105 protein-coding genes, 7 tRNA genes and 1 other RNA gene (1 of these 113 only partly in view) are annotated in these 111,106 nt (G+C 60.1%); 42 read left to right on the top strand and 71 right to left on the bottom strand.

Annotation, left to right across the window (positions count from 1 at the left end):
* Positions 1-183: 183 nt before the first annotated feature.
* The 11 genes from ACSBQQ_RS00825 to ACSBQQ_RS00775 all read right to left on the bottom strand — a co-directional run bounded on the left by ACSBQQ_RS00825 (position 184) and on the right by ACSBQQ_RS00775 (position 11,129).
* Entirely contained in the window at positions 184-756 is a 573-nt protein-coding gene (locus ACSBQQ_RS00825; protein ID WP_033635347.1) for a UbiX family flavin prenyltransferase, read from the bottom strand.
* Positions 757-887: 131 nt separating this feature from the next.
* Entirely contained in the window at positions 888-2,405 is a 1,518-nt protein-coding gene (gene purF, locus ACSBQQ_RS00820; RefSeq protein ID WP_019453742.1) for an amidophosphoribosyltransferase, read from the bottom strand.
* Between the two features lie 21 nt (positions 2,406-2,426).
* Positions 2,427-2,927 carry a colicin V production protein gene (gene cvpA / locus ACSBQQ_RS00815; RefSeq protein WP_004936119.1) on the bottom strand — a complete coding sequence of 167 codons (501 nt, stop codon included), beginning with the start codon at positions 2,925-2,927 and terminating at the stop codon, positions 2,427-2,429.
* Positions 2,928-3,161: 234 nt separating this feature from the next.
* The gene (dedD, locus tag ACSBQQ_RS00810; protein ID WP_060427706.1) at positions 3,162-3,899 is read right to left on the bottom strand and encodes a cell division protein DedD; all 738 of its coding nucleotides are present in this window, start codon (positions 3,897-3,899) and stop codon (positions 3,162-3,164) included.
* Positions 3,900-5,165: a bifunctional tetrahydrofolate synthase/dihydrofolate synthase gene (gene folC, locus ACSBQQ_RS00805; protein ID WP_033648059.1), complete on the bottom strand. Its 1,266-nt coding sequence runs from the start codon at positions 5,163-5,165 to the stop codon at positions 3,900-3,902.
* Positions 5,166-5,356: 191 nt separating this feature from the next.
* On the bottom strand, positions 5,357-6,265 hold the full coding sequence (gene accD / locus ACSBQQ_RS00800) for an acetyl-CoA carboxylase, carboxyltransferase subunit beta (RefSeq protein WP_025303691.1): 909 nt from the start codon (positions 6,263-6,265) through the stop codon (positions 5,357-5,359).
* A gap of 232 nt (positions 6,266-6,497) precedes the next feature.
* Positions 6,498-7,160 carry a DedA family protein gene (locus ACSBQQ_RS00795; protein ID WP_019453745.1) on the bottom strand — a complete coding sequence of 221 codons (663 nt, stop codon included), beginning with the start codon at positions 7,158-7,160 and terminating at the stop codon, positions 6,498-6,500.
* Positions 7,161-7,238: 78 nt separating this feature from the next.
* Positions 7,239-8,060, bottom strand: coding sequence for a tRNA pseudouridine(38-40) synthase TruA (truA, locus tag ACSBQQ_RS00790; RefSeq protein WP_033635351.1), 822 nt, complete (start codon positions 8,058-8,060; stop codon positions 7,239-7,241).
* Positions 8,060-9,070, bottom strand: a complete 1,011-nt coding sequence (locus ACSBQQ_RS00785; RefSeq protein ID WP_033648060.1) for an aspartate-semialdehyde dehydrogenase — start codon at positions 9,068-9,070, stop codon at positions 8,060-8,062. Before ACSBQQ_RS00785 ends, truA begins: the two co-directional genes overlap by 1 nt.
* A 110-nt stretch (positions 9,071-9,180) precedes the next feature.
* Positions 9,181-10,302 (bottom strand): 4-phosphoerythronate dehydrogenase PdxB, encoded by a 1,122-nt coding sequence (gene pdxB / locus ACSBQQ_RS00780; protein ID WP_060427704.1) that lies wholly within the window; start codon positions 10,300-10,302, stop codon positions 9,181-9,183.
* Between the two features lie 53 nt (positions 10,303-10,355).
* Positions 10,356-11,129, bottom strand: a complete 774-nt coding sequence (locus ACSBQQ_RS00775; RefSeq protein ID WP_033635354.1) for an AraC family transcriptional regulator — start codon at positions 11,127-11,129, stop codon at positions 10,356-10,358.
* A gap of 117 nt (positions 11,130-11,246) precedes the next feature.
* Between ACSBQQ_RS00775 and ACSBQQ_RS00770 the strand changes: the two genes are divergently transcribed.
* Positions 11,247-12,167 (top strand): DMT family transporter, encoded by a 921-nt coding sequence (locus ACSBQQ_RS00770; RefSeq protein ID WP_033648062.1) that lies wholly within the window; start codon positions 11,247-11,249, stop codon positions 12,165-12,167.
* On the opposite strand, the gene ACSBQQ_RS00765 is transcribed toward ACSBQQ_RS00770, so the two are convergent.
* The 3 genes from ACSBQQ_RS00765 to ACSBQQ_RS00755 all read right to left on the bottom strand — a co-directional run bounded on the left by ACSBQQ_RS00765 (position 12,164) and on the right by ACSBQQ_RS00755 (position 14,656).
* Positions 12,164-13,582 carry a sensor histidine kinase gene (locus tag ACSBQQ_RS00765; protein ID WP_033648063.1) on the bottom strand — a complete coding sequence of 473 codons (1,419 nt, stop codon included), beginning with the start codon at positions 13,580-13,582 and terminating at the stop codon, positions 12,164-12,166. The genes ACSBQQ_RS00770 and ACSBQQ_RS00765 overlap by 4 nt on opposite strands.
* Positions 13,569-14,243, bottom strand: coding sequence for a transcriptional regulator TctD (gene tctD / locus ACSBQQ_RS00760; RefSeq protein WP_033648064.1), 675 nt, complete (start codon positions 14,241-14,243; stop codon positions 13,569-13,571). Before tctD ends, ACSBQQ_RS00765 begins: the two co-directional genes overlap by 14 nt.
* A gap of 167 nt (positions 14,244-14,410) precedes the next feature.
* Positions 14,411-14,656 (bottom strand): hypothetical protein, encoded by a 246-nt coding sequence (locus ACSBQQ_RS00755; RefSeq protein WP_223307145.1) that lies wholly within the window; start codon positions 14,654-14,656, stop codon positions 14,411-14,413.
* A 360-nt stretch (positions 14,657-15,016) separates the two neighbouring features.
* On the opposite strand from ACSBQQ_RS00755, the gene ACSBQQ_RS00750 reads away from it, so the two are divergent.
* From ACSBQQ_RS00750 to ACSBQQ_RS00740, 3 genes are read left to right on the top strand one after another with little or no spacing between them, the layout of a single operon-like run.
* Positions 15,017-15,997 carry a Bug family tripartite tricarboxylate transporter substrate binding protein gene (locus ACSBQQ_RS00750; RefSeq protein WP_033635359.1) on the top strand — a complete coding sequence of 327 codons (981 nt, stop codon included), beginning with the start codon at positions 15,017-15,019 and terminating at the stop codon, positions 15,995-15,997.
* A 15-nt stretch (positions 15,998-16,012) separates the two neighbouring features.
* On the top strand, positions 16,013-16,444 hold the full coding sequence (locus tag ACSBQQ_RS00745) for a tripartite tricarboxylate transporter TctB family protein (protein ID WP_033635360.1): 432 nt from the start codon (positions 16,013-16,015) through the stop codon (positions 16,442-16,444).
* Positions 16,445-16,455: 11 nt separating this feature from the next.
* Complete coding sequence (locus ACSBQQ_RS00740; protein WP_033648067.1) at positions 16,456-17,973, top strand: tripartite tricarboxylate transporter permease; 1,518 nt, start codon at positions 16,456-16,458, stop codon at positions 17,971-17,973.
* A gap of 34 nt (positions 17,974-18,007) precedes the next feature.
* Here the strand turns inward: ACSBQQ_RS00740 and ACSBQQ_RS00735 are convergent, their stop codons facing one another.
* On the bottom strand, positions 18,008-18,637 hold the full coding sequence (locus ACSBQQ_RS00735; RefSeq protein ID WP_033653746.1) for a CatB-related O-acetyltransferase: 630 nt from the start codon (positions 18,635-18,637) through the stop codon (positions 18,008-18,010).
* Between the two features lie 156 nt (positions 18,638-18,793).
* Positions 18,794-19,789, bottom strand: a complete 996-nt coding sequence (locus ACSBQQ_RS00730; RefSeq protein ID WP_039564963.1) for a DMT family transporter — start codon at positions 19,787-19,789, stop codon at positions 18,794-18,796.
* Between the two features lie 172 nt (positions 19,790-19,961).
* Between ACSBQQ_RS00730 and ACSBQQ_RS00725 the strand changes: the two genes are divergently transcribed.
* Complete coding sequence (locus ACSBQQ_RS00725) at positions 19,962-21,428, top strand: PLP-dependent aminotransferase family protein (RefSeq protein WP_060425852.1); 1,467 nt, start codon at positions 19,962-19,964, stop codon at positions 21,426-21,428.
* Here the strand turns inward: ACSBQQ_RS00725 and ACSBQQ_RS00720 are convergent.
* The 4 genes from ACSBQQ_RS00720 to ACSBQQ_RS00705 are packed head-to-tail and all read right to left on the bottom strand — an operon-like array spanning position 21,425 to position 25,079.
* The gene (locus tag ACSBQQ_RS00720; RefSeq protein WP_060427701.1) at positions 21,425-21,925 is read right to left on the bottom strand and encodes a protein disulfide oxidoreductase; all 501 of its coding nucleotides are present in this window, start codon (positions 21,923-21,925) and stop codon (positions 21,425-21,427) included. The two genes, ACSBQQ_RS00725 and ACSBQQ_RS00720, sit on opposite strands and share 4 nt — an antisense overlap.
* Positions 21,918-22,634 (bottom strand): DsbA family protein, encoded by a 717-nt coding sequence (locus ACSBQQ_RS00715; protein ID WP_033648072.1) that lies wholly within the window; start codon positions 22,632-22,634, stop codon positions 21,918-21,920. Before ACSBQQ_RS00715 ends, ACSBQQ_RS00720 begins: the two co-directional genes overlap by 8 nt.
* The gene (locus ACSBQQ_RS00710) at positions 22,631-24,667 is read right to left on the bottom strand and encodes a protein-disulfide reductase DsbD family protein (RefSeq protein WP_043147773.1); all 2,037 of its coding nucleotides are present in this window, start codon (positions 24,665-24,667) and stop codon (positions 22,631-22,633) included. Before ACSBQQ_RS00710 ends, ACSBQQ_RS00715 begins: the two co-directional genes overlap by 4 nt.
* Positions 24,668-24,716: 49 nt before the next feature.
* Positions 24,717-25,079: a hypothetical protein gene (locus ACSBQQ_RS00705; protein ID WP_033635372.1), complete on the bottom strand. Its 363-nt coding sequence runs from the start codon at positions 25,077-25,079 to the stop codon at positions 24,717-24,719.
* A 205-nt stretch (positions 25,080-25,284) separates the two neighbouring features.
* Here ACSBQQ_RS00705 and flk point away from each other — a divergent pair, with 205 nt between their 5' ends.
* A complete protein-coding gene (gene flk / locus ACSBQQ_RS00700) occupies positions 25,285-26,313 on the top strand; it encodes a flagella biosynthesis regulator Flk (RefSeq protein WP_043147774.1) in 1,029 nt (342 codons plus the stop codon).
* A 4-nt stretch (positions 26,314-26,317) separates the two neighbouring features.
* Here flk and ACSBQQ_RS00695 read toward each other — a convergent pair whose 3' ends face one another.
* The gene (locus ACSBQQ_RS00695; RefSeq protein ID WP_043147775.1) at positions 26,318-26,773 is read right to left on the bottom strand and encodes a rhodanese-like domain-containing protein; all 456 of its coding nucleotides are present in this window, start codon (positions 26,771-26,773) and stop codon (positions 26,318-26,320) included.
* A gap of 93 nt (positions 26,774-26,866) precedes the next feature.
* Here ACSBQQ_RS00695 and ACSBQQ_RS00690 point away from each other — a divergent pair, with 93 nt between their 5' ends.
* Positions 26,867-28,300, top strand: a complete 1,434-nt coding sequence (locus ACSBQQ_RS00690; protein WP_060427699.1) for a PLP-dependent aminotransferase family protein — start codon at positions 26,867-26,869, stop codon at positions 28,298-28,300.
* A 27-nt stretch (positions 28,301-28,327) separates the two neighbouring features.
* Here the strand turns inward: ACSBQQ_RS00690 and ACSBQQ_RS00685 are convergent, their stop codons facing one another.
* Positions 28,328-29,224 carry an endonuclease/exonuclease/phosphatase family protein gene (locus tag ACSBQQ_RS00685; RefSeq protein ID WP_060427697.1) on the bottom strand — a complete coding sequence of 299 codons (897 nt, stop codon included), beginning with the start codon at positions 29,222-29,224 and terminating at the stop codon, positions 28,328-28,330.
* A gap of 217 nt (positions 29,225-29,441) precedes the next feature.
* On the opposite strand from ACSBQQ_RS00685, the gene pepT reads away from it, so the two are divergent.
* Complete coding sequence (gene pepT, locus ACSBQQ_RS00680; RefSeq protein WP_060427695.1) at positions 29,442-30,689, top strand: peptidase T; 1,248 nt, start codon at positions 29,442-29,444, stop codon at positions 30,687-30,689.
* On the opposite strand, the gene ACSBQQ_RS00675 is transcribed toward pepT, so the two are convergent.
* Entirely contained in the window at positions 30,686-31,798 is a 1,113-nt protein-coding gene (locus ACSBQQ_RS00675) for an SLC13 family permease (protein WP_060427694.1), read from the bottom strand. The two genes, pepT and ACSBQQ_RS00675, sit on opposite strands and share 4 nt — an antisense overlap.
* 154 nt (positions 31,799-31,952) lie before the next feature.
* Between ACSBQQ_RS00675 and apbE the strand changes: the two genes are divergently transcribed.
* On the top strand, positions 31,953-32,984 hold the full coding sequence (gene apbE, locus ACSBQQ_RS00670) for an FAD:protein FMN transferase ApbE (RefSeq protein ID WP_039564940.1): 1,032 nt from the start codon (positions 31,953-31,955) through the stop codon (positions 32,982-32,984).
* A 62-nt stretch (positions 32,985-33,046) separates the two neighbouring features.
* Here the strand turns inward: apbE and ACSBQQ_RS00665 are convergent, their stop codons facing one another.
* Entirely contained in the window at positions 33,047-33,268 is a 222-nt protein-coding gene (locus ACSBQQ_RS00665) for a hypothetical protein (RefSeq protein ID WP_004936201.1), read from the bottom strand.
* A 212-nt stretch (positions 33,269-33,480) separates the two neighbouring features.
* Positions 33,481-34,701, bottom strand: a complete 1,221-nt coding sequence (gene fabB / locus ACSBQQ_RS00660) for a beta-ketoacyl-ACP synthase I (RefSeq protein WP_039564934.1) — start codon at positions 34,699-34,701, stop codon at positions 33,481-33,483.
* Between the two features lie 170 nt (positions 34,702-34,871).
* Here fabB and mnmC point away from each other — a divergent pair, with 170 nt between their 5' ends.
* A complete protein-coding gene (gene mnmC / locus ACSBQQ_RS00655; protein WP_033648154.1) occupies positions 34,872-36,893 on the top strand; it encodes a bifunctional tRNA (5-methylaminomethyl-2-thiouridine)(34)-methyltransferase MnmD/FAD-dependent 5-carboxymethylaminomethyl-2-thiouridine(34) oxidoreductase MnmC in 2,022 nt (673 codons plus the stop codon).
* A 41-nt stretch (positions 36,894-36,934) separates the two neighbouring features.
* Here mnmC and ACSBQQ_RS00650 read toward each other — a convergent pair whose 3' ends face one another.
* The 6 genes from ACSBQQ_RS00650 to prmB form a co-directional block, all read right to left on the bottom strand.
* The gene (locus ACSBQQ_RS00650) at positions 36,935-37,216 is read right to left on the bottom strand and encodes a YfcL family protein (RefSeq protein ID WP_016926855.1); all 282 of its coding nucleotides are present in this window, start codon (positions 37,214-37,216) and stop codon (positions 36,935-36,937) included.
* Positions 37,217-37,248: 32 nt separating this feature from the next.
* Positions 37,249-37,806: an elongation factor P hydroxylase gene (locus ACSBQQ_RS00645; RefSeq protein WP_033648082.1), complete on the bottom strand. Its 558-nt coding sequence runs from the start codon at positions 37,804-37,806 to the stop codon at positions 37,249-37,251.
* An 80-nt stretch (positions 37,807-37,886) separates the two neighbouring features.
* Positions 37,887-38,693, bottom strand: a complete 807-nt coding sequence (locus ACSBQQ_RS00640) for a sulfite exporter TauE/SafE family protein (RefSeq protein WP_033635385.1) — start codon at positions 38,691-38,693, stop codon at positions 37,887-37,889.
* A gap of 3 nt (positions 38,694-38,696) precedes the next feature.
* On the bottom strand, positions 38,697-39,524 hold the full coding sequence (gene mepA, locus ACSBQQ_RS00635; RefSeq protein ID WP_033648083.1) for a penicillin-insensitive murein endopeptidase: 828 nt from the start codon (positions 39,522-39,524) through the stop codon (positions 38,697-38,699).
* Positions 39,525-39,529: 5 nt separating this feature from the next.
* Positions 39,530-40,615 carry a chorismate synthase gene (gene aroC / locus ACSBQQ_RS00630; RefSeq protein WP_033635387.1) on the bottom strand — a complete coding sequence of 362 codons (1,086 nt, stop codon included), beginning with the start codon at positions 40,613-40,615 and terminating at the stop codon, positions 39,530-39,532.
* 65 nt (positions 40,616-40,680) lie between these two features.
* Entirely contained in the window at positions 40,681-41,613 is a 933-nt protein-coding gene (gene prmB / locus ACSBQQ_RS00625; protein WP_033648158.1) for a 50S ribosomal protein L3 N(5)-glutamine methyltransferase, read from the bottom strand.
* Positions 41,614-41,783: 170 nt separating this feature from the next.
* On the opposite strand from prmB, the gene smrB reads away from it, so the two are divergent.
* Positions 41,784-42,314, top strand: a complete 531-nt coding sequence (gene smrB, locus ACSBQQ_RS00620; protein ID WP_033635388.1) for an endonuclease SmrB — start codon at positions 41,784-41,786, stop codon at positions 42,312-42,314.
* 71 nt (positions 42,315-42,385) lie between these two features.
* Here smrB and sixA read toward each other — a convergent pair whose 3' ends face one another.
* From sixA to ACSBQQ_RS00600, 4 genes are all read right to left on the bottom strand, one after another.
* Positions 42,386-42,868 carry a phosphohistidine phosphatase SixA gene (sixA, locus tag ACSBQQ_RS00615; RefSeq protein ID WP_004936230.1) on the bottom strand — a complete coding sequence of 161 codons (483 nt, stop codon included), beginning with the start codon at positions 42,866-42,868 and terminating at the stop codon, positions 42,386-42,388.
* A gap of 388 nt (positions 42,869-43,256) precedes the next feature.
* Positions 43,257-45,422, bottom strand: a complete 2,166-nt coding sequence (gene fadJ / locus ACSBQQ_RS00610) for a fatty acid oxidation complex subunit alpha FadJ (RefSeq protein WP_033648084.1) — start codon at positions 45,420-45,422, stop codon at positions 43,257-43,259.
* A complete protein-coding gene (fadI, locus tag ACSBQQ_RS00605; RefSeq protein ID WP_033648085.1) occupies positions 45,422-46,732 on the bottom strand; it encodes an acetyl-CoA C-acyltransferase FadI in 1,311 nt (436 codons plus the stop codon). The genes fadJ and fadI overlap by 1 nt, the downstream gene beginning before the upstream one ends.
* 196 nt (positions 46,733-46,928) lie before the next feature.
* A complete protein-coding gene (locus tag ACSBQQ_RS00600) occupies positions 46,929-47,225 on the bottom strand; it encodes a YfcZ/YiiS family protein (protein ID WP_072145088.1) in 297 nt (98 codons plus the stop codon).
* Between the two features lie 405 nt (positions 47,226-47,630).
* Between ACSBQQ_RS00600 and fadL the strand changes: the two genes are divergently transcribed.
* Entirely contained in the window at positions 47,631-48,953 is a 1,323-nt protein-coding gene (fadL, locus tag ACSBQQ_RS00595) for a long-chain fatty acid transporter FadL (protein WP_033648086.1), read from the top strand.
* Between the two features lie 117 nt (positions 48,954-49,070).
* Here fadL and mlaA read toward each other — a convergent pair whose 3' ends face one another.
* The 10 genes from mlaA to ccmA all read right to left on the bottom strand — a co-directional run bounded on the left by mlaA (position 49,071) and on the right by ccmA (position 56,923).
* Positions 49,071-49,829 carry a phospholipid-binding lipoprotein MlaA gene (gene mlaA / locus ACSBQQ_RS00590; protein ID WP_033635394.1) on the bottom strand — a complete coding sequence of 253 codons (759 nt, stop codon included), beginning with the start codon at positions 49,827-49,829 and terminating at the stop codon, positions 49,071-49,073.
* A gap of 28 nt (positions 49,830-49,857) precedes the next feature.
* A complete protein-coding gene (gene ccmI / locus ACSBQQ_RS00585) occupies positions 49,858-51,072 on the bottom strand; it encodes a c-type cytochrome biogenesis protein CcmI (protein WP_043147776.1) in 1,215 nt (404 codons plus the stop codon).
* The gene (locus tag ACSBQQ_RS00580; protein ID WP_033635396.1) at positions 51,072-51,539 is read right to left on the bottom strand and encodes a cytochrome c-type biogenesis protein; all 468 of its coding nucleotides are present in this window, start codon (positions 51,537-51,539) and stop codon (positions 51,072-51,074) included. The genes ccmI and ACSBQQ_RS00580 overlap by 1 nt, the downstream gene beginning before the upstream one ends.
* Positions 51,536-52,087 carry a DsbE family thiol:disulfide interchange protein gene (locus ACSBQQ_RS00575; RefSeq protein ID WP_039564917.1) on the bottom strand — a complete coding sequence of 184 codons (552 nt, stop codon included), beginning with the start codon at positions 52,085-52,087 and terminating at the stop codon, positions 51,536-51,538. The genes ACSBQQ_RS00580 and ACSBQQ_RS00575 overlap by 4 nt, the downstream gene beginning before the upstream one ends.
* Positions 52,084-54,054 carry a heme lyase CcmF/NrfE family subunit gene (locus tag ACSBQQ_RS00570; protein ID WP_039564915.1) on the bottom strand — a complete coding sequence of 657 codons (1,971 nt, stop codon included), beginning with the start codon at positions 54,052-54,054 and terminating at the stop codon, positions 52,084-52,086. Before ACSBQQ_RS00570 ends, ACSBQQ_RS00575 begins: the two co-directional genes overlap by 4 nt.
* Positions 54,051-54,545 (bottom strand): cytochrome c maturation protein CcmE, encoded by a 495-nt coding sequence (ccmE, locus tag ACSBQQ_RS00565; RefSeq protein WP_004936264.1) that lies wholly within the window; start codon positions 54,543-54,545, stop codon positions 54,051-54,053. Before ccmE ends, ACSBQQ_RS00570 begins: the two co-directional genes overlap by 4 nt.
* Positions 54,542-54,778: a heme exporter protein CcmD gene (gene ccmD / locus ACSBQQ_RS00560; RefSeq protein ID WP_039564913.1), complete on the bottom strand. Its 237-nt coding sequence runs from the start codon at positions 54,776-54,778 to the stop codon at positions 54,542-54,544. Before ccmD ends, ccmE begins: the two co-directional genes overlap by 4 nt.
* Positions 54,775-55,512 (bottom strand): heme ABC transporter permease, encoded by a 738-nt coding sequence (locus ACSBQQ_RS00555; RefSeq protein WP_004936270.1) that lies wholly within the window; start codon positions 55,510-55,512, stop codon positions 54,775-54,777. The genes ccmD and ACSBQQ_RS00555 overlap by 4 nt, the downstream gene beginning before the upstream one ends.
* A gap of 119 nt (positions 55,513-55,631) precedes the next feature.
* Positions 55,632-56,291, bottom strand: coding sequence for a heme exporter protein CcmB (gene ccmB, locus ACSBQQ_RS00550; protein WP_049212421.1), 660 nt, complete (start codon positions 56,289-56,291; stop codon positions 55,632-55,634).
* Entirely contained in the window at positions 56,291-56,923 is a 633-nt protein-coding gene (ccmA, locus tag ACSBQQ_RS00545; RefSeq protein ID WP_048321847.1) for a cytochrome c biogenesis heme-transporting ATPase CcmA, read from the bottom strand. Before ccmA ends, ccmB begins: the two co-directional genes overlap by 1 nt.
* A gap of 220 nt (positions 56,924-57,143) precedes the next feature.
* On the opposite strand from ccmA, the gene ACSBQQ_RS00540 reads away from it, so the two are divergent.
* Both ACSBQQ_RS00540 and ACSBQQ_RS00535 read left to right on the top strand, forming a co-directional pair.
* A complete protein-coding gene (locus ACSBQQ_RS00540; protein WP_048321848.1) occupies positions 57,144-58,070 on the top strand; it encodes a formate/nitrite transporter family protein in 927 nt (308 codons plus the stop codon).
* Positions 58,071-58,199: 129 nt separating this feature from the next.
* Positions 58,200-58,274, top strand: a tRNA-Arg gene (locus ACSBQQ_RS00535).
* 93 nt (positions 58,275-58,367) lie between these two features.
* Here ACSBQQ_RS00535 and ACSBQQ_RS00530 read toward each other — a convergent pair.
* From ACSBQQ_RS00530 to ACSBQQ_RS00515, 4 genes are all read right to left on the bottom strand, one after another.
* The gene (locus tag ACSBQQ_RS00530; protein WP_223182163.1) at positions 58,368-59,642 is read right to left on the bottom strand and encodes a lactonase family protein; all 1,275 of its coding nucleotides are present in this window, start codon (positions 59,640-59,642) and stop codon (positions 58,368-58,370) included.
* Positions 59,643-59,662: 20 nt separating this feature from the next.
* Entirely contained in the window at positions 59,663-60,463 is an 801-nt protein-coding gene (locus tag ACSBQQ_RS00525) for a helix-turn-helix domain-containing protein (protein WP_039564901.1), read from the bottom strand.
* 705 nt (positions 60,464-61,168) lie between these two features.
* Complete coding sequence (locus ACSBQQ_RS00520) at positions 61,169-61,390, bottom strand: hypothetical protein (protein WP_004936288.1); 222 nt, start codon at positions 61,388-61,390, stop codon at positions 61,169-61,171.
* Position 61,391: 1 nt separating this feature from the next.
* Positions 61,392-62,363, bottom strand: a complete 972-nt coding sequence (locus ACSBQQ_RS00515) for a hypothetical protein (protein WP_041036124.1) — start codon at positions 62,361-62,363, stop codon at positions 61,392-61,394.
* A gap of 227 nt (positions 62,364-62,590) precedes the next feature.
* Here ACSBQQ_RS00515 and ACSBQQ_RS00510 point away from each other — a divergent pair, with 227 nt between their 5' ends.
* The 3 genes from ACSBQQ_RS00510 to dsdC all read left to right on the top strand — a co-directional run bounded on the left by ACSBQQ_RS00510 (position 62,591) and on the right by dsdC (position 65,872).
* Positions 62,591-64,087 (top strand): helix-turn-helix transcriptional regulator, encoded by a 1,497-nt coding sequence (locus ACSBQQ_RS00510; RefSeq protein WP_049233962.1) that lies wholly within the window; start codon positions 62,591-62,593, stop codon positions 64,085-64,087.
* A 134-nt stretch (positions 64,088-64,221) separates the two neighbouring features.
* Positions 64,222-64,473: a CsbD family protein gene (locus ACSBQQ_RS00505; RefSeq protein ID WP_033648096.1), complete on the top strand. Its 252-nt coding sequence runs from the start codon at positions 64,222-64,224 to the stop codon at positions 64,471-64,473.
* Between the two features lie 469 nt (positions 64,474-64,942).
* Positions 64,943-65,872 (top strand): DNA-binding transcriptional regulator DsdC, encoded by a 930-nt coding sequence (gene dsdC / locus ACSBQQ_RS00500; RefSeq protein WP_039564894.1) that lies wholly within the window; start codon positions 64,943-64,945, stop codon positions 65,870-65,872.
* Between the two features lie 11 nt (positions 65,873-65,883).
* On the opposite strand, the gene ACSBQQ_RS00495 is transcribed toward dsdC, so the two are convergent.
* Genes ACSBQQ_RS00495 through ACSBQQ_RS00485 form a run of 3 tightly spaced genes read right to left on the bottom strand, consistent with a single transcriptional unit; the run spans position 65,884 to position 67,450 of the window.
* On the bottom strand, positions 65,884-66,186 hold the full coding sequence (locus ACSBQQ_RS00495) for a hypothetical protein (RefSeq protein ID WP_033648098.1): 303 nt from the start codon (positions 66,184-66,186) through the stop codon (positions 65,884-65,886).
* A gap of 3 nt (positions 66,187-66,189) precedes the next feature.
* Positions 66,190-67,113, bottom strand: a complete 924-nt coding sequence (locus ACSBQQ_RS00490) for a DMT family transporter (protein WP_060427692.1) — start codon at positions 67,111-67,113, stop codon at positions 66,190-66,192.
* A gap of 46 nt (positions 67,114-67,159) precedes the next feature.
* The gene (locus ACSBQQ_RS00485) at positions 67,160-67,450 is read right to left on the bottom strand and encodes a hypothetical protein (protein ID WP_033635408.1); all 291 of its coding nucleotides are present in this window, start codon (positions 67,448-67,450) and stop codon (positions 67,160-67,162) included.
* A gap of 396 nt (positions 67,451-67,846) precedes the next feature.
* On the opposite strand from ACSBQQ_RS00485, the gene ACSBQQ_RS00480 reads away from it, so the two are divergent.
* Positions 67,847-68,998 (top strand): porin, encoded by a 1,152-nt coding sequence (locus ACSBQQ_RS00480; RefSeq protein WP_033648100.1) that lies wholly within the window; start codon positions 67,847-67,849, stop codon positions 68,996-68,998.
* A gap of 56 nt (positions 68,999-69,054) precedes the next feature.
* Here the strand turns inward: ACSBQQ_RS00480 and mltB are convergent, their stop codons facing one another.
* On the bottom strand, positions 69,055-70,143 hold the full coding sequence (gene mltB / locus ACSBQQ_RS00475) for a lytic murein transglycosylase B (protein ID WP_033648101.1): 1,089 nt from the start codon (positions 70,141-70,143) through the stop codon (positions 69,055-69,057).
* Positions 70,144-70,422: 279 nt separating this feature from the next.
* On the opposite strand from mltB, the gene ACSBQQ_RS00470 reads away from it, so the two are divergent.
* Complete coding sequence (locus ACSBQQ_RS00470; RefSeq protein ID WP_033648102.1) at positions 70,423-70,878, top strand: DUF805 domain-containing protein; 456 nt, start codon at positions 70,423-70,425, stop codon at positions 70,876-70,878.
* Here the strand turns inward: ACSBQQ_RS00470 and pgaD are convergent.
* The 4 genes from pgaD to pgaA are packed head-to-tail and all read right to left on the bottom strand — an operon-like array spanning position 70,875 to position 77,116.
* Positions 70,875-71,315, bottom strand: coding sequence for a poly-beta-1,6-N-acetyl-D-glucosamine biosynthesis protein PgaD (gene pgaD, locus ACSBQQ_RS00465; protein ID WP_019453806.1), 441 nt, complete (start codon positions 71,313-71,315; stop codon positions 70,875-70,877). The genes ACSBQQ_RS00470 and pgaD overlap by 4 nt on opposite strands.
* Positions 71,312-72,646: a poly-beta-1,6-N-acetyl-D-glucosamine synthase gene (gene pgaC / locus ACSBQQ_RS00460; protein ID WP_033653713.1), complete on the bottom strand. Its 1,335-nt coding sequence runs from the start codon at positions 72,644-72,646 to the stop codon at positions 71,312-71,314. Before pgaC ends, pgaD begins: the two co-directional genes overlap by 4 nt.
* On the bottom strand, positions 72,643-74,649 hold the full coding sequence (gene pgaB / locus ACSBQQ_RS00455) for a poly-beta-1,6-N-acetyl-D-glucosamine N-deacetylase PgaB (protein WP_033648104.1): 2,007 nt from the start codon (positions 74,647-74,649) through the stop codon (positions 72,643-72,645). Before pgaB ends, pgaC begins: the two co-directional genes overlap by 4 nt.
* Positions 74,650-74,659: 10 nt before the next feature.
* Positions 74,660-77,116 carry a poly-beta-1,6 N-acetyl-D-glucosamine export porin PgaA gene (pgaA, locus tag ACSBQQ_RS00450; protein ID WP_072269656.1) on the bottom strand — a complete coding sequence of 819 codons (2,457 nt, stop codon included), beginning with the start codon at positions 77,114-77,116 and terminating at the stop codon, positions 74,660-74,662.
* A gap of 581 nt (positions 77,117-77,697) precedes the next feature.
* On the opposite strand from pgaA, the gene ACSBQQ_RS00445 reads away from it, so the two are divergent.
* Positions 77,698-78,135: an antitoxin HicB gene (locus ACSBQQ_RS00445; protein WP_033648105.1), complete on the top strand. Its 438-nt coding sequence runs from the start codon at positions 77,698-77,700 to the stop codon at positions 78,133-78,135.
* A gap of 557 nt (positions 78,136-78,692) precedes the next feature.
* Positions 78,693-78,767, top strand: a complete 75-nt coding sequence (gene ypdK, locus ACSBQQ_RS00440; RefSeq protein WP_099782600.1) for a membrane protein YpdK — start codon at positions 78,693-78,695, stop codon at positions 78,765-78,767.
* Between the two features lie 66 nt (positions 78,768-78,833).
* On the opposite strand, the gene ACSBQQ_RS00435 is transcribed toward ypdK, so the two are convergent.
* From ACSBQQ_RS00435 to ACSBQQ_RS00425, 3 genes are all read right to left on the bottom strand, one after another.
* Positions 78,834-79,358 carry a cytochrome b gene (locus ACSBQQ_RS00435; RefSeq protein ID WP_033648106.1) on the bottom strand — a complete coding sequence of 175 codons (525 nt, stop codon included), beginning with the start codon at positions 79,356-79,358 and terminating at the stop codon, positions 78,834-78,836.
* A gap of 110 nt (positions 79,359-79,468) precedes the next feature.
* Positions 79,469-80,698, bottom strand: a complete 1,230-nt coding sequence (alaC, locus tag ACSBQQ_RS00430) for an alanine transaminase (protein ID WP_039564884.1) — start codon at positions 80,696-80,698, stop codon at positions 79,469-79,471.
* 119 nt (positions 80,699-80,817) lie between these two features.
* Positions 80,818-81,357, bottom strand: coding sequence for a GNAT family N-acetyltransferase (locus ACSBQQ_RS00425; protein ID WP_060388088.1), 540 nt, complete (start codon positions 81,355-81,357; stop codon positions 80,818-80,820).
* Positions 81,358-81,525: 168 nt separating this feature from the next.
* Here ACSBQQ_RS00425 and ACSBQQ_RS00420 point away from each other — a divergent pair, with 168 nt between their 5' ends.
* The 3 genes from ACSBQQ_RS00420 to ACSBQQ_RS00410 all read left to right on the top strand — a co-directional run bounded on the left by ACSBQQ_RS00420 (position 81,526) and on the right by ACSBQQ_RS00410 (position 85,292).
* Positions 81,526-82,770, top strand: a complete 1,245-nt coding sequence (locus ACSBQQ_RS00420) for a DUF1479 domain-containing protein (protein ID WP_043147787.1) — start codon at positions 81,526-81,528, stop codon at positions 82,768-82,770.
* Between the two features lie 99 nt (positions 82,771-82,869).
* Positions 82,870-84,561 (top strand): sensor histidine kinase, encoded by a 1,692-nt coding sequence (locus ACSBQQ_RS00415; protein ID WP_033635418.1) that lies wholly within the window; start codon positions 82,870-82,872, stop codon positions 84,559-84,561.
* Positions 84,558-85,292 (top strand): LytR/AlgR family response regulator transcription factor, encoded by a 735-nt coding sequence (locus ACSBQQ_RS00410; RefSeq protein ID WP_033635419.1) that lies wholly within the window; start codon positions 84,558-84,560, stop codon positions 85,290-85,292. The genes ACSBQQ_RS00415 and ACSBQQ_RS00410 overlap by 4 nt, the downstream gene beginning before the upstream one ends.
* A gap of 4 nt (positions 85,293-85,296) precedes the next feature.
* Here ACSBQQ_RS00410 and ACSBQQ_RS00405 read toward each other — a convergent pair whose 3' ends face one another.
* Complete coding sequence (locus ACSBQQ_RS00405; RefSeq protein WP_033648110.1) at positions 85,297-85,629, bottom strand: DUF2502 domain-containing protein; 333 nt, start codon at positions 85,627-85,629, stop codon at positions 85,297-85,299.
* Between the two features lie 397 nt (positions 85,630-86,026).
* Here ACSBQQ_RS00405 and ACSBQQ_RS00400 point away from each other — a divergent pair, with 397 nt between their 5' ends.
* Positions 86,027-87,256 (top strand): L-lactate MFS transporter, encoded by a 1,230-nt coding sequence (locus tag ACSBQQ_RS00400; RefSeq protein ID WP_033653703.1) that lies wholly within the window; start codon positions 86,027-86,029, stop codon positions 87,254-87,256.
* Between the two features lie 71 nt (positions 87,257-87,327).
* Here ACSBQQ_RS00400 and glk read toward each other — a convergent pair whose 3' ends face one another.
* Positions 87,328-88,290 carry a glucokinase gene (gene glk / locus ACSBQQ_RS00395; RefSeq protein WP_033653702.1) on the bottom strand — a complete coding sequence of 321 codons (963 nt, stop codon included), beginning with the start codon at positions 88,288-88,290 and terminating at the stop codon, positions 87,328-87,330.
* A gap of 310 nt (positions 88,291-88,600) precedes the next feature.
* Here glk and ACSBQQ_RS00390 point away from each other — a divergent pair, with 310 nt between their 5' ends.
* Positions 88,601-89,848 carry an ion channel protein gene (locus ACSBQQ_RS00390; RefSeq protein ID WP_033648113.1) on the top strand — a complete coding sequence of 416 codons (1,248 nt, stop codon included), beginning with the start codon at positions 88,601-88,603 and terminating at the stop codon, positions 89,846-89,848.
* On the opposite strand, the gene ACSBQQ_RS00385 is transcribed toward ACSBQQ_RS00390, so the two are convergent.
* Together ACSBQQ_RS00385 and ACSBQQ_RS00380 are read right to left on the bottom strand one after the other, a co-directional pair.
* Positions 89,845-90,537 carry an aspartate/glutamate racemase family protein gene (locus ACSBQQ_RS00385; protein ID WP_033653701.1) on the bottom strand — a complete coding sequence of 231 codons (693 nt, stop codon included), beginning with the start codon at positions 90,535-90,537 and terminating at the stop codon, positions 89,845-89,847. The two genes, ACSBQQ_RS00390 and ACSBQQ_RS00385, sit on opposite strands and share 4 nt — an antisense overlap.
* A gap of 66 nt (positions 90,538-90,603) precedes the next feature.
* The gene (locus ACSBQQ_RS00380; protein WP_033635424.1) at positions 90,604-91,056 is read right to left on the bottom strand and encodes a multidrug/biocide efflux PACE transporter; all 453 of its coding nucleotides are present in this window, start codon (positions 91,054-91,056) and stop codon (positions 90,604-90,606) included.
* 99 nt (positions 91,057-91,155) lie between these two features.
* Between ACSBQQ_RS00380 and ACSBQQ_RS00375 the strand changes: the two genes are divergently transcribed.
* Entirely contained in the window at positions 91,156-92,025 is an 870-nt protein-coding gene (locus tag ACSBQQ_RS00375; RefSeq protein WP_033648115.1) for a LysR family transcriptional regulator, read from the top strand.
* On the opposite strand, the gene ACSBQQ_RS00370 is transcribed toward ACSBQQ_RS00375, so the two are convergent.
* The gene (locus tag ACSBQQ_RS00370) at positions 92,022-93,683 is read right to left on the bottom strand and encodes an alpha-keto acid decarboxylase family protein (RefSeq protein WP_060388114.1); all 1,662 of its coding nucleotides are present in this window, start codon (positions 93,681-93,683) and stop codon (positions 92,022-92,024) included. The genes ACSBQQ_RS00375 and ACSBQQ_RS00370 overlap by 4 nt on opposite strands.
* 189 nt (positions 93,684-93,872) lie before the next feature.
* Between ACSBQQ_RS00370 and mgrA the strand changes: the two genes are divergently transcribed.
* Both mgrA and ACSBQQ_RS00360 read left to right on the top strand, forming a co-directional pair.
* Positions 93,873-94,862, top strand: a complete 990-nt coding sequence (gene mgrA / locus ACSBQQ_RS00365; RefSeq protein WP_060388090.1) for an L-glyceraldehyde 3-phosphate reductase — start codon at positions 93,873-93,875, stop codon at positions 94,860-94,862.
* Between the two features lie 224 nt (positions 94,863-95,086).
* Entirely contained in the window at positions 95,087-95,497 is a 411-nt protein-coding gene (locus ACSBQQ_RS00360; protein WP_049195598.1) for a DUF2502 domain-containing protein, read from the top strand.
* A 41-nt stretch (positions 95,498-95,538) separates the two neighbouring features.
* Here ACSBQQ_RS00360 and ACSBQQ_RS00355 read toward each other — a convergent pair whose 3' ends face one another.
* A complete protein-coding gene (locus tag ACSBQQ_RS00355) occupies positions 95,539-96,774 on the bottom strand; it encodes an Nramp family divalent metal transporter (protein ID WP_033635427.1) in 1,236 nt (411 codons plus the stop codon).
* Positions 96,775-97,151: 377 nt separating this feature from the next.
* Between ACSBQQ_RS00355 and ACSBQQ_RS00350 the strand changes: the two genes are divergently transcribed.
* A complete protein-coding gene (locus tag ACSBQQ_RS00350) occupies positions 97,152-98,339 on the top strand; it encodes a NupC/NupG family nucleoside CNT transporter (protein WP_004936373.1) in 1,188 nt (395 codons plus the stop codon).
* Between the two features lie 294 nt (positions 98,340-98,633).
* On the opposite strand, the gene ACSBQQ_RS00345 is transcribed toward ACSBQQ_RS00350, so the two are convergent.
* Complete coding sequence (locus tag ACSBQQ_RS00345; RefSeq protein WP_033648117.1) at positions 98,634-99,698, bottom strand: FAD-dependent oxidoreductase; 1,065 nt, start codon at positions 99,696-99,698, stop codon at positions 98,634-98,636.
* A 473-nt stretch (positions 99,699-100,171) separates the two neighbouring features.
* Here ACSBQQ_RS00345 and ACSBQQ_RS00340 point away from each other — a divergent pair, with 473 nt between their 5' ends.
* The 4 genes from ACSBQQ_RS00340 (at position 100,172) to ACSBQQ_RS00325 (ending at position 105,041) form a co-directional block, all read left to right on the top strand.
* Positions 100,172-100,708, top strand: a complete 537-nt coding sequence (locus ACSBQQ_RS00340; RefSeq protein WP_033648118.1) for a fimbrial protein — start codon at positions 100,172-100,174, stop codon at positions 100,706-100,708.
* A gap of 69 nt (positions 100,709-100,777) precedes the next feature.
* Positions 100,778-101,458: a fimbrial biogenesis chaperone gene (locus tag ACSBQQ_RS00335; RefSeq protein WP_071883831.1), complete on the top strand. Its 681-nt coding sequence runs from the start codon at positions 100,778-100,780 to the stop codon at positions 101,456-101,458.
* A 21-nt stretch (positions 101,459-101,479) separates the two neighbouring features.
* Positions 101,480-103,948: a fimbria/pilus outer membrane usher protein gene (locus ACSBQQ_RS00330; protein ID WP_050498677.1), complete on the top strand. Its 2,469-nt coding sequence runs from the start codon at positions 101,480-101,482 to the stop codon at positions 103,946-103,948.
* A 46-nt stretch (positions 103,949-103,994) separates the two neighbouring features.
* Positions 103,995-105,041 (top strand): fimbrial protein, encoded by a 1,047-nt coding sequence (locus ACSBQQ_RS00325; protein WP_060426115.1) that lies wholly within the window; start codon positions 103,995-103,997, stop codon positions 105,039-105,041.
* 161 nt (positions 105,042-105,202) lie between these two features.
* On the opposite strand, the gene ACSBQQ_RS00320 is transcribed toward ACSBQQ_RS00325, so the two are convergent.
* The 4 genes from ACSBQQ_RS00320 to gltX all read right to left on the bottom strand — a co-directional run bounded on the left by ACSBQQ_RS00320 (position 105,203) and on the right by gltX (position 107,502).
* A tRNA-Ala gene (locus tag ACSBQQ_RS00320) sits at positions 105,203-105,278 on the bottom strand.
* Positions 105,279-105,338: 60 nt separating this feature from the next.
* Positions 105,339-105,414 (bottom strand) — tRNA-Ala (locus ACSBQQ_RS00315).
* Positions 105,415-105,583: 169 nt separating this feature from the next.
* A complete protein-coding gene (locus ACSBQQ_RS00310) occupies positions 105,584-105,937 on the bottom strand; it encodes a GNAT family N-acetyltransferase (RefSeq protein ID WP_197640977.1) in 354 nt (117 codons plus the stop codon).
* A 149-nt stretch (positions 105,938-106,086) separates the two neighbouring features.
* Positions 106,087-107,502 carry a glutamate--tRNA ligase gene (gene gltX / locus ACSBQQ_RS00305; protein WP_015378659.1) on the bottom strand — a complete coding sequence of 472 codons (1,416 nt, stop codon included), beginning with the start codon at positions 107,500-107,502 and terminating at the stop codon, positions 106,087-106,089.
* A gap of 294 nt (positions 107,503-107,796) precedes the next feature.
* Between gltX and ACSBQQ_RS00300 the strand changes: the two genes are divergently transcribed.
* The 8 genes from ACSBQQ_RS00300 to fepG all read left to right on the top strand — a co-directional run.
* Positions 107,797-107,872: transfer RNA gene (locus ACSBQQ_RS00300), tRNA-Val, on the top strand.
* Positions 107,873-107,900: 28 nt separating this feature from the next.
* Positions 107,901-107,976 (top strand) — tRNA-Val (locus tag ACSBQQ_RS00295).
* 38 nt (positions 107,977-108,014) lie between these two features.
* A tRNA-Val gene (locus ACSBQQ_RS00290) sits at positions 108,015-108,090 on the top strand.
* Between the two features lie 7 nt (positions 108,091-108,097).
* Positions 108,098-108,173: transfer RNA gene (locus ACSBQQ_RS00285), tRNA-Lys, on the top strand.
* Between the two features lie 76 nt (positions 108,174-108,249).
* Positions 108,250-108,373, top strand: a non-coding RNA gene (locus ACSBQQ_RS00280) — RtT sRNA.
* A 205-nt stretch (positions 108,374-108,578) separates the two neighbouring features.
* Positions 108,579-109,586: a Fe2+-enterobactin ABC transporter substrate-binding protein gene (gene fepB, locus ACSBQQ_RS00275; RefSeq protein WP_047571087.1), complete on the top strand. Its 1,008-nt coding sequence runs from the start codon at positions 108,579-108,581 to the stop codon at positions 109,584-109,586.
* 214 nt (positions 109,587-109,800) lie between these two features.
* Positions 109,801-110,856 (top strand): Fe(3+)-siderophore ABC transporter permease, encoded by a 1,056-nt coding sequence (fepD, locus tag ACSBQQ_RS00270; RefSeq protein WP_033635435.1) that lies wholly within the window; start codon positions 109,801-109,803, stop codon positions 110,854-110,856.
* Positions 110,856-111,106, top strand: partial view of an iron-enterobactin ABC transporter permease gene (gene fepG / locus ACSBQQ_RS00265; RefSeq protein ID WP_033635436.1) — the start only. 787 nt of this gene lie beyond the right edge of the window; only the first 251 of its 1,038 coding nucleotides appear in the window; the start codon lies at positions 110,856-110,858; its stop codon lies off the right edge, out of view. The genes fepD and fepG overlap by 1 nt, the downstream gene beginning before the upstream one ends.

Below are 111,106 nucleotides of genomic sequence, written 5' to 3'. Positions count from 1 at the left end.
CAATACTGTTTCCTGGGACGATAACCGCAAAATTAAATCGGCCGCTCGGGGCCGCGCCACTGGCAGCCGCGACAAGGCGGCGCCATGAAACAGTGAACGTGATGAAGTAGGATCATTATGGTGCATGCGTCGCCCTAATTCAGTGCGGTGTTGCACAAATGTACCAATTTGGGGATGAAAATGTTAACTAACGCCCTGCCAACGGGTGAACAGATCGGCAGGCAGTTCGATATCAAACTGATCGATCACCCGATTGACGGTCTGATCGATGATGTCTTCCACGCTTTTCGGCTGGTGATAAAACGCCGGCACCGGCGGCATGATCACCGCCCCCATCTCCGCCGCCTGGGTCATCAACCGCAGGTGACCCAAATGCAGCGGCGTTTCCCGCACGCACAGCACCAAACGGCGGCGCTCTTTGAGCACCACGTCGGCGGCGCGGGTCAGCAGCCCGTCGCTGTAGCTGTTGACGATGCCGGACAGCGTTTTGACTGAGCAAGGTAAAATCGCCATGCCCAGGGTTTTGAAGGAGCCGGAGGAAATGCCGGCGGCGATGTCGCGCGCATCGTGCACCACGTCGGCCAGCGCCTGCACTTCCCGCAGGCTGTACGGCGTTTCCAGCGCCAGCGTCTGTCTTGCCGCGTTGCTCATCACCAGATGGGTTTCCACCTCTGCGACGTCGCGCAAAACCTGTAACAGGCGCACGCCGTAGATGGCGCCGCTGGCGCCGGAAATGCCGATGATGAGTCGTTTCATGGAAAATGGCCTCTGCCGTAAAAAGTAAGATCAGGCAGACTTTGCCGCAATGGCGAGGGATAAGCAAGTCAGAGGAGCAAGGCGCACCGCCGCAGACGCGGCGATGCACCCTGATGGATCAACGCAGGCGGTTAGCCTTCGTTATGCAGTTCCAGATTTTCCGCTTCGGTTTGCACCCGCAGCGCCTTGGCGTCGTCGCTGCGCAGCGACTCCAGGTATTCCAGATAGCTTTGATCGACGTCTTTGGTCACGTAGATGCCGTTGAACACCGAGCATTCGAACTGGGTGATGTCCGGGTTCTCTTCGCGCACCGCTTCGATCAGATCGTCCAGATCCTGGAAGATCAGCCCGTCGGCGCCGATAATCTGGCGGATTTCATCCACTTCGCGCCCGTGGGCGATCAGTTCGTTGGCGCTCGGCATGTCGATGCCGTAAACGTTCGGGAAACGCACTTCCGGCGCGGCGGAAGCCAGGTACACCCGCTTGGCGCCCGCTTCGCGCGCCATCTCGACGATCTGTTCCGAGGTCGTGCCGCGCACGATGGAGTCATCCACCAGCAGCACGTTCTTGTCGCGGAACTCGGCGCGATTGGCGTTCAGCTTGCGGCGCACCGACTGACGACGCGCCTGCTGGCCCGGCATGATGAAGGTGCGGCCGACGTAGCGGTTCTTCACAAAGCCCTGGCGGTAGGGCTTCTCGAGAATGCGCGCGATCTCCAGCGCGATGTCGCAGGAGGTTTCCGGAATCGGGATCACCACGTCGATATCCAGATCTTCCCACTCACGGGCAATCTTCTCGCCCAGCTTCTGGCCCATGCGCACGCGGGCGCTGTAGACCGAGATCTTGTCCATAAAGGAGTCCGGGCGCGCGAAATAAACGTATTCGAACAGGCACGGGTTGGTTTTCGGGTTCTCTGCGCACTGGCGGGTGAACAGCTGGCCCTTGGTGGTGATATACACCGCTTCGCCCGGCGCCACGTCGCGCAGGAACTCAAAGCCCAGGGTATCCAGCGCCACGCTTTCGGAAGCCACCATGTACTCGCTGCGGCCATCCTCCAGCGTGCGCTTGCCGATCACCAGTGGGCGAATGCCGTTCGGATCGCGGAACGCCAGCAGACCGTGGCCGATGATCATCGCCACGCAGGCGTAAGCGCCGCGCAGTTGCTGATGCATGGCGGCGACCGCGGTAAAGATGTTGTCGGCCTCCAGCGGGTAGTGCGGGAAACGGTCCAGCTCGCTGGCCAGCACGTTCAGCAGGATTTCCGAGTCGGAGGTGGTGTTGACATGGCGGCGGCCGCTTTCGAACAGCTTTTGGCGCAGCTCATGGGCGTTGGTCAAGTTGCCATTGTGGGCCAGCGTAATGCCGAACGGCGAGTTGACGTAGAAAGGCTGGGCCTCAGAGGCGCTCGAGCTGCCGGCCGTCGGGTAACGCACATGGCCAATGCCCATGTTGCCCTGCAAGCGTTGCATATGGCGCGCCTCAAACACATCCTTCACCAGGCCGTTGGCTTTACGCAAACGGAACCCGTTGTGGGCGTCAATGGTGACGATGCCTGCGGCATCCTGGCCACGGTGCTGAAGCACCGTCAGCGCATCATAAATCGACTGGTTTACCGGCATGAAACCGGCGATACCGACAATACCGCACATGTTGTCTTTTCCTCATCAGCGCTACCGCCCCGGCAATTGGGTCGGCAAGAAACTCGACGTGCTCTGCAGGTAGTCAAAGAACCACCTGATGACGTAACTGAACTGGGGAATGAGCTGCGACTGTTTCCAGTCGGCACTCTGCGAAAAGCCGGTAAAGGTATCCAGGAAGAACAGGATCGCCGCGACGATCAATACTCCGCGCAGCGCGCCGAAGCAGATGCCCAGCACCCGATCGGTGCCCGACAACCCGGTTTTCTCTACCAGTGAGCTAATCACATAGTTAACAATAGCCCCTACGATCAAGGTCGCGATGAACAAAATCGCGATCGCGATGCCGTTTCGCACCAGTTCATCTTCAAAACGAGTGAAATAGACCGCAAGGTAAGAGTAGAAATGGCTGGCAACAAAAAACGCACATCCCCATGTCACAAGTGACAATGCTTCGCGAACAAACCCTCGGATCAGGCTCACCAGAGCCGAAAATCCAATTACCGCTATAATGACGTAATCAATCCAGACCATGAACTATTCCAATGATGAATCGCCCCTGCATCCAATTCGCGGCGAATTCTAACAGAAAAAGAAAACGTTTGCGTAGGGGATTTCCTACCACGTTACAAATAAAAAGCGGCGATCAAAAAATTCTCAATCGCCGCGCCTACATAGGTGATTTCGCCTGTAAAAGGCGCGGTTTTTCTCGCTTTCTCTCCACCACTCCTTCATTCAGGGGCGCATCGTGCTGCGCCCCTGCGGGGTTTAACGGCCGTACGGCTTCACCTGCCCGCTCAGCCCGCTGATCGAGTTCAGCGACGGCAGCGCCGCCTGCAGCTTCTGCCTGGAGGCGTCCGGGCCGACGTAGATGCGGGTTATCTGCCCCTGCACCGGCGTTGACGGCACGGTGAAGGCGCGGTAGCCCGAGAGGCGCAGCGAGGCGACAATCTCGTTCGCCTTGACGGCGTTCTTCAGCGCCCCGAGCTGCACGACATAGGCTTGCCCTGCCGGCGCTTTTTCTTCCGCCGGTTTCGGCTGCGGCGCTGGCTCAGGTTTCGGCGTCGGCTCCGGCTTCGGCACCGGCTTCACTTCCACCGGCTTCGGTTGCGGTGCCGGTTTCGGTTTCACTTCCACCGGTTTGGTTTCCACCGGTTTCGGCTTGGGCTGCGGCACCGGCTGAGGACGCGTCTCGACCGGCGGCGGCGCCACCTGCGTCGGCTGCTGAGCGCTCTGCCGCACCGCCTGTTGCGCCGCCGCTTCATTGGCCGCCTGCTGCTCGACCAGCGCGCCCGCCCCTTCCGGCGGCTGCGCCGGCAGCGGTTGCGTCACCGGCGGCAGCACGTCGTTCTCTTCGACATCGCCCGGTTTCGGCACCAACGGAATGGCCGCAAATTCATCCTCGTAATGCTTCTTTTTGCCGTCCAGCAGCCCTGGCAGGATGATCACCCCCAGCGCCACCAGAATCACGGTTCCGACCAGTCGGTTCTGAAATTTACTCGCCACTCACACTCCCCGCATCTCGTCTAACGCCGCCATCACCTGCGCCACGGTGTGGAACGATCCACAGACGATCACAATATCCTGTTTATCAGCATCCTGCATAGCCTGCCGCCAGGCAGTTTCGACATCATTAAAGCGGCGCGGTTCCTTCAGATGTTGCGCCAGCTGTTCGACGCTGGCGCCGCGCGGCCCTTCGAGCGGCGCGCAGTACCATTCATCCACCTGCTCGCTCAGGCAGGCCAGCGTGCCGGCGATATCCTTGTCCGACAGCATGCCCACCACCGCGCGCACCTTGCCGCCTTCGCGCGGCAGTTTGGCCAGACGCCCGGCCAGATAGCCGGCGGCGTGCGGGTTGTGCGCCACGTCGAGGATCAGCGTCGGCTCCCGCCGCACGATCTGGAAACGCCCCGGCAGCGTCGCCTGCTGCAGCCCGGTGAAGATCGCGCGTTCGTCGATTTCCAGCGGGGAGCAGTTCAGCGCCGCCAGCGCGGTAGCGGCGTTGGCCAGCGGCACATTCGGCGTCGGCAGATCGGTCAGCAGCGTGTCGCCGCCCTGCCACTGCCAGCGATCGCCCTGCTCGCTGAAGCTCCAGGCTTCGCCGCGGCGATACAGCGGCGCGCCCAGCGTTTCGGCAACCTGACGAATGCTGTCCGGCATGTCGGGTTCGCCCACCACCGCCGGCTTGCCGCTGCGGAAAATGCCGGCCTTCTCGCGACCGATGCTTTCGCGATCGTTGCCCAGCCAGTCGGTGTGATCGAGCGCGATGCTGGTAATCACCGCCACGCTCGGATCGACGATGTTGGTGGCGTCGAGACGCCCGCCCAGGCCCACTTCCAGGATCACCACGTCGAGCCGCGCCTGTTTGAACAGCTGCAGCGCCGACAGGGTGCCGAATTCGAAATAGGTCAGCGACGTTTCGCCGCGGCCGGCCTCAATGGCGGCGAACGAGCGGCTGTGCTCCGCTTCGCTCAGCTCTTCCCCCTGAATGCGCACGCGTTCGGTATAGCGCACCAGATGCGGCGAACTGTAGACGCCGACGCGCAGGCCGGCGGCCAGCAGAATGGCTTCGAGGGTGCGACAGGTGGTGCCTTTGCCGTTGGTGCCGGCAACGGTGAACACCGTGGGGGCGGGGGTCAGTAAATCCAGATGCGCCGCGACGCGCTGTACGCGCTCAAGGCCGAGTTCGATCGCCTGGCTGTGCAGACGTTCCAGATAATAAAGCCACGAGCTCAATGGCGACGTGGCTTGGGGAATTTGGTGGTTTTGCATGAGTCCCATCACTGAACTTGGGTTCATTAATCCATCAGGGCACCACCCTCACCGCGGTAAAGGCGATGCGCTTCGTGACTGCCGCCAGCCTGCAAACCGCAGCGAGATAGGCCACGGCCGGCAGGGAACGGGCATCAGCCGTCACTTAGCCACAAAGTGGCGGCTGAACCCGGGCGGGATCTGTCTTTGCCTCAGGCGTCGGCCTGCGGCTCCGGCTCAATGACCGGCGCGGCCTCATCGAAATGCGGCTGCGGCTGGTTGGTCAGCTTGGACAGAATGCTCGCCAACGTTTGGCGCATTTCCGGACGGCGAACGATCATGTCGATCGCGCCTTTTTCGATCAGGAACTCGCTGCGCTGGAAGCCCGGTGGCAGTTTCTCGCGCACGGTCTGCTCGATGACGCGCGGGCCGGCAAAGCCGATCAGCGCTTTCGGCTCGGCGATGTTGATGTCGCCCAGCATCGCCAGGCTGGCGGAAACGCCGCCCATGGTCGGGTCGGTCAGCACGGAGATGTACGGCAAGCCGCGCTCCTGCATCTTGGCCAACGCCGCGCTGGTCTTCGCCATCTGCATCAGCGACATCAGCGCTTCCTGCATGCGCGCGCCGCCGCTGGCGGAGAAGCACACCAGCGGACAGTTGTCCTCCAGCGCCTGCTCAACCGCACGCACGAAACGCGCGCCGACCACGGAAGACATCGAGCCGCCGATGAAGGCGAACTCGAAGGACGCAGCGACGATCGGCATGCCGTACAGCGTGCCCTTCATCACCACCAGCGCGTCTTTCTCGCCGGTCGCTTTCTGTGCGGCAACCAGACGATCTTTATAGCGCTTGGAATCCTTGAATTTCAGAACGTCCTTCGGCTCCAGATCGCTGCCCAGCTCCACTTCGCTGCCTTCGTCCAGCAGGGTATGCAGACGCGCGCGCGCGCCCATACGCATGTGGTGGTCGCACTTCGGACACACTTCCAGATTACGCTCCAGCTCGGCGCGGTAGAGGACCTGGCCGCAGCTGTCGCATTTGGTCCAGACCCCTTCAGGAATGCTCGCCTTACGGGTTTGTGTGATATTGCTCTTGTTAAGAATTCGTTCAATCCAGCTCATCGATGACCTTTCTGTTTGAACCTGGCACACGCCAGTCCGCTGTTCATGCTTTAACAATCCCCCTGAAAACACCCCAATGAAAAAATGCCCGTTCGCGGCGCGGCAAGCGCGGCGACTGAGGCATCGGCTTCAGGGTTGTTCGCAGGAACAGACCATAATGTCGCTCATTAAACCATATCGGCCCGACGCTGTGGACAAAAAACTGGTCGAACCGACAGGTTAAGCGATGTTTTTACTGTTTTTGCTGGCGGGCGGCCGCGCGCTTGTGGCGCCAAATTTCAATCACGCCCGGCAGAATCGAAACGATAATGATCCCGACGATCAACAGTTTCAGGTTCTCCTGCACCACCGGCAGATCGCCGAACAGGTAGCCAGCATAAGTGAAGAGCAGCACCCAAACCAGTGCGCCAATCACGTTGTAGGCGGCGAAGTGGCGATAGGACATATGCCCCATACCGGCGACGAACGGCGCAAAAGTACGCACGATCGGCACAAATCGCGCCAGAATAATCGTTTTTCCACCGTGCTTCTCATAGAACTGGTGCGTCTTGTCCAGGTAGCTGCGGCGGAAAATTTTCGAATTCGGGTTACTGAACAACTTCTCGCCGAACAACCGCCCGATAGTGTAGTTCACCGCATCGCCGAGGATCGCCGCCACCACCATCAACGCCACCATGGTGTGCACGTTCAGATCGTTGGTCGGCAACGCCGCCAGCGCGCCGGCGACAAACAGCAAAGAATCCCCCGGCAGGAACGGCGTCACCACCAGACCGGTTTCGCAAAACAGGATCAGGAACAGAATAGCGTAGACCCACATGCCGTATTGTGCGACCAGTTCGGCCAGGTGCACATCAATATGCAGAATGAAATCAATAATAAACTTGATGATGTCCATAAATTCTCTCATTGATACCGGGTGTTTCAATCACCCGGCAGAAGCACAAGGGAGCGACGCGTTCAGGCGTGCCGGCGTTTAATCGTCGGGCAAAAACAACGGCCCCATCGGCGGCCGCGGTAGACCAAAGTGGTCGGGATAATCCACGGCAACCAGATACAGCCCCTCGGCTCGCGCCGTCGCCGCCGCCAGATTGCGATCCTTCAGCGCCAGCAGCTCGGCCATCCAGTTCTCATCCTGATTGCCGCAGCCGATCTCCATCAGGCTGCCGACGATGTTGCGAACCATGTGATGCACAAAGGCATTCGCCTTGATATCTACCACAATATATTCGCCGTAGCGCGTAACCTTAACGTGTTTTACGCAGCGCCACGGGGTGCGCGACTGGCACTGCACCGCGCGAAACGAAGTGAAGTCGTTTTCGCCCAGCAGCGCCTGCGCCGCCCGATGCATGCGATCGGCGTCCAGCGGGTGATAAAAATGCGTCACTCCCTGTTGCAGCACCGCCGGCCGGTAGCGATGGTTGAAAATAATATAGCGGTAGCGGCGCGCGGTGGCGCTGAAGCGCGCGTGAAAATCGTCGGCGACGGGGCTCACCCAGCGCACCGCGATGTCCGGCGGCAGATGGGTGTTCACCCCCATCGTCCAGGCGGCGTCCTTGCGGCGCGCGGTGGTTTCGAAATGCACCACCTGCCCGGTGGCGTGCACTCCGGCGTCGGTGCGCCCGGCGCACAGCACGCTAATCGGCGCATCCGCCACCTTGCTCAACGCCTGCTCCAGGCGTTGCTGCACGCTGGCCACTTCTTGCTGCCGCTGCCAGCCGTAGTACCGGCTGCCGTCATATTCGATGCCCAGCGCAATTTTCAGCGTCGGCTGAGCGGGCGAGACCACCTCAGACATCAGTACATCTGCTCCTGCACCAGACGCTCGGCGGTTTCGACAGCCATCAACGCGCCGCCGAAGCGCACGTTGTCCGCCACCGTCCAGAACTGCAGCAGCTCGGGGATGCCGTAATCGTTACGCAGACAACCGATGCTGAGCGCATCGCTGCCGGAGGCGTCGGTGACCTGAGTCGGGTAATCGTCCTCTTCGCTCAGCTGAATGTCCTCGACCTCTTCCAGCTCGCTGCGCGCCTCTTCGGCGGACAGCGGGCGCAGCGCTTCCAGGTGCACCACCTGCGCGTGGCCGTAAAACACCGGCGACTGAACGCAGCTCACCGAAATCGGCAGCCCTTCATCCTGCAGCACCTTGCGCACCTGATCGACGATCAGGCGTTCTTCGCGCACGCTGCCCTGTTCGTCGGCAATCAGCGGCAACAGGTTGAACGCCAGCTGCTTGCCGAAAACGCCTTCCTCCGCCGGGATGCCGTTCAGCAGGCGTGCGCTCTGGCCGGCCAAGTCGTCCACCGCCGCCTTGCCGCGCGACGATACCGACATCAGCGTGGTGACGTGCAGACGCGACAGCCCCGCCTGTTCGGTCAGCGGCTTGATCGCCGTCAGCAGCTGGCTGACCATGCTATCGGCCACCGCTACGATATTGCGGTTGCGGTAATCCGCCAGCACCTGCGGGTTAACGCCCGGCACCACCAGCGGCACATCCGGCTCCATGGCGAACAGGCCGCTGGTGTCGATCACCAGGCAGCCCATGTTGCCGGCTTCTTCGGCATAGCGCGCGGAAGCTTCGCTGCCGGCGACGAAGAAGGCCAGCTGCGCCTGCGACCAGTCGAACTCTTCGGCGTTTTGCACCAAAAGAGACTTGCCGTTGAAGCGCACATTGGCGCCCGCGCTGCGTTCGCTTGCCAGAGGATAGAGCTCACCCACCGGGAACTGGCGATCCTGCAACAATTCCAGCAACGCTTCACCTACCGCGCCAGTGGCGCCGAGCAGCGCGATATTCCAGCCGTCAGACATCGGGTTTTCTCCAGAGTATTTCATTCATAAAAGCAGACGGGCAGTGCAGCCACCGCCCGATAATCTTTGCCGCTCACTGTAGCGGCGTTGGCTTAAGACAACCTTACGCGCTATGCCACGCTGAAGCCCAGCTTGCCGAGCAGCTCGGCGCTGGCGCTGTCATCGCATTGCACGGCCAGCGAAGACCACTCGCGGCGCTCCTGGTAGTGCTTGCGCAGGCGATCGAATTCGCCCGGTTGCCCGGCGACTTTGCGCAGCGGCGCATCATCGCGACGCACATCATACACCAAGTGCATCAATCGTTTTAACCGCGCTTCATCCAGCGGCCCATTGAGGCGGATCTGGCTGAACTCCGGCACCGGCAGCAGCGAGGCCAACGCCACCTGCTGCGGCTGCCCCAAATGGCGGCTGAACGCCTCGAACACCTGGGTGGTGCCGCGCGCCTTGCCTTCCAGCGTATACCCGGCGATGTGCGCAGTGCCGATATCCACCCGCGCCAGCAGCGGCAAGGAGAGATCCGGCTCCGGTTCCCACACGTCCAGCACCGTGCTCAGCTTTTTGCCTTTTTCCAGCGCCTGCAGCAGCGCGGCGTTATCCACCACCGGCCCGCGGCAGGCGTTGATCAGAATGCGGTTGTCCGGCAGCGCCGCCAACAGATCGGCGTCCGCCAGATGCAGCGAATGGTATCGGCCGGATTTATTCAGCGGCGTATGGAAGGTCAGCACGTCGGCCTCGGCCACCAGCTTCTCCAACGGCCAGAATTCCCCGGCATCGCCGCGATCGGCACGCGGCGGATCGCACAGCAGCGTGCGCACGCCCAGCGCCTTTAGGCGCGCGTCCAGGCGCGAACCGACGTTGCCCACGCCGACGATGCCGACGGTTTTATCCCGCAGCTGGAAGCCGTCGCGCTCGGCCAGCAGCATCAAGGCTGAGAACACATACTCGACCACCGCGATGGCGTTGCAGCCCGGCGCGGCGGAAAAGCCGATGCCCTGCCGTTGCAGCCAGGCGTCATCGACGTGATCGGTGCCGGCGGTGGCGGTGCCGACAAAGCCAATGCGGCTGCCGGCCAGCAAGGCTTCATTGACCTTGGTGACCGAACGCACCATCAGCGCATCGGCATCCGCCAGCGCCTCGCGCGGGATCGGGCGGCCCGGCACCGCCTGCACGTCGCCCAGGCGGCTGAACAGCTCGGCCGCGTACGGCATATTTTCATCAACCAGAATTTTCACTGCGTTCTCCGACGGTTTACGGCTATTTGTCTGCGAAATAGTGTGCCACTGAATCATGCACGGCGAAAGCGCTCAGGGGTGGTGCCGGCGATCTGCTGGAACATGACGATAAAGGCCGACGCGGAGCTGTAGCCGACGTCCAGCGCCACGTCCTGCACCGTCTTGCCCTGCTCGAGCAGCGACACGGCGTGCAGGAAACGCAGACGCTGGCGCCATTCGCTGAACGACATGCCCAGATCCTGCTGGCAGCGGCGCGACAGCGTACGCTCGGTGGTGTAGACCCGAGCCGCCCACGCCGCCAGCGAGGTGTTGTCCGCCGGGCAATGTTCCAACGCTTCCAGCACCGGCGCCAAAAACTTGTCGTCCGACGACGGCAGATAGGTTTGCTGGCGCGGCGACAGACGCAGCTGGTCGATCAGCACCTGACACAGGCGCAAATCCTCCTCCGCCTGCGGAATGTACTGTTTGCGCGCATAGAAATCCTCGGCGATGGCACGGAAGATTGGCGTCACGCTCACCAGGCAGGGATCGGCGGGCATGCCGGCGCACAGTGCCGGCGTGATGTCCACCATGCGGCACTGCGCCAGCCGTTGGTTGTAACAGGAGTGTTCGATGCCCGCCGGCGCCCACAGCACGAACTCCGGCGGCGCCAGAAAGCGCTGCCCGCCGATGCGCAGCACCATCACCCCGGCTTTAACCCACATCAACTGGCCCCAGGTGTGGCTGTGCGGCTGGAATTCGGTGCGCGCATTGAACTCCTCGCAGCGGAACTGCACCGGATTGGGTGCCGGGATCAGCGACTCGGGGAAATGGCGGATTTCTGGCATGGTTTCGTCCCGTGATTTGTCTTGTTTACGCCAATTTTTGTCTGGATATCGCTATATATGATAAACCGGACACGCGTAGACTAGCCAGCATGTTGGACGTTATTGAGAATAATTATCATGAATATGCTCTTCCCGCTGTTGGCCGTGCTGATTTGGTCGATTAACGCCGTCGTCAGCAAACTCTCCGCCACCGCCATCGATCCGGCGGCCATTTCGCTCTACCGTTGGCTGCTGGCGCTGATTGCCCTGACGCCGTTCGTGCTGCCGGGCGTGCTGCGCAACTGGGCGCAGGTGCGCGCCAACTGGTGGAAGCTGATGATCCTCGGCCTGCTGGGCATGGTGCTGTATCAAAGCCTGGCCTATTACGCGGCGCACAGCGTCAGCGCGCTGTTTATGGGCATCATCGTGTCGCTGATCCCGCTGCTGACCATCCTGATCAGCATCGTGCTGCTGCGCATTGCGCCGACCGTCGGCGTACTGCTCGGCAGCATACTCTCCTTCGGTGGTTTGATCTGGCTGGTCAGCGGCGGCCAGCCCGGCGTGCTGCTGCAGCACGGTATCGGCAAGGGGGAATTGATGATGCTGCTCGCCACCGCCTCTTACGCGCTGTATGGCGTGTTGACCAAACGCTGGGCCATCGCGCTGCCGAACTGGCAATCGCTGTACGTGCAGATCCTGTTCGGCGTGCTGTTGCTGCTGCCTAATTTCCTGATGGCGCAGGATGTCGGCTTGAACGGCCATAACCTGCCGCTGGTGCTGTTCGCCGGCATTCCGGCTTCGATCATCGCCCCGTTCCTGTGGATCCAGGGCGTGATGCGCCTGGGCGCCAACACCGCCTCGATCTTCATGAACCTGGCGCCGGTGTTTACCGCCGCTATCGCCGTGCTGTTCCTGCATGAGCAGCTGCACGGTTACCACCTGATCGGCGGCGGCATCACCCTGCTGGGCGTTATCCTGTCGCAGCGGCTGCGCACGCCGCTAACGCGTAAAGCCAAAGCCCCGGCGGCCAACGTCGAGTCCTGCAAAGAACAGGCTTAAGGCAGCAGCCTGAAGCGCACCCGCACCAACAGGCCGCCCAGCGCGGCGGAGCTCAGCAGCTCCGGGCGGGTGCCGTGATAGGCGGTGATGTCCTTCACCAGCGCCAGCCCCAGGCCGGCGCCCGGCTGATCGCCCACGTTGTCCAGCCGGTGAAACGGCTGCAGCGCCAGCGCCTTATCCTGCAAGGCGATGCCGGGGCCGCTGTCTTCAATCTCCAGCACGCCTTCCCCCGCCGCCTTATCCTGAGTGAGGCGGGCGGTCACTATCCCCTGACGCGGCGTGTATTTCAGCGCATTGTCCAGCAGATTGGCGCACAGTTCGGCCAACAGCAGCGGCTCCCCCGCCACCTGACACGCCGCCTCGCCTTCGAAACCCAGATCGATCTGTTTGCTGCGCGCCTGCGGCAAGCGGGAAAAGCAGGCGTCGCGCAGCACCTGCGCCAGATTGACCGGCTGCAGCTGGCGCTCGGCCTGGTGCTCGCTGGCCTTCAGGCGTGAGAGGTGCAGCAGGCGATCGGTCAGCGCCACGGTATTATCCAGCGTCGCGCTCATCGCCTGCAGGCTTTCACGCCACTGCTGCGGCCGATCGCTGGCCAGCGCCACCCCGACCTGAGTCTTCAACACCGCCAGCGGCGTGCGCAGCTGGTGGGAGGCGTCGGCGCTGAAACGTTCCTGACGCGCCACCATCAGCCGCAGCCGTTCGATGTAACGATTGAACGCCACCAGCAGCGGCTGCATCTCCGACCACGGCAACACCCGCGGCAAGGGCGTCAGCTCGCCCGGATCGCGCCGCAGCATGATGCCGGAGAGTTTACGCATCGGTTTCAACACCCGCTTGAGCAGCGCGAACGCCAGGATCAGGGTCAACACCACCACCGTGCCCTGGCTCAACAGCGCCGCGATCATCATCTGCCGCGCCAGGTAACGGCGCGACTCCAGGGTTTCCGCCACCAAAATGGTCGCCATGCCGCTCACCCCCGACTCGTTGACCGGTTGAAACAGCGCCGCCACGCGGATCGGCCGGCCGAGGTATTCCGCATCGTAAAAATGCACCAGCGCCGGGTAGAGCGTGGAGCGCGGGATATGGGGCGGCAGCGACGGCAAATCGTCATAGCCCGAAATGCTTTTCCCCTGCGGCGAAATCACCTCGTAATACAGCTGATCGTTCATGTTGCGCTCGAAGCTGTCGAGCACCACATAGGGCACATCGACCGCCAGCTTGCCTTCGCGCACCACCAGCCGCTCCGCCACGGTGCGCGCCGACGCCAGCAGCGTGCGATCGTAAGCCAGGGTGGCGGCGCTCATGGCGCTGAAATAGTGGGTGTAGATAGAGATGCCGCCCAACGCCAGCAACGGCAGACCAAAAAACAGCAGCAGTTGATAGAACAGCGAACGCGGCGCGTTAAACCACCGCATTGCACAGCTCCAGGCTGTAGCCCAGGCCGCGCAGCGTGACGATCGCCACGTCGCTGCCCTGCAGCTTTTTCCGCAGGCGGTGTACGTAAAGCTCGATGCTCTCCGGGTTGGCTTCGTCGGACAGCGTGAACACCTGTTCGAACAGCTGTTGCTTGGCCACCGGACGGCCGCGCCGGTGCATCAGCGCGGTCAGCACCGCCAGTTCGCGCGGCGTCAGCGCCAGCGGCTTGCCCTCCAGCAGAAAATAGCCTTCGTCGTGATAGGTCAACGCGCCGTATTGCAACGCCGGCTGCGGGGCGCCGACGCTGCGGCGCAGCAGCGCCCGGATGCGTGCTTCCAGCTCGTCCAGTTCGAACGGCTTGGTGAGGTAATCGTCCGCCCCCAGATTCAGGCCTTTCACCCGGTCGGCCACGTCGGTGCGTGCCGTCAGCAGCAGCACCGGCAGATCCTGCCCGCGCTTGCGCAGGCGCGCCAGCAAATCCAGGCCGTTCATACGCGGCAGCGCCACATCCAGCACCGCGAGCGCATAGCGTTCGTTGAGCAGCAGGTGATCCGCCGCCACGCCGTCCGGGGCGACGTCAACGGCAAAGCCGGCGCCGGTCAGCGCCTTTTGCAACCAGTGAGACAGCTCGGGGTGATCTTCAACCAATAACAGTCGCATGTTCCCATTCCATTGATTTACCTGAACAACCTGGCGCCGACACGGCACCTGTTAACAGGCCGATAACAGAGAATGGCATGGAAAATAAGGGGATAAAAGAGCGCCGCGCCGCCAGTTTTGGGAGCTGGCACACAATTATGCGTATGGGGCGCGATCGCAGGGCGGTGTCAGATCAGCGGAATGGGGCTATCGGCAACGGCGATGTCCAGCACCGGGCGCAGTTTGTCGGCGGTAAACGGTGAAGAAACCAGCACGGAGCGGTTGTTGACGGCAAACACCAGATCGATGCCGGTCACGCAGGCGGTCATCTGGCAAGCATATTTTTCACCGTCGGCGTTGACAAAATGCAGCTCAAAAACGCCAACGTCGGCACGCAGTCGCTTTAAACGGCACTGCCCGGTTTTTCCCGTCATTTCAGCGTAAACCTCAGGCAACCGTTTAATCGCACCTACTTTGGCGCTGTCCCTGCCACCAAACAATTTCCCTAACGAAAACATATCACTGCGTCTCTATTCATTTCACCGATCGTGATTTTATCGCGAAAGCAGAACGGCAAACCTGATATTACGCAGGATTTTGCCCGGTTTTGCGCCCTGTTCTTGCCCGCTTTTCTATGGTAGCGCATCCGTTATTCGCCGGCGACAAGAGACCCTAATCACAGACTGGAAACTTTTCCGGCCACTGAAAGGTAAATGAAAGGTTGTTGTTTTAACAATCCTGCAACCGCACCCGGCGGGATTTCACAATCAGAACAATACCGAGGGCAAGTCACAATGAAAAAAATAATGACCCGTACCTTTACCGCCGCCGCCCTGCTGCTGGCAGCCAATCAGGCCTTTGCCGTGGAAGCGCCCAAACGCACCGAATGCATCGCGCCGGCCAAGCCCGGCGGCGGCTTCGATCTGACCTGCAAGCTGATTCAGGTGTCGCTGCAGGACACCAAGGCCATCGATAAACCGATGCGCGTCACCTATATGCCCGGCGGCGTCGGCGCGGTGGCCTACAACGCCATCGTCGCGCAGCGCCCGGCGGAGTTCGGCACCGTGGTGGCCTTCTCCGGCGGTTCGCTGCTCAATCTGGCCCAGGGCAAGTTCGGCCGCTACAACGTGGACGACGTGAAATGGCTGGCGGCGGTCGGTACCGACTACGGCATGATCGCGGTGCGCGCCGACTCGCCTTACAAAACCCTGAAAGACCTGATGGATGCCTTCCAAAAAGATCCCAACAGCGTGGTATTCGGCGCCGGCGCCTCCATCGGCAGCCAGGACTGGATGAAAACCGCGCTGCTGGCGCGCGAAGTCGGCGTGGATCCGCGCAAGATGCGCTACGTGGCGTTCGAAGGCGGCGGCGAGCCGGTCACCGCGCTGCTCGGCAACCATATCCAGGCGGTCTCCGGTGATCTGAGCGAGATGGTGCCTTACCTGCAGGGCGACAAGATCCGCGTCCTGGCGGTGTATGCCGAGCAACGTTTGCCGGGCCAACTGGCCGACATTCCGACCGCCAAAGAACAGGGATACAGCCTGGTGTGGCCGATTATTCGCGGCTTCTACGTCGGGCCGAAAGTCAGCGATGAAGAGTATCAGTGGTGGATCGACACCTTCCAGAAAATGATGGCGACCGACGAATTCAAGCAGCAGCGCGATCTGCGCGGCCTGTTCGAATTCAACATGACCGGCAAAGAGCTGGACGCCTACGTGAAGAATCAGGTTGCCCAATACCGTGAGCAGGCGAAAGTGTTCGGCCTGGCCAAATAACCGCAGGGGAAAACCATGAGCGATCGTATTTTTGCCGGCTTTTGGCTGCTGCTGTGTATCGGCGGGCTGTTCATCGGCTGGGGCATCCAAAGCGAATACAGCTATGAACCGCTGGGGCCGCGCCCGTTCCCGCTGGCGATCCTCAGCCTGATGGCGCTGTGCTCGGCCCTGCTGTTGCTGCGCCGCCCGCAGGCGGTGGAGTGGCCGCACAACAAGGTGCTGCAGCGGCTGCTGGTGCTGGTGATCACCCTGGTGCTGTATGCCTGGGGCTTTGAATGGCTGGGCTTCCCGCTGGCGACCGCGCTGCTGACGTTCAGCATCGGCCTGCTGTTTCAGGCCAGCCTGCCGGCGGCGGCGATCTCCGGCGTCGTCATGGGCGCAGTGCTGTATTACGCCTTTGACCGCCTTCTGGATGTCACACTGCCGCTCGGCGCCTGGCTGAGCTAACGGGAGCGATGATGGATACCTGGATGTATTTGACCCAAGGGTTCGAAGTGGCGCTGGTGCCGCAGAACCTGATTATCGCCCTGATCGGCTGCTTCGTCGGCACCATCGTCGGCCTGCTGCCGGGCCTCGGGCCGATCAACGGCGTGGCGATCCTGCTGCCGCTGGCGTTTGCCCTCAAGCTGCCGGCCGAATCGGCGCTGATCCTGCTGGCGACGGTGTATATCGGCTGCGAATACGGCGGGCGCATCTCGTCGATTCTGCTCAACGTGCCGGGCGACGCGGCGGCGATCATGACCGCGCTGGACGGCTACCCGATGGCGCAGCAGGGGCGCGCCGGCGTGGCGCTGTCCATCTCGGCGGTCAGCTCGTTCGTTGGCTCGATGATCGCCATCGGCGGCATCATCCTGTTCGCGCCGCTGCTGGCCCGCTGGTCGCTGGCCTTCGGCCCTGCGGAGTATTTCGCCCTGATGGTGTTCGCCATCGCCTGCCTCGGCAGCATGATGAGCCAGAACCCGCTGAAATCGCTGCTGGCGGCGCTGATCGGCCTGGGGCTGGCGACGGTGGGCGTCGACGCCAATACCGGCGTTTACCGCTTTACCTTCGACAGCGTGCACCTCTCCGACGGCGTGCAGTTTATCGTGGTGGTGATCGGCCTGTTCTCGGTCAGCGAAATCCTGCTGATGCTGGAAAGCACCAGCGCCGGACAAAAGCTGGTGCGTAAAACCGGCCGGTTGCTGTTCAACCGCAAAGAGGCGGCGCAGTGCGCAGGCCCTACCCTGCGCTCGTCGGTGATCGGCTTCTTCGTCGGCATTCTGCCGGGCGCCGGCGCCACTATCGCCAGCGCGCTGACCTACATGACCGAGAAGAAAATCAGCGGCAACAGCGACACCTTCGGCAAGGGCGACATCCGCGGCGTAGCGGCGCCGGAAGCGGCCAACAACGCCTCTGCCTGCGGTTCGTTCATTCCGATGCTGACGCTGGGGGTGCCGGGTTCCGGCACCACGGCGGTGATGATGGGCGCGCTGACGCTGTACAACATCACCCCCGGCCCGGCGATGTTCACCGAACAGCCGGATATCGTCTGGGGGCTGATCGCCGCGCTGCTGATCGCCAACGTCATTTTGCTGATCATGAACCTGCCGCTGGTCGGCCTGTTCACCCGCATGCTGACCATCCCGCTGTGGTTCCTGGTGCCGGCGATCGCCGCGGTTTCGGCGGTGGGGGTTTATGCGGTGCACAGCACCACCTTCGACCTGCTGCTGATGGTCGGATTGGGCGTGTTCGGCTACATCCTGCGGAAAATGCACTTCCCGATGTCGCCGCTGATTCTGGGCTTCGTGCTGGGTGAGATGCTGGAGCAGAATCTGCGTCGCGCGCTGTCGATTAGCAACGGCGAGTTCGGCATCCTGTGGAGCAGCAGCATCGCGCAAACGCTGCTGGTGCTGGCGGTCGCGGTACTGGCGCTGCCGCCGCTGCTGCGCCTGATGCGCAAACGCCGCCAATCGGCGATCGAGGCCAAGGCCGAGTAACGCGAAACGGGCGGGGAATCCCCGCCCGTTGCGTTTAACGGCGCAAGGCCGCAATTCCCCTTTCCAACGCATCGATATCGCCATCGGCGAGCAGGGGCTGAATCACCGTAAAGTCCGCCTCCGACAAGTCATAGAGGCGCAAGGCAAGCAACCGCGCGATGACCTCCGGCGCGAACCGCCAACGGATAAACCTCGCCGGATTACCGCCGACGATGGCATAAGGCTCAACATCGCCGGCCACCACGCTGCCGGCGGCGACGATCGCCCCCTCACCTATAGAGATTCCCGGCATCAGCATCGCCCGCATGCCGATCCAGCAACCGTCGCCCAGCCGGGTATCGCCTTTGGGGCGGTACGCCTGCTTGATGGTTGCCATAAACGGATACAGGCTCAGCCAGTCGATGCGATGGGTATGGTTGCCGCCCATCAGGATCACCGCTTCGGCCGCGATGCACACGTAATCGCCGATCAGCAGGCGGTCTATGTCGCCCAGCGGCTGCCATTGCCGGCTGACCGCGTCGCCGTGCAGATAGCGCACTACCGAGCGTTCGAAGCCGTTATCCCAACAGTCGCTGTAGTAGCTGTGGGTGCCTTTGACGATAATGTTCGGGTTGGTCACCGTCTGATGCAGCAGCTCGGTGTTGGACCAGTGTTTTTCGGACATGGCGTATTCTCTGGTTACGGGAATAAAAGCCACGGAACGGAATGTCTGTGGCCGTGTTGTCGTTCACTCAACACGGCCATTCAAGCGATAAGCGCTCGTTTCAATCTCGGGTTATTCATCATTACGGCCTCTCTTGCGAGGCGTAATGGTAGCCGATCACGCCTCGGCGGTCTTGCTTTTCAACAGCAGCACCCCGCCCATCACCAGCGCGCTGCCCAGCAGCTGCAGCTGATTCATGCTCTCCCCCAGCAGGAAATAGGCGATCACCGCGGTGAACACCAGCTCCAGCGACAGGATCAGGTTGGCCACCGCCAGCGGCAGCGTTTTCAGGCTGATATTGTACAGCCCGAAGCCCAGCAGCGTCGGCCCGGCGGCCAGCGCCAGCAGCAACAGCCAGCCGCTCCATTGAATGCCCTGCGCGCCGTGCGACAGGAACCACAGAGAGCCGGCCATGCCGTGGAACGCCGCCAGAGGAAACGCCGTCAACGCCGTGTTGAACACCAGCTGGTACAGCGCCGAAAAACCAAACACGTACAGGATGGTGTTCCACACCGGATAGCCGCGTTCGCTGGCCACCCGCCCGCCGAGGGTATACAGGGTATAGCCGATGCCCGACAGCATCCCCACCAGCATCCCCAGCAGATCGAAGTGGCTGTTCCCCATACTGTCGCCGTTGCTGACCAGGAAGCAGCCGCCCAGGCTGATGGCGATCACCAGCAATTGGCGCAGCGTCAGGCGTTCGCTGTACATCACCCAGCCGAGGAACACGGTAAAACCCACCGAACAGTAGGTCAGAATGGTCGCCACCGATGCGCCGTTCAGCGCCACCGACAGCGTCCACAGGCTGTTGAACAGCGCCAGCAACAGCCCGTAAAGCGCGTAGAAAGCCACCTGTTTACGGCGCAGGCGCGCCCACTGCGGTTTCACCAGCAACAGCAGCGGCAACAGCACCAGCGCCACCAGCGCCGCGCGCCAGAACGCCAGCACGAAGGTCGGCAGGTGATAGTACTCGGTCAGCGCGCGGATGATGATGGCGGTAAAGGCCAGCAGCATCGCGCTGATAATGGCGATGGCGTAACCCTGGCTGCTGCCCTGAAAAAGACGCGCGCCGGGCAGCGCCGGCCGGGCGGAAACGCCTGACGGTAATGACATGAGATCCTCGGAAAAATGGCGACATAAATGCTCAGGCGCACAGTGTAACGCGGCCATTTTTTCTCACTATAGCCACTTTGCGGCGTTGTCATGCAGGCCACTTTTCTGCGCTTGAAGCCCTGTTGACATGGGGTATAGTAAAAACCTCTATCCATAACCGGGCCAATTTCCCATGCATATCCCGTTGGATCGCGAGCAGGACGTTCCGCTCTATTTACAGATCGAAGAAGCGCTGCGGCGCGCCATCCTCACCGGCGTGTTTGTCGATGGCGACAAACTGCCCTCGACGCGCACGCTGGCGGCCGAACTGGCGGTCAGCCGTTTAACGGTGGATAACGCCTACGCCGAACTGGCGGCCAAGGGCTTTTTGCATCAGCGGCGCGGCAGCGGCGCCTATGTCGCGCATCCGCAGATGCAGGCACGCCCGGCCCGGCCGAGCAGCGATGCACCTTTCCCGCTGGAAAGCTTCACCACCCTCACCTCGCGGCTGGACGGCTACGCCGACGCCCCGCTGCCGGAGGGGCTGATCAACTTCGCCGCCGGCGTCGGCAGCCCTAAGGTGTTTCCGCTGGAGGCGTTTCGCAAAGTGCTGCTGTCGGTGCTCAGCCGCCACGCGGAAGAGGCCTTCAGCTACGGCGAATACTGCGGCTACTACCCGCTGCGCGATACGCTGAGCCGCATTCTCAGCGCGCAGGGCATCCCCACGCAGGCGGAACAGGTGCTGATCACCAACGGCTCGCAGCACGCCATCAGCCTGGTGGTGCAAAGCCTGCTGGCGCCGGGCGATACGGCGATCGTCGAAGAGCCGACCTACGCCGAAGCGCTGGGCCTGCTGCGCCAGCACCGCGTCAATATCGTCACCGTACCGGGCGACCGACACGGCATGCGGGTGGATTTGCTGCCGGAATTGTTAGAACGCCACCGTCCCAAACTGATCTACACCATCCCCAACTTCCACAACCCGACCGGCCGCTGCCTGAGCGAGGCGCGTCGGCGACGCCTGCTGGCGATCGCTCAACAGGCCGGCGTGGTGATCCTGGAAGACGACTTCGTCGGCGATCTGCGTTATCAGGGCAAACAGCTGCCGTCGCTGCGCGCGCTGGCGCAGCCGGGCGCGGTGATCTACGTCAGCACCTTCTCCAAAATGCTGCTGCCCAGCATGCGCATCGGCTATCTGGTGGCGGACAGCGAACACTATCAGCGCTTCGCAAGGCTGAAGCACGTCGACAGCTTCACCAGTTCCAGCCTGATCCAGCGGGCGCTGGACGCTTTCGTCACCGTCGGCCGTTACGACAAGCAGCTGCGGCGCGCCGGGCGCGTCTACCGCCGCCATCTGGAGGTGATGATTGACGCCTTGCAACGGCGGCTGCCGCCGGGATGCCGCTTTGAAACGCCGCAGGGAGGCTTGTTTATCTGGCTGACGCTGCCGGCATCGGTGACCACCGCCGAGCTGATGCCGGTCGCCTGGCGATACGGCGTGACCTTCGCGCGCGGCGAATGCTTTTATGCGCAGGAACATTTGGGCGCGCACGGCCTGCGGCTGAATTTCGCCGCCAACTCGCCGCCGCAGATTGAAGAAGGTATCGCCCGGCTATGCCGGGCGATTGAGGAGGTGATAACGGAGAAAAACGCCGGTTAGACGGCGGCCCACCACAGCCGCAGCTTCATCCCCCAGTAGCTGGTCCAGCCGGTGGTGGTCTGCACCACCTTGCCCTGCGAGACCACCACGAAGGTCGGCGTCACGCCAATCTGCCACTGTGCCGAGAGCGTACCGGCCGGATCGTTGACCACCGGCAGCGCCAGCCGTTTGCGCGCCAGCCATTGTCTCACCTGGGCATCGTCGCCCGAGCGCAGCGCGACGGTCAGCACGTTGCCGCCCGCCGCCTGCAAACGGGCGACGTCCGGCGTGGTAAAACGGCAGACGCCGCACCAGCTGGCCCAGAAGTAAACCAGCAGCGGCCGCTCATGGCTGAGCTGCGCCAACGACACACTCTCGCCATCCAGCGTGGTCAGGGTCTGGGCATCGAAGGCCGGCGGCGCCTGCGGCGCGTTCAGCCAATCCATCACCGTCACCACCGCCAGCGCGATCAGCGCCAGCAGCAGCAACTCGCGCCCCCAGCGCTTGAGCTTAGCCATTGTTGGCCTTCGCCAGCTGCTGTTTCACCATCGCTTCCAGCTCTTCATAGGATACCGCCCCCGGCAGCATCCGATCGCCGATCAGCGTCGCCGGCGTCCCCTGCACACCCAGTTGCTCCGCCAATTCCATGTTGGTGCGCAGCGTGGTCATGCTCTGCTCGCTGGGCGCCACCGCCTTGACGCCGGTTTTCTCTTGCGCGGCGGCGATGCTGGCGTTGTCGTGGAAGCCCTTTTTCGCCATCAGCCGCTGGTGCAGAGCCCAGAATTGATCCGGGTGCTGTTGCCAGGTGGTGAGCGCCACGCGCGCCGAACTGACCGAGCTTTCGCCCTTGAACGGCAGCAGTTTCACCACCAGCGCCACGTCTGGGTATTGCTTGACGATCTTCTCCAGCATCGGATCGAAACGCTTGCAGTACGGGCAGTTATAGTCGGTAAAGGTCACCAGCGTCAGTTTGGGGTTGGCGGCGCCGAGGCGCGGGCTGGCCGGATCCTGATACAGCGTTTTAGCGTTCTGCTTGATAGCCTGGCTGATCTGCTGGCCGGCGGTTTGCTGCTGCCAGGCGTCCACCGCCTGCGCCAGAATGTCCGGGTTAGACACCAACGTTTCGCGGATCATCTCTTTGATACGCGCCTCTTGTGCCGGAGTGAAAGGCTCGGCGGCCCACACCGGGGCGGCGATGATCATCAGTAAAATCAGTAGCTTTTTCATTGTTCGGTTCCTTTGGCATGGGAAAGGGATTGCAGCACGGCGTCACGGGTCAACAGCGGGGATAACACCTCGCCCTCCGGGCTGCCGGGGCCATAGATTTGGTTGAAAGGCACGGCGACGCTGCCGCGCTTTTGCAGGAAGGCGCTGATGTCGGCCGACGGGCGGCTCCAGTCGCCGCGCAGCGCGACCACGTCGTCGGCGCTCAGCGCGCGCTGCACGTCATCGCGCAACAGCACATTGAATTTGTTGGCTTTACAGGTCACACACCAGTCGGCGGTCACGTCGACGAACACCCGCTTATGCTGGGCCAGCGCTTCGGTAATCGCCTGTTCGCTCAGCGGTTGCCACTGCACCCGATCCTGCAACGGCTGGCGCCACAGGCCGGCGGTCAGCGATCCGGCCAGCAAGGCCACGCCCACCAGCACCAACGTGCCCGCCGCCAGCTTGGCCGCCAACCGTGCGCCCTGTTGACGCCACACCGCCAGCAGCAACGCCAGCAGCGCCAACGCCCCCAGCCACAGCGTGGCCTGCACGCCGATATGGTTGCTCAACAGGCTCAGCAGCCACAGCGACGACGCCAGCATCAACAGCCCCATCGCCAGCTTGACGGTATTCATCCAGCGGCCGGGGCGCGGCAAGCGCAGCGCCAGCGACGGCCAGGCGGCGATCAGCAGCCACGGCAGGCTCATGCCGATGCCGAGCGCGATGAACATGCCCCACAGCACCGGCAGCGACGCCGCCAGCGCGAAGGCCACCGCCGTGCCGAGAAACGGTGCCGAGCACGGCGTCGCCAACAGCGTGGCGAACGCGCCCTGCCAGAAATGGCCGCTCAGCCCCTGCCCGTTATGGGTGGCCAGCGACGTGTTTAGATCGGACGAGAGGCGCAGGTGGAACAGGCCAAACAGGTTGGCGCTGAACAGCAGCGTCACCAGCACCATAAAACCGATAAACCACGGATTCTGGAACTGAATGCCCCAGCCGAGCGCATGGTTGCCAAGCCGCAGCAGCGTCATCAACAGGGCCAGCGCCATAAACGAGGCGACGATACCCAGCGACGACGCCAGGAACTGCAAACGCACGCTGCGCCGATCGCGATGCTCCACCTGCAGGATGGAGCCGAGCTTGATGCCCAGCACCGGCAGCACGCACGGCATCAGGTTGAGGATTAACCCGCCCGCCAGCGCCATCAATACCGCCTGCCACAGCGGGAACGCCGCACCGGCGGGCGCGGCCAACGGATCGCCAATCGGCAGCGTTATCTGCTGCGCCATGCCGCCGTCGTCGATCACCAGCGTCAGCGTTTTGCCGCGCAGATCCGGCGCCGCATCGCCCCAACCGTCGCTGACCGGCACCCGCGCCAACAGTTGAGCGCCGTCAGTCTCGACTTGAGGTTTACCGAGATCGGCATCCGCCAGCGTATCGAAGAACAGCGCGGGCTGCTGCCAGCCGGCGGCGCGTTCGGCGGCAATCTGCAACTCGCCGTTGCGGTAACCGGCCTTGACGCTCTCCGCCACCCCGGCGGCGATCGGCACCTGCCCCATCGCCTGCGCGAAGTCGTGGTTAAACTGCGGATCGTTCGGCGTCGTCAGATCCAGACTGAACGGGTAGTCGGTCAGAATGCAGACGTTGCTGCAGGTGGACAGCGTCAGGGTGCCCGCCAGCGGGCCGGATACCGGGCCTGACATCACGATCGGCAGCGTGACCCGATCGTGATAGCCCTGGGTGGAAATGCCGGCCACTTCGAAACGCTGCGGCGTCGGCCAGTGCCAGGTCGCCGGCGGCGGGTTGCCCTGCCAGACGATAGCCGGCGCGATGCCGCCTTCGCCAGGGGAACGCCAGTAGGTTTTCCAGCCCTTTTGCAACTCGACCGACAGCAGCAGGCGGGTCTCCCCCGGCTGTGACGTGTCGGCGCGCAGCCGCACCTTGGCATGGTCGTTGGCCGGATTTTGCAGCCAGCCGCTGTCCGCCGCCTGCAAGGCAGGTAGCCACAGCATAAACAGGCAAGCGCAGGCCAGCCTGATAATTTTCAACATGTTAATTCTCCATAAATGATTAAATCACCGCGAAAAACGGGCGATTAACTCATTCACGGAAGACGCATAATCGAAGGTGCACCCTGAGGGTGGGGGGGGAAATGGCGCGGGGAGGAGGAATGCGCAGGCGCGCGGCGATGGTCGGCGCCAACAGCGCCAGCAGCAGACCCAGTCCGAACAGCACGGTTTCGAACATCACCGGCGGCGCGGCCAGCAATGACTTGGCGCTCAGCTCACAGGGCGTCGGCTGCGCTTCGGCGGCGGTATCACCGGACTGAACGGCAGTGGCCGCCGGGATCCCCAGCGTTTGCTGCAGCGCATGCAGGCCCGCCATGCGCTGGGTCATGCACGTCAGCACCACCAGGCAAGCCAGGCATAAAAACCATTTTGCAATCCGCTGCCGTTTAACCATGCCATCCTCACGTTCGGGTCTGGGGCTATCTTAGCGGCGCGGGCGCGATTAGCAACGTTTTGTCGGTAAAGAAATGTCTGAGCGGCGGTATTGATGGCGGCGATTTACAGGTATCATAGTGGGTAAGCCTGCGCTTTTCGCCGGGTACGATGATGATTCTCTCCTCCAGGCATTCTGCGGGGATACACAGCGAAGGACTGGTGATATGCAACCTTTGAGTGGGCCGGGCACCCCAATCGCCGGCGAACGCCCTCCCTCCCCGGGCAAAACGGCGGCCACTGACGATCAACCCCTCTCTCCGGCGCAGCGCACGACGCTGGAAAAGCTGATCGTGAAAATCATGACGCTCAGCCCGGCAAAGTCGGCGGAGATCTGGGCAACTCTGCGCCACGATCTCGGCGCCGACAACGGCGGTGAACTGCTGGCGCGCCATTTTCAACCGGCGGAACAGCTGCTGCAAACGCGCCTGACGCAGGCGCAGCAAAACCACGCCGGACGCCAGCTGTTGCAACAGCTGGCCGAATTGCTGCCGCAGGGCAACAACCGCCAGGCGGTCAGCGACTTTATTCGCCAGCAGTTCGGCCACACGGTACTGAGCCAGCTGAGCCCACCACAGCTGCAGCAGGTGCTGAATCTGTTGCAGACCGGCGGCCTGGCCATTCCCCAGCCGCAGCAAACCGCCACCAGCGATCGCCCGCTGCTGCCCGCAGAGCATCAAAGCCTGCAGCAGCAGGTCACCAAACTTAGCGCGGCCACCGGTGAAGCGCCGGCTAAAATCTGGCAAACGCTGTTTGATCTGGCGGGCGTGAAAACCAACGATCCGCTGCCGGCGCGCCACTTCCAGCTGTTAAACCAATTCTTGCAAGTAAAGGTGGCCCTCAGCCCGCAGAGCGCGCCGACGCTGAACAATCTGCTGGCGGCGCTCAAGCAGCCGGCGGACGAGCAAGAGCTGCAGCAGATGAACGACTATTGCCAGACGCGCTTCAACTGCGGCGCCAATGCGCCGCTGACGCATCCGCAAATGAGTGACGCCATTCATCAGCTGTTTGCCCGCCGCCTGGAGAAGGCCGGCCAGGCGCAGCCGATCGTCAGCCACCCCGTCGAGCCGCAGCCGCTGCTCAACCCGCTGATCGCCGCCCTGCCGCTGCCGCTGCAAAAAGCGCTCAGCAAGCCTGCCGCGGCGCTGATCCTGCTGCTGGTGGCGCTGGCGATCGTACTGGCGCTGGTGTTTTAACGCCTCAGGCGCAGCCGCAGTCCTCAGCCGCCGCCCGATCGCGCAGCGATCCCGGCTGTTCGCCGATGGCCAACGGATGGCCGTCGCGCAGCCAGAAATCCAGCCCGCCGATCAGCTCCTTCACCCTGAATCCCAGCTTCGCAAGCTTGTAGGCGCCTTTGGTGGAACCGTTGCAGCCGATGCCGTCGCAGTAGGTCACGTACACCTTTTGGCGATCCAGCTGCGCCGTGCCGGCTTCATCCATCAGGCGATGCGGCAAGCTGATCGCCCCGGGGATATGCCCGGCGGCGTACAGCGCCTCTGCGCGGGTGTCGATCACCACTATCCCGTCCACGCCGTTGCGCAGATCTTCCGCCACGTCCCAGGCATCCGCATAGCGGCTCAGCTTGGCCGCCAGGTAAGCCAGGCTCTCTTCCGGCACCGCCGGTGGAAAAGCCAGCACCAATGATTCTTTCGACATACCACTCACTCCCGTGCATCAAAACAGATGACAATAGTGCCTCATTTTGGTCTTATGATTGATACCCATTTTCCATAAATCATAAGGCCAATTATGCGGCACTCGCTGGTCACGCTGTTTCAGCAATCGCCCCACACCGCCGGCACGCTGCGCGATCGCCTGTGCGGCGCACTGCGGCAGGCCATCCATCAAGGGGCATTGAACGTTGGGCAACGCCTGCCTTCCAGCCGGGTGCTGGCCAGCGATCTGAGCCTCTCGCGAGTGACCGTCGAAGCGGCCTACGGTCAGTTGGAGGCGGAGGGATATCTGCAGCGCCGCGTCGGCCAGGGCACCTTTGTGGCGATTACCATCGCCAAATCGCCGCCGCCGGCAAGCGGCTCCGGCATGCCGCGCCTTTCGCAGCGCGGCCAACAGATCGTGCAAACCGGCGGCTGCCGCGATCCGCAGCAGCCACAGGCGTTCGCCGCCGGTTCGCCGGACCTGCGCGCGTTTCCGCTGGCCTTGTGGAAGCAGCTGACCGCACAGCGCCTGCGGCTACAGGGAGAAAGCCTGCTGCGCTACGGCGACCCGCAGGGCTATTTACCGCTGCGTGAGGCGATTGCCGCCCACGTCAACCAAACGCGCGGCGTGGTCTGCGATGCACGGCAGGTTATCGTGCTGACCAGTTCGCAGCAGGCGCTGCAGCTGATCGCCACGTTGCTGCTGGACAGCGGCGACAGCGTCTGGATGGAAGAGCCGGGTTACACCGGGGCAAGAAACGCCTTTATCAGCGCCGGCGCCGCCCTGACGCCGGTCGCGGTGGACGGCGACGGCCTGCGTGCTGAACCCTCCTTGCCCGACCCTCGTTTGATTTATCTGACCCCCTCACACCAATACCCGACCGGCGCCGCGCTCAGCCTGGCGCGCCGATTGGCGTTGCTGGCGCTGGCAGAGCGGCAACAGGCCTGGATCATCGAGGACGATTACGACAGCGAGTTTCATTACGACGGCCTGCCGATACCGGCGATGCAGGGCCTGGATCGCCGTGGCCGAGTGCTGTACCTTGGCACCTTCTCCAAGTCGCTGTTCCCTTCACTGCGGTTGGCGTATCTGATCGCCCCGCCCGCGCTGGTTGAAGCGTTCGTCACCGCGCGTACGGTGTATGACGGCCACAGCGCGCAGCTGATGCAGGCGGTCACCGCCGAATTCATCCACCAGGGGCACTTCGCCGCGCATATCCGCTACATGCGCCAGCTCTACCGCAGCCGGCGCGATGTGTTGCTGGCGGAAGTACGCGAAAAACTCGGCCACTTCGCCACGCCCGCTCCCGCCACCGGCGGCCTGCAGCTCAGCGTCTGGCTGCCGCCCGGCCAGGAGGCGGCGCTCAGCCGACAGGCGCGGCGGCTCGGCATCCTCACGCCCGGGCTGAAGGCGCAATACCAGACGGCGCAGGCGCAGCGCGACGGCTGGCTGCTGGGCTTTTCGGCCCTGACGCCGGGCGAGATCCGCAGCGCCGTCGAGCGGCTGGCGCAGATCGCCGTGGCTTAGCGCGGCCCCAATGGAACGCCCACCCGCTTATTGCTCGGTCAGGCGCATCTCCGCCACCAGCGGCAGGTGGTCGCTCACCGCCGGCCAATGCACGCCGTTCCAGTCGCCGCTGGCGTTCGGCACCGTCAGGCTGTCCAGATGCCAGCGCTGCGCGTTACCGGTGAAGATGTAATCCACCTTGATCTCGGCGTTTTCCGCCGGCCAACTGCGGCCGTCCTGCCCGTCAGGCATGATGTCGTTCCAATAGCGGCTCAGCTCCAGCCAGGTCACGCTGCCCGGCACATCGTTCATATCGCCGAACAGCAGCTTGATACCGCGTACTTCGATGGCGCGATCGTTCAGCTCCCGCACCTGATCCAGGCGCATCGTCGGATCTTCCTTGGTATCGAGGTGGGCGTTGAACAGCGTGATCGGCGCCGGGAACTCCGGCACGTAAACCTTGGCGCTGAAGGCGATGCGCTGTTCGCGCTGGCCGGACGGCAGCGGATAGATCACGGCATCGTGCAGCGGATACTTCGAGAGAAACGCCAGGCCATATTCGCCGCCGTCGTAATCGATCGCCCGGCCAAACACCGCCTGCATGCCGGTCAGCTTCGCCAGCTCCGCCGCCTGATCGACCCGGCCGCTGCGGGCGGTGAGTTTATCCACCTCTTGCAGCGCCACCACGTCGACGTTCATCGCGCGAATTGCCTTGGCGATGGCGGTCATGTCGCTGACCTTGCCGGCGGCGATATTGAAGCTGGCGACGCGGATCTTCGGCGCCAGCTCCAGTTCATAGGTTTTATTTTTCAGGCCACCCAACGCGCTGGCCACTTCGCGGCTGTTGGCGTTGCTGTTGGCATGGCCGGCATCGGCAGAGGCCCAGGCGCTGTGAGAGATGCCCAGGGACAGTAAGGTGATAAGCAGAGCGTGACCGGTGTGCATGAATTCTCCTTGAGGGACAGATAAGTGTTATGTAGGCGCTTCCCGGCCCACAGCTAACACCGATTTTGCCGCAGAAACCTGCGACTATTTCCTAGTTGCACCGCTATTTTTCGTTTCTGCGCGATGCTTCGCATTCTAGCGGTTTACGCATTGCACCGTTGGACAAACGGCTGATTTCGTTTTAAAACCGGTAGATTGCCAACCGCGAGGAGTTCCGATGACCAGCCCGATTGCCGAACAGCTTACCGAACGTTTCTTCCGCTACCTGGCGGTCACCAGCCAGAGCAACGCCGCCGCAACCACCCTGCCCAGCACGCCGGGGCAGCATGAAATGGCGCAGCTGCTGGCAGAAGAGCTGCGCCGGCTAGGCCTGGCCGACGTGCAGATAGACGAGCACGCCACCGTCACCGCCCGCAAGCCCGGCACCCAGCCCGGCGCGCCGCGCATCGGCTTCATCACGCATATCGACACCGTGGACGTTGGCCTCTCGCCCGAGATTCGCCCGCAGCGCCTGCGCTTCACCGGCGAAGATTTATGTCTGAACGCCGAGCAAGACATCTGGCTGCGGGTCGCCGAGCATCCGGAGATCCTGCCCTACCGGAACGAAGAGATCCTGTTCAGCGACGGCACCAGCGTGCTGGGCGCCGACAATAAGGCGGCGGTCACCGTGGTGATGACGCTGCTGGCCAACCTGACCGCGGCCGATCGCCACGGCGATATCGTGGTGGCGTTCGTGCCGGACGAAGAAATCGGCCTGCGCGGCGCCAAGGCGCTGGATCTGCAGCGCTTCCCCGTCGATTTCGCCTACACCATCGACTGCTGCGAACTGGGTGAAGTGGTATACGAGAATTTCAACGCGGCGGCGGCGGAGATCCGCATCGAGGGAGTGACCGCCCACCCGATGTCGGCGAAAAACGTGTTAATCAACCCAATACGCATCGCCAACGACATCATAAACCGATTCGACGTGCAGGATACCCCGGAGCACACCGAGGGGCGCGAGGGTTATTTCTGGTTCACCGATCTGGCCGCCAACGCCAATCAGGCGACGCTGAAGGTGTCGATTCGCGACTTCGATCGCGCGGCGTTCGAGACGCGCAAGGCCCGCCTTGAGGAGACGGTGCGCCAGGTGGCGGCCAACTATCCGCGCGCCAACGTCAGCTGCAGCGTCAGCGACATCTACAGCAACATCAGCAACGCCATCGGCGAGGACCGGCGCGCTATCGATCTGATCTTCGGCGCCCTCGCCGCCCACGGCATCCCGCCGAAGGTGATCCCGATGCGCGGAGGCACCGACGGCGCGGCGCTCTCCAGCCGCGGCATCCTGACGCCCAATTACTTCACCGGCGCGCATAACTTCCACTCGCGCTTCGAGTTTTTACCCGTCAGCGCCTTCGTGAAATCCTATCAGGTGACCCGCAGCATTTGCCTGCTGGCCGCGCGGCAAAGCGGCCAACCGGCTTAGCTCATCACCCAACCGAGCAACGCGGCCCATACCAACAACGGCAGCGAATAATAGTGGAAGCGCAACCAGATCATGCGCTCCCCCGCCATGCGCAGCGCAATCAGGTTGGCAAGCGATCCGATCGCCAACCCGAAGCCGCCGGCGTTGACCGCATAGGCCAGCTGAGCGCTGGAAGGCACATAGTTGAGCAACAGTATGGTGGCCGGCACGTTGCTGACAATCTGCGACAGCCCAACGCCCAACGCATACACCCCACCGTCGCTCAGCCCGGCGATGGCGGCGAACGCCGGCTGAAGCGGCGGCAAACGGGTAAACAGGCCGACATCGATGAACATGGCGGCGAACACGAAAATCAGACTCCAGTCGATCTGCAACAGCACCCGGCGCGCCAGCAACAAAAAGCCGGCGAACACCGCCAGCAGCCCATACAGCGGCAGGCCGATATCCAGGCACAGCAGGAAGATCGCATACAGCCCCACGCAGCTCAGCAACAGCGGCCGCTGGTAGGGATACCCCTCGGTATTCGGCGCTTTCACAATGTCGCGCGCCGGGAAGCTTAACCAGGTCAACGCCAGCAGGCTCAACATCATTGCGGCGCCAAACGGCGCCATCTGGCCGATGAAACCGAGGAAAGAGAGGCCGGAGCGGCTCCACAGCAGGATATTTTGCGGGTTGCCGATCGGCGTCAGCAACGAACCGGCGTTCACCGCCAGCGCCTGGAAGATGATCAAGCGGCCAACCGGCAGCGCCGACAGCTTTTTCAGCGTGATGGTGAGCGGAATGACGATAAACAGCGCCACGTCGTTGGTCAGAAACGACGACAGCAGCGCGGCGGAAAACACCAGGAACAGCGCCAGCCGCCGTTCGCTGTGCAACCGGTTGATAATCTTGCGGCCAACGAAGTCGAAGTAGCCGCTGACCTCGACGCCTTTGGTCAGCAGCATCAGCCCCAGCAGAGTAATGAGGGTGCGGCCGTCGATGAAACCGCCCAGCGCCGCCAGCGGCTGCGGATCAAAGGCGAACATCGCTGCGCCGGCCAGCAACAGCACGTGCAGGAAACGGTCTTTGACAAAGGGGTGGATAAGCCGGGAAATGGCGGTTGAACTCATGGTGGCAGCTTGAAACCTCAGCGAAAAGCATGAGCGAGACGTTAGCTCAGGCGCGGCATCTACGCCAGCAAAATGCTATTTTACCTTTATCCGCTTTTCATTTGCCGCGCTTTACTTTATTTGTAGCGGCTTTCTCGTTTTCAAAGGACATGTTATGGCTTCCCTGTTCGCCAAAGGGGCGTTGCTCAGCGCCTTATGCGCCCTGCTCGCCGCCTGCGACGATGCCGCCTCCCGCCCGCAAATCGATATCGACGGCAAGACCATGGGCACCTTCTACAGCGTTAAAGTCAGCGGTGACGTCGCGATCGGCAAGCAAGAACTGCAGCGGCAGATCGACGCGGTGCTCGAACGGGCCAACGACGATATCTCCACCTACCGCGCCGACTCGGTGCTGTCGCAATTTAACCGCAGCGCCGGCCTCGAACCGCAGCCGATCCCGCGTGGCATGGCAGACATCGTGCTGATGGCCCAGCGCATCGGCCGCGATACCGGCGGCGCCATGGACATCACCGTCGGCCCACTGGTGAACCTGTGGGGGTTCGGCCCCGACAAGCACCCGGTCAAAGTGCCGGAGCAGGCGCAGATCGACGCGGCGAAGCAGCGCACCGGCCTGCAGCACCTGAAGCTGATCAGCGACAACCGCGGGGAGTGGCTGCAAAAAGATCTGCCGGATATGTATGTCGATCTCTCGACGCTGGGCGAAGGCTACGGCGCCGATGAACTGGTGCGCCTGATGAACCGCAACGGCATTACCAACTACCTGGTATCGGTCGGCGGCGCGGTCTCTTCACGCGGCGTCAACGGCCAGGGCAAACCCTGGCGGGTGGCGATCCAAAAGCCGACCGACCGTGAAAATGCGGTGCAGGCGCTGGTGGATCTGCACGGTTACGGCATCAGCACCGCCGGCAGCTACCGCAACTACTTCGAACAAAACGGCCAGCGCTACTCCCATGTCATCGATCCGACCACCGGCAGGCCGATCAACCACCGCCTGGTTTCCGCCACGGTGATCGCCCCCACCGCGCTCGAGGCCGACGGCTGGGATACCGGCCTGATGGTGCTGGGCACGGAGAAGGCGTTGAAACTTGCCGAAGAGAAAGGGCTGGCGGTCTACCTGATCAGCAAAACCGACGACGGTTTCAGCGCCGTGATGACGCCGCAGTTCAAGGCGTTTTTGGTGCAGTGAAATAAAAAAGCCCGGCGCGCGATGGCCGGGCTGGTTGCATGCGCCCGCAGGCGCTGCGCCGATCACTTGGTCAGCGCGATGATGCCGAGAGTCAGGCCGGCAACCGCCGCCGCGCCGCCGGCGATCGCACCCGCGGTTTCCCAGTTATCCTGAGTGGTGCCCTTCATGCAGGTGTTGGTGTGCACCAGGCGCCCCTGGTCATCGTAGACCGGCACGCAGGGAGAATCGGTGGCGCATCCGGCCAACACGGCCGACAGTAACCCAACCGCAATTAACTTTTTCATACTTCGTGCCTCAATGTTCGATCACTTTGGAAAACTACGCCGAGCGATAATCACGCTACCCGGCTATTGTATGCCCAACGCGTGTAATGGCGAGGTAATGATGTGTCAGGGGATGTGATTTGGGAAAACTCCGAGCGCCCGGCCGGCGGGCTTCGGCCAGTAAAAAGCCCGCGAAAACGCGGGCTTGATAGCGAGGTGAGACTCAGGCGGGATTATTTCGCCAGTTTGCGCATCACCAGGGTGGCGTTGGTGCCGCCGAAGCCGAAGCTGTTGGACATCACGGTGGTCAGCTCGCGCTGAGTCGGCTGAGTCACGATGTTCATGCCGGCCGCCTGCTCATCCAGGGTTTCGATGTTGATGCTCGGCGCGATAAAGCCGTGCTCCAGCATCAGCAGGCTGTAGATCGCTTCCTGCACGCCTGCGGCGCCCAGCGAGTGACCGGTCATCGCCTTGGTGGAGGAGATAGCCGGGGTATTGTCGCCGAACACTTCGCGAATCGCGCCCAGCTCTTTCACGTCGCCCACCGGCGTGGAGGTGCCGTGCACGTTGATGTAGTCGATCGGCGCATCCAGATCCTGCATCGCCATCTTCATGCAGCGCACCGCGCCTTCGCCCGATGGCGCTACCATGTCTGCGCCGTCAGACGTTGCGCCGTAGCCAACGATTTCCGCGTAGATGTGCGCACCGCGCGCCAGCGCGTGTTCCAGTTCTTCAACTACCACCATACCGCCGCCGCCGGCGATGACGAAACCGTCACGATCGGCGTCGTAAGTACGGGAGGCTTTTTCCGGCGTGTCGTTGTACTTGGTGGACAGCGCGCCCATCGCGTCGAACTCGCAGGCCATTTCCCAGCACAGCTCTTCGCCGCCGCCGGCGAACACGATGTCCTGTTTGCCCAGCTGGATTTGCTCAACCGCGTTACCGATGCAGTGTGCGGAGGTCGCGCAAGCGGAGCTGATGGAGTAGTTCACGCCGTGGATTTTGAACGGCGTCGCCAGGCAGGCGGAAACGCCGGAAGCCATAGCTTTGGTGACCACGTATGGGCCAACCGCTTTCAGGCCGCGCGGGCTGCGCATCGCATCGGCGCCGAACACCTGGAAGCGCGGAGAACCACCGCCGGAACCGGCGATCAAGCCCACGCGCGGGTTGTTTTGATACTCTTCTTCCTTCAGGCCGGAAGAAGCGATCGCTTCTTGCATCGCCAGGAAGGCATAGATGGAAGCATCGCTCATGAAACGCACCACCTTGCGGTCGATCAGGCCGGTCGTGTCGAGCTTAACTTGCCCCCATACGTGACTACGCATGCCGGAATCTTTCAGCTCCTGGGAGAAAGTGATCCCAGAACGTCCTTCCTGCAGGCTCGCCAGGACCTCCTGCTGGTTATTACCAATGCTGGAGACAACTCCCAGGCCAGTAATCACTGCACGTTTCATTCAATACCTCTTCCACTATTTACCTACGGGATTTTGCATCGCACTTTAGCGTACAGATGTAAGCCGAACAAGTCCGATCAGCGTTTTTCAGCTTTATTGTTGTCCAGTTTGCGCCAGGGCGCCAGCGCCGTTAGAATTCGCGGCATCCCTTGAATTTCGAGCTATTGACCGTGAACCACGCCCCCATCCAAACCGCAACGCTAACCTGGAACGAACAGGGTACACCTGTTTCGAAACAGTTTGATGACGTCTATTTTTCCAATCAGGATGGGCTGGAAGAAACCCGCTATGTCTTTCTGCACGGCAACCGGCTGCCGCAGCGTTTCGCCACTCACCCGCGCCCGCTGCTGGTGGTGGCGGAAACCGGCTTCGGCACCGGGCTCAATTTCCTTACGCTGTGGCAGGCCTTCGCGGGCTTCCGCCAGGCCGAGCCGGACGCCGCGCTGCAACGCCTGCACTTTATCAGCTTCGAGAAATTCCCCCTGCAGCAGGCCGATCTGGCGGCGGCGCATGCGCGCTGGCCGGAGCTGGCTCCCTATGCCGATGAGCTGCGCGCCCAATGGCCGCTGCCGCTGCCGGGCTGCCATCGCCTGCTGTTGGCCGAAGGCCGCATTACGCTCGATCTGTGGTTCGGCGACGTCAACGAACTGCTGCCGCAGTTCGACGCCAGCATGAATAACCAGGTCGACGCCTGGTTCCTCGACGGCTTCGCACCGGCCAAAAATCCCGACATGTGGACCGAGCAACTGTTCGCCGCCATGGCACGTTTCGCCCGGCCGGAAGGCAGCTTCGCCACCTTTACCGCCGCCGGCTTCGTGCGCCGCGGCTTGCAGCAGGCCGGTTTTCAGGTCAACCGTTGCAAAGGCTTCGGCCAAAAGCGTGAGATGCTCGCCGGCTGTCTGCCGGCCGATGCGCAGCCCACGCCCCACCCGGCGCCCTGGTATCGGCGTCCGGCGGCGGACAACACCGCCGACATCGCTCTGATCGGCGGCGGCGTCGCCAGCGCGCTCACCGCGTTGGCCCTATTGCGGCGCGGCGCCACCGTCACGCTGTACTGCGCCGACGAGCAGCCGGCCGAGGGCGCATCCGGCAATCGTCAGGGGGCGATTTACCCCCTGCTGAACGGCAGCGGCGACGCGCTGGAGAGTTTCTTCAGCGCCGCGTTTCCTTTCGCCCGCCGCCAATACGATGCCCTGTTGCAACAAGGCGTCGCCTTTGATCACCAGTGGTGCGGCGTCAGCCAGCTGGCCTACGACGAAAAGAGCGGCGCCAAGATCGCCAATATGCTGAAAACCGACTGGCCGCAGGCCTTGGCGGCGGCAGCCGACCGCGAAACGCTCAGCGAACTGTGCGGCGTCGATACCGGCTTTGGCGGCATCACCTACCCGCTAGGCGGCTGGCTCTGCCCGGCCGAACTGACGCGCGGCGCTATCGCGCTGGCGCAGCGTCAGGGCTTGGTCTGCCAATACCGGCACGATGCACAGAGGCTGACGCAGGAAGAAAACGGCTGGCGCATCGATTTCGCCCACGGCGAAAGCCGCCGCCATGCGACGGTGATCCTGGCCAACGGCCACCGGTTGGCCGAGCTGGCGCCGACGCAAGCCCTGCCGCTGTATGCGGTGCGCGGGCAGGTGTCGCACATCCCAACCTCGCCGTCCCTCGGTCAACTGAAACAGGTGTTGTGCTACGACGGCTACCTGACGCCGGTCAACGCCAACAACGGCCAACACTGCATCGGCGCCAGCTACCAGCGCGGCGACACCGCCACCGACTACCGCGAGCAGGAGCAACAGGAAAACCGCGAGCGCCTGCTGCGCTGCCTGCCGGAGCAGGCCTGGCCGCAGCAGGTGGACGTCAGCGCTCATCAGGCGCGCTGCGGCGTGCGCAGCGCCACCCGCGATCATCTGCCGATGGTCGGCGCACTGCCGGACTATCAGGCCACGGTGACGCAGTATCAGGATTTGCAGCGGCGAAACCAGCGCGGCGAAACCGTCGCCGATGCGCCGGTCTATCCCGGCCTGTTCGCTATCGGCGGGTTGGGATCGCGCGGGCTGTGCTCGGCGCCGCTGGCAGCGGAAATTCTGGCGGCGCAGCTGTTCGGCGAACCGTTGCCGGGCGATACGCGCCTGCTGGCGGCGCTGAATCCAAATCGGATGTGGGTGCGGAAATTGCTGAAAGGGCGTGCGGTTTAATTCATGAATGAGGGGCGCGGCGGCGCGCCCCGGCATGGCGGTCAGGCGGCAGGGGTAGCGGCCTGATAAAGGTTTTCCCACATGCCGCGCACCAGGATCTGATCCGGCGGCGAGAGTTCCCCGGCGGCGATCGCTTTGTGCAGGCTCTCTTCCACCCGCGCTTTCAGCGCTTCGGCAGTGTGCTCGCCCTGCTCTTCCGCTTCGGCCACCGCCAGCGTCAGATGACCGCGCAGGTAGCCACCGGCAAACAGTTCATCATCGCTGGCGTGCTCTACCATGTCATCAATCAGCGCCAAAATGCGCGCTTCGAATTCTGCGATCATCAAATTTCCTCATTAAATAACGGGCTGTGGCGTCAGTTGAGATCTTCCGGATACGGAAAATGCTCGGCCGCCAACGGTGGCGTATTGTAGAACGATTGCAACGCCTGAATAAAGCGCGCAGGCCGTGTGGGTATTCCCTGCTCCAGCAGCGCCAATACCCGGTCGCGCACCTTGCGCTGGAACGCGATGCGATCCGGCTCGCAGTCGCCGTTCAGGTTGTCGCAGCTGACGTTAAACGGGAAACCGGCCGCCACGCAGAACATCCACTCCAGCGCCTGCGGTTTGATCTCCACCGCTTCGAATTCACTCTGGGTTTGCGCGTCGCGCCCGTCCGGGCAATACCAGTAACCGAAGTCCACCCGTTGGCGGCGCGCTTCGCCGGCGATGCACCAGTGCGAGATTTCGTGCAGGCCGCTGGCGTAGAAGCCGTGGGCGAATACGATGCGGTGATACGGCAATTCGTCGTCGGCCGGCAGGTAGATCGGCTCGTCGTCGCCCTTCACCAGGCGGGTGTTGTAGTCATCGCTGAAGCATTGATTGAAGATCTCGATCAGTTGCTCATAGTGATGACGGGTCTGTGTGTCTGACATAAAAACTCTATAACCACAAAAATAAAGAGGCCATTATACCCGATAAGACAGGGCGCGTAAGCAACGCCCTCTCTTCATCTTTAACCGTGCACCAGGGCGCTCAACCACTGCTGAATTTCCGCGCCGTGATTGTCGTACAGCAGCTTGAGGCTCATCACCAGCGAGACGATCACGATCATCGGCCGAATCAGCTTCTGCCCGCGGGTCAGCACCATGTGGGCGCCCAAACGCGCCCCCAGCACCTGCCCCACCAACATCACCAGACCGATGCTCCACACCACCTTGCCGCCGATGATGAACAGCGCCAACCCGCCGACGTTGGAGGTGAAGTTAAGCACCTTGGCGTGCGCCGTGGACTTGGCAAGGTTGAAGCCGCACAGCGTCACATAGGCCAGCGCGTAAAACGATCCGGCGCCGGGGCCGAAGAAGCCGTCGTAAAACCCGACGCAGCCGCCGGCCACCAGCCCGAACGGCAAGGCGCCGAGACGGCGTTGACGATCTTCCTCACCCAGCCGCGGCATCAGCAGGAAGTAGAGGCCGATGCCGATCACCAGCAGCGGCAACATCTGCCGCAGCAAATCGGCGCGCATATGCTGCACCAGAATGGCGCCGGCGATCGAACCGATCAGCGTCAGAAAGATCGTCAGCTTCTGGTCGTTGAGGTTCACCGCCCGCCGACGAATAAAGTACAGGCTGGCGGAGAAGGAACCGCCGACCGACTGCAGTTTGTTGGTCGCCAGCGCCTGCGCCGGGGGAACCCCCACCGCCAGCAGGGCCGGCACCGTCAGCAGCCCACCGCCGCCGGCGATGGAGTCGATAAACCCCGCCAGCAGCGCTACCGCAAACAACACCCCGAGCATCTCGGGGCCGATGACAAACCAGTCCATGTGTTATTCCGCTGCGAAGTGATTATCCAGCAATGCCTGACAGGTCGGCGGTAACGGCGGCGGCACCGGTTTACCCGGTTTGGCGTTCGGTTGATGCGGCACGAACCAGCTCGCCAGTTCGGCGCCGCAGCCGTCGCCCGGTGGCGGCGTATCCTGCTCTTTACATTCAAGGCTGCCCGCCGGGCAACGCAGGCGCACGTGCATGTGCGCGCGGTGACCGAACCACGGCCGCACCTTGTGCAACCAGGCGCGATCGGCGCCGGCATCCAGACACAGACGCTGTTTGATGGCCGGATTGACGAAGATGCGCGTCACGTCCGCATCCTGCGCCGCCAGCTTGATCAGCGACTCAATCTGCGGCTGCCATTGGCGCGCCACTACCTGCTTGCCGTCCCCTGACACCAGATCGATAGGCTGCGGCTTCAGCAATTGCTGCGCGCTCCAGCGTTGGCGCGGCAGCTGCAGCCAGATGTCGACGTCGAGCCCCGACTGGTGGCTGGCGTGGCCGCTGCTGAAGCGCCCGCCGGCCGGCATCGCCATATCGCCGATCAGCACCGTGCCCAGCGCTTTCTGATTCGCCTGGCTGCTGAGGCGCTGAATGAACGCCAACAGATCCGGGTGGCCGAAATAACGGCGCTGGTCGGTACGCATCACCTGGTAGTTCGGTGAGTTCAGCGGCAACGGCTGGGCGCCGATGACGCAGCCGTTGGCGAAACCGCCCACCGCCTGCGGCGCGCCGGCCACCGGATGATCGATTTTCTGCCACGGCGTCAGCGCCATGGCGGAGGCGGAGGCCGTCAGGGCCACCAGGCCCAACATCCAGTTTTTCATGGCGATTACCAGCGCGGCACGTCGGAAACCACATCACCGTTTTGCGCACGCTGGCGCAGCAGGTGATCCATCAGCACGATCGCCATCATCGCTTCGGCGATCGGCACGGCGCGGATGCCCACGCACGGATCGTGGCGGCCGCGGGTGACCATTTCCACCGCTTCGCCCTGGCGATTGATGGTGCGGCCCGGCACCATGATGCTGGAGGTCGGCTTCAGCGCCAGATGCGCCACCACCGGTTGGCCGCTGCTGATACCGCCGAGAATGCCGCCGGCATGGTTGCTCTGGAAGCCTTCCGGGGTGATTTCATCGCGGTTTTCGCTGCCGCGCTTGGTCACCACGGCAAACCCGTCGCCGATCTCCACGCCTTTCACTGCGTTGATGCTCATCAGCGCGTGCGCCAGATCGGCGTCGAGGCGATCAAACACCGGCTCGCCCAGGCCAACCGGCACGTTTTCAGCAATCACGCTGACCTTGGCGCCGATGGAGTCGCCCTCTTTTTTCAGCGCGCGCATCAGTTCGTCCAGCGCTTCCAGCTTGTCCGGATCCGGGCAGAAGAACGGGTTCTGCTCAACCTGATCCCAATCTTTCAGCTCGCAGGTCACGTCGCCGATCTGCGCCAGATAGCCACGCACCTGCACGCCGAACTTCTGCTGCAGGTATTTCTTGGCGATAGCGCCCGCCGCAACGCGCATGGCGGTTTCACGCGCCGAAGAGCGGCCGCCGCCGCGGTAATCGCGCAGGCCGTATTTCTGTTCGTAGGTGTAGTCGGCATGCCCCGGACGGAACACGTCTTTGATGGCGCTGTAGTCTTGCGAGCGCTGATCGGTGTTCTCAATGATCAAACCGATGCTGGTGCCGGTAGTCACGCCTTCGAATACGCCGGAGAGAATGCGCACCTGATCCGGTTCGCGACGCTGGGTGGTGTAACGCGAGGTGCCCGGACGACGGCGGTCCAGATCGTGTTGCAAATCGGCTTCGGTGAGCGGAATGCCGGGCGGCACGCCGTCGACGATACAACCCAGCGCCACCCCGTGAGATTCACCGAAGGTGGTGACGCGGAAAATCTGCCCAATACTGTTTCCTGCCATCACGGCTCCTTACCGTTAGTCTTTTATCGTTATGAGGCCCGCCGTGCGGGCCCTGGAAATGCGGTTTAGCTGCGGTAGAGGCTGAAGTGTTCCTTGCAATCCACCAGCTGCTGTTTGGTCAGCATGAACACGCCGTCACCGCCGTTTTCGAACTCCAGCCAGGTGAACGGAATGTCCGGATATTGATCCATCAGGTGTACCATGCTGTTACCCACTTCACAAATCAGCACGCCGTCGTCGGTCAGGTAGTCCGGCGCGCAGGCCAGGATGCGGCGCACCAGCTTCAGGCCGTCGCTGCCCGCCGCCAGGCCCAGCTCCGGCTCAAAGCGGAACTCCTGCGGCAGATCGGACATGTCTTCCGCATCGACGTACGGTGGGTTGGTGACGATCAGATCGTATTGGATCGCGGGAACGTCGCGGAACAGATCGGAACGGATCGGGATCACCTGGTGTTCGACGCCGTGCGCCTGAATGTTGCGCTCGGTCACCGCCAGCACCTCGCTGGAGATGTCCACCGCGTCCACTTCCGCCTCCGGGAAAGCGTAGCCGCAGGCGATGGCGATACAGCCGCTGCCGGTGCACATGTCGAGGATATGGCGTGGCGGGTGTGGGATCAGCGCGCTGAAGCGATCGTTGATCAGCTCGCCGATCGGCGAACGCGGCACCAGCACGCGCTCGTCGACGTAGAATTCCATGCCGCAGAACCAGGCCTTGTTGGTCAGGTAGGCGACCGGGATGCGCTCGTTGACGCGGCGGATCACGCGCTCAACGATGCGATGGCGCTCGCTGGAGGTCAGACGGGCGGTGTGCATGTCCTCCGGAATGTCCAACGGCAGGAACAGGCTTGGCAGCACCAATTGCACCGCTTCGTCCCACGGATTATCGGTTCCGTGACCATAATAGATATTGGCGGCGTTGAAGCGGCTTACCGTCCAGCGCAGCATATCTTGAATGGTGTGCAGTTCGTTCACTGCTTCGTCGACGAAAATTTTGTCCAATTTGCCCTCCGGCAGGCGCTGTGTTTCATGATTTAGCCGCATAGTTTGCCATGAAGCCCGCGACAAATCACGCTTGCCCCTCGCGCTTTTCACTCTGGCCCGAGTTTTGCGTCGACAGCGCTCATTCACAAGGTAAACTAGCGAAATAAACGATTTCCGGTGAATGAAGCATGAAGAACAAGCCCCCTCTGAGCCAAGACGAACAACAGCTCTTCAGAGAGTCGGTGGCGGGCGCGAAAAAGCTGCGCCAGGACACCATCGTCCACCGCCCGCCGAAGCCCAAGGTCAAACAGATTGCCCCGCAGCGGCTGCTGCAGGAGCAGGTCGATGCCAGCTATTATTTTTCAGATGAATACCAGCCGCAGCTGGAAGAAGAAGGCCCGACGCGCTACGTGCGCCCCGGCAGCAGCCCGTATGAGCTGAAGAAGCTGCGACGCGGCGATTACTCGCCGGAGCTGTTTCTCGATTTGCACGGCCTGACCCAGCTGCAGGCCAAGCAGGAGCTGGGGGCGCTGATCGCCGCCTGCAAACGCGAACACGTGCACTGCGCCTGCGTGATGCACGGGCACGGCAAGCACATTCTCAAACAGCAAACGCCCCTGTGGCTGGCGCAGCATCCCGACGTGCTGGCGTTTCATCAGGCGCCGAAGGAATGGGGCGGCAACGCCGCCATCCTGCTGTTGGTGGAGCTGGCCGAGTAGCCCCCGCCGCAGAAACGACTCAGGGCGATGTCAGACATCGCCCTGAGTTTATTCCGCACCGCATCCGCGGTTCACACTTTGGCCATCACCTGCGACGGGCTGACCTGCCATTCAAACTTGCCGTAGCTGCCGTCCGCCGGCAGATCGACGTTGGCAATCGCCGAGGTCGCGAACATCGGCGGGCACTCGCCCGGGCACAGTTCGGCCACCAGATAGCCCACCAGCGGCAGGTGCGACACGATCAGCACCGAGCTCACCCCTTGCATCGCCAGCGCCTGCAGATAGCTGCCGACCTGTTCGGCGTTGCCGCCCGGCGTCAGCTCGGGCAGCACTTCTTCGCCCTCCGGTAGCGTCAAGGCTTCACGCACCGTCGCCAGCGTCTGTTCGGCCCGCAGATAGGGGCTGACCAGCACGCGTTCAATATCCACAGACTTGGTGTTCAACCAGGCCGCCATCTGACGGGACTCGTCGCGGCCGCACAGGGTAAGGGGCCTTACCGCATCGCTGGCTGCCTCGAGCGCCGCCTCTCCGTGACGCATAATCAAAACTTGCATATTGCACCGCTGTTGTTGACAAAGTAACGCTATACAGAAACGCCGTGCGTGCTGTACCGCCGAGTTTTACAACCCAAAGCCAAAGCTTTAAAACGATAACGCGCCGTCTCTTTATGGCGGCCGGGCATTTTGCCTGAAAGTTTGCCTAAAGAAAACGCTGTTTTTTACAGCAATCCTCCCCGGGCAAACCTCGATTGCTCACAGAACAATCAATTCAACGGGTTAAATTTTAACCTTTCCGCCATGAAATTTATTGATGGCGGTCAAGCTAACTTACCGCTGCCGCAGCCTCGCTGTACAGCCTCACCGGCTGACGCTGTCGCAAGGAGTGATGGCGATCACAACGCGCCCCTGTTGCAACTATAGTGCAAATCGGGCCGCCCTGCGTTCAGCTCCCCAGCGGGTAAAAGCGCTCGCCCTGCTGCGCCATGCGCTGCAGGCGTTCGCACGGGGCGAAATGCTCGCCGTGCTGCTGACGCAGGTAGTCCAGCGTCTTCACCACTTTCTCGGCGCCAAGCTCGTCCATATAGCGGAACGGGCCGCCGAGGAACGGCGGGAAGCCGATGCCGAACACCGCGCCGATGTCGCCGTCGCGCGCGCTGCGGATCACGCCTTCGTCCAGGCAGCGTGCCGCTTCGTTCAGCATCATCATCACGCAGCGCTGAGCGACGCTCGCCGGCAGCATGTGCGCCTTCGGCGTGACGCCGAGCAGCGTATACAATGAGGTATCCGCACGTTTGCGCCGCTGCCGCTGCTGCCCTTCGCTCGGGTAGAGATAGAAACCGCGGCCGTTCTTGCGCCCTTTGCGCCCGTCTTTCAGCACCGCATCGAACGCGGCAGGCGCGGCGAAGCGCGGCCCCAGCGCCTCGACCAGCACGGGAATGATCTTGGTGCCGACGTCGATGCCCACTTCATCCAGCAGGGTGATCGGGCCGACCGGGAAACCGAAGTCCACCAGCGCCTTGTCCAGCGACTCAATCGGCTCGCCTTCCAGCAGGCAGCACGCCGCTTCGTTGATGTACGGCGCCAGGATGCGGTTGACATAAAAACCGGCGCTGTCGCCCACCACGATGGCGGTTTTGCCCTGCTTGTGCGCCAGCGCCACGGTGGTGGCGATGGTCTCTTCGCTGGTGCCGGCATGCGGGATCACTTCCACCAGCGGCATCTTGTCCACCGGGCTGAAGTAGTGCAGGCCGATCACCTGCTGCGGCCGCTGGGCCTTTTCGGCGATGCGGCCGATAGGCAGCGAGGAAGTATTGGAGGCGAACACGGTATGCGGCGCGCAGTTGGCTTCTACCTCGGCCACCATCTGCTGCTTCAGCGCCAGATCTTCGAACACCGCCTCGACCACGATATCCACCTGTTCAAAGCCAGTGTAATCGGTAGAGCCGGAGATCAGCATCATCTGCTTTTGCCGTTCCGCCGGGCGCATGCGCTTGCGGCGCACCCGCTTGCCGAGCACGTCCCAGCTGTATTTCAGCGCATGGTTGATACCGGTTTCATTGATGTCTTTGATGCGAACCGGCAATCCGCCGCGGGTGGCGGTGACGCAGGCGATGCCGCCGCCCATCAGGCCGCCGCCGAGAATGCCGACGCGATGCAGGGCGTGCGGCTGGGCATTGCCGCCCCGCTCCTTTTTCAGCGCGGTGGAAGCGAAGAACAGGCTGCGCAGCGCCGCCGACTGCGGCGTCATCGCCAGCTCGCCAAAGGCGCGTGCTTCGGCCTCATAGCCGCTGGCGCTGCCGTGATCCAGCCCGGTGCGCACCACCTGAATGATGCGCTCCGCCGCCGGGTAGTTGCCGTGGGTTTTCGCCAACGTTTTCTTGCGCACGATGCTGAACAGCAGACTTCTGCCCAGCGGGCCGTTGAGCAGGCGATCCTGCCACGGTAGCTCGCGCTGATGCTTCCAGCCCTGCTTCACCCGCTCGATGGCGGTCTGCAACAGAATCGACTGCGGCACGGCGTCGTCCACCAACCCCATGCGCAGCGCCTGGCGGGCGCGAATGTGCTTGCCGGTCAGGATCATGTCCAGCGCCTTGGCGGCGCCGACCAGGCGCGGCAGGCGCTGCGTGCCGCCGGAGCCCGGCAGCAGGCCCAACTGCACTTCCGGCAGCCCGAGCGCGGTTTTGTCATCCAGCGAACAGACGCGGCCATGGCAGGCCAGCGCCAGCTCCAGGCCGCCGCCCAGGCAGGCGCCGTGAATGGCCGCCACTACCGGCACCGGGAACGCGGCGATCTGCGCCAGCGTGCTCTGCCCTTTCCTGGCCAGCGTTTCCGCCTCTTTGGCGCTGGTGCAGGCGGCAATCATAGTGATGTCGGCGCCTGCGATAAACGAGTCCGGCTTGCCGGAAACGATCACCAGCCCTTCCAGCGCGGTATGCTGCTGCGCCCGGATCAGCACGTCGTTGACCTGTTCGACGAACTCGGCCTTGAGCGTGTTCACCTTGTCGCCCGGCACGTCGATGGTGATCACGCCGATGTTGTCGGGGCGAATCGTCAGCTGAAAGGCCGACGGTTTGGCGCGCTGTTCATGCAATGCGTTTTCGAAGCTCATCATTCCACCTCCACGATCATCGCGGCCCCTAACCCGCCGGCGGCGCAGGCGGTGGTCAGGCCCAGCCCGCCGCCGCGGCGTTTCAGCTCATGCAGCGTCTGGATGATCATGCGCGCGCCGGTGGCGGCGAACGGGTGGCCATAGGCGATGGAACCGCCCAGGACGTTGAATTTGTCCATGTCCACCTCGCCGATCGCCTGGCTGCGGCCAAGCTTCTCACGGGCGAACTCTTCGCTGGCGAACATCTTCAGGTTGGCCAGCGTTTGCGCGGCGAAGGCTTCATGCATGTCGATGAGCGTCAGATCGGCCAGACCGATGCCGGCGCGATCCAGCGCCAGCGGCGTAGCGTAGGAAGGCCCCAGCAGCATGTCTTCCCACACGTCGATGGCGGCGAAGGCGAAGCTGCGCAAATAGCCCAGCGGCTGCAGCCCCAGCTCTTTGGCGCGCGATTCGCTCATCATCAGCACCGCCGCCGCGCCGTCGGTCAGCGGCGTGCTGTTGGCCGCGGTGACGCTGCCATGCTTGCGATCGAACGCCGGCTTCAGCTTGGCGTAGGAAGCCAGGCTGGAATCTTTACGGATGTTGTTGTCTTCAGAAAGCTGCGCGCGGTAAGGCGGCACATAGGCGGTCATCACCTCGTCGCGCAGCCACCCTTCCCGCCAGGCCTTGGCCGCCAGCTCGTGGGAACGGTGCGCCAGCGCATCCTGCGCTTCACGGGTGATGCCGTGGCTCTTCGCCATCTGCTCGGCGGTATCGCCCATGCGCAGGCCGGTGGAATACTCCGCCACCGCCGGCGGCACCGGCATCAGATCGCGGAATTTCAGCCGGCTGAACAGTTTGAGGCGCTGCGACAGCGTGCGCGCCTTGTTGACGTCCACCAGCGTGCGCGCCAGCGCCTTGCTGACGCCGATCGGCAAGACGGAAGAAGAATCCGCCCCGCCGGCGATGCCAACGCTGATGCTGCCGGCCATGATGCTCTCCGCCACGTTGGCGATCGCCTGGAAGCTGGTGGCGCAGGCGCGCGACACGCTGTAGGCGTCGGTATGGACGCTCATGCCGGTGCCGAGCACGATTTCACGCGCGATGTTCGGCGCCTCGGGCATTTGCACCACCTGGCCGAACACCAGTTGTTCGATAAGCTGCGGATCGATGCCGCTGCGCGCCAACAGCTCGCTCACCGCCGTTTTCCCTAAATCCACCGCCGGAATGCCGTGATAGGCAGTCGCCTGTTTGGCAAAGGGGGTACGCAGTCCATTCACAATCGCAATGCGGTCACCATGACGGGTCACCAACGGCAGTGCCTTACTCATAAATGCTCCTGAAGAAAATAACGTCAGCGCAATGGGCAGAAAGAGGTCTGACCTGATGAGGTCATTGTTAACCAAACGGTTACATTTGGCAAACCGGCAGAGATCAAAACTGCGAGCAGGCGCACTTTCTATCGGGGGCGATGTGGGGAGAGCAATCCCCGGCGCGCGGCAGGCGGCTCCGGGGGTAAAGCGGGGATTAACGCAGGCCGAGCTGGAAGATCAGGGTTTCCGCCTGGCAGGCGAAGGTGAAATCGGCCTCCAACTGTACGCCGCCGTCAACCGGTTTAATGCTACTGCTGATGTCACAAGGGTCGGATTCTACCGCGCGCGCCTTTTCGCTCAGGGCGGCCAGCATCGCCTCCGCATCTTGTTGATTGCTGAACACCTGGCTGTAGGACGCGGTGCAATCGGTGTTATCCATCACGGTGCCGACATCCACACAGCAACACGCGGCGGTTTCCTGGGCGCTGCATTTATTAATTGCATCTGACATGATTGGTTCTCCTCAAAGGCCTCGGTTATCAGCCCAAATTGCCGTTTTACTCACCGGCACAAAGCCACAAAATTCTGCAGGTATTTTACGCTTCCACGCAGGCAATCACTAGCACTTACTTTTAATGGGTGTTTTAAGTGATGGAAATCACAAATAAAAATGAGCGCCTGCTAAGAAATGGTAAGAATTTTGTTATTTACCGCTGACGTTTTGTTAAGCAGATCTCTTTTTTGATATCAGGTTGGAAATATTTCAAAAACAAACTTGCAACATTTTCACAGGTCAGACCTATACTTCAGCCACTGGTCTGATTTGTCTGAACGATAACGGACCCTACAATCCCGCGCTCCTTGTTACCTCGTGTAACAATAGTTTAAATAATAAACACATAATGAGGTTTTGGTCATGAGCCAGAAAAACCTATTGACTAAATCAGCTCTCGCAGCTGCAGTGGCAATTATCTCTTCAAACGTGTCTGCCGCAGGATTCCAGCTGAATGAGTTCTCATCAGCTGGTTTAGGACGTTCGTATTCTGGCGAAGGCGCCATGGCGGATACGGCGGCCTCCGCAAGCCGCAACCCGGCGTTGCTGATGATGTATACCCGCCCGGAACTTTCTTTCGGCGCGGTCTTCATCGACCCGGACGTTGACATTACCGGTCAATCCCCTTCCGGCGCCAGTTTGGATTCGAAAAACATCGCGCCGACCGCCTGGGTGCCGAACCTGCATTATGTTCACCCGATTAACGATCAGTTCGCCGTAGGCGGCTCGGTCACCAGCAACTACGGTCTGGCGACAGAATTCAACGACGGCTATACCGCCGGCGCTTACGGCGGCAAGACCGATCTGACCACCCTCAACCTGAACCTCAGCGGCGCATATCGTCTGAATCAACACTTCAGCTTCGGTCTGGGCTTCGATGCGGTGTACGCCAAAGCCAAACTGGAACGTTACGCCGGTGAACTGCCGAAGCTCATCGCCGGTTCAGGCCAATTACCGCCGCAGCTAGCCGGCCCTGTTTCGCAGATCCCGGCAGATACCCAGATTTCGCACCTGAAAGGCGACGAATGGGGCTTCGGTTGGAACGCCGGTATTCTGTACGAAGTGGATGAAAACAACCGTTACGGCCTCACCTACCGCTCTGAAGTGAAAATCGACTTCGACGGCGACTACAAGAGCAGCCTGCCTTCAGCCTTCAACCCGCTGCTGGCCTCTCAAGGTCTTCCGTGGGGCACCAACGGCAACACCATTCCGGGTTCTCTGAGCCTGCACCTGCCGGAAATGTGGGAGCTGTCCGGTTACAACAAAGTGGCGCCGCAGTGGGCCATCCACTACAGCCTGGCCTACACCAGTTGGAGCCAGTTCCAGGAGCTGAGAGCCACCGGCAACAACGGCCAAACGCTGTTCGAGAAGCATGAAGGCTTCAAAGACGCTTACCGCATCGCGCTGGGTACCACCTACTTCTACGACGACAACTGGACCTTCCGTACCGGTATCGCCTTCGATGACAGCCCAGTGCCGGCACAGAACCGTTCGATTTCCATTCCGGATCAGGACCGTTTCTGGCTGAGTGCCGGTACTACCTATGCGTTCAACAAAGACGCGTCGGTCGACGTCGGCGTTTCCTACATGCACGGCCAGAAAGTCACCATCAAAGAAGGCCCTTACACCTTCAACTCTGAAGGTAAAGCCTGGCTGTACGGCGCCAACTTCAACTACCGCTTCTAATCTCGCCTGAGATGGATGCCAAAGCGCCCCGCGGGGCGCTTTTTCTTTGCCTGCCGCGTGCTGCCGGCATAAAAAACCCGCCTGCCGGCGGGTTTTTCATTGGCGTGACGCCCGTGATTACTGCGAGTCGATCTCGTCCAGTTCGCCCTGAATCGCCTTGGCGTTCGGGTTCTCTTCCGGCTTGAGCGAGCCGCCGTTGGCGATGAAATCGTGGCGCTGGAAGTAAGCTTCGCGCACCATGATGTAAGGATCGGAGGAGTTGCGCAGCAGGCCGTCGGAATCCAGCAGCTGGGCGCGGGTTTCGATCCCCTCGACCACCCATTTGCCCGCCGACATCCAGAAGGTGAGGTAGCTCAGCATCGGATACAGCGTATCCGCAAAGTCGCCGCCGTCTTCACGCAGGGTGAAGCTGCCGTAGCCCGGCAGCATCACGTACGGGCCATAACCTACATCGTAATGCCCCAACGTGCTGCCGAAGCGGTTCGGCTCTTCGCGCGCCAGTTTCGGGTTGGCCATGCCGGCAACGTCGATCAGGCCGCCCATCCCGAGCAGGGTGTTCAGGAAGAAGCGGTTGAAGTGAATCATCCCGCGGTAAGGGTCGCCCTTGAGGAAGGCGTTGACCATGCTGGCCGGCTCTTCCAGGTTGGAGGTAAAGTTGCTGATGCCGTTACGCGCCGGCATCGGCACGTAGTCACGCCAGGCCACCGCGACCGGACGCAGGATATAGGGATCCAGGACGTTGTAGTTGAAGTCGAACATCGTCCGGTTGAATCCTTCCAGAGGATCGGAACGCCCTTGCGGATCGTTGTCTGGCGCGCTGGCACAGCCCACCAGTAATACCGTTGCGAATGCCACCCCAGTCAGGCGAAAGTTCATATTTTTCTCCATAAAAACACGTTCGGTCTTATTTTTCAGTGACCTGCTTGTTTATCTGAACGCTAACCTGCTCTTTACCGCTGAATGTCTGCAGCGAGCTTTCGCCGAACCAATCCCCCGGCTGCGGCGTGGCCAATCCGTCCTGTGAGAGGCGCACACGCACCTGCACCTGATGCTGCGCCGAGAGCAGACGCTCGGGCATCATGGCGTTGCCGTCATCCAGTGAGAAAGACAGCGGAAAACGGCTCAGCGGCAATTGTTTTACCGCCACCGGCACCGGGCTAACGCCGTCAGTGACCGAAATGACCAGCGTCCCCTGCGCCGGCAAGGCTTTCGCCGCCTGCGGTGACAGCGAAACGGTCACATTCAGTTTAACATTTTCTCCGCCTGCCTGGGCTTTTGCTTGTGCAATGCTGCGCTTTATCACTTCCGCGCGCGGATCGTTGGCCGGCAGCAGTTGCAGCATCACCTGCCAGGCACCGATCGCCTGCTTGAAATCGCCCTGTTCGAAGGCATTGAACGCCAACAGGCTCAGCACCCGCGGATCGCCGTGGTTTTCCGCGATCATGCGCCGCAGCAGCTGCGTCGCCTGCTTGTTATCCTCCGGATCGTTGGAGCGCGTCAAGACCTCGGCATAGCCGAGCCGCACTTCCAGACTATTCGGATCCAATTGATAAGCATGGGCAAACGCCTGCGTGGCGGTGGTGGCGTTGTTCAACGCCATGCCGACGCGCCCCAGCATCATCCAGTCGTTGATGTTGCGATCGTCCTGCTGCAGCGCGGTGCGCAGCCCCAGCCCGAGGCGGGCGATCTCTTCCATGCTCAGCGGTTTGGCGCGCTCATTGGCGACGCGCTCGCGCAATTCCGGCATTTGCGCCTGCACCAGACGCCAGTCCAGCACCTGCGCCAATCCGCCGGTTTTCAGATAAAAGCCAACGGTCACCGCCAGCAATAACAGCACGCCCGGCACCAGCGCCCAACGATTGATCGGTTTCGCCTGCGCCGCTTGCTCGGCCGGGATGTCGTTCAACAGGTTCTGTTGCAGCTCTTTCACCAGCTCCGGGCGCTCGGCCACCACGCCCTGCTGCTCGTCCTGCTCCAGCTCGCTGAGACGATCCTGATAAAAAGCCTTGTTCAACGCATCGCGCGTGGCGGCGCTCTGCTTGCCGTGGCGCATTGCCGGCACCACCAGCAACGCGACGGCGCCGGCCAGCAACACGCAAATAATCAGCCAAAAAGCCATTAGGGTTTCTTCCTGTCAGTCTCTTGCAACAGCGCCGCCAGGCGCTGCCGTTCCCGTTCGGAGAATGCATCGTCCACCGCCGCGCCAGGCCGGCGCCGGGCGCGCAGGATCACCACCGCCCCGCCGATCAGCACGAACAGCAGCGGGCCGATCCACAAGATCAACGTCGCCGGCGTTACCGGCGGCTCGTAGGTGACGAAATTGCCGTAGCGCGCCACCATGTAATCAATGATCTGCTGCTTGCTTTGCCCCTGCATCATCAGCTCGTACACCTTAGTGCGCATGTCGGCGGCGATGATGGCGTTGGAATCGGCAATGCTGTTGTTTTGACATTTCGGGCAGCGCAGCTGTTCGGTCAACTCGCGATACTGCTGCTCCTGCTCGACGGAGTTGAAGCGATAGGTATCGATCGCCGCAGCGGCGCTCCAGCTCAGCAGCGCGGCGCACAGCAGGACAATCAGCCTCATGCCTCACCCCCGTACTTTTTATACAGCGGCAGCACTTCCTGCTGCCAAACGCGCTCGTTCATGTCGCCGGCGTGGCGGTAACGAATAATCCCCTGTCCGTCGATAAGGAAGGTCTCAGGCGCGCCGTAGACCCCGAGATCCAACCCCAGCATGCCGTCGCCGTCGTACAGGCTGAGGGCATAGGGATTGCCGAGGGAATTCAGCCAGGTCACCGCCTTGGCGCGATCGTCTTTATAGTTCAGGCCAACCACCCGCACGCCGCGCGCCGCCAGCGTATTGAGATACTGGTGTTCCGCGCGGCAGGTCGGGCACCAGGTGGCCCAGACGTTGAGCAAGATCGGCTTGCCGTCGCGCAGCACCGCCTGATCGTAGGTTTTGCCGGGCTGATCCAGCGATTCCAGCCTGAAGGACGGCACCGGTTTGCCGATCAGCGCCGATTCCAGCATGGTCGGATCTTCGCCGCCGGCGTTGCGCGTCAGCTGCACCATCAGCGCCGCCACCAGCAGCAGGAAGAGGACCAACGGGATAAACAGCAGTTTACGATTCATGGTTGCGCCTCCAGCTTGCCTTCGCGCTTGAGTTTTTTGCTCATGCGGTAACGCGGGTCGAGGATGCACAGCAGGCCGCCGATCGCCATAAAGACGCCGCCGAACCAAATCCAGCGCACGAAGGGTTTGTAATACAGGCGTACCGCCCAGGAGCCGTCCTCCAGCTCCTCGCCCAGCGCCGCGTACAGATCGCGGCTGAAACCGCCGTCGATCGCCGCTTCGGTCATCATGCTGCGCGCCACGCTGTAGTAGCGTTTCTCCGCGTGCAGCGTCGCCTCCGGCTTGCCGTTGCGCGTGACGTCGATGATGCCGACGCCGCCGCTGTAGTTCGGGCCGCGAATGTCGTGCACGTCGCGGAACACGAAGTGATAGTTGTGAATATCCACGCTGTCGCCGGCCTTCATCCGCACGTCGCGCTCCACGCTGTAGTTCTGGCTGAAGGCGATGCCGATCACCGTCACCGCCACGCCGAGGTGGCCGAGCACCATGCCCCAGTGGCTGCGGGACAGCTGGCGCAGGCCGCGCCAGAAACCGTGACGGTGGGTAGCGCGCTCATGCAGCTCCATCAGCGTCAGGATGATCACCCACAGCGCCATGATCAGGCCCACCACCGTCATGCCGGCGATGCTGTCCTGCAGCAGCCACGGCAGCAGGATTGACAGCACCAGCGTCGCCAACAGCGCCACGCCGAGGCGGCGCCACAGCTTGCTCGGCTCATCGCGGCGCCAGCGCACCAGAGGCCCGATGCCCAACAGCAGCGCCAACGGCGCCATCAGCCAGGTGAACATGGTGTTGAAGAACGGCTCGCCGATCGAGATGCTGCCCAGCCCCAGCTGTTTGTGCACCAACGGCAGCAGCGTGCCCAACAGCACCACCAGCATGGCGGCGATCAGCAGCACGTTGTTGCCCAGCAGGAAGGTCTCGCGCGAGAAGGTCTCGTGCTGCACCCGGCTGCGCACCTGGCCGCCCTTGACCGCGTACAGCAGCAGCGAACCGCCGATCACGATCACCAGATAGGCGAGGATAAACATGCCGCGCGCCGGATCGGAGGCGAAGGAGTGCACCGAGACCAGCACGCCGGAACGCACCAGGAAGGTGCCCAGCAGGCACAGCGAGAAGGCGGTGATCGCCAGCAACACCGTCCAGGCTTTGAACGTGCCGCGTTTCTCGGTCACCGCCAGCGAATGCATCAGCGCGGTGCCGGCCAACCACGGCATAAAGGAGGCGTTCTCCACCGGATCCCAGAACCACCAGCCGCCCCAGCCCAGCTCATAGTAAGCCCAGGCCGATCCGAGCACGATGCCCAGCGTGAGGAACACCCAGGCCGCGGTGGTCCACGGGCGTGACCAGCGTGCCCAGGCGGTGTCGAGCCGGCCGGCCATCAGCGAGGCGATGGCGAACGCAAAGGCGACCGAGAAGCCGACGTAGCCCATATACAGCAGCGGCGGGTGGAAGATCAGGCCGATATCCTGCAGCAGCGGGTTGAGATCGCTGCCGTCGATCGGGAAATTCGGCAGCGTGCGGGTGAACGGGTTGGAGGTCATGATAATGAACAGCAGGAAACCGGCGGTGATCATCCCCATCACCGACAGCACCCGCGCCACCGCATCCTGCGGCATCGCCCGGCTGCACAACGCCACCGCCAGCGACCAACAGCTCAGCAGCAGCACCCACAGCAGCAGCGACCCCTCATGCGCCCCCCAGGTGGCGGCGATGCGGTAATACACCGGTAGTTGGGTATTGGAGTTGGTGGCCACGTAGGCGACGGTAAAATCGTTGACCACGAAGGCGTGCACCAGGCACAGGAACGCCAGCGCAATCGCGGCGAACATGCCGTAGGTCAGCGGGCGGGCGACCGCCATCATGCGGCTGTCTTGCCGCGCCGCGCCCCACTGCGGGTAAATGCTCAGCAGCAGCGCAATCGCCAGCGCCAGGCACAGCAGAAAACTGCCCAGTTCCGGCATCATGACTTGGCGCCCTCCGCCTGCGGCGCGTTATACGCTTCCGCCGGGCCTTTGTGGTTCTCTTTCATCGCGTCGGCCACTTCCGGCGGCGTGTATTTTTCATCGTGTTTGGCCAGCACTTCGCGCGCATTGACCACGTTGCCCTCACCCAGCACGCCCTGCGCCACCACGCCCTGCCCTTCGCGGAACAGGTCCGGCAGAATGCCGGTGTAGGTCACGCCGATCGCGCCGCGCGCGTCGTAAATCTTGAAGCTGACCTGCAGCGTATTGGGATCGCGTTTCACCGAGCCCGGCATCACCATGCCGCCGATGCGCAGCCGCTGGCCGACCTCGGGCTTCTCATGATTTTCGCCCTTGCCCTGCAGGATCTCACCCGGGGTATAGAACAGATCGATGTTGGAGCGCAGCGCGTACAGCATCAGGGTCGCGGTCAGCGCGATGCCGATCAGCACAACGATCGCCAGATAAAGGCGGCTTTTACGACGTGGATTCACAATGATTTCTCCCGCGGTGCGGCGGATTTTTGTTTTGATTGTTGCGCATGGCGAATGCGCCGCTCGCGCGCCTGACGGCGGCCGATCTCGGCGAGCAACTGCCGCCGTTGCCAGACGGTGTGCGCCACCAGCCCCAACAGCGAAATCACCGTGGCGGCGACCGCCAGCCAAACATAGAAGGCGTAACCGCCCATGGCGAAAAACGCCGACCAGGAATCGAATGCGGCATTCATGACTGACGCTCCTTATTCACCAGCCCGGCGACCCACGGGCGCTGGCGCTCCTGGAACAGGATCAGATTGCGCAGGCGCATCAGCGTCAGCGTGACGAACAGCAGCAGGTAGCCGAGGATCGCCCAGCGCAGCGGGGTGCGCATACTGGGCGCGATGGACTGCTGCATGTTGGTCGAGCCCTGATGCAGCGTATTCCACCATTCGACCGAGAAATGGATGATCGGGATATTCACCACGCCCACCAGCACCAGAATCCCGGCGGCGCGGCCCGCCAGGCGGCGGTCTTCAAAGGCGTTGTACAGCGCGATGACGCCCATATAAAGGAACAGCAGCACCAGCTCGGAGGTCAGACGCGCATCCCACACCCACCAGGTGCCCCACATCGGCTTGCCCCAGGCGGAGCCGGTCACCAGCGCGATAAAGGTGAACACCGCGCCGATCGGCGCCATCGCCGCCACCACGGTATCGGACATTTTCATCTGCCACACCAGGCCGATAAACGCCGCCACCGCCATCGAGGCGTAGATACCCATCGACCACATGGCCGCCGGCACGTGAATATAAATGATGCGGAAGCTGTCGCCCTGCTGATAATCCTTCGGCGCGAAACCAAAGCCCCATGCCCAGCCAAGCAGCAGGCAGGCCGCCGCCGCCAGCCCCAGCCAGGGGATAAAGCGGCCGCAGACGTGATACAGCCGTTCAGGCCGCGCCAGTTGATGTAACCATTTCCACATTGTCGTCAGTGCTCACGGTAATTTTTATGCGTCGGCCGCCCCGAGGGTTCGAAACGGCGAAAATCTTCTGCGGGGTACGCTCTTGTCGGCCTTGCCCGTCTGTTCATTCAATACGTTAGCTAGTGTACGCTCACTCGCAGCGCCGCCGCGGTGGCAAACGGCGCCAATGTCACGCTGCCCGCCAGCATCGCGCCGAGTATCGCCAGGTAACCGTCGATCGGCATGCCCATCGAAGCGGCGTCGATCGCCCCGGTGGCGAAGATCAGCACCGGAATATACAGCGGCAGCACCAGCAGGCTGAGCAGCACGCCCCCTTTGCGCAGGCCGACCGTCAACCCCACGCCGATAGCGCCGATCAGGCTCAGCGTCGGCGTGCCGAGCAGCAGCGTCCCCGCCACCGCCAGCCAGGTCTGCATATCGAGCGACAGCAGCAGCGCCACCAGCGGCGACAGGATCAGCAGCGGCAGACCCGTCAAGACCCAGTGAGCACACACTTTGCCCAGCACCGTCATCGGCAGCGGCGTCGGCAGCAGCAACAGCTGCTCCAGCGAGCCATCGAGGAAATCATCGCGAAACAGCCGCTCCAGCGACAGCAGCGAGGCCAGCAGCGCCGCCACCCACACGATGCCCGGCGCAATGCGCGCCAGCAGCTGCGGCTCCGGGCCAATCCCCAACGGGAACAGCGTGATCACTATCAGGAAAAACCACAGCGGGTTGACAATCTCCGAGCCTGTACGGCAGGCGATCTTCAGTTCGCGGCGCACCAGGGTCAAAAACATCACAAACTCCCCGCGTCGTGTTCCGCCAAACGAATTTTGCCCACCGTTTGGCCGACGCTGGCCAAATCCTGATGGGTGGTCAACAATACCATGCCGCCCCGCTGCGCATGTTGTTCAAAAAGGCTAATCAACTCGGCCACGCCCTGTTTGTCGATCGCCGTCAGCGGTTCATCGAGGATCCACAGCGGCGCCGCGCTGAGCCACAGCCGCGCCAACGCCACGCGCCGCTGCTGCCCGGCGGAAAGCTGCGCCACCGGCAGATCTTCGTAACCCACCAGCCCCACCTGCTCCAGCGCGCGCCAGATGGCCTGATGCTCGGCCGCGCCGCGCACCGCCTGATAAAACTGCAGATTTTCGAAGGGCGTCAATACGGCTTTGATGCCGGGCTGATGGCCGATAAACAGCAAATCTTGCTGGTAATTCGCGCGATCGCGCAGCGTGTTGCGCCCGCGCCAGCACACCTCGCCGCCGTCCGGCCGCGCCAGGCCGGCGAGAATGCGCAGTAAACTGGTCTTGCCCGCGCCGTTCGGCCCTTCTACCTGAATGATATCGCCCGGCTGAACTGAAAAGCTTAGCTCGCTAAACAGGATGCGCTCATCGCGCACGCAACTCAGACTTTTGGCTTCCAGCATCGGGGAACTCATATTTTTCTTTGGGATAGCGAATCATAGCATAAGCCTTTCCCCGCACGCAGCCCGCGGCGGGCGCGCCGACGGGCCAATATGGCGAGCAGGATCAAGAATGCGTGGAAAAAATCGGCGGATTTTAACTCTTGTTACCTTTTTCTGTATTTCGCCGCATTTAACTACGCTTAATGACGTGAACTCACCCTTATGAAGCAGGAGCGACAGCATGAACGAACAGCGACGCCAGGAGCACGAGCTGGATGAGACGATGCAGGTAGAGAGCGAAGAACAGGAACAGGGCAAGCGCGAAATCGAAGTCAGGGAAGAAAATCTGCCTTCGCGCGCGGCGGCGGTGCATGAACAGATCCGGATGGAAGGCGAAAAAGAGCTGGAGCGCGACTGGCTGGCATTGCTGTGGTCGGCGATCGCCGCCGGGCTGTCGATGGGCGCCTCGCTGGCGGCAAAGGGCATTTTCCACGCCCGCCTGCCGGACGATCCCAGCCGCTTTTTCATCGAGAACCTCGGCTACACCTTCGGTTTCATCATTGTCATCATGGCGCGCCAGCAGCTGTTTACCGAAAATACCGTCACGGCGGTATTGCCAATCATGCATAAACCCACGCCGCGCAACCTGCTGATCCTGCTGCGCCTGTGGGGCGTGGTGCTGCTCGGCAACCTGATCGGCACCGGGCTGGCGGCGCTGGCGTTTACCCATATGCCGCTGTTCGACGCCGAGACGCGCGGCGCCTTCATCAGCCTGGGCGAAGAGGTGATGCGCCATACGCCGGGAGAAATGTTCGCCAACGGCATCCTGGCCGGCTGGATCATCGCCACCATGGTGTGGATGTTCCCGGCCGCCGGCGCGGCGAAAATCTGGGTGATCGTACTGATGACCTACCTGGTGGCGATTTGCGATCTGACCCATATCGTGGTCGGCTCTGTCGAGATCCTCTATCTGGTGTTCAACGGCGCGATTGAATGGCAAGAATTCATTTACCCGTTCGCCCTGCCGACGCTGGCGGGCAACATCATCGGCGGCACCTTTATCTTTGCGCTGATAAGCCACGCGCAGATCCGCAACGATTTGAGCGCCAAAAACCGGGCGGCGCGCCTGCAAGAGGAAAAACGGTGCCACGGCGGGGAAAAACCGTGATCGCCGTCGGTTAGCCGAGGAAATTTCGGCATGAACTGGCGAGGTATTGAGCAAACGCGCCGCTAAGCGCTTATTCTGCGGGTAAAAAAAGGTATAATGCCCCGGCAGCTTCGGTTGCCGACCCGCAGCGTCCCCGTAGTTAAACGGATATAACAAGCCCCTCCTAAGGGCTAGTTACTGGTTCGATTCCAGTCGGGGACGCCATTCTTTCTTATCCAGCCATTCCCCATCATCTGCACCCGCAATTCCCCTTTTCCCCCGTTCAGAGCCGGTTTCCCCCGAGCGTTATGATTGGCATTAATTAAAAAACTTAATATCCGTCGGAGTAGAAACCGTCGTCGCCTGCCCTCTGGCCTGCAACTCGCCCTTCTCATCATCGAAATCGAACAACATAACGGTATTGGTAAACACATTCGTCACATAGAGATGGTTACCGCCGGCATCGAAAGCGAGCGCACGCGGCTCAATACCGCCGGCCTCATAGCGCGTTGGCACATCTGGCAGCCCATCCTCGCCAATTTTTAATACCAGCAGGTGGTTATCGGCACCGCGATTGGTGGCAATAAGATATCTGCCGCTCGGGCTGAGGATTATTGCCCCACCGCTTTTCGCCTCCGCTGAATCCTGCCCGCCGTTCAGTTTCACCTTCCCTTGCCGCGTCAATCGATGGTCGCTGACGGCAAACACCTCGATTTCACTCGCCATTTCAGTGATGACGTAGGCGTATTCCCCTTCTGGCGAGAACGCCATGTGCCGTGGGCCGGCGCCGGGTGCGAAGGCGACATCGCGCGAAGCATCCGCTTGCAACGGCTGCGCGTTGCCCGAGCGATAGCGGTAGGCGCGCAGCTTGTCCCCGCCGAGATCCGCCGCGTACAGGTATTGGCCATCGAGGCTGAAGGTGGTGGAGTGCGCATGGCCCCCTTCCTGGCGCCCCTGCACGGCGCCGGAGCCGGGCGTGAACGGAAAATGCTGCACCCGTTCCCCCAGTTTGCCGTCGCCGCCAATCGGTAATACCGTCACCCCCGCGCCGCCTTTGGCGACGGAGTAGTTGGCGACAAATAGAAACTTGCCATCCGGGCTGAGGGTGGCATGCGTCGGCTGCCGGCCCGCGCTGCTCACCGTATTCAGCACCCGCACGGCGCCGTCTTTGTCTATCGCCAAGGCAGTGACCGTTCCCGCGTTCTCCTCATTGGTGACATAGGCGAAACGGCCATCGCGAGATTTTACGATCCATGACGGGCTTTTCATTTTAATCACGTCGAGCAGCGTTAATGTGCCGTCGCCATTAACCGCCAGACGATAGAGGCCTTCACTGGGGTGCGCCGGTTTCTGCACCGCAGGCGCATCCGGAATATGGGTCCAGGTGCCGACTAACGCTATTTGCTGATGCTCCCGATTATTTGCCATCGCATTTCCTGAAAACATGAAAAGAGTTAATGCCAACGCGAATTGAATGGCCTGTCTGGCTAAACCGGCCACGCTCGCTCCGCCAGACACAGACAATGTCAAAGGTAGCATACGGCGCGCATAATGACGCTTATTCATCGAATCGGTGGATTTCTCTATACTCATGATGTTTCCTTTTCTCAACGCTACGCCACAGGAATAAGTATATCGACATTGACGACGCGACTGTGTAAATGCTCATGTCTATATAGTTCGATAAAAAAACTTTCTCTCACCTTGACATTGATAGCCGGCAGATAGGCGTCATAGATATCTGCAAAAAAATCAATGTACTCAGACAACTCACCCATAAAGGGGATGACAATATATTTCCCTCTGGGTATGTAGAAATTGAAGATAGAATGAAAAACCTCTTGCTCCTTACCGTTTGAATGCCATTTTCCCGCTCTGTTGTTTTCCGCACGATAAGCCTTCCCATGCTTGCTTAACCATTTCTCATTAGTCTGCGTAATGTCACCGGCATCTCTGTATTTCCTTATGGAATGGAAGATCAATGCCTTGTACTGCTTTAACAGCTCGATATCATCCGGCATGACCGTGTGATAAAAATAGGGTTTCTTGTCAGTGCCATACGGTGGGATCTGGGTGGAAAAATCCCATCCCTGGCTGTTCCTAAAGCTGTTGGGCGTTTCGCCAAAGAAACGTTTAAACGCCCGCGTGTAACATTGCTGAGAGGCAAAGCCCGATGCCAAGGCGACATCCAATATGTTCCCTTGATGTTGTTTAAGCAAGATTGCGGATCGGCTCAGCTTTCTGTTTCTGATATAAGTCCCTAACGTAATGCCAAAATAATGTTTAAACAGCCGCTGTAAATGCCATTTAGAGTAACCCGAGATAATAGACACTTTCTCAACAGAAAGTCCCTCTATAATATTCTTCTCCATATACTCTAACACCTGTAAAAGAATATCTTTTCGATAGTCCATACGCGCTCCTTGCTTTTATAAAAATTGTGTCCTTTTCATTAAAATCGTTAACCAACCAAATCAAGTCATTAAGATTAATCCTAAAAAAAATCACCCTGACAACGCCATTTTTACGGCATGGGAAAAGTCATCATATAAATAACTGAAAATGATCATGTTATATAAATACGCTTACGAAAAACACGCGAATAAAAAATGCGCCACGCAAAGTGCATCCATTAAAGATGCATTTGCCCCGCCGTGGCAAATCACACTTTATGTTAATTGTTTTATCTTAAAGTGTTTTTTTGTATCCCAATTGCATGACCAAATAGGAATTTCATCATTGCAAATTAAAATGCATTTTATAATCAGGCTGACTGATAAAACTTATTGAGGCTAATAAATAAAAGCATGAGCAGCGTTTGAAAAGAAGATAGGGACAGGCTCATTTTCTGAACATCGGGCCAGAAAATCACAGATCGTAATAGGGAGCTTCTTTTATCTTTTTTCCTGCGCTGAGAAGAACCGATGTTTTAACACATCTTGCTCGATGCCCTATTTTACCCTCCACGCCAATTGGGGCGCTACTTTGCCCACCGTGAACCACCGGCCCTCCAACGTAAAAGCCTCGTGCCGACTCGCACCGTGCGTTGTTGCCAGAATAGCCTGATTGCCCAGTAAAAAGCCCAGCCTATAAGGCCGGGCCTTTCATTAACGACCTGATTAATCAGCCAGGTTGTCGATCTCTGCGGATCTGTGCTTGCGCAACAGATACAGCAGCAAAGATACCCGCCGCTCGGTGCGTTCCGGGGTATCCGGCGGCAGGTTGTAGCGCAGGGTGTAGCGCTCGTTATTCTCGTTGCAAAAGTCGATGACGAGCACGGGAGCAGAGGCCCCCGCTACTTTTCGATAATTCAGCGAGATGCACGACAGGTTTTTTTTCATCTCAACTTACCGCGACAGTGCGGCGGGTTGATTCGGCAATCCGCCCCACGCCGGCGCTCAGCGCGGCGCCCAACAGCAGCATCAACAGCGAACCCCAAGCGGCGCGCGACAGCTGTTTGGCCGCTTCGTCGGCCGCTTCACGCGCTTTCTGCTCGGCCTCGGCCTTGAGTTTTTCCACTTTCTGCACCGCCTGCTGGTAAGCCTGAGCATAGTTATCGACGATTTGGCTCGCTTCATCGCGGCTTTTGCCGGTGCGCGCCGCAACGATATTCACCAGCGCATCCTTGTCGGCGGCGCTCAACGTCGGCTCACCGGACTGCTTGACGCGGTCGAACCACTGCTTGAGCTCGGAGGCGGCCTGCGCCGGATCGGCAGCCGCGTCCATGGCCGATTGCTTGCCGTCGGCGGTCGCCCTATCGGCCTTCTGTTCCAACCGAGCCGGATCCAGTTCCGGCTTGCCGGTCTGCTTGAGCGTGGCGTTCAACTGGTTTTCCAGGCTTCCCCAGTCAAGGCTGATGCCCTTTTTATCCAGCTGTTGCTTGAGGCCTTCGCCCACGTTTGGCGCCGCCGCCGCCAGGCCGCTGCCCGCCAGCGAAAGCCCTTTGCCCACCGCGCTGCCCGCCAGCCCCACCACGCCACTCGCCAATGAAACCACCAGCCAGGTGGTCAGCAAGGTGGTGATCGCCCAGCTCAGCAGGCCATGCAAGCCGCCGCGGTTCGGTGCGGTGCGGCCGGCGACGAACGCGCCTGCGGCCAGCGACGCCAGCGTTGAAACCAGCAGCCAGATCCCGGTGCCGGTGCCAAAGCCGCTCAGCGGGTTACCCTTTTGCATCATATCCACGGCCTGGGCGCCGATAGCCGTGCCCAGCACGCTGAAGATCAGATAAGTCACCAGCGCCACGGCACTCCCGGCCAATATCGAGCCCCATGACACCTGAAACGCAAAGCGATTTGATTCATAGACAGTGGTCATCGTTGTTCCTTATATTTTCTGGACAAGTGATTGCACGCACGGCGGATAACCGCGCAGACAGATGCAGTCTGCCGCGCGGCGTCGTCGGCCGTCCCGGTTCATTTGCGCCAGAATGACTAGTGCATTCACACCCTGCGAATACGCACGTTATGCACTAAGCTGCTCAGCGAGTAGCGTAACCCGCGGCCCCGGTCAGAGGCCGCTCCCTTCAGTCTAGCGGAGAACACATGAGCCAATCCGTCCTGGCCAGCGAAACCCACCGCGGCCACCTGCAGCAAATCATCTCCGGCTTGTCCGACGGCGTGATCCTGACGGATACCGATCGAACGCTGCTCTGGGCCAACGAGGCCGCGTTGGCCATGCATGGCGTGAGTCATCAGAAAGCCCTGGGGGCCAATGCCGGCGAGTACGCGGCGCGTTTTGCCCTGCGCTATCGCAACAATCATCCGCTGGCTTTGGAACAGTATCCGCTGAACCGGGTTGCCGATGGCGAGACCTTCACCGATGTGGTGGTGGAGGTTCGGCAGGCCGACGATCCGAACAGCTTCTGGGTGCACCGCCTGCGGAGCCTGATTATCACCGATGCGCAGGGGCAACCGGAGCTGCTGGCGCTGATCCTGAGCGACGCGACGGAGTGGGCCAGCGCCGAACAGCGCTTTGAAAAAACCTTCAACGCCAATCCGGCGCCGGCGGTCATTTGTCGGCTAAGCGACCTGCGCTACGTCAAGGTCAATCAGGGGTTCCTCGATATGACCGGTTACCAGCGTGAACAGGTCATGGGCCGTTCGGTTTATGAACTCGACGTTTTGGAACAGGCGGAGCACAAAGATTTGGCGATACAGCGCCTGGGGGAAGGCGCCACCATTCCGCAAATGGAGGCCGAGCTGAAACTGCCCGGTGGCGGAAGCAAGCTGGTGGTAGTTGCCGGCCAACCGCTGGACATCAATGAAGACGACTGCATGCTGTTCACTTTTACCGATCTCGAACCCCGGCGCCAGGCGGAATCGGCGCTGCGGGAAAGTGAAGAGCGGTTCGCCAAGGCATTTCGCCTGAGCCCGGTGCCGACGTTGCTGTGTACCGCGCACGAGCGGCGCGTGCTGGACGTCAACGAAGCCTTCACCCGCACCACCGAGTACGACGCCGAAGCCTTGATCGGCAAGACGATCGATGAGATCCCGTTTATTGACGATCCCGAGGCGAACCGCCGTTTGTTTGCCGCGCTGGAAAAAAGCGGCAACGTCGAAGGGCTGGACATCCGGGTGCGCAAGAAAGGGAGCGAGTCGATCGACTGCGTGGCCTCGGCGGATGCCGTCAGCATCCACAATGCGCCCTGCTACCTGCTGGTGCTCATGGATATTACCGAACGCAAACGCTCGGAGCTGGAGCTGGTCAGCGCCATCGAAGAAGTGATGCAGGACGCCTCCTGGTTCAGCCAAACCCTGATTGAAAAACTGGCCAACGTGAAAAGCATCAACCGGCCCGACCAGGCCGGATTGACCGCCAGCGATCTCACGCCGCGCGAGCGCGATGTGCTGGAGTTGATTTGCGAGGGGCTGCCGGACAAGAAAATCGCGGCGCGTCTCAATCTGGCGCTCAACACCATTCGCAACCATGTCGCGACGGTCTATTCCAAGCTTGGCGTGCACAGCCGTAGCGAAGCCATCGTCTGGGCCAGAGAACGCGGGCTGTTTACCGGCGGGCTGGCCGCCAGGAACGGCAAGTAGCCTGCAAATGCACTATCCGCACCGATGCAAACGCCCCTTATAGGCACAAAGTGAAGTGCATAACATGGAGGTGCAAATGCAGGCTTTCGCCCTGTGCGGAAGCCAAACGGATCGAACCTTAGGAGCGCATCACAATGAACAGCGAAAAAGCCAATGGCATGATGGAAAAAGTGGCGGGCAAGGCGCAGGAAATGGCGGGCGACGTCACCGGAAACCCACGTTTGCAGGCCGAAGGCGCCACGCGCTATGCAGCGGGCGCGCTGCAAGAAAAATACGGCGATGCCCTGAGCTGCGCCGGCAGCATGATGAAGAAAAATCCCCTCGCCGCATTAGCCCTCATTGCCGGCGCTGGCCTGTTGACCGGCCTGCTGCTGCGCCGCCGTTGATACGCACCGGCGAGCAAACCGCTTTTCCCTGAACGCCGCGCCCGGTTAACGACAACCGGGCGCGGTGCTATCGGCCAACGGGCAATGCCGTGCGGGCATATGGCCTTATCGATTTATTCATCCGTTACGCCGACAATGATGATTAACGGCTATTCAGCGGCATCGGGTTATTATAGCGAAACGGCGATATCCCTCATGGAATAGACGGGATTCTTTTTCATACCGTCGCACGCCGCCTTTACTCACTGCTTAACGACAGCCATTTTATTTTCCTCGCGTACTCCTGATTTTTATCGTCTTCTCAACCCAAACCCATCGGCGGTTATTTACGGTCTTGATGCAATAAATCGGCTTACCCTCAACATCATTAAAACCATCAGGTTAAAATTCGACTCCATTCGTCAAACTGGGTTTATCCTCCTCTCCATTAAATGTTAATATTGCTGCATTGCGCGCACGGAGAAATAGCATGTTCCCCACTAAAAAACATTCACAGCGGGCCACCCCGCTGACCAGCTATCAATTTTCCCGGCTGCATACTTTCGAATGCGTCGCCCGTCATTTATCTTTTGCGCTGGCGGCGCAAGAATTGTCGATCACCCCCAGCGCCGTAAGCCATCGCATTAATTTGCTCGAAAAGGAGTTGGGTTTTCTGCTATTCCAGCGCTTTCATCGCAGAATTACCCTGACGCCGGAGGGCGAGCGCATGCAATGGGCGCTGGACAGCTCCTTCAACACGCTGAATCAGGAAATTCTGGACATCAAGAATCGCGAGCTGACGGGCACCCTGACCCTCTACTCGCACCCGTCTCTGGTGCAATGCCTGCTGCTGCCGCGCATCGGCGACTTTATCGCCCAGCACCCCACCATTCACCTCAACATTCTGACCGGGCAGGAGATCATCAACCTGGCCAACCGCGGCGTGGACTTGGCGATGTACTTCGGCAAACTGCCCTCGGGCCGGCATCTGGACGAGGCCTTTATGCAGGAATCGATGGTGCCGATCTGTACGCCGCAGTACGCCGCCGCACATAGCCTGTACGATGCGCCGGAAAATTTGGCCCACTGCACGCTGCTGCACGATCGCTACAACTCCGGCGAAGACGAGTGGCAAACCTGGTCGCAACACTTTGCGCTGGGGCTGGATACCGACAGCAAGAGCATGGAGTTCGACCGCTCCGATCTCGCGGTGCTGGCCGCCACGCGGCACCTTGGCGTCGCCATGGGGCGGCTCAATCTGGTGCAGGACTGGATCAAAAGCGGCGAGCTGATCATTCCGTTCACCGACATGACCGTGCCCTGCGAGCACTGCTATTTTACCTCGACCATCTCCGAGCGGCAGTGGCCGAAAATCCTCGCGTTTAAACAGTGGATCATGAAAATCGCCCCTCTGGTCTGATGGCCAGAGGGTTAGCGCTCTATTTTGGGGGAATAAGAAAAATTCAGCGCGCAGGCGTAGAGCCGGCCGGCCTTTGAATAAGAGATATATTTGCGGTTTTTATCCCAGGCCAACAGGGCATTATTGGCAAAATAATAAACCTCCAATTGCATCCCATTAGCCAACCTCGACCAGCCTCGGCTTCTTATCACGGTAAAATCACCGTTGTCGCTGAGCGTAATCAGCGGCACGCCCCAGGCATAGCGGGATATTTGCAGCTGAATAATGAATTGGCTTTCGCAGCTTATTTGGTAGTTTTGTACATCAACATCCATAATTTATATTTTGGGTGCCACCCTTCTGTCAAAATAAATAAGATAAGAACAACTCACCACGATTAATCCCAGCACGATCAGCACGGCACCCAATACAAACTCAATTTGCAACGGCTCGCCGAGAATGACGCCCCCCGCCAGGATGCCGAATACCGGCGTCATAAAGGTGAGAATGCCCAGCGAGGAAGCCTGATAACGGCGCAGCAGCGAAAACCAGATCAGGTAGCTGAAAAATGACACCACCACGGTCTGGAACAGCAGGCTGTACCAGGCCACCGGGCTCAGGGTGAAATGCAGGTTTCCCGTCGCCAGCGCCGGCAACGACAACAGCACACAGGCGCCCGTCAACTGAAACAACAGCGTCTGTTTGGCCGGGCACTCCGCCAGGCGCGTGGTGCGGATCACCAGGGTAGAAGCTCCCCAGGCGATCCCCGCCAGCAGGCCGTAGAGATCGCCTTTCAGCCGTTCGGCTCCGCCGCTTCCCTCAGCCATGCCCGATATGGCCAGCACCACGCCGCCAAAGGCGATGAGCATGCCCAGCCACTGCACCGGCGACAGGCGCTCCTGAGGAAGGAGAAAATGCAGGCCAAGGGCGGAAAACAGCGGCGCGGTGTACAAAAACACCGCCATATGCGAGGCGCTGGTGTAACGCAGCCCTGCGGAGACAAAAAAGAACTCCAGCGCGAACAATGCCCCCACGCTCAAACCGGCGCACAGCGTGGCGCGATCCCAGGTGAAGCGCTCGCCGCAGCCGCGCGCCAGCAGGTAAACCGCCAGCGCGGCAAGACCCGAGCGAATGGCGATTTGCAGCACCGCCGACACATCCGGCTCGGCGGCCTTGATTGCCACCTGTTGCATTCCCCAGATGGCGCATAGCATCACCATCGTGGCGGCAGCCCTGCCGTCGATTCCGATTCTCGCATTCATAATAGAGTTCTCGCCGCCGTTGAAATAATAACGGGCTACCGTCGCGTTATTCTTTATACACCACGATTTCCTGGTAAAGCTTAATAACTTCACCGTCGCTGTCGACGGAGTCGGTATATTCGGTTTGCTGCGCCAAATGAATCACCTTCCATCCTTTTCGCGCTAATTCAGGGATCGTCAGGCGCCCCACGTCGCGGCAGGTGAACAGGGTATCATCCGACAACCTAAGCTTGCTAACCTCTGCATAATCATAGGCTTGAGAATGACAAACGTGCGACTCCGCCGCCATCGCCGGCAGTGAAAACAGCCCCACTAATAACATTAACAGGTTTCTCATGGCGACCTCCCAATCGCTTATTCATGCCGGCCGATTACGCAGACAAAGGCTGACGTTAATACGCCGGCGAAAGACTCAAATTTATTATCTCTTGCACGGATGAAATTACAGGCTGGCGCCGGTGACTGACAAATGAAAAATATAAACCTTGGCGTTAGATGAATTCATCCGAATCGAGAAACATGAACAGCGGCCCTTTGCACCGCACGGAATGGTCAAAAACCGGCCAATAATTAGCAAGAAAAGTAATTCTTTATGTCACTGTTTATGTTAAAAATGCCGCCCGCCGCTAAAACACCAAAAAAACCGTCAAAATGCGTGAAAACGCAGCGTTCTGCGCAAAACATCGGCTTGGCGGCGCTGATGGGGCGGTCATACATAAAACAGGGATAACACATGGCAATCAAATTGCGCGTATTGACTCAAGCGGTGGCGCTGGGTCTGGCGATCGGCAGCGCGTCGTTCGCCGCTCAGGCGGAAATCACCCTGCTGAAGCAGGATCCGCAGGCCGGCGATCCGCTCAGCCGCCTGAACTTCACCGTTGGCGGCAGCATCCGTCCACAGTTCAACAACATGACGGGCGACGGCGACAAGGGTTCCTACAAGCGTAACGGCTTCGACGGCGGCACCCGCTTCCGTTTCGCGGCGGACTACTACCTGTTCGACGATATCAGCTGGATCAGCTACTACGAGCTGGGCGTGAACATTCCGGCGCTGTTCGACTGGGATCACCACTATGCCGACGGCGCGAGAAACACCAGCCGCCGCATGCTGTACACCGGCCTGAAAAGCAACACCTGGGGCCAGATGACCTTCGGCCAGCAGAACAGCGTTTACTATGACGTGGTGGGCGCCAAGACCGATATCTGGGACTACGACATGTTGGCCCAGGCGCCGGGCAACGGCATCAACGGCGACTACGACGGCTCTTACCGTTCACGCAAGATGCTGAAGTACAAGAACCGCTTCGGCGATGCGGACGTTTATGCCTCGTACCTGTTCAGCGACAGCGACTACCTGCCGGGCAACGGCCTGCGCTATAAGCGCAAAGGCGGCGGCTCACTGGGCGTGGACTACCACATCACGCAGGATCTGACCTGGGGCACCGCCTGGAACTACACCCGCGCCGAAATGCGCAATCCGTCCACCAGCGGCAGCAAGAGCTACGATCAGCACATCGTCGGCACCGCCCTCAGCTGGAAACCGGACAACTGGACGCTGACTTTCGGCGGCGGTTACTACCACGACTTCCTGACCACCAAGAAAACCGACATCAACAATTACTTCGCCGGCGATGCCTGGGGTATCGAATACCTGGCCGGTTATACCGTGCCGGTGGGCCAGTACGCGGTGAAATCGGTAATGCCGTACTTTATGGGCGATCGCCTGGAATACGTCACCGGCCGCAACTACCAGCGCATCGACAACGGCCTCGGGGTGACCGTACAGTTTGACTACGGCTTCCGCGTTGACGTAGAGCACGTGCTGACATCGAGCACCGACAACCTCGGCGATATGACCGTGGTGCGTCTGCGCTACGATTTCTGATTGTTCCGCACGTAAAAAAGGCCGCGCAAGCGGCCTTTTTCGTTATTGAAGCAGCGTCAGAAGCCGCCGCGCGCCGAACGCCCTACCGCTTCGCCCAGCTGCCATACCGCCATGGCGTAGTGGGTGCTGTGGTTATAGCGGGTGATGACGTAGAAGTTCGGCAGGCCGTACCAATACTGGTAGCCGGTGCCGACGTCCAGCCGCAGCAGGCTGGCTTCCTGATTGTCGCCGAGCGAACCCTGCGGGCTTAGGCCGGCTTCCGCCAGCGCAGCGACCGAGTAGCGGGTCTTGAAGCCGTTTTCCAATCCCGGCGCCTGGCCGTTGGCCTGAATCGCGACCGGCTCGCCTTTGGACCAACCGTGCGCCTTGAAGTAATTGGCCACGCTACCGATGGCATCGACCGGATCCCACAGGTTGATATGACCATCGCCGTTGAAGTCGACCGCATAGCTCTTGAAGGAAGACGGCATGAACTGCCCATAGCCCATCGCGCCGGCGAAGGAGCCGCGCAGTTCGAGCGGATCGTCGCCCTCGGTACGCGACATCAGCAGGAAGGTTTCCAGCTCGCCGGCGAAGTAATCGGCGCGGCGCGGGTAGTTGAAGGCCAGCGTCGCCAGCGCATCGATAATGCGGGTTTTACCCATTACGCGACCCCAGCGGGTCTCCACGCCGATAATCCCCACAATGATCTCCGGCGGCACGCCGTACACCTGCCAGGCCCGCTGCAGCGCATCCTGATATTGATTCCAGAACACCACGCCGTTTTGCACGTTATCCGGCGTGATGAACTTGTTGCGGTAGCGCAGCCAGGAACCGTTCGGGCCGGTAGGCCCCTGGGTAGACGGTTTCGGCGCCTGCCTGTCCATCAGCCGCAGCACCGAATCCAGGCGCCGAGCCTGCGCCAGCACGTCGTGCAGCTGCTGTCGATCAAAGCCATGTTCCCGCACCATCTTATCGATAAAGCGTGCGGTATTCGGGTTATTGGCGAAATCTCCACCCAGCGGCGCGCCGCTGTGCGCCGGGCTCAGCAAAAAGCCGCCCTTTACCGGGGTGCCCTGCGGCGTAGCGGTGGTACTGGGTTTCGGCGTGCTGCTACAGGCAGCAAGCAAGGTAATCAGCGGTAAAAGCGCAACCAGGTGACGCATCGGATATCCATATAGCCATGCAAGAGATAAGTGGGAGTTATGTTAATGCATTGTTCAACGCGAACAAACAGGATTATGCCGCCAATTACCGCGCCAGGTAGCCAAACGTGCCAAATTGTGACGTTTTGCACGGTGAGAGAACGCCCGGCGCGGCCGCGCGGAATCTCAACCGCGACTAAATGAGAAAAATTATCACCTTGACGCCCCCTTTTACCCCGATAAAATGCCCGGCTGCTTGCCACCCGGCTATCGCCGCAATGATCACGACAATGGACTGTGATGGAATCTCTCGGACAACTCACCAAAGACCTGTACCGTGGGCGCATCTCGCGCAAACCCTTTATTTTCTCGCTGGCGATCTTCGCCGTTGGCATCGTGCTGCTGTCGTTTCTGTCGACCTATCTGGACAAAAACCATTTTCGCGCCCATGCGCACGGCGATACCGAGGAATTCGTCTCGGTGCTGCTGTATCTGCTGTGCATCATGGTCTGGGCGCTGTTCTGTTTCGGCCTGGTGGCGTGGTTCATGGCCAAAACCGCGTTTCGGCTCAACGATATCGGCCTGCCCGGCTGGGCGCTGGCCGTGGCGTGCTATGTTTGCTCGGTGCTCAACAACTACTCCCCCGGCCCGGTGGCGCGCTGGCTGCCGCTTTTCAGCCTGGCCGTCATGATCTGCGCCCTGCTGTTGCCGCCGGGCGGGCTGCGCCGCAGGCCGGGCGGCGACGCTGACGATTAACGCAGCTGCACCACCTTGTTCGCGGCCGGTTCGGCCGCCGTCAGCCTGCCGCTGACCTGGCTGATGCCGCCGCCGCTGTTATGGGACACCACGGCGATCGGCAAACGCCGCAGCTGCCGGGTCAGCTCGGGCGTGATATAGCCGATGTGGGTGTTCTGTTGCTGTTTCCGCCAGCGGCCGGCCGCCCTGCGACGGGAGAAATACTGGTTGTATTTAGCCCAGGCGATCAGCGTGACGGCATTGAACAACGCCACAATGATGTACAGCGAGATCACTTCCAGCAGCGACAGGGCGGAGCCCACCCCGTGCTGATCCATCACCGACATCAGGCCGCGGCTGAACAGATAAAGGAAGCCGCACCAGGCGAAAAGCGTCAGCAGGCTGTCTACCACGCGCGGCAGCAGGCCGCGTTCGGAATAAATCAGGACGTCCGTCATTCTTTGATCCTCCCAATGCCCCGATCGGGGCTGATCCAGCGCGCACGCCCGCGCCGAGCTTTCAACATCACTTTGGAAAACGCCACCAGCGTGGTCAGCAGGCTGAGCAGCCAATACACCAGCGGATACCAGATGATCCAGAACAGCGAGCGGCCGAAGCCCTTCTCATAGCGCTTCTCCAGCAGCAGGCTGACGGTGAACTGCAGCAGGCACACCACGCCCAGCACCAGCCCGGTAAACGCCGGCGTCAGCAACGAGTGAATGCGGATGCCCTCCGGCAGCGGCACCGCCAGCCCAACCAGGAAAATCAGCACGCTGACCAGGTAAGTGAACGCCCACAACGTGGAGAGGCAATACTCGGCGAACAGCAGCCACATATGCCGGTGCTCCCAGGCCCACAGGTTGCGCAGGTTCTTTAAAAACACCTCGGCGCCGCCCTGCGCCCAGCGCAGGCGCTGCTTCCACAGCCCGCGCAGGGTCTCCGGCATCAGGATCCAGCACAGCGCCCGCGGTTCGAAGAAGATAGCCCAGTGCTTGAGCTGCAGTTTCCAGCTGATGTCGATGTCTTCGGTGATCATGTCCTGGCTCCAGTAACCGACATCGGTAAGCGCTTGCTTACGAAACGCGGCCACCACGCCGGAGATGGTGAACAGGCGGCCATAAACGCGCTGCGTGCGCTTGATAAGGCCGATGATCGACGAAAACTCACCGACCTGGATGCGGCCGATCAGGGTGGAGCGCGTGCGGATGCGCGGGTTGCCGGTCACCGCGCCGACGTGCGGATTGGCCAACAGCGGCGCCACCAAATAGGCCGCCGCATCGCGATCCAGCAGCGCATCGCCGTCGATGCACACCAGATACTCGCTGCGCGCCGCCGCCGCGCCCGCCTGCAGCGCGATCGCTTTGCCCTGATTTTGCGCCAGATGGATCACCCGCAGCCGGGGGAACTCCAGCGTCAACTGGTCCAGCACCTCGGCGGTGTCATCGCTGGAGCCGTCGTTGATGGCGATCACTTCGATATTTTCATAGCGCTGCGCCATCGCCGCCGAAATGGTTTCACGCGCGTTCAACCCTTCGTTGAAACAGGGGATCAGCACGCTGATCGACGGGTTGCCCGGCAGCACCGGCGCGGGCATGTCCGGGCTCCAGCGCCAGTGGCGCTCGCGGTGCAGCCAGAAATAGATGCCGCCGGCGATCCAGATGCCGGACATGAACAGCGGCCAGAAGAACACAAAGTTGAGCAGCACTTCGCCGGTAAACAGCAGGACGATGCCGAAAGGCACGCTCAACACCAGACACAGGATGAATAAGGCAATTAAACGATCGGTCATGGCAGTGGGAACCAGGCTGAGGACAACACCGGGCGAACGGCATCCAGCTTAGGCCGATCGTCGAGGAAGTTGTCGGGGTAATAACCAAAGCTCTGAGCGCCATTGCGCTGCAGGCGACGCATCCATTCGGCCAGCAGTTGACCGTCATCCAGGCTTATCCGGCGCTCCTTGCGCCAGTCGACGGCCTGCAACTCAAACACCGTTTTATCGAGCGCGCCGGGGTAAGCGGCCACTTTGCCCACCAGTTGATCCAGCCAGCGGCCGCTGTCGGCGCGCGGCACGTTTTCCATCAGCGGCATCGCCATCGGCGCCACCCAGTCGTAGGCCTGCAGGAAATCCGCCAGATTCTGGCCGAACCAGGCTTCGCTGGCGGGATCGAGCACCGGCATCGCATAGATGTTGCGCGCGGTTTGCACCTGCGGGCCGCGGATCGCCCGCACCCGCTCGGTCAGCGACTGGGTAAATTCGATCAGCGCCCGGCTCTTGAAGCGCGTCCAGCGCGCCATCGCCTGCGGATCCTGGCGTATCGCCGCCACCGAATCGGCGAAGCCGGCCTGGCGGTAGGCCGCAACGGCGTCGGGGCCGGCGTCCTCGAAGTCCGACAGCAGGGCATCGTCGTGGAACAGGATCCCTTTGAAGGTGGCGTGGGCCGCCAGATCCTCGTAGATCTCACCGATGCGCTGGCGCGCCACCGGGCTGAACGGCGACAGGCGGCGGTACTGCTTGTCGTCTACCGACAGCTGCCCGCTTTGCGGATCGAGGCGCTGTACGCGCGGCACGTCAGATCCCAGCTCGAACGCCAGCACCGGCATCCAGGCATACACGGCCACGCCGGTGCGCGAAGAGAGCTGCCAGGAGACCCGGTTGAACAGGTCGGCCTTCATCGGCAGCCAGCGGTTGGGGAAATAGAGCTCGCGCACGTTGCCGTCGCCTTTTGGATCGGCGAACGCCTGCAGGAAAACGGTATTGATGCGCAGGTCGTAGATGCGCTGGATCAGCTTGTCGAGGTTTTTGGCCTGCTGCTGCGGATCGGGATCGTAAAGGTAGTCGAGATCGACGTGCGCCACCCGCATGATCTGCCGGTTCTGTATCTGCGTCAGCTGCTGGGCGAAGCTCGTCAGCGACGGGTTGCCGGCCACCAGCATGCGCGGCACGTTCTCAGGCGCGTTGACGTCTGCCAGCCCGTTCTCCAGCGTCAGCGCCATGCGGTAACCGTGCTTGCGCGCGATGTCCAGCGCCACGCCGCCGGCCGCGCCGTACGGCCAGACCCAGACGCGCGGCGCCTTGCCGGTGGCGGCGGTGATGCGCTGGGTGATCAACGCCACGTCCTTCTCGATGCGTTGGCGATATTCCGCCTCGCTTTCGTAGCGGCCCTGCTTGGCGTCGTACAACCGATTGGCGACCGCCGGTTCGGTATTGCCCTGCGGGTTAGCGATGCCGCCGTAATGCGAAGCGTAGGTGTGCGCGCCGATCTCCACCAAGCCGGAGTCCGACACTTCCCGCACCTGCTGCCAAGTGAGGAAGCGATCGCGCGGCGTCATCAGGCCGCCGAAATCGACCGGCTTGTCGGCCGGCGCATCCAGCCAGACGCCGACCGGCGCCAGCACCGCCGGCCAGTTGTAGGCCTTCAGCAGCGGGAAGACCCGGCTGTAGAAGCTGCGGTAGCCGTCGTCGAAGGTCAGCAGCACCGCCTTGTTCGGCAACGCCGGGCCGCCGTTTTGCGCCTGCAGGATCTGCTCGACCGACACCGGCTGGTAGCCGTTTTGCTTCAGCCAGGCGAACTGTTCATTGAGCGCGCTGGTGCGCACCGACATGTAGCGCTGGTCCGCCGCGCCGTCTTCCACGTCGTGATACGCCAGCACCGCGTAACGGTTGGCCGGCCACGGGCGTTCCATCGGCCCCACGGGCCGCTCCGCCGGCGGCGTGAAGCGCGGCACGTCCGCCTGGCTGCAGGCGGTGGTCAGCAACGCGGCCAACACGAAAAGCGAAGATCGAATAAGCATGATTATTCCTTTAAAAACGATAATTCAGATCAAACGTCACGCCGATGTTCCGCTCGCGCTTGCCGTCGTAAGGATGCTTCTCAAACTGCAGCATCGCGCCGGCGTCCAACACCCCGTTCCAGCTGATGCGCTGGCCGTAACCCAGCTGGGTGATCGGCTTGCGCGCATAGTCCCGCTGCCAATAGCTGCCGGCGCCGGCCTGGAACTGCTGGCTCCACTCGGTCTGATAATGGCGATACAGGGTGTGATCGAGCGTTAACGACGGCAGCAGCGTGAAGTCGCGCTTCGGGTTGTAATACGGCACGTTCTCCTGGCTGTTGCGGCTGCCGGACAGCGTCAGGTTCATGTCCAGCCGATAACGGGCGCCGGCGAGCAGCCGTTGCCGCCCTTCCAGGCCGTATTCCAGCCGGTTGTTGCCGTCCGAGAAGTGCGAAGGCGCCACGCTGGCGCGCAGCTCGCGGCTTTCGTTCTGCTGCCAACGCAGCCACAGGTTGCCGCCGTTGGCGCTGATGCCGTTGGTCAACGCGCGCAGCGGCGTCTCGGCCGACAGGCGCGCCACCGAACCGCCGAGGCGCCATTGATCATTCAGGTCATACCAGGATGAAAGGCGCAGGCCGAGCTCATTGCCGTGGCCGTAGTTGCGGTTGGCCACCTCGGCTTCCAGCCACAGATCGCGCGAGCGCCACTCGGCGCCGGCGCTGAGATCGCGGTTGATGCCCTTGCCCTCGTCGAACTGGCCGGTGTTGAATCCCCAGCCGGTGAACAGCCGCCAGTTGTCGTCGATCGGCGGTGAATAGAGCGCAGCGTGAATGCCGAAATCGTGGCTGCCGCTGACCGGCCCGTCGGAATCGATGCCCTGATTGCCGCTGATGCGCAGTTCAGACATGTGGTGAATGCGGCGCGAACGCTCGAGCTGCTGAGCGGCGACGCTTTCCGGCGCGCGTTGGATGACGTCGTCGGCCAGCAAATCCAGCTGCCGCCACTCCTGCAATTCCTGCGCGACATAGCCCTGCTGGATCTCCAACGGCAGGCTGCGCGGCTCCAGCCCTTCCACCTGCTTCAACTCGTCCTCGGCGCGGCGCGGCCAGCCGCGCGCCAAATAAACGCTGGCCAATGAGATGCGCAGCCCCTGATTGCCCGGCGCCGTGCGCGCCAGATGGGTCAACTGCCGTTCGGCCTCGGCCAGATCGCGTTGATAAACCCGTGACTGCGCCAGCAGCGATTGGCCGACCAGCCAGTCATCGTTGTAGGCCAGCGTCGGCAGCTGGTACAGGCGGGTCGCGTAGGGATAGCGCTGGCTGACGCGCTGCGCCAGCAACGCCGCCCGATCGATGCGTTCGTCCTCCGCCTGCGCGTAAAACAGATCGGTTTCGTCTTCGGCGGTCACCGCCTGCGGCGCGGCGGCGTTCAAGCGGCTGAAAATGGCCTGCGCCTTGTCCGGCTGCTGCAGGTAGAGGTAGGCGGACGCCGCCCAGCGCTGGGCATAATCCGGCACCGTGCGCCCTTCCGCCTGCAAGGTTTGATACTCGCTCACCACATCGGCCATGCGATAACGCGCCAGCAGCGCGCCCAGGCGATCGATACGCGCCTGCTGGTAGCTGTCCTGCGCCTCCGGCAGCGGCCGCCACTGCGTCAGCAGTTGGTCATAGCGCGCCAGCGCGCGGTCGGCGATGACGAAGCGTTCCTGTTCGCCACGAGCATCGATAAACGACAGCCGCACCAGTTCGGCGGCTTCATCCGCCTGCAGGCGCCGCTGCTGCGCGGGCGGCAATGCCAGCCCCTGGCTTGCACGCAGCGCCGGATCCGCGACCCGGTTCGCCGCCAGCAGCGTCACGTAATAAGCCTGAATGCCGGCGTCGGACGGCGCCAGCGCACGGGCGCGGGTCACGTTTTCCAACGCCGCCCAGCTGCGGCCGGCGGCCTGATCCACATAGGCGCGCGTCAGATACCACGTCGCCGGTTCCAGTAACTTCTCCGCTTTGGCCGCTTCCGTTTGCGCCTGCGCATCCCGCCCGGCATCCGCCAGCGTCATCACGTAGCCACGCTGCAGGCCGCCGTCGGCGGGAGCGAGCTGCAACGCCGCCCGCCACAGGCGCAGCGATGGTTGCCACTGCTTAAGATTGCGGTAGGCGCGGGCCGCCGTCGCCAGGCTGCCGCTATCCCGCTGCAGCGCGGCGCCGTCGGCACGCCAGAGTGCGACCACCTCTTCGTCATGACCGGCCCAACCGGCCACCTGGATATAATCGGCTCGCTGCTGCAGGCTCAACCCCTCCCGAGCGCGCCGCTGCGATAAATACGCCAACACCGGCGCGGTATCGCCCGATCTGGCCTGACGGATCAGCGCGTCATAGCGCTCATCCGCCAGCGCGGCGGCCGGCAGGGATAAACCGATAAACAGCAATGACGCCGCATATTTGGTGACGTGGCGTTCGGTAAAGCGTAATGAACGCGAGTTAACTTTAGGCACGAGGTATTCCTTTAATCCGTGAGCTGCTGTCCTGGCAGAGTGCAAATGCGAGCAGGCACCCGAAAAGTCGGCTAGAGCCGTCGGGTAATAAGCATGGAGTAATGAATATTTCTGTCTGGCGCAGACATAAAGAGAATCGAATGCGCCTTTGCCTAAAAAGAGTATTTTATAAAGCTGCCGGTGAATACCGCAGCCAGGTGATATCTGCCTGAAACTGGAATTTCACAATTGTTAATAAGTGAAATAATAAAAATTAAACCACCACAAATCAAACACATGAACTTTTATCATGATCAATATTCTTATTTTCACCCTTCCGTGTGAAATTGTATAAAAACCGGCGTGATATTTGATTTTAATTCTCATTATCACCCATCAACAGGGATATTAATCCAAACACCTAATTAAATAATCTTCCTTCCCGGAAAAAATAATAAGAATATTGCTCACAAGGAAATTAAATTTGCCTGCTAATAATTATTACTTTCAATTTAAATTCCCCCACGGCTGCGTTCATGCTGGCTATCTTCCGGGCATGCCGTCACAATAGCGCCTCATTCAGGCTTCAATCAGGGATTGCCATGTACAGCCACTACCCCGCCCATTACACCTTCGATCGCGATAGCGACGCCTGGCAGATCGGTTTTCACGACTTCCCCGAGTGGCAATCTGCCTGCTATAAACGCGAAGACATCGAGCTGGAAGCGCAGGAAAGCCTGCTGGCCGCCATCGCCGCCGCGATGGACGAAGGGCTGCCCCTGCCCGCCCCTTCCCCTGTGCAAACCGATGATCTGAGAGTACATCTGCCGGCGCTGGTGGCGCTGAAGATCGAGCTGCACAACGCCATGCTGCGCAAAAACACCGGCAAAGCGGCGCTGGCACGCAAGCTAGGGTTCAACGGCGGGCAAATGGAGCGGTTGCTGGATATCGGCTACGCCTCGAAGGTTGAGGCGTTGGAGCAGGCACTATATCTGCTGGGCTACGAAGTGCGCGTGACAATAAGCGAAGTTTGCCAATAGGTTAGCGGCAGGTAAGCGAAATATTATCCAACGGGGCTAAATTTTCCCCGTTTTGCGCCGATATGATCGCTACCTAATCACTTGTCGCAACAACGAAGGCTAAAAATGGAGTGGAGTCGCCGTCATATTTGGGCCGTTATTCTGCTGTCTTGTCTCGTTTTTTGGGTCATTTTGGCGACCGGCATCAACGCCGTCGCCTGAGCGCCTGCCGCCGCATTGCAATACCTCGATTTTATAGCCCGCTGCGGCGGGCTACTTCCTGGCGCTTGCCCATAAAAAGCGTTATAAAACAGCCCTCACTGTGCAAAAAACAGCCAAAAATTGTGATCAAAAACACAGTATTGAAATCAGACCAGTATTGAGAGTACATTAGCGCCGATCCTGTCGCGGTTCGGATTTTACCTCACGGAGCATGAGGCGCGACAACCGGACAACCCGCGCTCGAGGACGTTGTTCTTTCGCTTGGAAGAATCCGCCCGACAAGCAGGTTGCCCATAAAATACTCAGCACAACAATCGGGATCATTGCTGGCGAGGACTCCAGACAGGAGTTGTTCAGTGAAATATTTTTTGATGGGCGTGTCATTCATGCTGGTTGCCTGGGTTGGCACCTTCATGTTGATGGTTGCCTGACAGCAGCCTGACCGGGAACACAGCCAAAGGGACGCGCAAGCGTCCCTTTGGCGTTTCGGCTAGCGATCATTTGCCCGGCATCATGCGGCGCAGGGTGTCGTCCTTGCGCAGATAGTGATGATACAGCGCCGCCAACGCATGCGCGCCAATGATAAAGTAGCCAACGTTTGCCAGCGTCTCATGCACCGTTTTGACCAGCCGGCGCATCACCGGATCCGGCGTCATCCACTGCGGCACCGGCCAGCCCAGCAAAGACCACGATTTTCCGCCGTAGGCCAGGGTTAACATGCCCAGCAGCGGCAACATCAGGAAGACCACGTACAGCAGCCAATGGAAGATCTTGGCGCCCACTTCCTGCCATTCCTCCAGCGGGGGCGTGATCGGCGGCGCAGCGCGGAAAGCGCGCACCGCCAACCGAATCAGCATCAGGGCAAAGACCGATACCCCGAAATTAAAGTGCAGATTTTTGACCACCGGCCCCCACGCCTCCGGCATCGAATCCTTCAGCAACATCGCCGAATAGGTGAGGATCACCAGCAGCAGCGTCAGCCAATGTAAAACGATTTGCGATCGCGCGTAGCGGTTGCTCATACACTCAGTCCAAAAAATAAAACTCAGCGTAGTCGAGCATAATGGGGAAATAATGAAGAAAACCTTGGGACGGAAAAAATAAGGCCGGGCGAACGCCCGGCCTGACAGGATTATTTGGCGCTGCCGCCTTTCCCCGGCTTCAGCAGCCCGTCCGCGCGGAACATCGCCTTGATGCCGCGCACCGCCTGGCGGATACGGTCCTGGTTCTCGATCAGCGCGAAGCGCACGTGGGTATCGCCGTAGTCGCCGAAGCCGATGCCCGGCGAGACGCAGACCTTGGCTTCCGCCAGCAGGCGTTTGGCGAACTCCAGCGAACCGAGGTGGGCATAAGGCTCGGGAATTTTCGCCCACACGTACATCGACGCCTTAGGATTTTCCACCATCCAGCCGGCCTCATGCAGCCCCTTCACCAACACGTTGCGGCGCTGCCGATACTGCTCGGCGATATCGCGCACGCACTGCTGATCGCCCTCCAGCGCGGCGATGGCCGCCACCTGCAGCGGCGTAAAGGTGCCGTAGTCGTGATAGCTCTTGATGCGCGCCAGCGCGCTGACCAGCTCGGGGTTGCCGACCATGAAACCGATGCGCCAGCCGGCCATGTTGTAGCTTTTCGACAGGGTGAAGAACTCCACCGCAATGTCTTTCGCTCCCGGCACCTGCATGATCGACGGCGCTTGCCAGCCGTCATAGACGATATCGGCATAGGCCAGATCGTGGATCACCAGCACGTTGTACTGCTTGGCCAGCGCCACCACCCGCTCGAAGAAATCCAGCTCCACGCACTGCGCGGTCGGGTTGGACGGGAAGCCGAGGATCATCATTTTCGGGCGCGGAATGGTTTCCCGAATGGCGCGCTCCAGCTCACCGAAGAAATCCACGCCGTCCACCAGCGGCACCGAACGCACCTGGGCGCCGGCGATCACCGCGCCGTAAATGTGGATCGGGTAGCTGGGGTTCGGCACCAGCACGGTATCGCCGTGATCGAGGGTCGCCAGCATCAGGTGCGCCAGCCCCTCTTTCGAACCGATAGTGACGATGGCTTCGCTTTCCGGATCGATATCCACCTGATAACGGTCGGCATACCAGCGCGAAATGGCGCGACGCAGGCGCGGAATGCCGCGCGAGGTGGAATAACCGTGGGTGTCGTCGCGCTGGGCGACGGCGCACAGTTTTTCCACGATGTGCGGCGGCGTCGGGCCGTCGGGGTTACCCATGCTGAAGTCGATAATATCCTCGCCGCGACGGCGTGCGGCCATCTTCAGTTCGGCGGTGATGTTGAATACGTAAGGGGGAAGGCGTTCAATGCGCGTGAAACGGCGCTGTGGACTGTTATCAGCCATAGGGGATTCCTCGATAGACGTTAGCGCCCGGACCGTCCGAGCGACGCTGGCCAGCGAACTGACCGAATATCGAACATAGCGCAGCGCCGACGAGCTTGTCGATACCCGGCGCGATATTTTTATTTGCCGCCCTGAAACTCCGCCGCCAGCAGCCCAAACAGCCAGTCGTCGCACCACTGCCCCGCCAGACGGTAGTTGTCGCGCAGCGTGCCTTCCAGCTGAAAACCGCACGACTCCAGCAGGCCGCGCGAAGCGAGGTTGCCCGCGGTCACGGTGGCGGTCAGCTTGTGAAAACCGCAGGCGTTCACCGCAAAATCCAGCACCGCCCGCAGCGACTCCTTGCCATAGCCCTTGCCCTGGCCGGCAGGCAAACTCCCGTATCCCACTTCCGCCTGCCGATACGGCACCCACTGCGGGCGAAAGCCGGTAACGCCCACCGCCTCCCCGCTGTGCTTCTCACGCATCACCAGGCACAGCCACTGCTCACCGTGTTTGTCCCAGGCCGGCAGCCGCTCCTCGAACCGGGCGCGGATCTCCGCTTCGCTGCGCGGATCGGAGATGTAACGGATCACCTCGGGATCTTGGTACAGGCGCAAAAACAGCGGCCAATCCTCGGCGGTTATCGACTGTAAGTACAGACGTTCAGTGACCAGCTTCATAAAATCTCCGAAAAACGAAAAAGAGGAACTTACGAATGAAAGATATCTCTTTATTTTCCCCGATTGGTTGCCGATAATCATTCACGTTAAAACCACAAAACCATAACGTCTTGCCCGATTCCCTACAACCGCTCGCCGCAGTCACTCACGCGGCACGAGGAGAACACCATGGCCTCTTTAGTCATCGACGATATTCCGCAGACGATCGTTAACGTCAAGCGCCAGCTGCGCCAGGCATTGCCGAACTACCGCGACGTATTTCTGGCGCTGGAAGAGAACATCCGCGGCCAGGTCGAACAGATCCGGCGCGAGCTGGCCGCCGGCCACAATCCGGTGCCGCAGATCGACGCGGAAGATATCCTGCAGCAGCGCGTCAGCGAGCAGCAGATAGCGCTGATCAAACAGCGCGGCGCCTGCGCCATTCGCGGCGTGTTTCCCCGCGCCAAGGCCGAGGGCTGGAACCGGGAAATCGGCGACTACCTCGAGCGCAACAACTTCGTCGAGCGGTTGAAAAACGCCGCCGAAGACAACTATTTCGGCAAGCTGGCCGCCAGCAAACCGCAGATCTACGGCATCTATTGGTCGAAACCGCAGGTCGAGGCGCGGCAGGATGCGCGCATGCATGCGGTGCAGGTGTTCCTCAACAGCCTATGGGCCACCGAGAGCAACGGCAAACAGCATTTCGATCCGACCCGCGTCGCCACCTATGCCGATCGTACCCGCCGCCGCCCGCCGAACTCCTCGTCGCTGGGTCTGTCGCCGCACGTCGACAGCGGCACCATCGAGCGCTGGCTGGACGAAAACTTCCGCTATGTGTATCGCCACGTTTTCTCCGGCGACTGGCAGCAGTACGATCCCTTCGCCGCCGACGGCCGCACCGAGGTGCGCGAGATAGCCTCGCCGGCGGTCTGTTCGATGTTCCGCACCTTCCAGGGTTGGACGGCGCTGACGCCGCAGCGCACCAATGCCGGCACGCTGAACCTGGTGCCGATCGCCAATGCCATGGCCTATGTGCTGCTGCGCGCGCTGCAGGACGACGTCGCCGACGACGATCTGTGCGATGCGGCGCCGGGGCGCGCGCTGTCGATCTCGGAAAAATGGCATCCCCTTTTATTAAGTGGGATTTCCCCTATTCCCGATCTGGAGCCGGGCGACACGGTATTTTGGCACTGCGACGTGATCCACGCGGTGGAGAACGAGCATAACGGCGAGTTCGACAGCAACGTGATGTACATCGCCGCCGCGCCGGGCTGCACGAAAAACGACGCCTATCTGCAGCGCCAGCTGCCGAGCTTTATCGACGGCAGAACGCCGCCGGACTTCGCCCCCGACGACTTCGAGGTGGATTTCGACGGCCGCGCCACCGTCGACCTGCTGACGCCGCTGGGCAAAGCGCAGCTCGGCATGGGCTGATCCCCCGCCCGTGGCGCGCGCCACGGGCCCCTTTCGCTGTGGTATACTGCCGCCATCCGTAGGCCGCAGCGAGAACCCGTCGTGCACCCTTTTTTTGAAATGCTGTTGGCGGTGTTTGATCGCGCCGCGCTGATGTTGATCTGTCTGTTTTTCCTGACCCGCACCCGGCTGTTCCGCCAACTGCTGCAAAAAGAAGACCATACGCCGCTCGAGCTCGGCATCGTCACGGCGATCTTCTCGCTGTTCGCGCTGTTCAGCACCTACTCCGGCATCAACGTCGAAGGGTCGCTGGTCAACGTGCGCGTCATCGCCATCATGGCCGGCGGCATCCTGTTCGGCCCCTGGGTGGGGATCGTCACCGGCATCGTCGCCGGGGTGCATCGCTATCTGATCGACATCGGCGGCATCACCTCGGTGCCTTGCCTTATCACCAGCATCATCGCCGGCATCAGCGCCGGCTACATCAACCTCAAGGTGAAAAAAGAGCAGCGCTGGCGCGCCGGCATCGTCGGCGGCATGCTGTGCGAATCCCTCACCATGCTGCTGATCGTGCTGTGGGCCAAGCCGACCGAGCTTGGGTTGGACATCGTGTCGCAGATTGCCCTGCCGATGATCCTCGGCACGGTGTGCATCGGCCTGATCGTGCTGCTGGTGCAGAGCGTCGAGGATGAAAAAGAGGTGATCGCCGCGCGCCAGGCCAAGCTGGCGCTGGATATCGCCCACAAGACGCTGCCCTATTTCCGCAACATCAACAGCGAATCGCTGGCCACCATCTGCGATATCATCCGCCAGGACATCCGCGCCGACGCGGTGGCAATCACCGATACCCACCAGGTGCTGGCCTACGTCGGCGTAGGGCGCGAAGCCTACCCGATCGGCCGCGAAGGGCTGAGCCGCGTCACCCGCGAAAGCATTCGCCACGGCAAAATCATCATCAAGAACAACCTGGAAAACCCGGCCGCGCCGCAGATCCATTCGCAGCTGGTGGTGCCGCTGTGGGAAAAAGGCGAAGTGACCGGCGCGCTGAAAATTTACTACTGCCACGCCCACCAGATCACCAACACGCTGAAGGTAATGGCGGTCGGGCTGTCGCAGATCATCTCCACGCAGATAGAGGTTTCCCGCATCGAGCATCTGCGCCAGATGGCGGACAAAGCCGAAATGCGCGCGCTGCAGAGCAAGATCAACCCGCACTTCCTGTTCAACGCGCTGAACGCCATCTCTTCCTCTATCCGCCTGAATCCGGACACCGCGCGCCAGCTGATCATCAATCTGTCGCGCTACCTGCGCTACAACCTGGAGCTGAACGACGAACTGATCGATATCCGCAAGGAGCTGCATCAGATTCAGGACTATATCGCCATCGAACAGGCGCGCTTCGGCGCCAAGCTGACGGTGATTTACGACATCGACGACGACGTCTCGGTGCGCATTCCCAGCCTGCTGATCCAGCCGCTGGTGGAAAACGCCATCGTGCACGGCATCCAGCCCTGCAAGGGTAAAGGGGTGGTGGTGATCGCGGTGAAAGATCAGGGCGATCGGGTGAAGATTTCGGTGAAGGATACCGGCCACGGCATCAATCAGGAAACCATCGACCGGGTGGCGCGCAACGAGATGCCGGGCCACAATATCGGCCTGCTCAACGTGCACCACCGCGTGTCGCTGCTGTATGGTGAAGGGCTGCATATCCGCCGCCTGGAGCCGGGCACCGAAATCGCGTTCTACATCAGCAAAAACGGCGGCAAGCTGCATCAGGAACCGAGCGCGCCGCCGGTCGGGGAGGCCTCATGAAAGCCATCATCGTGGAAGACGAATTCCTCGCGCAGGAAGAACTCAGCTACCTGATCAAGAAACACAGCAATATCGATATCGTCGCCAGCTTCGAGGACGGCCTCGACGTCCTGAAATACCTGCAAACCCACCAGGTCGACGCCATTTTCCTCGACATCAATATCCCGTCGCTGGACGGCGTGCTGCTGGCGCAAAACATCAGCAAGTTCGCGCATCGCCCGTCGATCGTGTTCATCACCGCCTATAAAGAGCACGCGGTGGAAGCGTTCGAGATCGAGGCGTTCGACTATATCCTCAAGCCCTATCACGAAGCCCGCATCGTCACCATGCTGCAAAAGCTGGAGGCGCTGCATCAGCGCCCCGCCGGCGCGGCGGAACCGGCCAGCGCGCCGAGCCGCGGCAGCCACAGCATCAACCTGATCAAAGACGAGCGGATCATCGTTACCGACATCAACGACATCTACTACGCCGCCGCCGATGAAAAGGTGACGCGGGTCTATACCCGCCGGGAAGAGTTCGTGATGCCGATGAACATCACCGAGTTTTACGGCCGGCTGCCGGAAGCGCATTTCTTCCGCTGCCATCGCTCTTACTGCGTTAACCTGGCGAAGATCCGCGAGATCGTGCCCTGGTTCAACAATACCTACATTCTGCGGCTGAGCGATCTTGAGTTTGAAGTGCCGGTCAGCCGCAGCAAGGTGAAAGAGTTTCGCCAGCTGATGCGCCTGTAAGCGCTTACCAGCGCGGGCCCGGACGGTAGTAATAGCCGGGCGGCGGCGGTGGCGGCATGCGGTAATGCGGCCGGTCTCGCCAGTCGCGCCGCGGCGGCCCGTAGTAAATCACCCGTGGCGGCGGGCCATAATAGTACCCGCGCGGGCGTTCATACCGGTGGTGATCGGCCCACCAGCGCGGATCGCGCCAGCGATAGCCGTCCCAGTAGTGGCCGCGATTATCGCGATCGCCGATATGCAACGACAGGCCCGGCACGTTCACGCCGATGGACACGTCGGCGTGGCTCGCCAGCGGCAGCGCCAGCAGCGCGGCCAGTAACAACAGCGTTTTTTTCATTTCATGGACTCCTGCAGAGCGGACCTCGTCCGATCGCAGATAACATAGTCCCGCGCTCATCGCCGCTCTATAGGCGCAATGCCGATTTACGCCTTTCAGACGCATCCTTCACAATCTCACCACAATCGTTCACCGGCAGTTAACAATAAATCGTTGATATCTTTGATGTAGATCACGTGCCACCCACGGCATTTCACGCGCTTTTCGGCGCAAAAACGGCAACTCACGCCGCATAACATGCATTTCATTCCTTCCGCCGTGCAACTCATTCCCGATCCGCCGCCCGCCGGGGGGGCCGGCCATATAATAAGCCCATACCGCGGGAACACAGCTTCACCCCGCAAATTTCAGCCAGCGGCTCACGCCCGGCAACGCACACACAGGAAGGAGACCGGCCATGAACACCAAACCGGCAAATCGCAGCTTAATCGTTCTCGGCACCATCATCTGTCAGATGGGCCTGGGCACCATCTACACCTGGAGCCTGTTCAACCAGCCGCTGGTCGACAAGTTCCACTGGGGACTGGCGGACGTCGCCACCACCTTCTCCATCACCAGCTTCTTCCTGGCCTTCGCCACGCTGTTCGCCGGCAAGCTGCAAGAGCGCTTCGGCATCCGCAACCTGACGCTGTGTTCCGGCATTCTGGTCGGCCTGGGCCTGATCGCCAGCGCCCACGTCAGCTCGCTTGACATGATCTACCTGCTGGCCGGCGTGGTGGTGGGCTTTGCGGTCGGTATCGCCTACATCTCCACTCTGTCCAACCTGATTAAGTGGTTCCCGGCCAATAAAGGCCTGATTTCCGGCATCTCCGTCGGCGCATTCGGCAGCGGCAGCCTGCTGTTCAAATACGTCAACGCCGCCCTGATCGCCGACGTCGGCGTTTCCGGCGCCTTCTTCTACTGGGGTGCCATCGTGATGGGTCTGATCGTCGTCGGTTCCCTGCTGCTGAAAGAGCCGGTGCTGGCGACCAACGCCGCGCAGCAAGGCGCCAACGGTCTGGGCAACGACTTCAGCGTGCGCCAGATGCTGGCCACCAAAGAAGCCTACCTGCTGTTCACCATCTTCTTCGCGGCCTGCATGAGCGGTCTGTACCTCATCGGCATCGTGAAAGACATGGGCGTTCAACTGGCCGGGATGGATTTGGCCACCGCCGCCAACACCGTGTCCGCCGTCGCCATCTTCAACACCGCCGGCCGCATCATCCTGGGTACGCTGTCCGATAAAGTGGGCCGCATGCGCGTCATCAGCTTCACCATGCTGGTTACCGTGCTGGCGATTGTCGCGCTGAGCTTCATGACCCTGAACCACACGCTGTTCTTCATCTGCGTCGGCGCGGTGGCCTTCTGCTTCGGCGGCAACATCACCGTATTCCCGGCGATTGTCGGCGACTTCTTCGGCCTGAAAAACCACAGCAAAAACTACGGCATCATCTACCAGGGCTTCGGCCTGGGCGCGCTGGCCGGTTCGTTCGTCGCCAAATACTTCGGCGGCTTCCACGCCACCTTCATGGTGATTGGCGTCCTGTCCGCCGCCTCCCTGCTGATTACGCTGTTCATCAAAGCGCCGAAAGCGGTGGAAGCGGAAACGGCAGAAACCGCCCAGACGGCGGAGTTGGCCAAAGCCTGATCCCCCACGAAAACGACAAGGGGCGCAACCTGCGGGTTGCGCCCCCTTTTTTTATTACTTCATCTCTGGGCTTACAGCTGCATGCCCAGCGTCTGGCGCAGATGCGCGCCGGCACCCAGCAGGCCCGGCTGGCCGTGCGTTATCATGAACACCGGGATGTCGCGCACATAGTCACGGAAACGCCCTTTGTCTTCGAAGGCGGCGCGGAAGCCCGAGGCCTTGAAGAATTCCATAAAGCGCGGCACGATGCCGCCGGCGATGTACACGCCGCCAAAGGTGCCCAGATTCAGCGCCAGGTTGCCGCCGAAGCGCCCCATGATCACGCAAAACAGCGACAGCGCGCGGCGGCAATCGATACAGCTGTCTGCCAGCGCCCGCTCGGTGATGTCCTTCGGCTCCCATTTTTCCGGCAGGCGGTTGTCCGCCTTGACGATGGCGCGATACAGATTGACCAGACCCGGCCCGGATAGCACGCGCTCGGCGGAAACGTGCCCCACTTCACCGCGCAGCACCTCCAGAATGATGTCCTCTTCTTCGCTGTTCGGCGCGAAATCGACATGGCCGCCCTCGCCCGGCAGGCTGACCCAGCGGCGATCGACGTGCACCAGGTGGGCGACGCCCAGCCCTGTGCCGGCGCCGTACACCGCGATCGGTTTGCCCGGCTGCGCATCGCCGCCGCCAAACTGCAGCACGTCATCCGGCGAAAGCATCGGGATCGCCATCGAGACGGCGGTGAAATCGTTGATCACTTCCAGGTGGCTCAGCCCCAGGCTGGCCTTCATTTCTTTGATCGAGAACGCCCAGCTGTGGTTGGTCATCGCCACCCAGTCTTCGGTCACCGGGCAGGCGATCGCGATACAGGCGTCCTGCACCTCGATATCGCACGCTTTCAGGTATTGGCGGATCACCGCCTCCAGGCTGTCGAACTCCAGGCCGGAATAGGTTTTCGCCTGGGTAATTTCACCCGTCGCAACAGTGCACAACGCCAGGCGGGCATTGGTGCCGCCAACATCACCCACGAGGGCATAGGTCATTGATTTCGTCTCCGCAAAATGAAAAATAAAAAGCTGCCCACACTGTAAAATCCTGCTGCGAAAACAACAATCACCCGCCCCGGATCTGCACCCCAATAGCGATCCGGATCACAAAAAACGTTTCAGCTTGCCCGCGACGCCGCGCCTTGAAACAAATTGCGGCAAAAAACGCCCCCAGACGACTGTTAACCGTCATCGCCGCCGGGCAATATCAATGCGTGCCTGCGCGCCGATAGTCTGGCAAGCTGTGGCCACAGCCCAACCACCCGCTCTCCCTGCCCTGTAGGGAGGCATCGACAAGGGATTACCCATGCTGCATCCGCGCGCCAATGCCATGTTGGCCTTTGCTTTGCCTGCGCTGATTATCGGTTCCGCTTCCAGTCTGGTGCTGCTGCTGGTGATGAAAGTCGCCGCCGCGCTGCAGCAATTACTGTGGGTGACGCTGCCCGATGCGCTGAGCCTGGATGCCCAGTCGCCCTGGTGGCCGGTCGCGATGCTGACGCTGACCGGCGTGGCGGTGGGCCTTATCGTGCGTTATATGCCGGGCCACGCCGGGCCGGACCCGGCGACGGAATCGCTGATCGGCATGCCGCTGCCGCTCTCCGCCCTGCCGGGGCTGGGGTTGGCGCTGATCGTCGGCCTGGCCGGCGGCGTCAGCCTGGGGCCGGAGAACCCGATCACCGCCATCAATATCGCGCTGGTAGCGGCCGCCGGTGCGCGCCTGCTGCCGAAGGTGCCGCGCATGGACTGGATCATCCTGGCGGCTGCGGGCACCATCGGCGCGATGTTCGGCACGCCGGTCGCCGCCGCGCTGATCTTCTCGCAAACCCTGGCGGGCAATAACGAAACGCCGCTGTGGGATCGCCTGTTCGCCCCGCTGGTGGCCGCCGCCGCCGGCGCGGTCACCACCCAGATGTTCTTCGTGCCCAATTTCGCCCTACAGCTCGACGCCTACGACGTGACGCGGCTGCCGGACATCTTCAGCGGCGCCATCGTGGCGCTGATCGCCATCGCGCTCGGCATGGTGGCGCTGTGGTGCTTCCCGCACGTTCACCGCCTGTTCCATTCGATGAAGAATCCGGTGTTGATGTTAGGGCTGGGGGGTTTTGTGCTGGGCCTGCTGGCGCTGGTGGGCGGAGAGATTACCCTGTTCAAAGGGCTGGATGAAATGAAGCGCCTCGCGCAAGACGACGGCTATTCGGTGCCGGCGCTGTTGGCCATTACCCTGACCAAGCTGGCGGCGCTGGTGATCGCCGCCGCCAGCGGCTTTCGCGGCGGGCGCATCTTCCCGGCGGTGTTCGTCGGCGTGGCGCTGGGGCTGATGCTGCACCAGCACGTTCCGGCGGTGCCGGCGGCGATCACCGTCTCCTGCGCCATCATGGGGCTGGTGCTGGTGGTGACGCGCGACGGCTGGCTCAGCCTGTTCATGGCGGTGGCGGTGGTGCCGGATCTGCACCTGCTGCCGGTCTTGTGCATCGTGATGCTGCCCGCCTGGCTGGCGCTGGCGGGCAAACCGCTGATGCTGGTGAACCGCCGGCAACCGCCGCACGACGATTAGGCCAGCGCGAACGCCGCGGCGGCGCGGGCGTGGATCGCGGTGGTGTCGAACACCGGCACCGAGGCATCCTGCTCGCTCACCAACAACCCTATCTCGGTGCAGCCGAAAATAATCCCCTGCGCGCCCTGCTGCTCCAGATCGCTGATGATCCGGCGATACTCGTCGCGCGAGGCGTCGCGAATTTTACCGAGGCACAGTTCGTCATAGATGATGCGGTGTACGATGTCGCGATCGGCGCTGACCGGCGTCACCACCTCAATGCCGTGCAATTCCTGCAGGCGGCCACGGTAGAAGGTCTGCTCCATGGTAAAGCGCGTGCCCAGCAGCCCGACGCGGCGAATGTTTTTTTCCCGCACCTGCAGCGCCGTGGCGTCGGCGATGTGGATCAGCGGCAGGCCGCTGGCCTGCTCGACCGCCTCCGCCACCTTGTGCATGGTGTTGGTGCAGATCACGATGGCTTCGGCGCCGGCGGCGCGCAACGCCACCGCGGCGGCGGCCAGCAATCGGCCGGCGCCGTCCCAATCGCCCTGGTGCTGCAAGCGCTCGATCTCCTGAAAATCGACGCTGTAGAGCACGATTTTGGCCGAATGCAGCCCGCCGAGGCGCGCCTTTACCTGCTCGTTGATGGTGCGGTAATACGGAATGGTGGATTCCCAGCTCATGCCACCCAGCAAGCCCAACACTTTCATTTTTCTTTCCTCAGCCTGTTGCGACAATCCTCTGACCTTACCGAGAATCGCCGGGCTGACGACGCCTTATTCAGCGCCGGAATTGATCGGCTGGCGCGCTTCGAACCAGCGCTGGCGCAGCGTGTCGTACAGCCAGTTATAGGCCATGGTGTACGGCAGGAAGAACAGGAAGAAACCGATCTCCAGCATAAAGGCCTGCAATACGGAAATATTCAGCATCCAGGCGGCGATCGGCACGCCGATCAGGATAAAACCGGCTTCAAAGCCGACGGCGTGCAGCACACGCACCTTCAGGTTGCGGACGACCCGGCTGACCGGCCACAGACGGTCGAACACCGTGTTGTAAACCATATTCCAGACCATGGCGATGGTCGCCAAGGCCACCGCCAATGCGCCGATTTGCACCATCGAACGATTAAGCAGCCATGCCCCCAGCGGAGAAACGATCATCACGGCAATCACCTCGAAACCAACGGCGTGGACGATACGTTCAATGAGAGACTTGTTTTGCAGTTGCATACATCACCTTTTTTCCGACAGTTGTTGCGAAAGTCAGGTGATTATCATCGCTTTTTTGGGTAGATTGAAAATAGATACCATCGATAAAGTAGATAGTTTATGCACTATTCCCCGGAAGCGCTGCACGCGTTTGTCGAAGCCGCCGCCCTCGGCTCGTTTTCCGCCGCCGCGCGCAAGCTGCGCAAAAGCCAATCCACCATCAGCACCGCCATCGCCAATCTGGAGGCCGACCTGGCATTGACGCTGTTCGATCGCAGCGCGCGCCAGCCGGTGCTCACCGCCGCCGGCCGCAAAGTGCTGGGGCATGTGCAGGCGATCCTCGCCGCCAGCGAGCGGCTCGACGCCCTGAGCATTCAACTGGCGGGCGAGGTCGAACCGCGCCTGAGCATGGTGTTCTCCGATACCTATCAACCCAAGCATCACGATCAATTGATGCAACAATTCGAACGGCGTTACCCGGAGATTGAGCTGGAGTGGATGATCGCCGAAGATGGCGACGTTATCGATCTGCTGCAAAGCGGCCGCGCGCATTTGGGCATGGTGGAAGTGCAAAAAAGCTACCCGCCGGATATCGCCTTCTCTCGTTTGCCGGAACAAACCGACATGGGGCTGTTTGTCGCCCACCAGCATCCGCTGGCGCAGGCCGCCGCGCCGACGCCGGAGCAGTTGTCCAGCACCCGACAGCTGATCCTGAACACCTACACCGGCGCCGAAGCGGCCAGACAAGGCGGCCTGGTTTGGTCGGCGCCCAGCTATCTGCTGCTGCTGGAGATGGCGGAACAGGGGTTCGGCTGGGCGGTATTGCCGCACTGGCTGGTGCAACAATACGGCCACAATATGCTGACCGAGCTGCGGCCGCGCGGCTGGCCGAAAATGATCTCGGTGGATGCGGTATGGTCAAAACTGACCCCGCCGGGCCCGGCGGGGTTCTGGGTGCTGAAGCGCCTGCTGGGCGATTCCCTGCCTTAAGCGGCGGCGTTGCGCGCCTGGATGGCGCGCGAAACGGTGTCGAGCAGCTCGGGAATGTCCATCTTCGGCAGCATCACTTCAATGAAGGCCAGCCGATCGCCGTCGGCTACCTCGCGCAGCGCCTGGCGCAAGCCGTCCGAATCGCTGACCCGCAGCGCCTTCACCGGCCGCTCGCCGGCCAGCGCAGGCGGCAACTGCGTCCAGTTCCAGCGCGCGATGTCGTTATAACGTTGCTCCGGCCCGTGAATGGCGCGCTCGACGGTATATCCCTGATTATTCAGCACGAAGATCACCGGTTTAAGCCCGTCGCGCAACATCGAACCCAGCTCCTGCACGGTCAGCTGCGCGGCGCCGTCGCCAATCAGCAGCACTGCCCGGCGCTGCGGTTCGGCGGTCTGCACGCCGAACGTCGCCGGCAGGGTATAGCCGATCGAGCCCCAGAGCGACTGCACGATCAACCGGCAGCCGCGCGGCAACGTCAGCGCCGCCGCACCAAAACAGGCGGTGCCCTGATCGGCCAGCACGATATCCCCGGGCCGCAGGAAATCCTGCATCTGCCGCCAGAAGGCGTGCTGATCCAGCCCTTCCCCATCGCCTTCCGGCAGCGCCGGGCGGACGATCGGCGGCAACGGCCAACGCGACGCCAGCGACAGGCTCAGGCGATGTAGCGCCCGCACCGCGTCGCGCATCGGAATGCGGCTAAAGCGCTGCCGCCCGACCCAGGCTTCGAACGGCTGAATGTCGATGCATTTTTCCACCGGCAGATGATGCGTGAAACCGGCGGTAATGGTGTCGGTCAAACGCACGCCGACGTTGATCACCACATCGGCGTTTTCGATAAGCTGTTTCACCGCCGGATCGCTGGCACCGCCGCAGTAGGTACCGACAAAACCGGCGCGGTTCTCATCCAGCACGCCTTTGCCGAGCAGCAGCGTAGCGTGCGGAATGTCGACCTCCTGCAGCCACTCGTCCAGCGCTGCTTCGGCACCGAAGCGATCGGCCAGGAAGTCCGCCAGCAGCGATACCCGCCGCGCCGACAGCAGCTTTTCGCGCGCCGCGGCGATAAACGCCTGCAATGCGCTGCGCGACAGTTTGGCCTGGCGCAGCATCAGCGGCGCCGGTTTACTCGGCAGCGGCGCCTGTGCGACGTCGCTGGGCAACATCAGGTAAACCGGGCGATGTTCCAGCAAGGCGACGCCGATCAGGCGGTCGATCTCCTCTGCGGCGTTGTCGGCGGTCAGGTCGGCCTGCGCGACGGTCACCTCTTTGGCTATGCGGGCGAAGTGGGTGAAGTCGCCATCCCCCAGCGAATGGTGCAGCAAATCACCGGCGCGCTGAGCGCGCTGCGCCGGCGTGCCGACCACGTGGATCACCGGCAGGTACTCGGCGTAGCTGCCGGCCACCCCGTTCAACGCGCTCAGCTCGCCGACGCCAAAGGTGGTGAGCAGCGCGGCCGCCGGTTTGCAGCGCGCATAGCCGTCGGCGGCGTAGGCGGCGTTCAGTTCGTTGGCGCAGCCTACCCAGGTGATTTGCGGATGGGCGAGGACGTGATCGAGGAATTGCAGGTTGTAATCCCCCGGCACGCCGAAGAAATGACGGATGCCGATTTGGGCCAGACGATCGAGCAGATAATCGGCCACCGTATAGGTCTGAGTCATGATCATCACCTGTCTGCAGCTGGAGCGATTACCTTTAAGTATCGAAGATGCTGTTCAAATTTCGAACAGGGATTCCTGCGTCGATCGGCAACCTGGCGTTACATGCCGGCGCTGTGATCGCTCCCCCGGCAGCGCGTTGTGAAAACGTATACACTCAAAGCACTTCACCTCTCGCCGACAAGGATAACTATGTCCTACCCAGCCTCCCCCTCACGTTATCAAGACATGGAATACCGGCGCTGCGGCCGCAGCGGGCTGAAGCTGCCCGCCGTCTCGCTCGGACTGTGGCACAATTTCGGCGACGCCACGCTGTACGACAACGCCCGCGGCCTGATCCGCTGCGCCTTCGATCGCGGCATTACCCATTTCGATCTGGCCAATAACTACGGCCCGCCGCCCGGCGCCGCCGAGGAGAACTTTGGCCGCATACTCAACGCCGATCTGCGGGCCTGGCGCGATGAGCTGATCGTTTCGTCCAAAGCCGGTTACACCATGTGGCCCGGCCCCTACGGTGATTGGGGCTCGAAAAAGTACCTGGTCGCCAGCCTCGATCAGAGCCTGAAGCGCATGGGGCTGGAGTATGTGGATATCTTTTATCATCATCGGCCGGATCCGGAGACGCCGCTGGAAGAAACCATGGCGGCGCTGGATTTGTTGGTGCGCCAGGGCAAAGCGCTGTATGTCGGCCTGTCCAACTACCCGGCCGAGCGTGCGCGGCAGGCATTCGACATTCTACAGCGGCTCGGCACGCCGTGCGTGATCCACCAGCCGAAGTATTCGATGTTGGAACGCGGGCCGGAGACGGCGCTGCTGGATACGCTGGCGGAACATGGCGTCGGCTCGATCGCCTTCTCGCCGCTGGCGGGCGGCCTGCTGACCGACCGCTACCTGCACGGCGTTCCGCAAGATTCCCGCGCCGCCAGCGGCAGCCGCTTCCTGCAACCGGAGCAGTTGACCGCCGAGCGGCTGGACAAGGTGCGCCGCCTCGATGCGCTGGCGCGGCAACGCGGGCAGAAGCTGTCGCAAATGGCGCTGGCCTGGGTGCTGCGCGGCGATCGCGTTACCTCGGTGCTGATCGGCGCCAGCAAGAATGCGCAGATAGAAGACGCGGTGGGCATGCTGGCCAATCGCCACTTCAGTGAAGAAGAACTCGCGCAGATCGAGAAAATCTTATTGTAATCGCTTACAAATTCCGCCGCTCAATCGAGCGGCGATACCCCAGAAAAATCTCAAATCTTGGCCTTCGTCGCCGTTTTCAGAGTGGCTCTCAGATTCAACCCTATGCGCCGGCGCTATGATGCCGATATTGCAGCAAAAATAACGATAAGGCCGCTTTTTTAAACTGATGAACGCGCTTCATAAAGTGACAAACGGCCAGGCCGCGCAAGCGGAAAGGAGAAGTCATGTTTAAACCTCTGCTCTTGGCCGCCATCTTGGCGGCGACGGTACTGCCCGCCGCACAGCAGGCGCACGCCGAAGGGATCAGCATCGATCTGATGCCGGGCGTTTCACTGCGCATCGGCGATCGGGACAATCGCGGCCGTTACTGGGACGGTTACGACTGGCGCGATCGCGACTGGTGGCAAGGCCATCAGGGGCGCTATCTCGGCGACCGCAGCCGCCGCGGTTACTACTGGGACGGCTATCGCTGGCGCGACCGCGACTACTGGCGCAAACACTATTACTATCATGAAGGACGCTATCGTAAATACGACAGGCATTACGATAAGCACCACTGGAAGAAAGAGAAAAAGCACCACCACGATCATGACCGCGATCGTTGGCGCCGCCACGGCGATGACGACCGCGATTAACGACGACGGGCCGGCGCAATGCCGGCCCGCGCTATTTTCGCCTACAGTACGCTGCCGATCAGCAGGTAGCCGTTCAATCCCACCACCACCAGCACGATCAGCTTGCCCAGGTTTTGCACCACAGGGCCGTTGACCATCTCCCCCATCAGCGCCCGATTGCCGGTGAAAGCCAGCAGCGGCACCAGCGCCAGCGCAATGCCGAAGCTGAGCAGCACCTGGCTCAGCACCAGAATGCGCGTGGCGTCCATCCCCAGCATGATGACGATAAACGACGGCAGCATGGTCACCGCACGCCGCAGCCACAGCGGAATATGGAAATGCACGAACCCCTGCATCACCACCTGCCCCGCCAGCGTGCCCACCACGGTAGAGGAGAGGCCGGCGGCCACCAGGCTCAGGCCGAACACGGTGGCGGCGGCTTGCCCGAGCAGCGGTTGCAGCGTCAGGTAGGCCACGTCGAGATCGGCGATGCCGCTGTGGCCGCTGAAATGAAACGCGGCGGCGGCGGTGGCCATCATCGCCAGGTTGACAAAACCGGCAATGGTCATGGCCACGGCGACGTCGACTTTGGTGGCGGCATAGCGCTCCGCCTTGTCGTGCTCGCCGCCGATTTGGGTAAGCGACGAATGCAGGTAGATCACGTGCGGCATGATGGTGGCGCCCAATACCCCGGCGGCCAGAAATACCGCATCGCCGTTGGGCAGATCGGGCAGCGCCATGCCCTTCAGCAGCGGCGCAAGCTGCGGCTGGGAGAACGCCAGCTCGACGATATAAGCGGCGGCGACGAACAGCAGCAGGCCGCCAATCACCAGCTCCAGCGGCTTTTGCCCGCGCTTTTGCAGCATCAAGATTAAAAAGGTGGCGATACCGGTCAGCACCGCGCCCTGCAGCAGGGAAACGCCGAGCAGCAGCTTGAAGCCGATCGCCGCGCCGATAAACTCGGCCAGATCGGTCGCCATGGCGATGATCTCCGCCTGCACCCAATAGGCCCACACCGCCGGCCGCGGAAAGCGATCGCGAATGTGCTCGGCCAGATTTTTCCCGGTGGCGATGCCCAGCTTGGCGGACAACAGCTGGATCAGCATCGCCATCACGTTGGCCCAAACTACCACCCACAGCAGGCTGTAGCCGAACGAGGCGCCGGCCTGGATGTTGGTGGCGAAGTTACCGGGGTCGATATAACCGATAGCGGCGATGAAGGCAGGTCCCATCAGCGAGAGTTTGATTTTTCTGGCGGAGCGACCGGAGGTGGTTTCAACCACGCGACTGTTCAGCATATGTTGAACCCTTACTGAAATTACGTTTATCTCCACTCTATATAAATGATAATAATTATCAAGCGCATTTAGAGCGGTAAAACTTATCTCTGTAATAGCCAACATTAACGGTTTTATCGAAGGGTTCAGCGCGGAGCTTGCCGATTTCCGTGCTTTTCTGATGGGATTTTGGCTGCAATACCCCTGAAAGACAGGTTAGCACAAGAATACGAATTTCCTATTGCCGATTTAACGTCTTGATTTTTTATGCTTTTGCGCAACACTTTAGGAGAACTCCCGCTATGATTTTCCATATTTGCAATAGAAGTCTCGTTTTTAAACGTAGCGTTACATAAAATGACAGCCGAAATTCAGCCTGCCTCAAATTTGGAGCAAACATGTCCCATATTGCGCACTTTGCGTTGGCGATAGTGGTGGTGGCGATCCTGGCCCTGTTGGTGTGCCGCGATCGCAAAAGCATCCGCATTCGCTATGTTATTCAATTACTGGTTATCGAAGTACTGCTGGCCTACTTTTTCCTGCATTCGGAAGCGGGTTTGGGCTTCGTAAAAGGATTTGCCGCGCTGTTTGACAAACTGCTCGGGTTTGCGGGACAAGGGACTGATTTCGTGTTCGGCGGCATGGGCGACAAAGGCCTGGCGTTCTTCTTCCTGAAGGTGCTGTGCCCGATCGTCTTCATTTCGGCGCTGATCGGTATTCTGCAGTACATCAAGGTGCTGCCGTTCATCATCCGCATTATCGGTACCGTGCTGTCGAAAGTGAACGGCATGGGCAAGCTGGAGTCATTCAACGCCGTCAGTTCGCTGATCCTCGGCCAATCCGAAAACTTCATCGCCTACAAGGATATCCTGGGCAAGATGTCGGAAAAGCGCATGTACACCATGGCGGCGACCGCGATGTCTACGGTGTCCATGTCCATCGTCGGCGCCTACATGACCATGCTGGACGCCAAGTTCGTGGTGGCGGCGCTGGTATTGAACATGTTCAGCACCTTTATCGTGCTGTCGCTGGTCAACCCGTACGACACTAATAAAGAAGAAGAGCTGCACCTCGGCAACCTGCACGAAGGCCAGAGCTTCTTCGAAATGCTGGGTGAATATATCCTGGCCGGCTTCAAAGTAGCGATTATCGTTGCCGCGATGCTGATCGGCTTCATCGCCCTGATCGCCGCGCTCAACGGTGTGTTCAGCGCCATCTTCGGCCTGAGCTTCCAGGAAATCCTCGGCTACTTCTTCTATCCGTTCGCCTGGATCATGGGCATTCCTAAGCACGAAGCCCTGCAGGTTGGCAGCATCATGGCCACCAAGCTGGTTTCCAACGAGTTCGTGGCAATGATGGAGCTGCAGAAAGTGTCTGCCGAACTGTCACCGCGCAGCCTGGGGATCCTGTCGGTGTTCCTGGTGTCCTTCGCCAACTTCTCTTCCATCGGTATCGTGGCTGGTGCGATCAAGGGCCTGAACGAACATCAGGGCAACGTGGTGTCGCGCTTTGGCCTGAAGCTGGTGTACGGCTCTACGCTGGTCAGCATCCTGTCCGCTTCGATCGCAGGCCTGGTGCTGGGCTAAGCCTCGAACTCACTGCGATAACAAGGCGCCTGCGGGCGCCTTTTTTGTTATTTGCCGCGCCTCTCACCTGTGCGCTGGGAAGAAATAAATCTCAGCGCCTGTTGGCATGGCAAGTCATAAAGTCTTACTTGCAGTTTGTATAAAAAGAAAACACGCTAAAAACGAATACCTTAGTTTTTAGGGCGTACTTTCCACTATATCGGTAACATTGAACGCACGTTATTGTGATGGAGAATGTTCACTAGCGGCTAATGATAAGATGCATCCTTACTCTGAACCGACTTTAAAAAAAAGTTAGCTGCTCGAATCCGTTAAAAACGCTGTGATTTCCTCAGAAATAATTGGCGACGCATTATAGTAAGAATCAACACTTTCCACGACCACGATCTTCTTGTTATCTTCACTTGCAGTCCAACATGGAACCACCGCCAAAGTCCCTTCCACATAGGAAAAGGAAGAGATAATGGTAAACAACGAATCCGAAATGATATCTAACTTTCGGCGATCGATGTAGGCACCGATATCTAAGCTTCGCGTCAAAAACTCCGCAGACTGAGGGACATGAATATCTCCTCCTACTCTGACGATCTTGCCATCAACAGAAGGGACAATCCACAGATTGAACTCCCTTTCTGTAATCATCATAGGCGAAAGCAGATTTCCCACAGAGTGGGAAAGATAATAATCTCTAAATACCCGATTAACGGCAGGACACACCTCGGAAGGTGAATCTATCTCATTGATATTATAGCCATTTGTAAACTTTATTACCGTGTCGTACATGCGTTTATTTTCATCAAAAAAAATCACGCCACTCTCGATACTGTTTAAGCCCCCAATATTTTTGTTTCTAAAGACATTGACACAGGTAAAGAAAGCTAGCTCATCCTGAAAGTATGAAAAAATTTCTGCCGTATTTAGCAAAATGGAATCATAACTCACAAAAACAGATTTGTTTTTACAGTTAAGGAAAGAGGGAAAATTGATGGATTCATCATCTCCGCCGTTTTTCACTTCATAGGGTAGATCATGCTGTTCATAGAGTCTCGCGAGGTGAGGTATTTCAGATCTTTCGACGATGCGAACCATCTTTTCTTTTCTGCCGAACTCACCGCTGGAGGAAAGAATGAACTTTTCCCACATCCATTGCGACTGAGTACATAAACGGCTGAGGCGTTGGTTATTTTCATGAATGCGTCGCCACAGACAATGATTTCCAAATGAAGTTTTGAAGTCGTCATAATCTCTGTCATCAAGGAAGAAATCGACGGAAATTCCTTTTCTGGCGCAAGCCAGTGCTGTCATCGCCGCAGTTACCCCACCGCCACCCACAATTGCGATATTTTTATTTTTTTTCATGGATAACCTCATCCAGCCGTAATGAAATAATGACAATAGTTTCTTCAAGAAAACAGCACCAATGTCAATAGATACCAACAACCAACATTAATTAGCACATTAACTATTTCGCGATTAATCAGAGGATAAAACTATTAACATCGCTAAAATTTGATATAAACCCACACCACTACAGCATAAAAAACTATTTATATAGAATTATATACCAAAAACACAGACATAGCCGCACTTAACGACTGACAATTTTTTTTTCATGTAGACTGAATTTCATTAACAAACAGCACACGAAATGCGCGGCACAGCCAGCACAAAACACCATTTAAAAAACTAAAATCAGTTTTTTAAAGAAATCTAACATGGAAATAATGGTATCAATCACCAGAAAAGGGGGGTATTTAACATCTATTTACACATGATGACGCAAGAATAGAAAACGTATAATTTACATACAGTTATAACACAAGGATATTTATATGAATAAGTACATGCTGAACTCATTGCTGCTTGTCGGTGTTCCTTTGGCGATGACCACCATTACCAAGGCTGCCGCGGCGGACGGCACCATTAATTTCACCGGCAATGTCACCGATCAAACCTGCACCGTAGTCGCCGGTAGCGCCAACCAAACCATTCCGATGGGCAACATCAGCGCCAAAGCATTTAAAAGTGCTGGCGATACCGCCCTGCCGACAAAGTTCAGTATTGCTTTAACCAGCTGCCCTGAAACGGTGACAAAAGCGTCGGTAAAATTCGACGGGACATATGCACAAGGCAACTCGACATTGTTGTCACTCAATTCAGAAAGCGGTGTGGCAACGGGTCTTGGCGTAGCCCTCTATGAGGCTGATGGCACCACGCAAATTCCTATGGCTTCGTTTTCTAATGCGCAGAGCGTGCAGAAAGACATCAACAACGTCTTTACCTATGTCGCCAAATATATGGCGACATCGGATAAGGTCACAGTCGGGCCGGCTAATGCCACGACACAATTTAGCATTTCATATAACTGATAAAAATAGCCTGTCAGGTCAGCAAATATAGCTGGCCTGACGACAAAAAACATCAAGGACGCCATAATAATGAAGCTAAGTAAATATTCTTTGCTGGCAATACTCTTTTTTTCATGCGGCGCATCGGCAAGCGTGACGCTAGCCGGTACACGTATCGTTTATGAAGAAGATAAAAAAGAGGCAAACATTTCCGTCACCAACCAGGATCACAATAGCCCGGTGCTTATTCAAACTTGGGTAGAAAGTTTCTCGCCTGAAGATAAAAAAGAGGCTCCATTTGTTGTCACTCCGCCATTATTTAGACTGGAACCAGAACAGGATAATATTATCAGAGTCATTTATTCTGGAGGAAATCTGCCACAACATAAGGAATCGATATATTGGCTGAGCGTAAGATCAATACCCTCAACCAAGAAATCAAAAGAAAACAAGTTGCTCATTACCGTACAAAATAAAATAAAGCTATTTTATCGCCCTAAAACCCTATCAAGAGATGAAGCCATAGATGCCTACAAAAAAATTCATTTCTCATTGAAAGGAAAGACCTTAGAGGCAAAAAATCCGTCACCGTTTTACGTCTCCTTTTACTCAGTAAGCATTGATGGAAAAGAGGTAAAGGAGGTCGATATGATCGCGCCACAAAGCACGAAAAAATGGCTATTGCCACAGGAAACTCATGGTAAAGAAATAAAATGGCAAGCCATCAATGACTATGGGGGAGTGACCCGTGCGATAAGCGCACCATTATAGTATTTGCCAGGGGATGCGAAAATGACGATGAATAACAAGGCCACCAATAAAACATCGGTGCTGTTTTTTTGTGTTCTATCTTCACCTGCGGTTTTAGCTGAAGACTACTTTGAACCCTCAGCACTGAACAGAGATTACCAGACCATAACTGACTTATCCCACTTTAATAATTCGCGCAGTCAATTGCCTGGTGAGTATTGGGTTGATATCTATTTGAACAATGTGTTTTTCGCTAATAAAAAAGTGTCTTTCTATTATGTGGATGGTACTTTGCAGCCCCGAATCTATCGCAGCGCTCTGGTTAACCTCGGTGTTCGCATGGACAAACTGGAAATAAACAATGACACCGACCTTGCCTCAACGCCTATCAGCAAGATTATTCCCGGCAGTCAGGCCAAGTTTGATTTTAATCGACAACGATTGGATTTAAATATCCCGCAGGCTTATATCGAAAATCTTCCTAGAGACTGGGTTAACCCCGCACTTTGGGATGATGGCATTCGCGCATTTTTAATGGATTACAATTTTAGTGGTACCGAGTCATGGAAAACGAAAAATAAAAAAGATAATGGAAATCAATATTTAAACTTGCACAGTGGTTTTAACTATGATGCCTGGCGCTTCAGAAACTACTCTACCTATTCAAACCAAAGCAGTACTAAATGGAAAGGTATCAACACCTATGCCGAGCGCAGCTTTCGGGACAGCAAAAACACGCTGACCATTGGCGATAGTTCAACATCGGGCGACGTTTTTGACAGTTTTCAATTTCGCGGTCTGAAATTAGCAAGCGATCCCAGCATGTGGCCCGACAGCCAGAGAGGGTTTGCCCCAACGGTTAGAGGTATAGCGCAAAGCAATGCTGAGGTCACTATAAAACAAAATGGCTATATCATTTATCAAACACATGTACCAGCGGGGAATTTTGAAATAACGGATATCTACCCCACCACCTCCAGCGGTGGGCTGCATGTGATCATCAAAGAAACCGATGGCTCAGAAAGGAGTTTCTTCCAGCCTTTTTCCTCTGTCCCCATCATGCTCAGGGAGAACATGAAAAGAAATGAATTCACAATGGGGGAATATCGCTCTGCGCGAAGCGCTAACCAAAAGTATAAGTTTCTACAGGCATCGACGATTTATGGCATTAAAGATGATAAAACACTCTATGGTGGCGCCATTATTTCTGAAAAGCACCAGGGAATTTCTGCCGGCATTGGCAGCAGCCTGGGACATTTCGGCTCCGTCTCTGCCGATGTCACTCACACCAAAAGCCGATTAACCACAGGGCAGGATCGTAAAGGACAACAATACCGTATCCAGTACGCAAAAAATATTGAAAAAACGGGTACCAACTTTACGCTGGCCGGCTATCAATACTCGACGTCTGGCTACTTAAGTTTCTCGCAGCTCAGTGATATTAATGCCAACATTGAAAGAAACTGGCTGGCGCGCGGCGTGAAAAGAAGCCGGCTGGTTCTCAATATTAATCAGCCTATCCGGGATTTCGGCAGTCTATACATCAATGGTTACCAAGAAAACTATTGGCACAACGGTGCCGTTGAACGAAATTTTCTCATGGGATTTTCCACGAACCAATCTGGAGTGAGTTACAATATTGGATTGGGCTACAACAGCGGCCGCTATACGGACAAACCCGACAAGATCGCCACGCTTAACGTTCAGATTCCGCTAAGCAAAGGGCAATCAAACAACTGGATGAACTATACCTCGAGCAAGAGCAGCAAAGGCAAACTCAATCAGCAATTAGGACTAAGCGGCACCGCACTGGAAAATAACCAGCTCAGTTATAACGTCTCTGCAGCTCAAAGCGGTACCCGTGACGGCTATTCTGGCAACAGTTCGGCTTATTATCGCAGTAGATATGGTGAAATAGGCGCCGGATACAGCTTTGATAAAGATGTGCAGCGAATAAACTACAGTTTGCGAGGCGGCGCCGTGGTTCATCGCAACGGCATTACATTATCCCAATCGCTGGGTGACACAATCGCTTTAGTCGAGGTGCCAAATGCAGGCAACGTTGAAATCATCAACAGTACCGGTGTCACCACAGATTGGCGAGGCTATGCCGTGGTGCCTTATATCAACAGTTATCATAAGAATAGAATTAACTTAAATCCGCAGTCCTTTGATGATTCAGTAGAAATAGAGAACAACAGCCAAACCGTTATCCCGACGAAAGGCGCCATTGTTGTCGCCAACTTTGCATCTCACATAGGAAACCGAATTATTTTCAAAGTACATCATCGTGGGACGGAGATTCCTTTCGGCGCAGTTGCCACATTGCGCAGCGACCCAGGGAAATCAGGTATCGTCGGCAACAATAACGCTGTCTATATGAGCGGCATGCCAGACGCTGGAACAATAACATTGCGTTGGGGAGCGGGAGGAAGCTGCCAAGGAAATTACAGCATAGAGCCTAACGATTCTGCCTCAAGAGTTAAGCAGATTAGCTTGCAATGTGAATAAATAAACAGGCCATATCACCATCAATGGTCATATTAAATTTTAAAACATGATTATCAGTAATAAGCAGATGGGTAAATCATGTGCAAGAGAAAAACCGCCAAAGGACATCAGCATGACTATATCAAGGCTATTAACAGCCACACATATCGCCAAAGCGGTCAGCATTCTGGCGCTATTATTTTCCTTTTCAGCCAAGGCAGACGGTGATTGCCGCGCAATATGGCACCACCCGCTACGGATCGTACAATCCAGCATTACCGTCCCGGCCAGCGCCAAAATAGGCGATCTTATCGGCCAGGGAGAATCTAACTTCTCAGTAAAACTGTTGGAAAATAACACAGGATTCTCCTTGGGTGAACGAGGCGATTTAGTGATGCAACCCTTTACCGAGATGAGTGCGACAAACTTCTGGTACAATGGGATCAAAGTTTATCAAACCAGTTGGCCGGGCGTTGGCATGGCCATGTCGCTCAATAACAAACCGGGCCTTATCGAGTTTTATGGTCCCCGCGAGACGCCTATCGGTTACATTCTAAACGCTAACTTTAAATATTATCTGATAAAGATCGGTGATATACAGCCAGGCACCATACCCTCGTTCGCGCCTTTCTTTTTCAACTATGCCTGTTTAAGAGCCTCAAATGCCAGGAGATTGGGCCACATTTATTATCCTACCGTCAATATTGCCGTAGAGGGCTGCCGTCTGAACACGCCGTCTAAACAGGTTTTTTTAGATAAAATTAATCGCCGAGCATTTTCCGGGCCAGGCAGCGTAGCGGGAAAAACGCCCTTCAGCATCGCTCTGGAGTGCAATGCCAACACAAAAATTGATTTGGAAATACGCGGGGAAATGGCTAATGGCCATCGACAGGTCTTAGCGATTACGCCATCGAAAGAGGCTGCCACCGGCGTCGGCCTACAGATTCTGAGCAACGGCGTTCCCTTTGAACTGGGTTCCGCAGCCAACGTATTAAGCGAGACATTGGTAGGGATAAATGAAATCCCACTCAGCGTACAATATTACCAAACGGAAGAAAAAATCAGGCCGGGCGAAGTCAATGCAGTGGCTCAATTCACCGTGTCATATCGCTAGTTTTATTCTTGTTCTAACACGCCGGCGCAAGACCCGGCTGGAATACTGGCATTCCCTCTCGATGAGATCGGGAGGCCTATTTCCGCACAAAAGCAAGAGGCCTATGGTCATAGAGATGGTTAAAAGCAAAAAGCCGACCCTGAGGTCGGCTTTTTAAATGGTGGTGGAGCTAGACGGGATCGAACCGTCGACCTCTTGCATGCCATGCAAGCGCTCTCCCAGCTGAGCTATAGCCCCACAAAAGTGGTACGCTTTGACCGGCGTTACGGTATTCCCCAACCTCTCTGAGAAGAAGGTTGGTGGAGCTAGACGGGATCGAACCGTCGACCTCTTGCATGCCATGCAAGCGCTCTCCCAGCTGAGCTATAGCCCCGTTCCACAATCACTTTGTGCTGTGAACGGGGCGCATAATATGAAACCCGCTCTAAGCTGTCAACGGCTAAATTGAATTACTGAATCAAGCGTTGAAAAAGCCGCCAAATCAGCGCGTTTGCTACGAAATATTGCTCGTTTCGGGCAAAAATGCAGCGCCTGCGCCAACTCTACTTAACCAGGTACATGCCTTCGCTGGCCGGGCGGCTGAGCTTGAAGCCAAACTTTTCATACAGCGACGGCACGTCGGCCATCAGGGTGATATAAGCACCCTGCGGTGCGGCCCGTTCCAGATAGCCCATAATATGGCTCATGATCTGGCGCCCCAATCCTTTCCCCTGGTGTTCGGGATCGACCGCCACATCAACAATCTCGAAATTCAGCCCGCCATCCCCCACCACACGCCCCATGCCGACCACCAGCCCCGACAACGTGATTTGCACGCCGTACAGGCTGTTGGGCAACGCACGTTCGGCGCCCGCACGCGGCCGCGCCGACAGGCCGGCAACCTGCCGCAGCCGCATAAAATCGTCCACCGGCGCCACTTGCTGTTTCACGCTATACAAGATGCCTCCTTAATATTTATCACCGTTTGCTTTCGCCCATTGAGTGTAGGCGGAAAAAAAGCCCCGGGATCGCTCCACGGGGCTTTTCTTTAAGGCGTATCAGCGAATCAAGCTTGCGCTTCGCGCTCGGCGATGTAAGCCAGCGCCATGTCGATGCGCTGCAGCGAACGCTTCTGGCCGATAGCATGCACGGTCACGTCCATGCCCGGCGACTGACCGGCGCCGGTCACCGCAACGCGCAGCGGCATGCCGACTTTACCCATGCCGACACCCAGCTCATCCGCAGTGCCCTGAATGGCGTCGTGCACGTTTTCCGGCGTCCAGACGGTGATGGCGGCCAGCTTGGCGCGCACCGCCTCCAGCGGCTGACGCGCCACCGGGCGCAGGTGCTTCTTGGCCGCGTCTGCATCGAACTCGCTGAAGTCTTCATAGAAGTAGCGGCAGGACTCCGCCATTTCTTTCAGCGTTTTGCAACGCTCGCCCAGCAGCTTGACGATGTCTTTCAGTTCCGGGCCGTTGCGGGTTTCAAGGCCCAGTTGCTCAACGTGCCACGCCAGATGCACCGCCACTTCTTCCGCCGGCATATGGTTGATGTAGTGGTGGTTCAGCCACTGCAGCTTCTCGGTGTTGAACGCGCTGGCGGATTTGTTGATCGCTTCCAGCGTGAAGAACTCTTTCATCTCATCGATGGAGAAGATCTCCTGATCGCCATGGGACCAGCCCAGACGCACCAGGTAGTTCAGCAGCGCCTGGGGCAGATAGCCGTCGTCGCGGTACTGCATAACGCCCACGGCGCCGTGACGCTTGGACAGCTTTTTACCGTCGTCGCCGAGGATCATCGACACGTGTGCGTATTCCGGCACCGGCGCGCCCAGCGCTTTGAGAATGTTGATCTGGCGCGGGGTGTTGTTGATATGGTCTTCGCCGCGGATCACGTGGGTGATCTCCATGTCCCAGTCATCGACGACGACGCAGAAGTTATAGGTTGGCGAACCATCGGTACGGCGGATGATCAGATCGTCCAGCTCCTGGTTGCTGAATTCGATCGGGCCGCGAATTTTGTCGTCGAAGATCACCGAGCCTTCCTGCGGGTTGCGGAAGCGCACCACGTGCGGCTCGTCGTCGGTGTGGCTGCACTGGCTGTCGCGGCAGTGGCCGTCGTAGCGCGGCTTCTCGCCGTTTTCCATCTGCTTCTCGCGCAGCGCTTCCAGACGTTCCTTGGAGCAATAGCATTTATAGGCAGTGCCCTGCTCCAGCATCTCGTCGATGACCGCGTTGTAACGATCGAAACGCTTGGTCTGGAAATACGGGCCTTCATCCCAATCTAGGTTCAACCAGTTCATGCCATCCATAATTGCGTCGATCGCGTCCTGGGTGGAGCGTTCCAGATCGGTATCTTCGATACGCAGAACGAACTCACCGCCCGCATGGCGGCTGAACAACCAGGAATAAAGTGCGGTACGCGCGCCGCCGACGTGAAGATAGCCGGTCGGGCTCGGTGCAAAACGGGTTTTGATTTTCATTGGGTTCACTGCCTTATTACGCAACGCGTGTCGGCGGTTGCCGACGATTGCTCGGAATTGAAAAAAGAGTGGACGACATTGTATCACCACGCGCTAATTCCTCAACGCCGACACGATATTGCGCCGGTCGATTTCGCGCGTTTTGCGGTGAGTTTCGCATAGCGTTGCGCAAAGAATCGGCGCCGTTGGCGATAATTATCGCGCCCTGCCTAAATTTGCGGCGAACGATTGAAATCATTTTAAAAACCGTTGACTCACTTTGAACTATCCCTATAATGCGACTCCAACAAGACGGGGCGATTAGCTCAGTTGGTAGAGCATCTCCTTTACACGGAGGGGGTCGGCGGTTCGAGCCCGTCATCGCCCACCATCTTGTTGAGAAAAATGAGAACGAATGAGGGTGATTAGCTCAGTTGGTAGAGCATCTCCTTTACACGGAGGGGGTCGGCGGTTCGAGCCCGTCATCACCCACCATCATTCTCTCGTTTAGCAGTACCTGGAAGTCCTGAAGTGGGTGATTAGCTCAGTTGGTAGAGCATCTCCTTTACACGGAGGGGGTCGGCGGTTCGAGCCCGTCATCACCCACCACTTCTGCGGGTCGTTAGCTCAGTTGGTAGAGCAGTTGACTTTTAATCAATTGGTCGCAGGTTCGAATCCTGCACGACCCACCAATTCAGAAAAAAGCGCCTTTGGGCGCTTTTTTCGTTTCTGCGCCCCCCCAACTCTGACTTTATCTTCTTGCAGGCATAGTTTACCGAGTCGTGAAGGATGAAGAACCGTAGAGGTTCGAGCATCGCGCAGCGATACGACAACGCGCAGCGTTGCCCGCAGGGTGAGGCCAAAGGCCGAATCAATCCTGCACGACCCACCAATTCAGAGAAAAGCGCCTTTTGGCGCTTTTTTCGTTTCTGCCGCACTCACCTCCACTTTCTCCTTATTCTCACTATTCACCACGCGCTGAGATACGAATGGTTATCATTTTGCCGGCTTGGATGGTAAATTAGCGGGCATCCACCACGCAGCCAATCCGCCGCCGGATTGATAAGCCTTAGTTCAAGGAAAGAAAGAGCCCGCTCATGACCCTATCCTTACGCCAGCTGTTCATTGCATTTATCGCCACTTCCAGTCTGCTGCTCAGCGGCTGCGGCCCGGACGACCAGAGCGACGGGCAGAAACCGTCCGCCCCCGCTGCCGACAGCAGTTGGCCGCGCACCATCGACAGCGCCAAAGGGAAATTCACGCTGGAAAAACCGCCGCAGCGCATCGTGTCCACCAGCGTCACCATTACCGGCACGCTGCTGGCTATCGACGCCCCGGTGGTCGCCAGCGCCGCCACCAGCCCAAATCCCCTGGTGGCCGATAAGCAAGGCTTCTTTACCCAGTGGAGCGAAGTGGCCAAACAGCGCCACGTCGAACGGCTGTACCAGGTGGAGCCCAATGCCGAAGCCGTCGCCGCCGCCGCACCGGATTTGATCGTCGTCGCCGCCACCGGCGGTGATTCGGCGTTGAAGCTGTATGACCAGCTGTCCGCCATTGCGCCGACGCTGGTGCTCGACTATGGCGACAAGAGCTGGCAGCAGCTGGCCAGCGAGCTCGGCGAGATCACCGGCCATGAAGCCGGCGCCAAACAGGCGGAGGATCGTTTCGAACAGCGCGTGGAGCAAGTGAAGCAGGCGATCGCGCTGCCGCCGCAGCCGACCACTCCGCTGGTGTATGCCGACAACGGCCGCGAGGCCATGCTGTGGACGCCGGGTTCCGCCCAGGGCAAGCTGCTGACGCAGCTCGGTTTCCAGCTGGCCACCCCGCCGGAAAGCGCCAAAGGCAACACCAGCATGGGTAAACGCCATGACATCATCCAGATCTCCGGCGAAAAAATGGCCGAGGGCCTGAACGGCAAAACGCTGATCCTGTTCGCCACCAACGAGCGCAAAGTGCAAGAGGTGCTGACCAACCCGTTCCTCAAACATCTGGAGCCGGTGGAACAGCGGCACGTTTATGCCGTCGGCAACGACACCTTCCGCCTCGATTACTACAGCGCCACCAACATGCTGAACCAAATCGAACGGCTGTTCAAAAAGCCCTGAACCACGCCGTCGGCGGGTCAGCCTCCTGCCGACGTTTGCCATAAACAGGGCAACCGTTCACATTCAATCAATTGAAATATCAATAGTTATTAACATCGTCAACGCACCTGCGCCACCAACCGGCGGGTGCATGCGGGCGTAAACTCGTGCTACTATTAGCGCCCGCATGAACGCAAATAACAATGAGAATAAAAATCATACAGGAGTTACCGGTGTGAACGTACCCACTCCGACTGAGCGGACGCTTTCGTCCGCACCGCACGCAGCTTACGCCAGTGGCTTCAAACGCATCGCCGGGTTCGGTATCGGCTTGGCGCTGTTGCTGCTGTGCATCATTGCCAGCCTGATGCTGGGTTCCAAAGCCATCCCCTTCCACACCGTCTGGCTCAGCCTGCAAGGCGCCGCGAGCGGTTCCGACAGCACCATCATTCTCAACGCCCGGGTGCCCCGTACGCTGGCGGGCATCTTGGCCGGCATGGCGCTCGGCGCCGCCGGCGCGCTGATTCAGGCCTTGACGCGCAATCCGTTGGCCGATCCCGGCGTGCTCGGCATCAACGCCGGCGCCAGCTTCGCCGTGGTCATCGGCATCATGTTTTTCGGCGCCGCCACCACCGAAAGCTATATGGCCTACGCCTTTGTCGGCGCCGCCCTCACCACCCTGCTGGTCTACCTGATCGGCACGCTGGCGGGCGGGCGCATCAACCCGGTGCGGCTGACGCTGGCCGGTGTGGCGATCGGCGCGGTGCTGCTCGGCATCACCACCGGGCTGTCGCTGATCGATCCGCAAACCTTCGACCAACTGCGCTTCTGGCAGGCCGGCACGCTGGATATCCGCACGCTATCCACGCTGCCGGTCACCGCCCCCGCCATTTTGCTCGGCTGCCTGCTGACGCTGCTCATCGCCCGGCCGCTGAATACCATCGGCATGGGGGAAGATCTGGCTATCGCGCTCGGCGCGCGCGTGGTGCTGACTCAGGTCATCGCGGTGATCGCCATCACGCTGCTGTGCGGCGCGGCAACCGCCACCGTCGGCCCAATCAGCTTTATCGGCCTGATGGTGCCGCACATCGCCCGCTGGTGGGTCGGCCCCGACCAGCGCTGGATCCTGCCCTACTCCATGCTGCTGGCGCCGATTTTACTGCTGTGCGCCGACGTGGTCGGCCGTCTGCTGGCGGCCGGTGAGCTGCGGGTTTCCATCGTGGCGGCCTTCATCGGCGCGCCGGTGCTGATCTGGCTGGTGCGCCGCAAGAAAACGCTGGGGGGGCTGTGATGAGTCTGCCCCACACGTTGCATATCGGCCGCCCGGACGGCGTCATCAACTGGCGCATGCCGCTGCGCCTGCTGCTGGTCAACCTTTCGCTGCTGGCGTTGTGCCTGGCGATGGCCGTTGCCGCGCTGTGCTACGGCACGCTGCAGCTCTCGCTGGAGCAGGTCTTTGCCGCGCTCAGCGGCGAGGCGCCGAAAAATCTGGTCACCGTGGTCACCCAATGGCGCTTGCCACGTATCGCCATGGCGCTGCT

Source organism: Serratia sp. G204Y, from assembly GCF_051172435.1.
GTDB classification, from domain to species: Bacteria; Pseudomonadota; Gammaproteobacteria; order Enterobacterales; family Enterobacteriaceae; genus Serratia; species Serratia sarumanii.
Note: the sequence above shows the minus strand (reverse complement) of the source record. Positions and strands in the feature narration are given on the sequence as shown.

What these genes read in the sequence shown, in the direction of transcription:
- ACSBQQ_RS00825 (WP_033635347.1), bottom strand. Translation starts at nt 756, where the DNA reads ATGAAACGACTCATCATCGGCATTTCCGGCGCCAGCGGCGCCATCTAC.
- purF (WP_019453742.1), bottom strand. Translation starts at nt 2,405, where the DNA reads ATGTGCGGTATTGTCGGTATCGCCGGTTTCATGCCGGTAAACCAGTCG.
- cvpA (WP_004936119.1), bottom strand. Translation starts at nt 2,927, where the DNA reads ATGGTCTGGATTGATTACGTCATTATAGCGGTAATTGGATTTTCGGCT.
- folC (WP_033648059.1), bottom strand. Translation starts at nt 5,165, where the DNA reads ATGCAAAACCACCAAATTCCCCAAGCCACGTCGCCATTGAGCTCGTGG.
- accD (WP_025303691.1), bottom strand. Translation starts at nt 6,265, where the DNA reads ATGAGCTGGATTGAACGAATTCTTAACAAGAGCAATATCACACAAACC.
- ACSBQQ_RS00795 (WP_019453745.1), bottom strand. Translation starts at nt 7,160, where the DNA reads ATGGACATCATCAAGTTTATTATTGATTTCATTCTGCATATTGATGTG.
- truA (WP_033635351.1), bottom strand. Translation starts at nt 8,060, where the DNA reads ATGTCTGAGGTGGTCTCGCCCGCTCAGCCGACGCTGAAAATTGCGCTG.
- ACSBQQ_RS00785 (WP_033648060.1), bottom strand. Translation starts at nt 9,070, where the DNA reads ATGTCTGACGGCTGGAATATCGCGCTGCTCGGCGCCACTGGCGCGGTA.
- ACSBQQ_RS00775 (WP_033635354.1), bottom strand. Translation starts at nt 11,129, where the DNA reads ATGCCAGAAATCCGCCATTTCCCCGAGTCGCTGATCCCGGCACCCAAT.
- ACSBQQ_RS00770 (WP_033648062.1), top strand. Translation starts at nt 11,247, where the DNA reads ATGAATATGCTCTTCCCGCTGTTGGCCGTGCTGATTTGGTCGATTAAC.
- ACSBQQ_RS00765 (WP_033648063.1), bottom strand. Translation starts at nt 13,582, where the DNA reads ATGCGGTGGTTTAACGCGCCGCGTTCGCTGTTCTATCAACTGCTGCTG.
- tctD (WP_033648064.1), bottom strand. Translation starts at nt 14,243, where the DNA reads ATGCGACTGTTATTGGTTGAAGATCACCCCGAGCTGTCTCACTGGTTG.
- ACSBQQ_RS00755 (WP_223307145.1), bottom strand. Translation starts at nt 14,656, where the DNA reads ATGACGGGAAAAACCGGGCAGTGCCGTTTAAAGCGACTGCGTGCCGAC.
- ACSBQQ_RS00750 (WP_033635359.1), top strand. Translation starts at nt 15,017, where the DNA reads ATGAAAAAAATAATGACCCGTACCTTTACCGCCGCCGCCCTGCTGCTG.
- ACSBQQ_RS00745 (WP_033635360.1), top strand. Translation starts at nt 16,013, where the DNA reads ATGAGCGATCGTATTTTTGCCGGCTTTTGGCTGCTGCTGTGTATCGGC.
- ACSBQQ_RS00740 (WP_033648067.1), top strand. Translation starts at nt 16,456, where the DNA reads ATGGATACCTGGATGTATTTGACCCAAGGGTTCGAAGTGGCGCTGGTG.
- ACSBQQ_RS00735 (WP_033653746.1), bottom strand. Translation starts at nt 18,637, where the DNA reads ATGTCCGAAAAACACTGGTCCAACACCGAGCTGCTGCATCAGACGGTG.
- ACSBQQ_RS00730 (WP_039564963.1), bottom strand. Translation starts at nt 19,789, where the DNA reads ATGTCATTACCGTCAGGCGTTTCCGCCCGGCCGGCGCTGCCCGGCGCG.
- ACSBQQ_RS00725 (WP_060425852.1), top strand. Translation starts at nt 19,962, where the DNA reads ATGCATATCCCGTTGGATCGCGAGCAGGACGTTCCGCTCTATTTACAG.
- ACSBQQ_RS00720 (WP_060427701.1), bottom strand. Translation starts at nt 21,925, where the DNA reads ATGGCTAAGCTCAAGCGCTGGGGGCGCGAGTTGCTGCTGCTGGCGCTG.
- ACSBQQ_RS00715 (WP_033648072.1), bottom strand. Translation starts at nt 22,634, where the DNA reads ATGAAAAAGCTACTGATTTTACTGATGATCATCGCCGCCCCGGTGTGG.
- ACSBQQ_RS00710 (WP_043147773.1), bottom strand. Translation starts at nt 24,667, where the DNA reads ATGTTGAAAATTATCAGGCTGGCCTGCGCTTGCCTGTTTATGCTGTGG.
- ACSBQQ_RS00705 (WP_033635372.1), bottom strand. Translation starts at nt 25,079, where the DNA reads ATGGTTAAACGGCAGCGGATTGCAAAATGGTTTTTATGCCTGGCTTGC.
- flk (WP_043147774.1), top strand. Translation starts at nt 25,285, where the DNA reads ATGCAACCTTTGAGTGGGCCGGGCACCCCAATCGCCGGCGAACGCCCT.
- ACSBQQ_RS00695 (WP_043147775.1), bottom strand. Translation starts at nt 26,773, where the DNA reads ATGTCGAAAGAATCATTGGTGCTGGCTTTTCCACCGGCGGTGCCGGAA.
- ACSBQQ_RS00690 (WP_060427699.1), top strand. Translation starts at nt 26,867, where the DNA reads ATGCGGCACTCGCTGGTCACGCTGTTTCAGCAATCGCCCCACACCGCC.
- ACSBQQ_RS00685 (WP_060427697.1), bottom strand. Translation starts at nt 29,224, where the DNA reads ATGCACACCGGTCACGCTCTGCTTATCACCTTACTGTCCCTGGGCATC.
- pepT (WP_060427695.1), top strand. Translation starts at nt 29,442, where the DNA reads ATGACCAGCCCGATTGCCGAACAGCTTACCGAACGTTTCTTCCGCTAC.
- ACSBQQ_RS00675 (WP_060427694.1), bottom strand. Translation starts at nt 31,798, where the DNA reads ATGAGTTCAACCGCCATTTCCCGGCTTATCCACCCCTTTGTCAAAGAC.
- apbE (WP_039564940.1), top strand. Translation starts at nt 31,953, where the DNA reads ATGGCTTCCCTGTTCGCCAAAGGGGCGTTGCTCAGCGCCTTATGCGCC.
- ACSBQQ_RS00665 (WP_004936201.1), bottom strand. Translation starts at nt 33,268, where the DNA reads ATGAAAAAGTTAATTGCGGTTGGGTTACTGTCGGCCGTGTTGGCCGGA.
- fabB (WP_039564934.1), bottom strand. Translation starts at nt 34,701, where the DNA reads ATGAAACGTGCAGTGATTACTGGCCTGGGAGTTGTCTCCAGCATTGGT.
- ACSBQQ_RS00650 (WP_016926855.1), bottom strand. Translation starts at nt 37,216, where the DNA reads ATGATCGCAGAATTCGAAGCGCGCATTTTGGCGCTGATTGATGACATG.
- ACSBQQ_RS00645 (WP_033648082.1), bottom strand. Translation starts at nt 37,806, where the DNA reads ATGTCAGACACACAGACCCGTCATCACTATGAGCAACTGATCGAGATC.
- ACSBQQ_RS00640 (WP_033635385.1), bottom strand. Translation starts at nt 38,693, where the DNA reads ATGGACTGGTTTGTCATCGGCCCCGAGATGCTCGGGGTGTTGTTTGCG.
- mepA (WP_033648083.1), bottom strand. Translation starts at nt 39,524, where the DNA reads ATGAAAAACTGGATGTTGGGCCTGGTGGCCCTGACGGCCTCCGCCTCC.
- aroC (WP_033635387.1), bottom strand. Translation starts at nt 40,615, where the DNA reads ATGGCAGGAAACAGTATTGGGCAGATTTTCCGCGTCACCACCTTCGGT.
- smrB (WP_033635388.1), top strand. Translation starts at nt 41,784, where the DNA reads ATGAAGAACAAGCCCCCTCTGAGCCAAGACGAACAACAGCTCTTCAGA.
- sixA (WP_004936230.1), bottom strand. Translation starts at nt 42,868, where the DNA reads ATGCAAGTTTTGATTATGCGTCACGGAGAGGCGGCGCTCGAGGCAGCC.
- fadJ (WP_033648084.1), bottom strand. Translation starts at nt 45,422, where the DNA reads ATGAGCTTCGAAAACGCATTGCATGAACAGCGCGCCAAACCGTCGGCC.
- fadI (WP_033648085.1), bottom strand. Translation starts at nt 46,732, where the DNA reads ATGAGTAAGGCACTGCCGTTGGTGACCCGTCATGGTGACCGCATTGCG.
- ACSBQQ_RS00600 (WP_072145088.1), bottom strand. Translation starts at nt 47,225, where the DNA reads ATGTCAGATGCAATTAATAAATGCAGCGCCCAGGAAACCGCCGCGTGT.
- fadL (WP_033648086.1), top strand. Translation starts at nt 47,631, where the DNA reads ATGAGCCAGAAAAACCTATTGACTAAATCAGCTCTCGCAGCTGCAGTG.
- mlaA (WP_033635394.1), bottom strand. Translation starts at nt 49,829, where the DNA reads ATGAACTTTCGCCTGACTGGGGTGGCATTCGCAACGGTATTACTGGTG.
- ccmI (WP_043147776.1), bottom strand. Translation starts at nt 51,072, where the DNA reads ATGGCTTTTTGGCTGATTATTTGCGTGTTGCTGGCCGGCGCCGTCGCG.
- ACSBQQ_RS00580 (WP_033635396.1), bottom strand. Translation starts at nt 51,539, where the DNA reads ATGAGGCTGATTGTCCTGCTGTGCGCCGCGCTGCTGAGCTGGAGCGCC.
- ACSBQQ_RS00575 (WP_039564917.1), bottom strand. Translation starts at nt 52,087, where the DNA reads ATGAATCGTAAACTGCTGTTTATCCCGTTGGTCCTCTTCCTGCTGCTG.
- ACSBQQ_RS00570 (WP_039564915.1), bottom strand. Translation starts at nt 54,054, where the DNA reads ATGATGCCGGAACTGGGCAGTTTTCTGCTGTGCCTGGCGCTGGCGATT.
- ccmD (WP_039564913.1), bottom strand. Translation starts at nt 54,778, where the DNA reads ATGAATGCCGCATTCGATTCCTGGTCGGCGTTTTTCGCCATGGGCGGT.
- ACSBQQ_RS00555 (WP_004936270.1), bottom strand. Translation starts at nt 55,512, where the DNA reads ATGTGGAAATGGTTACATCAACTGGCGCGGCCTGAACGGCTGTATCAC.
- ccmB (WP_049212421.1), bottom strand. Translation starts at nt 56,291, where the DNA reads ATGTTTTTGACCCTGGTGCGCCGCGAACTGAAGATCGCCTGCCGTACA.
- ccmA (WP_048321847.1), bottom strand. Translation starts at nt 56,923, where the DNA reads ATGCTGGAAGCCAAAAGTCTGAGTTGCGTGCGCGATGAGCGCATCCTG.
- ACSBQQ_RS00540 (WP_048321848.1), top strand. Translation starts at nt 57,144, where the DNA reads ATGAACGAACAGCGACGCCAGGAGCACGAGCTGGATGAGACGATGCAG.
- ACSBQQ_RS00530 (WP_223182163.1), bottom strand. Translation starts at nt 59,642, where the DNA reads ATGAGTATAGAGAAATCCACCGATTCGATGAATAAGCGTCATTATGCG.
- ACSBQQ_RS00525 (WP_039564901.1), bottom strand. Translation starts at nt 60,463, where the DNA reads ATGGACTATCGAAAAGATATTCTTTTACAGGTGTTAGAGTATATGGAG.
- ACSBQQ_RS00520 (WP_004936288.1), bottom strand. Translation starts at nt 61,390, where the DNA reads ATGAAAAAAAACCTGTCGTGCATCTCGCTGAATTATCGAAAAGTAGCG.
- ACSBQQ_RS00515 (WP_041036124.1), bottom strand. Translation starts at nt 62,363, where the DNA reads ATGACCACTGTCTATGAATCAAATCGCTTTGCGTTTCAGGTGTCATGG.
- ACSBQQ_RS00510 (WP_049233962.1), top strand. Translation starts at nt 62,591, where the DNA reads ATGAGCCAATCCGTCCTGGCCAGCGAAACCCACCGCGGCCACCTGCAG.
- ACSBQQ_RS00505 (WP_033648096.1), top strand. Translation starts at nt 64,222, where the DNA reads ATGAACAGCGAAAAAGCCAATGGCATGATGGAAAAAGTGGCGGGCAAG.
- dsdC (WP_039564894.1), top strand. Translation starts at nt 64,943, where the DNA reads ATGTTCCCCACTAAAAAACATTCACAGCGGGCCACCCCGCTGACCAGC.
- ACSBQQ_RS00495 (WP_033648098.1), bottom strand. Translation starts at nt 66,186, where the DNA reads ATGGATGTTGATGTACAAAACTACCAAATAAGCTGCGAAAGCCAATTC.
- ACSBQQ_RS00490 (WP_060427692.1), bottom strand. Translation starts at nt 67,113, where the DNA reads ATGAATGCGAGAATCGGAATCGACGGCAGGGCTGCCGCCACGATGGTG.
- ACSBQQ_RS00485 (WP_033635408.1), bottom strand. Translation starts at nt 67,450, where the DNA reads ATGAGAAACCTGTTAATGTTATTAGTGGGGCTGTTTTCACTGCCGGCG.
- ACSBQQ_RS00480 (WP_033648100.1), top strand. Translation starts at nt 67,847, where the DNA reads ATGGCAATCAAATTGCGCGTATTGACTCAAGCGGTGGCGCTGGGTCTG.
- mltB (WP_033648101.1), bottom strand. Translation starts at nt 70,143, where the DNA reads ATGCGTCACCTGGTTGCGCTTTTACCGCTGATTACCTTGCTTGCTGCC.
- ACSBQQ_RS00470 (WP_033648102.1), top strand. Translation starts at nt 70,423, where the DNA reads ATGGAATCTCTCGGACAACTCACCAAAGACCTGTACCGTGGGCGCATC.
- pgaD (WP_019453806.1), bottom strand. Translation starts at nt 71,315, where the DNA reads ATGACGGACGTCCTGATTTATTCCGAACGCGGCCTGCTGCCGCGCGTG.
- pgaC (WP_033653713.1), bottom strand. Translation starts at nt 72,646, where the DNA reads ATGACCGATCGTTTAATTGCCTTATTCATCCTGTGTCTGGTGTTGAGC.
- pgaB (WP_033648104.1), bottom strand. Translation starts at nt 74,649, where the DNA reads ATGCTTATTCGATCTTCGCTTTTCGTGTTGGCCGCGTTGCTGACCACC.
- ACSBQQ_RS00445 (WP_033648105.1), top strand. Translation starts at nt 77,698, where the DNA reads ATGTACAGCCACTACCCCGCCCATTACACCTTCGATCGCGATAGCGAC.
- ACSBQQ_RS00435 (WP_033648106.1), bottom strand. Translation starts at nt 79,358, where the DNA reads ATGAGCAACCGCTACGCGCGATCGCAAATCGTTTTACATTGGCTGACG.
- alaC (WP_039564884.1), bottom strand. Translation starts at nt 80,698, where the DNA reads ATGGCTGATAACAGTCCACAGCGCCGTTTCACGCGCATTGAACGCCTT.
- ACSBQQ_RS00425 (WP_060388088.1), bottom strand. Translation starts at nt 81,357, where the DNA reads ATGAAGCTGGTCACTGAACGTCTGTACTTACAGTCGATAACCGCCGAG.
- ACSBQQ_RS00420 (WP_043147787.1), top strand. Translation starts at nt 81,526, where the DNA reads ATGGCCTCTTTAGTCATCGACGATATTCCGCAGACGATCGTTAACGTC.
- ACSBQQ_RS00415 (WP_033635418.1), top strand. Translation starts at nt 82,870, where the DNA reads ATGCTGTTGGCGGTGTTTGATCGCGCCGCGCTGATGTTGATCTGTCTG.
- ACSBQQ_RS00410 (WP_033635419.1), top strand. Translation starts at nt 84,558, where the DNA reads ATGAAAGCCATCATCGTGGAAGACGAATTCCTCGCGCAGGAAGAACTC.
- ACSBQQ_RS00405 (WP_033648110.1), bottom strand. Translation starts at nt 85,629, where the DNA reads ATGAAAAAAACGCTGTTGTTACTGGCCGCGCTGCTGGCGCTGCCGCTG.
- ACSBQQ_RS00400 (WP_033653703.1), top strand. Translation starts at nt 86,027, where the DNA reads ATGAACACCAAACCGGCAAATCGCAGCTTAATCGTTCTCGGCACCATC.
- glk (WP_033653702.1), bottom strand. Translation starts at nt 88,290, where the DNA reads ATGACCTATGCCCTCGTGGGTGATGTTGGCGGCACCAATGCCCGCCTG.
- ACSBQQ_RS00390 (WP_033648113.1), top strand. Translation starts at nt 88,601, where the DNA reads ATGCTGCATCCGCGCGCCAATGCCATGTTGGCCTTTGCTTTGCCTGCG.
- ACSBQQ_RS00385 (WP_033653701.1), bottom strand. Translation starts at nt 90,537, where the DNA reads ATGAAAGTGTTGGGCTTGCTGGGTGGCATGAGCTGGGAATCCACCATT.
- ACSBQQ_RS00380 (WP_033635424.1), bottom strand. Translation starts at nt 91,056, where the DNA reads ATGCAACTGCAAAACAAGTCTCTCATTGAACGTATCGTCCACGCCGTT.
- ACSBQQ_RS00375 (WP_033648115.1), top strand. Translation starts at nt 91,156, where the DNA reads ATGCACTATTCCCCGGAAGCGCTGCACGCGTTTGTCGAAGCCGCCGCC.
- ACSBQQ_RS00370 (WP_060388114.1), bottom strand. Translation starts at nt 93,683, where the DNA reads ATGACTCAGACCTATACGGTGGCCGATTATCTGCTCGATCGTCTGGCC.
- mgrA (WP_060388090.1), top strand. Translation starts at nt 93,873, where the DNA reads ATGTCCTACCCAGCCTCCCCCTCACGTTATCAAGACATGGAATACCGG.
- ACSBQQ_RS00360 (WP_049195598.1), top strand. Translation starts at nt 95,087, where the DNA reads ATGTTTAAACCTCTGCTCTTGGCCGCCATCTTGGCGGCGACGGTACTG.
- ACSBQQ_RS00355 (WP_033635427.1), bottom strand. Translation starts at nt 96,774, where the DNA reads ATGCTGAACAGTCGCGTGGTTGAAACCACCTCCGGTCGCTCCGCCAGA.
- ACSBQQ_RS00350 (WP_004936373.1), top strand. Translation starts at nt 97,152, where the DNA reads ATGTCCCATATTGCGCACTTTGCGTTGGCGATAGTGGTGGTGGCGATC.
- ACSBQQ_RS00345 (WP_033648117.1), bottom strand. Translation starts at nt 99,698, where the DNA reads ATGAAAAAAAATAAAAATATCGCAATTGTGGGTGGCGGTGGGGTAACT.
- ACSBQQ_RS00340 (WP_033648118.1), top strand. Translation starts at nt 100,172, where the DNA reads ATGAATAAGTACATGCTGAACTCATTGCTGCTTGTCGGTGTTCCTTTG.
- ACSBQQ_RS00335 (WP_071883831.1), top strand. Translation starts at nt 100,778, where the DNA reads ATGAAGCTAAGTAAATATTCTTTGCTGGCAATACTCTTTTTTTCATGC.
- ACSBQQ_RS00330 (WP_050498677.1), top strand. Translation starts at nt 101,480, where the DNA reads ATGACGATGAATAACAAGGCCACCAATAAAACATCGGTGCTGTTTTTT.
- ACSBQQ_RS00325 (WP_060426115.1), top strand. Translation starts at nt 103,995, where the DNA reads ATGATTATCAGTAATAAGCAGATGGGTAAATCATGTGCAAGAGAAAAA.
- ACSBQQ_RS00310 (WP_197640977.1), bottom strand. Translation starts at nt 105,937, where the DNA reads ATGCGGCTGCGGCAGGTTGCCGGCCTGTCGGCGCGGCCGCGTGCGGGC.
- gltX (WP_015378659.1), bottom strand. Translation starts at nt 107,502, where the DNA reads ATGAAAATCAAAACCCGTTTTGCACCGAGCCCGACCGGCTATCTTCAC.
- fepB (WP_047571087.1), top strand. Translation starts at nt 108,579, where the DNA reads ATGACCCTATCCTTACGCCAGCTGTTCATTGCATTTATCGCCACTTCC.